This window comes from Oryzomonas rubra (assembly GCF_008369015.1).
Classification (GTDB): domain Bacteria; phylum Desulfobacterota; class Desulfuromonadia; order Geobacterales; family Pseudopelobacteraceae; genus Oryzomonas; species Oryzomonas japonica.
Genome location: NZ_SRSD01000010.1, coordinates 53307 through 168195, shown reverse-complemented (window position 1 = coordinate 168195; position 114889 = coordinate 53307). Strand labels below are relative to the sequence as shown.

The following is a 114889-nucleotide window of genomic DNA, read 5'->3' as shown; positions in this document are numbered from 1 at the left end:
TGTGAACGGCATCAAGGTCTCGGATCTCGACAGGCTGGAACGTGGTGGACTCGACCGGAGGATTATCGCCCAACGGGGCGCCGACGCCTTCCTGGAGATGGTGCTCAAACACGGCTTTTTCCATGGGGACCCCCATCCCGGCAACGTCATGATCCTGCCGGGCAACATCATCTGCCTGCTGGACTACGGCATTGTGGGGCGGTTGGATGAAGAACTCCGAACCTTCCTGAGCGATATCCTGCTGGCGATCGTCAACCGGGATATGGATCAGGTCGTCTCCCTGCTGCTTTTTGCCGGCGATATCTCCGACAGCCTCGACGTGCGCGCCCTGAAACGGGACCTTTCGAACTTCATCGACAGCTACTATGAGATCCCGCTCAAAGAGATCGAGGTCGGGCGGATGCTGATGGAGTTCATCGAGATCATCACCCTGTACAGCATCCGCATCCAGCCCGATCTGATGCTTTTGGCAAAATCGCTGATCATCATCGAGGGGATGGGGCGCTCCCTGGATCCGGCCTTCAATATGGTGGAGCATCTGCGTCCCTTCATGGAGAAGGCCATCCGCCGGCGCATGTCGCCCCGGCGCGTCGCCCACGACATCAATGCGGTTGTGGCGTCGTATCTCAGTCTGGCCCGCAACCTCCCCCGTGATCTCAAGGAACTCATCAATCGGGTCAATCGCAACAAGTTCAAGATCGACCTGGAACACCGGGGGCTGGATAAGTTTACCGCCGATTTCGACCGTTCCATCAACCGCCTCTCGTCCAGCCTCATCCTGGCGGCCCTGATCATCGGCTCGTCGATCATCATGCAGATCGAGCGGGGGCCGCAACTGTTCGGCCTGCCGGCACTGGCCTTCCTGGGGTACACGGCGGCCGGGTTGATCGGGCTCTGGTGGGTCTACGGCATCATCCGCTCGGGAAGGTTGTAGCAGGCGGCACGCAGAAGAAACAAGCCATGCGCAGACATGGACCCCAAGGTGGAATCGTCTGGAATGGAATCCCAAAAACTGACAAACTATGAACGGCGAAAGCGGATACGCGAGGCGGTCGTCATTATCCTGGCGATCATCCTGATCATCTTTCTCACCAGGACGGAGATGCACCTGACCCAGTTGAGCGCCGACGCGCCCATGGGAAGCAACATCGCCATCTTCGGCGTCATCAACGTCGTCGTCATGCTGGTCATCCTGCTGGTGTACCTGGTCTGCCGCAACGTGGTGAAGCTCTTTGTTGAGAGCCGCACCAATCCCTTTGCCAAGCGGTTGCGCACCAAACTGGTGCTCTCGTTCGTCGGCTTGTCCCTGGTGCCCACCATGCTGCTCTTCTTCGCCGCTGCCGGGTTCATCAACAATACGGTCCATAACTGGTTCAACGCCCAAGTCGAGACTTCCCTCAGCGAATCCCTGGAGGTCGCCCAGACCTACTACAAAAATTCGGCCTCCAACTCGCTCTATTACGGCCGCCAGATCAGCTCCTTCATCAAGTCCCAGAAGCTGCTCAACGAGGACAACCTGCCCCGGCTCAAGGAGCTGATCCGGCAAAAGCAGGAGGAGTACAACCTGGGGGTGGTGGAGGTCTACTCGGCCCAGCGGGAGGAATTGGTCCGCTCCTCCAATCCCAACGTGCCCCAGAGCGAATTCACCAACCCCGCCTCCGAAGATATCAAACGCGGCCTGGTGGGGGAGGAGCTGACGCGCATCAATCAGGCCGGCAAGGCCGACCTGATCCGGGGCATCGTTCCGGTCTACTCCACCTGGAACCAGAAGGACGTGGTGGGGGTCGTGGTGGTCAACTACTACGTCCCCTATTCGCTGGTCAACAAGATGAAGGAGATCACCGGTTCCTATCACGAGTTCCGCCAGCTCAAGATCATGAAGAATCCGATCCGGACCGGCTATATCGCCACTCTGTTCCTCATTACCGCGGTCATCGTGTTCTTCGCCTACTGGATGGGGGTCTATCTGGCCAACAGCATGACCAAACCGCTGCAGGACCTGGTGGACGCCACGCGCGCCGTGGCGGACGGCAATCTGGACATCCACATCGAATCCTATTCGGCCGACGAGATCGGCATGCTCATCCAGTCCTTCAACCGCATGACCGAGGACCTGCGCGGCAAGCAGCGGGCGCTCAATACCTCCAACCAGGAGTTGTCCCGCATCAACCAGGAGATCGAAGAGCGCCGGCAGTACATGGAGATCGTGCTGCGCAACGTGGCAGCCGGGGTGATCTCGGTTGACAAGGCCGGCGTGGTGACCACCATCAACAAGTCCGCCGAGCGCCTCCTGAACATCAACACCGGCAAGGTGCTGGGGCGGAATTTCCGGGACGTGCTGCGGGAGAAACATCTGGAGATCGTCAAGGAGGTGGTGCGGGACCTGGCGCTCTCGAAGCAGGATACCGTCAGCCGGCAGATCTTTCTGGATATCCAGGGCTCCCGCCTGGCCCTGCACCTGCACCTCACCATGCTGCGTGACGAGGCGGGGGTCATTCTGGGGACGGTGCTGGTGCTGGACGACATGACCCAGATGATGAAGGTCCAGCGCATGGCGGCCTGGCGCGAGGTGGCCCGGCGCATCGCCCATGAGATCAAGAACCCCCTGACCCCGATCCAGCTCTCGGCCCAGCGCCTGCGCAAACGCTATCTGTCCCGTTTCAGCGGCGATGAGACGGTCTTTGACGAGTGCACCGAAATGATCATCAAATCCGTGGATGAGTTGAAGAACCTGGTCAACGAGTTCTCCAATTTCGCCCGCATGCCGGCGATCCAGCCGGAGCCCAACGATCTCAATGCCCTGATCCGCGAGACCCTGACCCTCTATCAGGAGGCCCACCGGGGCGTGGCGTTCCAGTTCGAGCCGGACGGGCAGCTGCCCCTGCTCAAGATCGACCGGGACCAGATCAAGCGGGTGATCATCAACCTGCTGGAGAACGCCGTGGCTGCCATGGAAGAGCAGGGGATGGTGGCGATCAGCAGCAGCTATGACACCGAACTGAAGATGGCGTCATTCTCCGTTGCCGACACCGGCCCCGGCATAGCGCCCGAGGACAAGCCGCGCCTGTTCGAACCCTATTTTTCCACCAAAAAGTCGGGCACCGGCCTCGGGCTGGCCATTGTCAGCAGTGTCGTCACCGATCACAGCGGCTTCGTGCGGATCAAGGACAACCATCCGCGGGGCGCCTGCTTTGTCGTGGAACTGCCGGCGGCATAACGGGAGTACCGCCGCGGCAGGATCAATACCTTACTGAATGTTGAGGAGTAACGCATGTCGAAAACAATTCTCATTGTCGATGATGAAAAGGATATCAGAACATCCCTGACCGGTATCCTGGAGGACGAGGGGTATACGGTGCTTACGGCGGAGGGCGGCGTCGAGGCCCTGGAGTGCGCCCAGCAGGAGTTGCCCGACCTGGTGCTCCTGGATATATGGATGCCGGGCATGGATGGCCTGGAGACGCTGGAGAGGCTCAAGGCCCTCTTCCCCCAGATCACGGTAATCATGATCTCGGGACACGGCACCATCGAAACGGCGGTCCGCGCCACCAAGCTCGGCGCGTTCGATTTCATCGAGAAGCCGCTGTCCCTGGACAAGGTGCTCATCAGCGTGGTGAACGCCCTGCGCATGAAGGATCTGAGCGTGGAGAACGAAGAGCTCAAGCGGGTGGTAGCCAATGAGTACGAGATGATCGGTTCCGCCCCGGTGATGGCCCGACTGCGCGAACAGATCGTGCGGGTCGCCCCCACGACCGCCTCGGTGCTGGTGACCGGGGAAAACGGCACCGGCAAGGAGCTGGCGGCGCGCTCGATCCATTATTACAGCCCGCGTCACGACCGGCCCTTTGTCGCCATCAATTGCGCCGCCATACCGGAAGAGTTGATCGAGAGCGAACTGTTCGGCCACGAGAAGGGCGCCTTCACCGGCGCAACCGCCCAGAAAAAGGGCAAATTCGACCTGGCCGACGGCGGCACGCTGTTTCTGGACGAGATCGCCGACATGTCGCTCAGGACCCAGGCAAAAGTGCTGCGGATCATCCAGGAGCGCTGTTTCGAACGGGTCGGCGGCACCCGGCTGGTGACGGTGGATGTGAGGATCATTGCCGCCACCAACAAGGCGCTGGACGAGGAGATCAGCCTGGGCAGGTTCCGGGAGGATCTCTATTACCGCCTGAATGTGGTGCCGTTCCGGGTCCCCGCCTTGCGGGAGCGGCGTGAGGATATCCCGTTGCTCGTGCAGTATTTTGTCGCCCAGTTCTACCGGCGGGAGGGGCGCGAGCCCAAGACCTTCCAGCCCGAGGCCCTCGGCCTGCTCGCCCGGTACGACTGGCCCGGCAATGTGCGGGAGTTGAAGAATATCGTGGAGCGCATCCTGATCATGACCCCGGGCCGGGCCATTACCGGGGCCGATGTCCCCGAGCTGCGCGGAACCCAACCTCTGCCCGACGTTCCCGACCATCGGCCGGACGGAGGGCAGCCCATGGCGACCCTGCGGGAGGCCCGGGAGGGATTCGAGCGGGAGTTTATCATTCACAGGCTGGAGGAAAACGACTGGAACATCTCCCGCACCGCCGAGGTCATCGAACTGGAGCGGAGCAATCTGCACCGGAAGATCAAGAGCTACGGGATCGACGTCAGGAAATAGTTTCGGAACACGACACGGACATACCGCGCCAGAGCCCATCACGGTTCTGGCGCCGTTGTTTTATGGGCAGGGGAGGGGGGCGCCCAGGCGAGCAGGCACAGGGCCGCCAGGCACGCCAGGCCGGCCCCGAAGCCGAACGCCGCCTGGGGCGAGACCTTTTGCCAGATCATGCCGAACAGGAGGCTGGCGGGGAGGGCGCCGACCCCCACGGCACAGTTGTACCACCCGAAGGCGTTCCCCCGCTCCTCGGGTTTCGCCAGATCCGTCAGATAGGCCTTTTCCGCCCCCTCGGTCATGCCGTAGAACAGCCCATACCAGGCAAACAAGAGCCAGATATGCAACTCCGATGCAGCCAGGGCAAAGCCGGCATAGGCTGTCGTATAGACCGCCCAGCCGGCGACGATCATCCCGCGCCGGCCGATCCGGTCGGACAGGGTGCCGAAGGGCATGGCCGAGGACATCTTGACGACGTGGAAAAAGGTCCACAGGAGCGGTATGCGGGCCGGCGTCACGCCCAACTGCCCCGCCCGCAGGAGCAGGAAGACATCGGAGGAGTTGCCCAGGGTAAAGAGCAACAGGATCAGCAGGTAGCCCCTGATGCGCCGGGGCGGAGCCATCTTTACCGGTGAAATGCTTCCGGTAGAGACCGGGTGCGCCACGTCGTGCACCTTGAAGACGATCAGGGCCACGGCCAGGATGCCGGGAATGGCGGCCAGCCAGAAGACCGTGCGCAGGTCGCTGACGAACCACGCCATGAGGGCGGTTGCCAGCAGGGGGCCGACAATGGCGCCGGCGTGGTCGAGGGAGCGGTGAAAGCCGAAGGCCTTGCCGCGCATGGCGGCAGCGGTGGAGTCGGCGATCAGCGCATCCCGGGGGGAGGTGCGGATACCCTTGCCGACCCGGTCGGAAAAGCGTACGACGAGAACGGCGAGGGGGGTGGCGGCCAGGGCGATCAGGGGGCGCGACAGGGACGACAGGGTGTAGCCGGCCAGGACGAGCCCCTTGCGTCCCCGGATACGGTCGCAGGCGATGCCCGACACCAGTTTCAAAAGCGCTGCCGTGGATTCCGCGATTCCCTCGATCATCCCCAGAAAGGCCGGCCCGGCGCCCAACACCCCGGTGATGAACAGGGGGAGCAGGGGATAGATCATCTCGCTGGAGACATCGGTCAGGAAGCTGACCAGGCCGAGCATGAGGACATTGGCGCTGATACCGCTGAACATGGGAGGCCCCCGATGGGTTCTGGCGTGGGCTTGAATCGCCCCTCCTCCCTTGCCGGGAGGGGACTGCTCAGACGTTTACCACGCTGTTTCTGTTTGCATGGTAGCGCTTTAACGCTCTTGATTCAATACGGAAACCGGTCACGGTTGCCGCCCGGAAACAGGGCATGCTGCCTGAACAAGCGGCAGTTTCGGGACCGTTTCGCATCACTATCGGCCGGCGTTATGATCAAACTCAATTATACCTGATGGTTACGGTAGTGCTGTCCGCTGGCACGCCCTGTGAATCTGTTTCGAGTGGACCACATTCGAACCAGAACGGAAGTTGCGGGGAGGCGGCATGAACGGGACAGAAGAACAGGCCACGATGATGGCGTTTGATGAGGCGGCGGAAGAACTTGCCACTACCGGCCTCAGGCTGCTGATGCTGCTGCGGGAGGGAACCCTGGAAGGGGTCGAGAGGGAAGACGGCTCCTGGCTGATCGCCAGGGCGTCCCTGGAGCGCCTCAAGGAGCAGGGAGGGGTGCCGCCGGTCAAGCAGAAGGGGTGCGCATCGTCGTGTACCGCATCCGGTTGCGCCTCCTGCTCGTGACGAAGGAGGGCGGCTAGGTGTGGCGTTCCCGAGCCGTTTCCAGAAGACAGGTATACACCTCTTCACGCGTGACGAAGAAGCGCGGCATCTCGTTGAGGATATCCTCTAAGAGATGCAGCACCTGGCCGTCACTGCTTTCCAGGGCATCCATGACCGCCTCCATCATGGGGAGGATATCGTAGAGGTCGTCCCGGTTGAAGGGGGTCGAATCCGGTATGCCGCTGAACTTCGGCTCCTCGCGGTTTTGCAGGTCCTTCGGATATTTGAACTTCAAGTCGGATGCCTTGACGACGATGCCCATTCCTTATCACTCCTTTTCAGTCACGTTTTGAAATTACAACAACACCAGAACGATGCCGCCGGCCACAACCGTCAGATTGCACACGGCCGAGATGCCGTGCAGTTTTGCAAACTCCCTTCGGAGCGGATGTTCCTTGGGGGTTGTGTCGAAGGACGGTATCTGTCGTTTGAGGGCAGCGGCCCGCGGTTCGATGGAAAAGGCCTGCATCGAGGTAAGGGCCAGCATGACGACCAGCAGACAGGCCGGCACGAGCGCGTTATTGCGCATGACGAGCCGGCAGGCGAGGGCGATGGCGCCGCAGGCCAAGCCCCAGCGAAAATATCCCGGGAAGAGTATGCCAACGATCTGGCCCGCCTGGTCCCGGGAGAGAGCCTTGAAGAGCATCGGCGTCAGGATGAAGGTGAACAGGGCGATCCCGCCGGTCCAGAAGGTGATCGACAGGCGGTAGAGTATGGCTGCGATCTGCATGGCAACTCCTTCGGCGTTATGCCGGTTTCGATTCGCGATTCGGTGCAACGATACACCAAGTAGGGGGAGGATGTAAATTAATCGTGGGAAAACGGCTCAGAATGATGTAGAACTAGGCCAAACTCACGTTTACGGGATGCCCAGGCATGAAACTACGCTCAAAACTGCTGTTGTCCCTTCTTGTCGCCGGCATCGCCCTGTGCCTGGCCTTGATCTTCGCCGGCCGTTGGTCTTCACCCGGCAGGCATTCCGACGCCGCCTATGTGGCGCTTCTGAACGAGGCCTATGCCGCGGTGGTCCAAAACTACGTGGAAAAGCCCGATGCCAAGAAGCTCGTCCAGAGCATGGTGGACGGCATGCTGTCCGCTCTCGATCCCCACAGCGCCTACCTCCCCCCGGAACCGTACCATGAGATGGAGGTCCAGATGGCGGGGAGCTTCGGCGGTATCGGGCTGGAATTGGGCACGAAGGACGGCAGGCTGACCGTCATCGCCCCGATCGAGGACACCCCCGCCTTCCGGGCCGGCATCCAGGGGAACGATCACATCTACAAGATCGACGGCACCCCCACGGAGCGGATGAATATCTCGGAGGCCGTCAAGCGCATGCGCGGCGAACCGGGGACGCCGGTCGTGCTGGCCATCCTGCGGGGGGATTCTCCCCAGCCCCGGACCTTCCGGCTGATCCGCGCGGTCATCAGGGTCAAAAGCCTCAAATCGCGGCTGCTGGAGCCGGGGTACGGCCTGATACGCATCACCCAGTTCCAGGAGCGTACCGGCGATGAATTCAGCCAGGCGCTGCAGGGGCTCCGCGCCGCTTCCGGCGGCAAACTCAAGGGGCTGGTCATCGACCTGCGCTACAACCCGGGCGGTTTGCTGGAGTCTTCGGTGCAGGTGGTCAATAACTTTATCGGCGACGATGCCGCAAAGACGCTGATCGTGTCCATCAGGGGACGTTCGCCGGACGCCACCCAGAATTTTCAAGCCTCCCTGGGGCCCAAGGAACCCCACTATCCGATCGTCGTGCTGATCAACGGCGGCAGCGCCAGCGCTTCCGAGATCGTGGCCGGCGCGCTCCAGGATCACCACCGGGCCATCATCATGGGGAAACAGAGCTTTGGCAAAGGGTCGGTGCAGAGCATCTTCCCGCTGCGGGACAAGGGGGCGCTCAAGCTGACCACGGCGCGGTACTATACCCCCAGCGGCCGTTCCATCCAGGCAAAGGGGATCACACCGGATATCGAGGTCGGCACCAGAGGGCCGATGGCGGACAAGGATGCCGGCAAAGGGACGGAGCTCAGGGAAAAGGATCTGGAAAACAGGTTGGAACCGAGTGGCGAGGAAAGGGACACGGAAGGGGAGACGGCAATTCCCCGTGGAGCGAAGAAGGGGGCTGCCGATACGGCCAGGGATTACCAGTTGAACCGCGCACTGGAGCTCCTGCGCTCCCTGGATTTGATGCGGGAAAAGGGCGTTACCGCGATGCCGTGACAATTGTCCGGGAAGCGGGGGTTACGAAAGGCCCCGGTTGCGGAATATCCGCATCAACAGCACCCCCAGTATGGAGAGGCAGAGCCCGGCGCAGAGAAACAGATACCCGATGGCGCGCCCCTCGCCCCATCCCCACAGGTCGCGCCCTTTCATCAACATGATCAGCGCGACGCCGGCGAAGGTGCCGATACCGCCGATGATATATACCGCAAAGGCCACTATGGCCAAACCGATCCCGCGTGAACCCGCCATGTACTTGTTCCTCCCTTGCTTCTTCGTCTGTTGGGGTACGGGGGCTTAGAGCCCCCCCAGCTCCCGGAGTTTTGCGCCCATATCCGTTTCGCGCATCAGCGACTCGCCGACCAGAAAGGCGCGTGCGCCGTCGGCGGTGAGGCGCTCAATGTCCGAGCGTGAGTTGATGCCGCTCTCGGCCACCAGCAGTCGGTCGGGGGGGAGCATACTGGCCAGGCGGGCCGTTGTGCCCAAGTCGATGGCAAAGGTGCGCAGGTTGCGGTTATTGACGCCGATGAGGGTGCAATCGGTCCGGAGCGCCGCTTCCATCTCCGCCTCGTCGTGGACCTCCAACAGCACATCCAGGTACAGCCCCTTCGCGATGGCGTGGAACTCCCGCAATTGCCCCAGGTCGAGGGAGGCGGCGATCAGGAGGATGGCATCGGCCCCGGCGGCGCGGGCCTCGTAGATCTGGTACGGATCGACGATGAAGTCCTTGCGCAAGAGCGGCAGGCTGACCGTCTCGCGGATCAGGGCCAGCAGGCGCAGGTGCCCCATGAAGAACTGCTCGTCGGTCAGCACCGACAGGCAGGTGGCGCCGTTTGCCTGGTACACCTCGGCTATCTCCAGGGGGTCGAACGCCTCCCGGATGAGCCCCTTGCTGGGGGAGCCCTTCTTCACCTCGGCGATGATGGCGGTCCAATTCGAGGCCACGGCACTCCGCAGGGCCCGCTCGAAGCCCCGCGGCGTATCCTCCAGATCGGCGATACGGGCCTGGAGTTCGGCCAGCGGTGTGGCCGCCCGGGCCGCCGCCACCTCTTCCCGTTTGTGTCCGTTGATCTTTTGCAGCACATCGGCTGTATCGGTATTCATGCGCGACTCTCTGTCTCTTTCCCTGGTTTTCCCCTCGGCGTTCGGGACCGGGCGGGATAAAAAAGTCATTCTCCCTGGTTCGTCAACGCCACCAGCTTCTCGAGCTGTCCCATGGCGCGGCCCGAATCAATGGCCTCGGCGGCCAGGGTGAGCCCCTCGGCCGGCGTGGCGGCCTTGCCGGCAGCCATAAGGGCATAGGCGGCGTTCAACAGGACGATATCCCGCCGGGCCCCTTTTTCCCCTGACAGGACCGAACGCACGATGGCGGCGTTGGCTGTGGCGTCTCCCCCCCTGAGGATATCCATGGAGCAGCGGGTAAGCCCCACCTGCTCCGGTGTAACCGTCATCAGTCGCACCCCTGCCGGAGTGACCTCGCCCACCAGGGTCTCGCCGGTCAGGGTCATCTCGTCCATGCCGTCGCTGCCGAATACCACGAAGCCGTGCTTGCAGCCCAGGCGGTGCAGGACCCCGGCCAGTTTTTCCACCAGGTCGGCCCGGTAGACCCCCATGACCTGGCAATCGGCCCCGGCCGGGTTGGTGAGGGGTCCCAGAATATTGAAGATGGTGCGGATGCCGATCTCGCGGCGCGGACCGATGGCGTACTTCATGGCGCCGTGCAGGGCCGGGGCGAACAGGAAACCGATGCCGATATCGGCGATGCATTTCTCCACGGTTTCCGGGGTGACATCCAGGTTGATGCCCAGTTTTTCAAGCACGTCGGCGCTGCCGCAGGCCGAGGAAACCGAACGGTTGCCGTGCTTGGCCACCTTGACGCCGCAGGCCGAGACCACGAACGACACGGTGGTGGATATGTTGAAGGTGTTGGTGCCGTCACCGCCGGTGCCCACCACGTCCAGGATGGTCTCCCGGTCGATGTTGATGTCGTCCCGGTCGATCCCCAACACATTGCGGCCGACCCGGATCTGTGTGGCCCGTTCGCGCATGACCCGGGCGGCGCCGGCGATCTCCTCCACCGTCTCGCCCTTCATGCGCAGGGCGGTGATAAACGAGCCGATCTGGGCCTGGGTACACTCGCCCGACATGATCTGGTTCATCACCTCGATCATCTCACCTTCGGAGAGGTCCTGCCTCTCGACGATCTTTGCTATGGCTTTTCTGATCATGGCCTTACTCTTCTCCTCCGTTCCGCCGATGGAGGAACGGTTGTGATGACAATAAAAAATGGGGATGTAGAATCATCCCCATCGTCGTGATATGTGGTTACGGAGGTACGAAGCCTAGCGGCCTTCCTTGATCTTGAGAATGGCTTCCCTGATCATGACCTCGGCCAGATCCGGCACGATCTCCCACACGATCCGCTCGATCACCTCTTTCGAAGCGCCGGCAATGGCGGCTCTGAGCTGCTCTTCGCTTAGGGCGGCGGCTTGGGGGAGAGGAGCCGGCGCGCTCGCTTCGACAACAGCGGCAGGGGGGGATACTTCGAAAGATTCATGGACCGGCGCGGCAGTGGTGGCCGGTTCGAAGGGGGGGGGCTGTGGCACGGTCTCCCCGAAGGAGATATCGCCGAAGGCGGCCTCATGTGCCGGAGGCTCAGGCTCGGAAAAGGCGGCGGCTTCCGAGTGGAATTCGAAGGTCTGTTCCTCGACGGGAATCCATTGGGAACCGGTGCCCGCGGGCGCAACCGGAGGCTGAATGGCTTCGAACTCGGGCTCTTCGTGGCCCCTGGAGAAAACGTCGCCCTGTTCTTCAATTGTTTCAAACGCCGCCGCTGCGGGGGGGGCGAACGTTGCTGGTGCGGGCGGCTCGAAAACAGGAGCCGGAGGCGGTTCGAATGCCGCAGCCGGTGGTGGTTCGAAAGCATGTGTCGCGGCAGCGACCGCCGCTGCGGGTTCTTCGGCGGGGGTGAAGGCGCCCCAGATGTCCCCCGGTTTGGCACTCTCCGTGGGTGCAGCTGCAGCCGAAACCGGGGCGGAGGCCGCCAGGGGAGGGGCCTCGAACGCGGGAGCTTCCTGAACCTGTTGGGACAACGCGGCGGCTGAGACGCGGGATGCCCCCTGGTCAAAGAGCGCTTTTACTTTGGTGACGATTTGTTGGGATTCGAAGGGCTTGGCAAGGAAGTCGTCGGCCCCGCAGCTTTTGGCCTTGTTCTCGTCAAACGGTTCAAAGGAGCCGGTCAGGAGCAGGATCGGTTTTGCGGCCAGGGCCGGGGTGGCGCGCACGGCTTCGCAGACCTCGTAGCCGGTCATGCCCGGCATGACCGCATCGATAAGCAGAACGTCGGGGAGAATCTCCCGAGCCTTGTCGAGAGCGTCCTTGCCGTTGTCGACTACCGTGAGGGAATAGTCATCGCCGCCGAAAATGATGCCAATCACTTTCTGGATGGTGATGCTGTCATCGGCAAGGAGAATTTTGATGCCCATCGTTCCCTCCCTTGTGCGCGCGTACGATGTGTGTGGAAGCGCGAAGAAAGCTACCATACGGCTGTTAAGGTGTCAAGGTTTAAGCAGTTCAATGACTTTGGCGCGATTCGGTGGAACGGTTTTGGCGTGGGACGAGAACACCGCAACGGAGATGGTGGAGATATCGCTCCGTAACTGATTGAATAACCTTATGTCCCGATAATCGAGACGGTTGGTCAGGAGGATGACGAACAGGTCCCGTTGGGGGTCGATCCAGACGGATGAACCGCTGTAGCCGGTATGGCCGAAGGACATCTCGGAAAAGAAGTCCCCCCGGGGCGCCGAGTAAGGGGAGTCCATGTCCCAGCCGAGGCCGCGCACCACGGCGCCGTTGCTGTAAAAATAGGGGGCCGTCATCTGGCGAACGACCCGCTCCGAAAAGATGCGTTTGCCGTCAAGTTGCCCACCCCCCAACAGCATGCGGGCAAAACGGGCCAGGTCTTGGGCCGAACTGAACAGGCCCGCATGCCCCGCCACGCCGCCCAGGCGGCGGGCGACTTCGTCCTGGACGATGCCGGTGAGGTATTCGCGGGCCGAACCGAGGGTCGGCGCGATGGAGGGGATGCGTTCCGCCGGTGGCAGAAACATGGTGTCGGTCATGGCCAGGGGGCCGTAGAGGTTGTCATGGCAGTAGCGGTCCAGGGAGGCCCCGGTAACGCGTCGCACCAGTTCGCCCAGCAGGATGAAGTTGGTGTCGGCATAGCGAAAGCGGTTGCCCGGCAGCCGCCACTGCTTTTCGGAGGCAGCCATCCGGATGACCTCGTTCAGGGGAGCGCCGCCGGAGATGGCGCTGTCGTCCAGGCCCGAGGTATGGGTCAGCAGGTTGAGGATGGTGATGTCCTCGCGTCCGCTCCCCTCGAATTCAGGGAACCAGCGGGTGAGCGGGTCGGTCAAATTGATGGCCCCTGTTTCCAGCAGTTTCATCACCGCCGGAGTGGTTGCGAATACTTTGGTCAGGGAGGCTATGTCGAACATGGTCCGTTCGGTGAGCGGTGCCGAGTCTGCCGTCGGAAACCGTCCGCCCCGTGCCGACCGGTACAGGACGCCGTCGTGGTTCCCCACCACCACCACGCCTCCGGCGATCAGGCCGCGGGAAACGGCTTGCTCCAGGAGAAAATCGATGGTGGCGGTCCGACCGGCGTCCATCGGGTCATCGGAGGCGTGCAGCAACGGGGGGCATGAGATGAGTGAGAGGATTATGAGAAGTGTGCGGAGTATGCGCACGGTGAACCTTTCCATTCTTCGAACGGGAAAAAGCCCCCGTCAGGAGGCTTTTTCAGGGGAACTCTACCGGTCTCGGCGCATCAGGAGCGGTAATCGGCGTTGATGCTCACATACTCGTGGGACAGGTCCGAGGTGTAGACCGTTGCGGCCCCGGCCCCCAGGCCGAGATCGACGCTTACGGTGAATTCCTTCTTCCTGAGCACCTCGGTGCCGAGCGCTTCGGCGTCGCCGCCGGCGAAGACGCCGTTTTTTGCCATGCAGACCGTATCGAAACAGAGGGAAAGGAGCGATTGGTCCACCTCTGCCCCCGAGTAGCCCACAGCGGCAAAGATGCGGCCCCAGTTGGCGTCCTGCCCGAAGAAGGCGGTTTTCACCAGGCTGGAGTTGGCGATGGCCATGGCCGCCCGCTTGGCGTCGGCATCGTTTTTGGCCCCGGTGACCCGGATTTCCACGAATTTGGTGGCGCCTTCCCCATCCTTCACGATCTGTTTGGCCAGGGAGAGCAGCACGTCCCGCAACAGGGCCTCGAACGCCAGGGCTTCAGGTGTTTCCCCTGCAATGGCCTGGTTTCCCGCCATGCCGTTGGCCAGCACCAGGCAGGTATCGTTCGTGGAGGTGTCGCCGTCCACGGTGATGGCGTTGAAGGATGTCGCCACCGCGCGTCGGAAGCATCTGTCCAGGGTTTGGGCTTCCACGGCGGCGTCGGTGATGATGAAGGAGAGCATGGTCGCCATGTTGGGCATGATCATGCCGGAGCCCTTGGCAATGCCGGCCACCGTGTAGCTGACTCCGCCCGCCTGGCCGCTCCTGGCTTCCATCTTGGGGAAGGTGTCGGTGGTCATGATGGCTTCGGCAACGTCATCCAGGGTGCCGGAGGTCAGTCCCTCAACCAGGGCCGGGATTGCCGACCGCACTCTGTCCATGGGGAGTTGTACGCCGATGACCCCGGTGGAAGAAACCTGAACCGCCTCGTCCGGGAGCCCCAGCCCCTCGGCAACCAGGCGCGAGGTCTCCCGGGCCGCCCGCATCCCCTGTTCGCCGGTGCAGGCGTTGGCGTTGCCGCTGTTGACCACCAGGGCCTGGGCTCGACCGCCTGTGATCCGCTCTGCGGAGAGCAGTACCGGTGCCGCTTTGACGGCATTGGTGGTGAACACCGCCGCCGCCTGGGCCGGCACCTCGGAAAAAATCAGGGCCAGGTCTTTTCTGCCCTGCTTCTTGATGGCCGCTTCGACGGCCGAGAATTGAAAGCCTTTTATGTCCATGACGTAACCTCGAAAAACATCTCGTAGTTTGGAAACCGCACCGGGCCGGGGACGATCCCGCCGGTGCCGGTCATGGGTGTGGGCTGCTATTTTCCACAGCACTTCTTGTATTTTTTGCCGCTGCCGCAGGGGCAGGGGTCGTTCCTGCCCGCCACCTTGGCGCTCTTGGCAGGTTCCTGGTGGCGATCATCATCGCCTGAGATGTTGAAGACCAGCTTTTGGGTGCGCTGTTCCTCGGCGATCTCCTGGATATCGTCCTCGTGATTGACCTGAACCCAATAGATGCGTTCCACAACCTCTTCGCGGATGCGGACGATCATCTCCATGAACAGGTTGTAGGCCTCTCTCTTGTACTCCTGCTTGGGGTCCTTCTGGCCATAGCCGCGCAGGCCGATGCCTTCCTTGAGATGATCGATGTTGAGCAGATGGTCCTTCCAGTGGTTGTCGATGGCCTGGAGCATCATTACCTTGATCAGGTGATCGATCAATTCGTCTCCCAATTCGCCGACCTTGGCCTGGAAGATGGCATGGGCCTGTTCCCTGAGTGTCTCCTGGAAATTGGCCGGATTCAGGCGGGGCAGCGTTTCCTCGGGCAGATCCAGGTGGAGATTGAAACATTTGAATACCAGCTCGCCGATGGCCTGCCAATCCCATTCGTTGGCAGGCATCTTTTCGATGCAATAGGTGGCGGCGATATCTTCTATGGTTTCGTCCAGCATATCCAGGAAGCTGTCGCGGATATCCTGGCCCCCCAGAATCTCGCGGCGCTGGGTGTAGATCACCTCGCGCTGTTTGTTCATGACGTCGTCGTACTCGATCAGGTTCTTGCGGATTTCGAAGTTGTGGGCCTCCACCTTTTTCTGGGCGTTTTCTATGGACCTGGTGATCATGGTGTGGGTGATGGCCTCGCCCTCCTCGATCTTGAGCAGGTCCATGATCTTGGCCACCCGCTCGGAGCCGAAGATGCGAAGCAGGTCGTCCTGCAGGGAGAGGTAGAATTTGGACGAACCGGGGTCGCCCTGGCGCCCGGAACGGCCGCGCAACTGATTGTCGATACGGCGTGACTCGTGGCGCTCGGTGCCCAGGATGTGCAGGCCGCCCAGCTTGACTACCTCGTCGTGCTCGGCGGCGCACTGGGCCCTGAATTTTTCCAACTCTGCCGCGTACTGTTCGTCGGTGGCCTCAGGGTTGGCCCGGCGCCACTGTTTTGCCAGGGAGTCCGGATTGCCCCCCAAAAGGATGTCGGTACCACGGCCGGCCATGTTGGTGGCGATGGTGATGGTGTTCTTGCGGCCGGCCTGGGCCACGATCTCGGCCTCGCGTTCGTGCTGTTTGGCGTTCAAAACGTTGTGGGGGATGCCCTGGCGTTTGAGCAATTCCGAGAGCACCTCGGACTTTTCGATGGAGATGGTGCCCACCAGGCAGGGCTGACCGCCGGCGTAATGCTCCTTGATGTCCTCGATGACCGCCGTGAACTTCTCCATTTCCGTCTTGTAGATCACGTCCGGGAAGTCCGGGCGTAGGAGCGGCCGGTTGGTCGGGATGACCATTACTTCCAGCTTGTAGATCTTGTTGAACTCCTCGGCCTCGGTGTCGGCGGTGCCGGTCATGCCGGAGAGTTTCTTGTACATGCGGAAATAGTTCTGGAAGGTGATGGTGGCCAGGGTCTGGTTCTCGTTTTCGATCTTGACCCCTTCCTTGGCCTCGATGGCCTGGTGCAGGCCGTCGGACCAGCGGCGGCCCGGCATGAGGCGGCCGGTGAACTCGTCCACGATCATCACCTCGCCGTCCTTCACCACATAATCCACATCGCGCTTGTACATGGCGTGGGCCCGCAAGGCCTGCTGGACGTGATGCAGCGACTCGATGTTGCGCGGGTCGTACAGGTTGTCGATTTTAAGCAGCTTTTCGACCTTCAGGACGCCCTGCTCGGTGAGGGTGGCGCTCTTGGCCTTCTCGTCGATGGTGAAATCGCCGGTGTACTGTTTGCGCTTGCCCGAGAGGGTGTTGGCCTCGATATCCTTTGCCTCACCCTGTTGCAGCATCGGGATGATGCGATCGATGATGTAGTACTTGTCGGTGGATTCCTCCGTAGGTCCGGAGATGATCAGCGGTGTCCTCGCCTCGTCGATCAGGATCGAGTCGACCTCGTCAACGATGGCGTAGTTGAAACCCCGCTGGACGTAGTCATCCAGGTCGAACTTCATGTTGTCCCGCAGGTAATCGAAGCCGAATTCGTTGTTGGTCCCATAGGTGATGTCGGCGGCGTAGTTGTCGCGGCGTTCTTCGTCTTCCAGACCGTGCACGATCACGCCGACCGTGAGCCCCAGGAATCCGTACAGTTGGCCCATCCATTCGGCGTCGCGCTTTGCCAGGTAGTCGTTGACGGTGACGACGTGCACGCCCTTGCCGGATATGGCGTTCAGATAGGCGGGCAGGGTGGCCACCAGGGTCTTCCCTTCACCGGTCTTCATCTCGGCAATCTTGCCGGAGTGCAGCACCATGCCGCCGATCAATTGCACGTCGAAATGGCGCATTCCCAACACCCGCTTGCCCGCCTCGCGGCAGACGGCAAACGCCTCCGGCAGCAAGGCATCGAGGGATTCTCCCTTTGCGTGGCGCTCCTTGAATTCAGCCGTTTTGCCGCGCAGCTGCTCATCCGTGAGTGTGGCGACGGAGGATTCCATTTCGTTGATTTTGGTAACGATCGGCCAGAGTTTTTTGAGTTCGCGTTCGTTCTTGCTGCCGACGATCTTTTTGATAAGGGACCCAAGCATTACAATCTCCCACGAAATTTAGTAACGACAAAATAGCTTTCAAAACTAACATAAGTTGGCATGGCACTTCAATAAAAATCAGGGCCGGCTGGCTGTGAACGGCTCTGATTACGGCTTGCGGCGGGGAGGATATCTGCTTTGAGGGGGTGTATGTCCGGCGGTTGTCTGGCTGGTCCTGCTGTCTTAGGGGGCGTCGCGTTGTGGGGTAATGACGTTTAATAATATCGGAAAAAATAATTAATAAAACAGTGGTTATCGTAATGGTATACCTGATATATATTACTGTAATTGTATGGGGGTTTGTTTATAAATAACCTAAATTATTATATAATATTCGTTAGACATTGTTTTGTGCAAAAATGCGTTGACATTTATAAAACGTTGTATTAGATAATAAATAAAACGGTGACATTAAATATTTTAAAACGATAGTTATCATTTGTTGCGGAATGCCGCGGAGATGCTATGGACAGGGCAAGGGGAACATACTCGGTTCAGTCGGTTCTCAAGGCGTTCGATCTCCTGGAGGCCCTGGCGGCTGAGGGGGCGCACGTAACCGTTCCCCTGCTGGCCCAAAAGCTCGACTTGAGCAGGAACAAGGTCTTTCGGCTGCTTGCGACGCTCGAGGACAGCGGGTTCATCGAGCGGGATGATGACGGGGTTTACCGGCTCGGCCTGCATGCCTTCGAGATGGCGCAACACATCCTGAAGAGCGCGAGCCTTATCAGGCTGGCCCATCCGGTGATGGAGGCATTGGCCCGCAAGCACGACGAAGCGGTATACATCACCGTGATGAACAACGACGAGGTCCTATTTCTCGATATGGTGGACTCGTTCCAACAGATAAAGGCCATGGACATGGTGGGGCAGCGTTTCCCCTTCTTTACCAATGCCGCCGGCAAGGCCATCAAGGCCATGAGCTCCCCCGACATTATCAGGCATATGGGGCGGCGCCGTGTCGGGAAAACAGCGGCACCCGACCTGAAGCAGCTCGAGAAGGAATTGCATGAAATACGCAAAAACGGCGTGGCCATCGATTTCGGTGGGGTAGGGGACGGCATCTGCGCCGTGGCGGTGGCTATCCGCGACTATGCCGGCAAGGTCGTGGGGGCGCTCACCATGCTGGCCCCCTCGTTCCGCATGCTTCAAGAACGGCTGGAGCAGGAAATCGTGCCTTCAATGCGTGAAGGCGCAGAGATTATTTCGATGAAATTCGGCTATGCCAGGATGCCGGCCTTATAGAAACATAATCCATGAAATGTGAAAGGAGGGGCTTGAAGGCGGATACCGTGAAGGATGTGTGAGCCGACCGCGTTTATAAAGAGAAAGGAGCAACCCATGGCAGAGAGACAGTATGACTGGTCAGCAATTGCGAAGAATCCCAAGTTTATCGAACTGCATCACAAGAAATCCGCTTTCCTCTTCGGCTGGTGGATATTCTCCTGTGTGTATTACTTCCTGCTCCCCATCGGGGCAGCGTATGCGCCGGGCCTGTTCAAGATCAAGATCATCGGCGTCATCAATTTCGGCTATCTCTTTGCACTTTCCCAATTCTTTGTGTCGTGGGGGTTGGCTCATTACTACGCTCACGTGGCCAACAAGGACTTTGACCGGCTGACCAGGGAACTGGTCGAAGAAATCCAGTAAAGGAGGATACGACATGACTATCAAGAATATCATCATTGCCACCGGTCTGGTTCTTTCCGTCGCAGCGGCCGCCTTTGCTGAGGAGCCCTCCAAAGCTTCGGCCGGCTCGAACGCCGTCTCCGCAGCGACCGCCCCGAGTGCCGGCGCACCTGCGGTAGCCGCATCGGCAGCCCAGACTCAGGCCCCGGCCGCAGCGCCCGCCCCGGCCAAGAAGAGGGAGCTCAAGGCAGACAAAACCATCACCCTCACCATGTTTGCCGTCATCATCGGCATCACCCTGGGCGTTGTCGTCTGGGCCGCCCGGCACACCAAGACCGCCGCCGACTTCTACGCCGCCGGCGGCGGCATCACCGGCACCCAGAACGGCTGGGCCATTGCCGGCGACTATATGTCGGCGGCCTCCTTCCTGGGGATTTCCGGCCTGATTTCCCTCTACGGCTATGACGGCTTCATGTACTCGGTCGGCTGGCTTGTAGCCTACATCACCGTGCTCCTGATCGTGGCCGAGCCGTGCCGCAACGCCGGCAAGTACACCCTGGGGGATATCCTCTCCTTCCGCACCGAGCCCAAGCCGGTACGCGCCGTGGCCGCCATCTCGACCGTGGCCGTCTCGACCTTCTACCTGACCGCCCAGATGGTCGGCGCCGGCAAGCTGATGGCGCTCCTGGTCGGCGTTCCCTACAAGACCGCCATCGTCGGCGTCGGTATCCTGATGGTCGGCTACGTCGTGTTCGGCGGCATGACCGCCACCACCTGGGTCCAGATCATCAAGGCCGGCCTGCTCATGTCCGGCGCCTTTCTGCTGTCGGTCCTGGTTTTGGCCAAGGCCGGTTTCAACCCGATCGGTTTCTTCAACGACATCGTCAACAGCCCCGACGTTCAGGACCACGTTTCCAAACTGGTGTTAAAGGATGGGATTACCCTGACCGGTACGGAGGCGGGCCAACGCTTCCTTGAGCCGGGCCTGTTCATGAAGGCGCCGCTGGACCAGATCTCCCTCGGTATGGCCCTGGTGTTCGGCACCGCCGGCATGCCGCACATCCTGATGCGCTTCTTCACCGTGCCCACGGCCCAGGCCGCCCGCAAGTCGGTCATCGTTGCCATGTGGCTCATCGGCCTGTTCTACGTCCTGACCACTCTGCTCGGTTTCGGCGCCGCCATCCACGTGACCCCCCAGGGCATCACACAGGTTGACCCGGGCGGCAACATGGCCACCCTGCTCCTGGCTCAGCAGTTGGGCGCGGACATCGCCCCCATCGTCGGTGACCTCTTCCTGGCCTTCCTCTGCTCGGTCGCCTTCGCCACCATCCTGGCGGTCGTCTCCGGTCTGGTTCTGGCCGCCTCTGCCGCCATTGCCCACGACATCTACGTCAACGTGATCAAGGACGGCCATGCCGACCAGCACGAGCAGGTCATGGCTGCCCGCATCACCTCGTTGGTCGTCGGCGCAGTCGGGATCGTCATCGGTCTCATGGCGGAAAAAGCCAACGTCGCCCACCTGGTGGCCCTGGCCTTCGCCGTGGCCTCCTCCGGCAACCTGCCGGTGGTCATCCTGTCGCTCTTCTGGAAAAAATTCAACACCGCCGGCGTCATCTCCGGCCTGGTGGTCGGTACGGTCGCTTCCATCGGCCTGGTGATGGTCTCCCCCAATATGACCTATCCCAAGGTGGTTGCAGCCGGGGCGCAGAAGGTCATCACCGCTCTGGAGAAGAAACAGGCCGCTCTGCCCATGGGCGCCCAGCTTGACGAGAAGGACGCCAAGGCCCTCGCCAAGGCAAAGGTCGATTATGTGAAGAACAAGGACGGCACGTCCATCATGGGGCTGGATAAACCGATCCTGACCCTGAAGAACCCGGGCATCATCTCCATCCCGCTCGGTTTCCTGGCAGCTATCTTTGGAGCCCTGGCATTCCCCAGCAGGCGTTCCGAAGAGATGTTCGACGAGATCTATGTCCGTCAGAACACCGGCATCGGCATGGCCAAGGCCATCGACCACTGATGGTGTAATATTCGATAGCATGTGTATAATGGGGAAAGCTGCGGCTTTCCCCATTTTTTACTTTTCAGGGAGCCACCATGATGCGAATGTCACGGTCTATGCCGGCAACCGAGGAAACGGTGGCGGCCCTTCACTCCCCTGTCGAGGCGCCCCACCGCGATATTCTGGGGTCGTTGCCCGATCTGCGCCGTATCGGCCGTTATTGTACGGCAGCCGATATCAGTCGTTTCCTGCGGAGCATCTCCGCTGTTTTGGATGAAGACCGACAACGTTTGACGGGGTGGCACGCCGAATGCGACCGACTCATACGATCTATTGCCGACGCCGGGCACCGTGAGCTGAAAGACATCCATGAAGCCCTGAACCGGATAGAGGTCGAGCGCTTCCTCCTGCTTTTTTCCGTCGCATCCCTTCATCACAACTGTACCCATTACCGGGACGAATTGGCCAAACGCGCCATGACGGTGGTGGCCGAAGAGCTTGAAAACAGGGGCCGCCCCGTGCCACCGGTCCCGTTTGCCCTGGTCAGTATGGGCAGCGATGGGCGCGAGGAACAGACCCTGATTACGGACCAGGATTACCTGATCGTCTACGGCGACGGTGGCGGCGAGGAGGCGGACAGCTATTTCCTGGATTACTCCACGCTGTTGGTGGACCGGTTGGAGGAGGCCGGCTTCAAGCGTTGCACCGGCGGCATCATGCCGACAAACCTGACCTGGCGAGGTTCTCTTGCCCAGTGGCGCAAGCGCCTTTTGGCCATTGTCAGGTATGAGGTGGATGATTACGGCAAGAACATGATGGATCTGATCGTTCTCTCCGATGCGCGTTGCGTTGCCGGAGACCGCTCCATAGCCCAAGAACTCATCGGGTTGATCAGGGGGATGGAGCGGGATTACTTTCAGGTTTTGTGGGGGATGGCCCGGGCGGCAACGGAGATGAGACTGGCGCTGGGATTCATGAAGCGGCTCTGGACCGAGGGGAGCGGCGAGCACAAGGGGGAATTCAATCTGAAGCTTTTGGCCTGGGCCCCCTTGGTGATGAATATACGTATTCTCGCCATTAACCAGGGGGTGCCGGCGACAAATACCGTGGAGCGTATCGCTTTTCTCGAAAAGGAAGGGAGCTTTTCGGCGGAGATGGCCCAAGGTTTACGCGAGGCGTATTACATCCTGACCAAATACCGCATCCTCATGCAGATCAACGTGATCAAGGGGATCCAGAGCGATTCCCACTATCTGAACCCCTACCGGCTGCCTGCCGAAGAGCACGAAAAGATCCGTCATGCGATTGTCGGGATCGAGGAGTTGCAGAAGATCATCCACACGAATTTTTCGATCATGTAGAGATCCGTGTCGATTCCGGCGGATGCGTATCGCAAACGCGCCGGATTGGGCGAACATCGGTTCGCCGCGACAAGTGAAACAGAGCCTGAATAGTAAAAAGGGAGTGTCTTGCGACACTCCCTTTTTGATGGTGCAGACTTTGTTGGTGCCGAAACTACTGACGTTTTTTGCCAGCGGCCTTTTTGGCTTTTACTACCGGCGCCTTGCTCGTCCAGTTATTCAGGTCATGGGCGATGTTGTGGCAATCCTGGCATTTGGGGAACTTGGTCAGGATACCTGCCGGATGCGGAGTGCCGTGGCAATCCTGGCACTTAGGCAGCATCTTGTGTTTGTTCTGGTGGCACGTTACGCACAGGAGCTTGCCATGCTTCGTTTTGCTGGCCGACAGGAACGACATGGCGTTCTTGTGGCAGGCGGCGCAGTTCTTGTTGGGGAGAGACGAGCCATAAGTGACCACCTTCGGCATGTGGGCCTTATGGCAGTTCTTGCAATCGGCAGCGGTCATGTCGCTGGAGTGGGGCTTGTGACATTGGGTGCACAGGGGGATCTTGCCATGCACGTCGTGACAGAAGGAACAGTTCAGGGCGGTGTGTTTGCTCTTGTTTTCCCTGAGTTGCTTAATCTGGCCGCTGTGGCAGGAAAGACAGGGGTCGGTCACGTTGCGGCCGAAGGAAATGTCCTTGGGCTTATGCGGATTTTTGTGACAGGAGAGGCATCCCGCAAGCTTGTAGTGCGGCTTGTCGGAGTGGCACATGCTGCACTTGGGAATCGGTTTTTTGACTGCGGGGGGATGGCCGATGTGGCAGTCCAGACAGGATACGCTTGTTTTGTGAGCTCCCCCAGCAGCCGCAATGTCTGCCGGGGGCTGGGCATGGCACTTGACGCAGTCAAGGTTGACAAGCGCCGTAGCGGAGTCTGCTGCCCATGCGCCACCAGCGAGGCTGACGGCCAGGGAGAGTGCTGCCAAAAAACGAGCTGCAATTTTCATTTTTCCTCCTTCATGTCAATTGAATAAAATCGGGGCTAATTATAGACAAAATAAGGCGAATTTTGCAACAGGCATTTTGTCGGGCCGTGGCGTTTGGCTGTTGTCACAATTATGTGTGCGTCTTTATTTTATGGGATATTATGCAATTAATTGGTTTTTTATGTATTAATTATATAAAAAATAGTTGACAGTTTTTCAAATTGTTGTAAATAGATGATCAAGCTAAAAAAAGAGGCGGTACGGTATTACTATGAAATGCACAAATCAGGTGAAGGCGATCCGCGAATCAAAGCTTATGAGCAAGTCGGAACTTGCCCGCAAAGCTGGCGTGTCTGCGCTCACGGTGGACCGGATCGAGCGGGGAGAAAGCTGCCGCCTTGAAACCAAACGAAAAATTATCCTTGCATTGGGCTACTCGCTAGATGACAAAAATAAGGTTTTTCAGGATTAACGACAACGGGAACCTGATATGTTTCTTTTTAGAAAGCAAAAAGACGTCATCGGAATAGACATTGGCTCCAGTTCGGTAAAGCTGGTGCAGATCAAATGCCTCAAAGATGCTTTTCAGCTTCTCAATGTGGGCATTGTGCCGCTTCCGCCGGAAGCTATCGTGGACAACACGCTTATCGATAGCGCCTCTATTGTTGCAGCGCTAAAAAGCCTGACGGCAAGTCTGGGGGTCAAGGTCAGGGACGTCGCCTGCTCGATCTCGGGCAACTCCGTCATCATCCGCAAGATCACCCTTGCCGCGATGCCGGTCGAGGAGCTGGAAGACCAGATTACGTGGGAAGCGGAACAATACATCCCGTTTGACATCAATGACGTCAATATGGATTTTCAGATACTTTCGCCCGACAGTATCGATTCCACCAAGATGAATGTGCTGCTCGTTGCCAGCAAAAAGGACATAATCAACGACTATGTGGCTGTTTTCAACGAAGCGGCCATGCAGCTGTCCGTGGTTGATGTGGATTCATTCGCCGTACAGAATGCCTTTGAAATCAATCACGATGTCGGCCCGGACGAGGTTGTGGCGCTCATAAATATTGGCGCCAACATCATGAATATCAACATAGTCAAAGACGGCATCACGCTTTTGACCCGCGATGTCCAGATGGGTGGCAATCTTTATACCGAAGAGATTCAGAAACAGATGGGCCTGGGCAGCGCTGAAGCGGAATCGGCAAAGCTCCTGGCCCATGAAGCGCAAAACAGCGCCCTACTGGATGTCCTGGGCAAGGTGAACGACACCCTTACCCAGGAGATACGCCGTTCGCTCGATTTTTACAACTCTACGGCAAACGAGGACCGTATTACCAAGATATTCGTGAGCGGGGGATGTTCCAAGGTCTATCGTTTGAATGAAACGGTGAGTGAAAAACTGAGCTTGCCGGTTGAGATCATTAACCCGTTTGCAAAGCTCAAGTATAATGAAAAGGATTTTGACCCTGAATACCTTCAGGAAATCGGCCCGCTCATGGCGGTAAGCGTTGGGCTTGCCATAAGGAGGGCAGGGGACAAATGATCAAGATCAACTTATTGCCGGTTCGTGCCGCGAAAAAGAAAGAGACGGCCGTCCAGCAGATCTCCATCTTCTGCGTTAGTCTGCTGCTGGTGGCTGTGGTTGTGGTGTCCTTATATGTCGTTAAGCGGATGCAAATTGCTTCCGCACAGACGGACATTACGGCAGCCAATGAAAAAATCGGGGCGTTGAAGAAGAGGATCGGCAAGCTTGAAGAGCTCAAAACCCTGAAGGACCAGGTGAAGAAAAAGCTGGATGTCCTGGCACAGTTGCGCAAAAACAAAACCGGCCCGGCCGAGCGGTTGGCCACGTTAAGCGACATTACCCCCGAGCAGCTTTGGCTTACCAGCTACACGGAAAACGGCGCCGACATCAAGTTGTCGGGCATCGCTTATACGGAAGAGTTGATAGCCTCTTTCATGCGCAGCCTCGAGGCATCCCGTGATTTCATGGGAGTCGAACTGGTCGTGTCCGAGCAGATGGAATTGGGGGGGACCAAATTGAAAAAATTTGAATTGACGTGCAAGTTGAAGTCAGCTGCCACGCCGCAGCCCGCGGCCGCCCCTAAGAAATAGCATTTTATTTGAACTAGGATGGACTGGCTATGGATCCGCAAGTCGAAAAAATTCTAAAGCTGCCGACAAAACAAAAAATCCTCATACTGGTGCTTGTGGTGATCGTAGAAGCCGCTGCGCTGCTCTATGTGCTGTACCTGCCCAAGTATAAAGAGCTGAACGGCCTGGAAGCGGACTTGTCGAGGCTCCAGAACGAGATCGATGAGAAGACCAGGGTTGCCAACAATCTTCCCCGGCTCCAACGGGAATATGACCAGCTCAACCGGGAACTCGCCCAGGCGCTGACCGAGCTCCCTAACTCCAAGGAAATTCCCTCGTTGCTGACAAGTATCACCACCCTGGGCAAGGGGGCGGGACTCGATTTCCTCGTATTCAAGCCCAAAGCGGAAGCTCCCAAGGATTTCTATGCCGAGGTGCCGGTTGACATTACCGTGTCCGGGTCGTATTACAGCGTTGCCAACTTTTTTGCCGCTGTTGCCAACCTCCCCCGCATCGTCAACATAACCAACGTGGCTTTTGCCGATATCAAGAATGTCAACAACAGGATGATGACAAAGGTTACCTGTCTCGCGACCACATTCCGCTTCCTTGATAAGAAAGAGATTAAGGATGATAAGAAGAAGCCTGCTCCCAAATAGCCGTTTCGTGGCGATCATTGTTGTCATGGGCATCGTGGCTGCCACACTGCCGGGCTGCAAGAAAAAAGAGCCGCCCGCAACGGTTGCCCCGCCGGCCAAGACCGCTGCGCCGCAACAGCCCAAACCGGTGCAAAAAGCGGTAAGTTCGGCGCTTAAGCTACAGCCGCCGCCGGTAAATCAATTCGATTTCAGCAACAAAAAAGACCCTTTCAAGCCCTTTTTGGTCGTCAAGCTGCACCCGACGCCGGCGGCGGGCAATGTGAGCAGAGCCGCCCAAAGTGGCGGCCTCCCTATCCATAGCTTCGATGTCGGCCAGTTCAAGCTGATCGGCGTGGTGACGGGTGACCGGCAAAACAAGGCAATGGTTGTTGACCCCAGCGGCAAGGGATATGTTCTCAAGGTGGGCATGACGATCGGCAAGAACAACGGCCGCATCACCTCGATCAGCAATACCGGCGTGGATGTGCTGGAGCAATTCAGAGACGACAACGGTCGGGTGCGCAAGGAAACCATCAAAATCACCCTTCCCAGGAAACAATAAGGAGTTCCGCATGAAGTGGTTTATGAGACAATCTATTGTTCTAGCCTTTGTCTTGACTGTGTCGGCAGTCTTTCTTGCGGGTGGGGCAGGCAGTGCGGAATCCGCCCCGGAGCCCGCTAAAGTCAAGCTTGCCGCCATCGAATCGATAAACGCATCCGGTGAAGGCGAAGCTGCGGAGCTTGTCGTCAAGCTTTCCTCGCCTGCCACCTATACAAGTTATAAGACCACCGCCCCGCTTCGCCTGGTGATAGATCTGTCTCAAACGACTCAAGGCGCCATTACGGCTCCGGTTACCATCAATAAGGGTAATATCAAAAACGTAAGTGTCAGCCGTTTTGACACCGCTGCCGGCACACTGACACGTATCAGCGTGGAACTGGTCAATGATATCGACGCGGTTATCTCCGCCTCCCCGGCCCGACCCGGCGAGTTGCATATCGCCTTTCCGGTTCAACATGCTTCGACTGCGGGAACGGTAACGACCGAGAAAACGGCCGGCCTCCCTGGAAAAAATTCTGCCCCGGCGGTCATGCCCGTTTCCGATGGGGCAAAGACCACAGAACCCGCCCAAGCTGGCGCCAACCTGCAGCCGGTCGTGCCCGTGGCGGCCACGAGGCGTGCCTTGAACGCCGTTACGGCAAAAGATGGCGCCATAATCCTTGCCGTCGATGGCGGCGTGGAAGAATTCAAGACGTTCAGGCTCAATAAACCCGAGCGTTATGTCATCGACCTGTTCGGCGTCACGAGTATCCTGCCCAATCGTTTTATTCCCCTGAACGCCATCGGGGTCGCCTCGGCCCGCATCGGCCTTTACCCCGACAAGACCCGCGTCGTGCTCGATGCGATCAACGGCAGTTTCCCGGAAGCCACAACCACGAAAGCTGATGAAGGGGTGCGGGTTGTCCTTACCGGCGCGCCCGGAGCGGCAAACACAGATAACGCGGCTGTCCCGCAAAAAACGTCCGCCAAGGCACCTCAAAAGACGGCGGAGCCATCGACACCCGCTCCCGCCGCACAGCCCAAGGCTGAGACGCGTACGGTAACCGGCCCCGCCACCATAGAGATGATCGACTTCCAGGTGATCGACAGTGTGTCCCGCGTTGCTGTCAAGGTAAGGGGCAATGTTGACGCCGAGCAGCCGGTGAAGACACCGGGGTATGTTACCCTGACACTGCGGAACGCCACACTTGCGAAGCGGCTGCAACGCTCCCTGGATGCCCAAGCCTTCGTTACGCCGGTTCTTCGGGTTACCCCCTTCATGGTCAAGACCCGCAAAGGCACCGACACCAAGGTGCGTATCGCGTTGCGCGTCGCCGCATCGTATGAATTCCGCCATGAAGGCGATATGTTCTATATCGATTTCAAAAATCCCGAAGGACTCACGGCAGGGTCTTTGGATCTGGGGACCCCGGAAGCACATTTCCATCCCCGGCATCCTGTCGCAAAAGATGCTGATATAACCTCTGAACTGGCACCCGCACCGGATTCTTCGGCCAAATCGGGTGAACTGGTGAAACACTACAAGGGGCGGAAGGTCACCCTTGAATTTGCCGATGCCGAAGTGCGCAAGATTTTCCAGCTCCTCTCCGAGGTCAGCGGCAAGAACTTCGTACTTGGAGACGATGTCACCGGGACGATCAGCATCAAGCTGGTGAACGTGCCGTGGGACCAGGCCCTGGACATCATCCTCGACACCAAGGGGCTCGACAAACGCGAAGAGGGAAACATCATCATCATCAAGGGCAAGGGAAAATTCAAGTCCCAGGCTGAAGAAGAACAAGAGATCAAAAAGGCTTTGACGAAATCCATTGAGCTCAAAACCGAAACCTATAGCATCAATTACGCCGATATTGGGACCATTGCCGGTCAGTTCAACGGGCTGAAAAGCGAACGCGGCGTGATTTCCCCGGATACGCGCACCAACAAGGTGATCGTCAAAGATATCCCCCAGGCTCTTGACGACATGCGCAAGCTGTTGCAGCAACTCGACGTGCCAGAAAAGCAGGTCATGATCGAAGCCCGGATTGTGGAGGCAACCTCTACCTTCACACGCTCCCTTGGCGTAAACTGGGGTATCCATTACCGCGACGGCTCTGCATCGTTTCTCGGAATCAACTCCCTGGACACCACGTTTGGCGGCGCGGTCTCGACGGTCCCGTCCACGTCCGGTGCCAGCAGCAACTCCGGGACGGCGACCGGCATTTCCTTTGGTTCGCTTGCCAGCAATATTCAGCTTGATATGCGTCTGAATGCCGCGGCAACCGCAGGGCTTGTTAAAATCGTCTCAACGCCGAAGGTCGCAACATTGAACAACAAGACCGCCAAGATCACCCAGGGACAGCAGATCCCCTACACGTCATCCACCTCCGACAAGGTTGAAACCAAGTTCGTCGAGGCGGCCCTGGCGCTGGAGGTGACACCGCATATCAACGCCAATGGGACGATCAGCATGAAGATCGACGCCAAAAACGACTCTCCCGGCGCGGTCCCGAGCGGCAGCACCGCACCATCTATCAATAAGAAACAGGCCACGACCGAGATGCTGTTGCGTGACGGAGAAACCACGGTTATCGGCGGGATTTACGTCGACAACGATACGGAATCAGATGAAGGCGTCCCGTTTTTGATGGACATCCCTTTTCTGGGAAAATTCTTTAAATCGAATTCAAAGCAGAAAACAAAGACCGAGTTGCTGATATTTATTACGCCGAGAATTTTGAGTACTATTTAGAAGCTAGTATATATCAAGGAGTGGTTTGATGAAAAATTATCATGTGCGGGTTCTGGCAATAATAAGTGTGTTTTTTTCGTTTGTTGGATGTGGTGGTGGCGGAAGCCAGAATTTGGGGCAAGGAAAGACCGTTAACCTGAGTTCATCCATTACGTCAGGTACGTCTTTGGCTGCTAGCACATCAGTATCAAATTTTTCAGATATGGCAGGACTGAGTTATACACTGACATCAGTACCTTTGAGTAATATTAACGGAACTATTACCGCCTCTGATATCGCAATAACTAATTATAAGGTTACATATACGTATACCGGTAATGCAAACTCTAGCGATAATAATAAATACCCTATCCCAGAATTTTCTCTGAATCTTGGTGGAAAGGTGCCTGCAGGTGGTACACTGTTGTTAAGCGGTTCCCCTATGATTCAGCCTGCGGTAAAAGATTATATTCAAAAAAACTATTCAGCCGTCTTTTCAAACTTTTCTGGGAATGTTCTGACGTACAATGCCACAGTTACCTTCAGTGGTAATGAAATCAATACAAACACTCCTATTTCGACGACTACGAACGCTACGGTATGGATATCGAAATAGTGTTTGATAATTAAGTTGTCACACACGAAATTGTGCCGATATCCTAGGATTCAGGTTATAGTGATGAGCGTTTGGCCTTATACAACCTGACAACTGTTAAAGAACTGTTATAAATAAATTTTTGCAGGGGGATGTTGCATAATCCCCCTGTTTTTTTTATAGTGGCTGTTCGGGTGTGACAATGGACAGCGGTGCCGCGAGGCGCTGCCGGCCAACACTCCTGAACAGCTTGAAATTTATTACGTTAAAGGTGTCATGCAACCATGAGCAAAGAACTGGCAAAAGGCTACGAGCCGCACGACGTGGAAAAAAGATGGTACGCGGAATGGGAGGCCAAGGGATACTTCCGTGCCGCCGCTACGTCGGATAAGAAACCCTTCAGCATCGTCATTCCCCCCCCCAACGTTACCGGCGCCCTGCACATGGGGCACGCCCTCAACAATACCCTGCAGGATATCCTCTGCCGCTGGAAGCGGATGCAGGGGTACAACGTGCTCTGGATGCCGGGTACCGACCATGCCGGCATTGCCACGCAAAATGTGGTGGAGCGCCAGCTTGCCGCCGAGAAGAAGGACCGCCACGAACTGGGGCGCGAGGCATTCATCGAGCGGGTCTGGAAGTGGAAGGCCGAGTCGGGCGGCCAAATCATCGGCCAGCTGAAGCGCTTGGGCGCTTCCTGCGATTGGGAGCGGGAACGCTTCACCATGGACGAAGGGTTGTCCAAGGCGGTGCGCACCGTGTTTGTCAAGCTGTACCAGGACGGCCTCATCTACCGGGACAACCGCCTGATCAACTGGTGCCCCCGCTGCCATACCGCCCTGTCGGATATCGAGGTGGAGCACGAGGACAAGAAGGGGCACCTGTGGCACATCCGCTACCCGGTGGCCGGTGAGCCGGGCAAATATGTGGTGGTGGCCACGACCCGTCCCGAAACCATGCTGGGCGATACGGCTGTGGCCGTGCACCCCGAGGATGAACGCTATCAGGCCCTGGTCGGCAAGAAGGTGATCCTGCCGTTGGTCAACCGGGAGATCCCGGTGGTGGCCGACGACTACGTGGACCGGGAGTTCGGCACCGGGGTGGTAAAGATCACGCCGGCCCACGATTTCAACGACTTCGAGGTGGGCCAGCGTCATGGCCTGGATAAGATCAACGTATTAGACGAATCCGGCATCATCAACGCCGAGGGGCGCCAGTACGAGGGGATGGACCGCTTCGAGGCCCGCAAGCGGATCGTCGAGGACCTGGAAGCGGCCGGGCTGCTGGAAAAGATCGAGGACCACGCCATGGCGGTGGGCGGTTGCTACCGCTGCAAGACCGTGGTGGAACCCTACCTCTCCCTGCAGTGGTACGTGAAGGTCGCCCCCCTGGCGGAGCGGGCCCTGGCGGCGGTGAAGGAGGGCAAAACCCGCATCCTCCCCAAACAGTGGGAAAATACCTACTACGACTGGATGGAAAACATCCGCGACTGGTGCATCTCGCGCCAGATCTGGTGGGGGCACCGCATCCCGGCCTGGTTCTGCGACCACTGCGGCGAAGTGACCGTGGCCATGGAGGCCCCGGCGACCTGCTGCAAGTGCGGGAGCGACGAGCTCCGCCAGGAGACCGATGTCCTGGATACCTGGTTTTCCTCGGCACTATGGCCCTTCTCCACCATGGGATGGCCCGAAAAGACGGCGGAACTGGCTACCTTCTACCCCACCTCCTGCCTGGTGACCGGCTTCGACATCCTCTTCTTCTGGGTGGCCCGCATGATGATGATGGGGCTGCACTTCATGGATGAGGTCCCCTTCGGTGATGTGTACATCCACGCCCTGGTGCGGGATGCCCATGGGCAGAAGATGAGCAAATCCAAGGGGAACGTGATTGACCCGCTGACGATCATCGACCAGTACGGCACCGATGCTTTCCGGTTCACCCTGGCCGCTTTTGCCGCCCAGGGGCGGGACATCAAGCTGGCCGAGGAGCGTATCGCCGGCTACCGCAATTTCTGCAACAAGGTGTGGAACGCCGCCCGGTTCACCCTGATGAACCTGGAAGGGTTTGATCCCGATACCGTGAAGTTGCAGGAGTTGCCGCTTTCCGAAGGGGATAAGTGGGTCCTGCACTGCCTGAACGAGACCGCTCGGGAGACCGGCAAGGCCCTGACGGAGTACCGCTTCAACGAGGCGGCCATGGGGCTGTACCAGTTTACCTGGAGTGAATTCTGCGACTGGTATCTGGAACTCTCCAAGAAAGACCTGTACGGCGACGACCCGCTGCGCAAGAAGACGGCCCAGTATGTGCTCTGGTACACCCTGGAACAGCTGCTGCGGCTGCTACACCCTTTCATGCCCTTCATCACCGAGGAGATCTGGCAGGCCCTGCCCGGTACGAAGGGGGCAACCATCATGCTGGCCCCGTATCCGGAACCGGTCCCGGAGCGTTCCCACCCCAAGGCGGCCGCCAACATGGAGCGGGTCATGGCGGTCATCGGCGGCATCCGCAACATCCGGGGCGAGATGGAGGTGCCCCCTGCACGCGAGATCAGCGTGATCCTCTCCTGCGGCAGCGACGAGAGCCTCAGGCTGATGAAGCACAACGAAGGGGCCATCGTCAGCCTGGCCCGGGTCGCCGACCTGGCCATGGGGCAGGGGATTGAGAAGCCGGAGGATGCCTCCATCCAGGTGGCGGGAGACGTGCAGATCTTCGTGCCGCTCAAGGGGTTGGTGGATGTGGAGGAGGAAGAGAAACGCCTGCTCAAGGAAATCGCCAAGATCGAAAAAGAGATCGACCTGTTTTCGAAGAAGCTGGAGAACCCCAGCTTTGTCGAGCGCGCCCCGGCGGATGTGGTTGCCAAGGAGCGGGAAAAGCTGGCCGAGGTGACCGACAAAAAACTGGTGTTGGAAGCGAGTCTGGAAAAGATCAGACACCTGAAGGGCTGATACATGGGGATACGCAAGGTCGCCATATTCGCCAAAAAGCATGACCCACGCTGCCAGGGGGTTGCCGACGACCTCATCAATTGGCTGGAGGAACGGGAGTGCCAGCCCCTGGTGGAGGTGCACCTGGCCAGCCACATCGGCTATCACCAAGGGACCACGGCCGAGAACATCCGCGAGCAGGCCGAACTGGTGGTGGTGCTGGGAGGGGACGGCACGCTGATCTCGGTGGCCCGGCTCTTCAGCGGCAGGGAGGTCCCCATCGTGGGGGTCAATCTGGGAAGCCTCGGCTTTCTGACCGAGGTGACGGTGGAGGAACTCTACCCGGTCCTGGAACTGTGCCTGAAGGGGCATCCCCACGTCTCGGAGCGGATGATGCTGGAGGTGAGCGTCCGCCGGGAGGGGAGGGAGATCGAGAAGCACCATGTGCTGAACGATATCGTCATCAACAAGGGGGCCCTGGCCCGGATCATCGACCTGGAAACCAAGGTCAACGGCCATCCCCTGACCACCTACCGGGCCGACGGGCTGATTATCTCCACGCCCACCGGTTCCACCGGCTATTCCCTGTCCGCCGGCGGTCCCATCATTCACCCCCAGATGAGTTGCATCGTCATTACCCCCATCTGCCCCCATACCCTGACGAACCGCCCCATCGTGGTTTCCGATGCGTCCAATGTGTCCATTACCGTGGCGTCGTCCTACGACGAAAAGGTCTACCTGACCCTGGACGGTCAGGTCGGTTTCGAGTTGATGGAAAAGGATTCGGTGGATGTGCGGGCCGCTCTCAAAACCACCGCCCTGGTCATGTCCCGCAGCCGGGATTATTACGAGGTGCTGCGGACCAAACTGAAGTGGGGGGGGCAATGAGGTCATGGGAGGTTGTTGAAAAACAGCCATCTCGCCGCCATCCTCGAAGGCCCTTTTGTGCGGCGTAGCGCTGCTACGCCTCCGCAGGGCCTTCTGCGGGGCGACGATCTGACTATTTTTGAACAACCTTTGATCAATCTGAGTTTTTCAAAAGCCTGCTATTTGCCTGCGTTGCGGAGCGTGATTCCATGTTGACCGACCTGACCATCAAGAACATCGCCATCATCGACACCCTGCATATCTCCTTCAGGCAGGGTCTTACCGTGCTGACCGGCGAAACCGGCGCCGGCAAGTCGATCATCATCGATGCCGTCGGCCTCATCATGGGGGGGCGCGCCTCGGCCGACCTGATCCGCTCCGGGGCTGACGAAGCGGTCGTTGAGGCGCTGTTCGACATATCGGGCCAACCCGAGGTGGCCCGGAAACTCCGGGATTCGGGATTTGACTGCGACAACGAGCTGCTTGTGAAACGCTCCATCTCCCGGGCCGGGAAAAACCGGATCTTCATCAACGCGAGCATGGCCACCCTGGCGCTGCTCGCCGACATCGCCCCCCGCCTGATCAATATCTACGGCCAGCATGAGTCCCAGACCCTCCTTCGCCCGGAAAACCATCTCCTGCTCCTGGACGCCTACGCCGGGTTGAACCCGCAGCGGGAGGAGTTCGCCCGAAGCTTTGAACGTTTCCGTGCCCTTCAAGAGCGTCTTGCGACCCTGGATGAAGAGGAGCGGGAGGCGGAACGGCGGCTCGATCTCCTGTCGTATCAGTCCGATGAGATCGGCCGGGCGGAGTTGCGGGTCGGGGAGGAGGAGGAGTTGGAGGAACGCCGCCAGCTGCTTGCCGGTGCCGAAAAACTGGGGAGCGTCAGCGCAGAGGCCTTTGAACGGCTCTATGAGGGGGATGGGGCGATCCTCGGGCAATTGCGGCGCATCAAAAACTCCATTGCCGAGATCTCTGCCATCGACCGCAGTCTGGAGGGGTTGGCGGCCTCCCTGGAAAACGCCTACCTGCAGGCGGAGGATGCCGCCATCATGCTGCGCGATTATGCCTCCCGTATCGAGGCCGACCCCCTGGCGTTGCAACAGGCCGACGACCGCCTCGATCTGATACACCGGCTCAAAAGGAAGTATGCCCCCACCGTGGAGGCTATTCTTGAATTCAAACAGGGGCTTGATCGCGAGATAGAAACGTTACTGAATCGGGAACAGGACAAGCATAACCTGGAAGAGGAGCGGGAGCGGCTTGCCCATGACGTGCAAAAGCGGGGGAACGACCTCACAAAGCGGCGTTCGACCGCCGCGGGTGCCCTCTCCAAGGCGCTGGCCGCGGAGGTCCATCAGCTTGCCATGAAGAACGCTGTCGTGGAAACGCTCCTGGAACCGTTGGCGGAGCCGCGCTCCACGGGGTACGAACGGGTTGAACTCCTTTTTTCGCCCAATCCGGGCGAGCCGCCCCGGCCCTTGGCCCGGGTCGCCTCCGGCGGCGAGTTGTCGCGGCTTATGCTTGCATTCAAACAGGTGCTGCCCGAGGGGGATGTGCCGACATTGATCTTTGACGAGGTGGATACCGGCATTGGCGGCGCCACCTCGGAGATGGTGGGACAAAAGCTTAAAAAGGTCGCTTCGGTTCAACAGGTGCTCTGCATCACCCACTTGGCGCAGGTGGCTGTTTTTGCCGGTCAGCACCTGCGGGTGGAGAAACAGGTGGCAAACGGCAGAACGACCACCCGGGTCGTTCCGCTGGTGGATGGAGAGCGCACCCATGAGGTCGCCCGGATGCTGGCCGGCGCAAAGATCACCGATTCGGCCCTGACCCATGCCGCGGAGATGCTGGCGGCAACCGGCGGCTAACCAGCCTCTCTCATTGACTCAGAAAAAAGCTGTTCACCACAAAGGCACAAAGGTCACAAAGTTACACAAATAATTTAAATAAGTTATGTGGTAATTTTATAGTGGGCCGGACTCGCCTTTTGAGTGAATGCCGGTTTATCAATAACTCTTTGTGTTCTTTGTGCCTTTGTGGTGAATGCCTGTCGTCTTTAGGCTGATTGTCCAAGCTGCTCGGCGATCCTGGCATGAACCTGCCGTATGGCGCGATAATGCTCATCCTGAAGAACCGTTTCCGGGGCGTCGGCATCCACGGGATGCACCGCCAGCCAGGCCTCTTCACGCAACGAGCCCTCATACCCTGCCAGGGATTCATTCAAGAGCAGGAAGAGCCGGTCGTTCATGCCGTCGAATTCCCCCTCGCTGAACCCCTGCATCGACAATTCCTTCCTGAAAAGCTGATCCCCATCATGGCTGAACTGCCGATAATCGAGCTGGGCCGTCGCCCCCTGGGATTGGGGTAAGAACAGGGAGACCGTTTTCTGCGCCCGGTCGGCAATCACCATGCGCGCTGCGCCGTAGGCCTGGGATTGGTCGGTCATACCATAGAGCGCCGCACAGAGCAGGTCGGTAAAACAGTCGCTATGCAGGAAGCCGCGGCTGGCCCGGTCGGACGTCTCGTAATAGAATCCCCGCCGCTCCGGCTGTTCCGACAGGAGCGCCCCGCAGACCAGGCAGCGCTCGGCAAGCCCTTCCAGCCGGGCAAGGTACGACTCCTTCTTTTTCCCTTCCTTTTCCCTCAGCCAGGCTGCATACAGACAGGAACGGGGCTCCGGGGTGGCATCGTAATTCCGCAGAATATCCCGGGCGATCTCGGTGAACTGGCCGTGGACATCGGTGCCGCGGGCGTGGGTCAAGATCGGATAGATCTTGCCGTCCGGGTTGGTATTGAGGCTCTCCACCTTGGGGCTTTTGGAAATGTAGGTATCCATGCAGCGGTAGCCGCGATTGATGGCAAAGGCCCGCAGCAGAGTCTTCTGGTCCTTGAACAGCCCGTCAAATTTGATGCGCGAGTCGATCAGGCAGGGGATGAGCGAGAGCGACTTCTTGTCGATGCCGCGCTGGTCGAACAGGGCGAAGATATTCTTGCAGTTCTCCAGGCTGGGCATGTCCTTGACCGGGATTAGCACCCGGTCGGCGGCATAGAGGGCGTTCTGGGTCAGGATGTTCAGGTCCGGCCGGGTGTCGATGATGACGATGCCGCCAAACCCGCATTCGGCGAACATGCGCGTCAGGCTCATGGGGCCCCGGAAGTTTTCGTTCATCTCCCCCAACTCGGTCGAGGAAGGGATATAGCTGACGCCGTACTGGCCGACATGTACCAGTTCCCGTGCCGGGACCCCCTTAAGCATCTCAAAGACCGTGCCCGTCAGATTCTGGCCCGGCAGCTCGAACATCCGGTCAATGGTGAAGTGGTTGTCGAAGGAGAAGATCGTGACCGGGAGGTCGTCGCGCATGGCCTTCAGGTAGATGGCCAGGTTGGAAGCCAGGGTGGTTTTGCCGACCCCGCCTTTTTCCGAAGAAATGGTAATGATGTAGGGATAGTTCTGCATGCATATCCTTCAAAGTAGTGTTGATACCGGGAGGAAAGGCGAACCTATTTGACCAGGGCATCGATCGACTTGAGCAGCTTCAGGAGCGTCGGCAGATCGTCCAGGGGAATGGAGTTGGGGCCGTCGCACAGCGCCTTGTCCGGGTCTTCATGCACCTCCATGAAGATCCCGTCTATGCCCGCCGCAACGGCGGCACGGGAGAGGTATTCCACGTACTCCCGCTGGCCGCCGGAACACTCCCCCTGGCCTCCGGGAAGCTGCACGCTGTGGGTGGCGTCGAAGATGACCGGGAAGCCGGTGGCGCGCATGATCGGGAAGGTGCGCATATCCACCACCAGGTTGTTGTAGCCGAAGGAGGCGCCCCGTTCGGTGAGGATGATATTCTCGTTGCCCGAGGCCACCGCCTTGGCGGCCACATTTTTCATGTCCCAGGGGGCCAGGAACTGCCCCTTTTTGATATTGATGACCCGGCCGCTCTGGGCCGCCGCTATAATGAGGTCGGTTTGCCGGCAGAGAAATGCCGGTATCTGCAGCACGTCCAGCACCTCTGCCGCCGGCGCCACCTGCTCGATGGAGTGGATATCCGAGAGCACCGACAGGCCGAGGGAGTCCTTCACCTTGGCCAGGATCTTCAGGCCGTCCTTGATGCCCGGTCCCCGAAAACCGCCGATAGAGGTACGGTTGGCCTTGTCGTAGGACGCCTTGAAGATGAGCGGTATGGACAGGCCGTTGCAGATGGTCAGCAGCCGCTCGGCGTGGCGCAGGGTTGCCGCCTCCGACTCGATGACGCAGGGGCCGGCCACCAGCACCAGCGGCCTGTCTCCGCCAATCTTGACATCGTTGATTGCGATCTCGCGGGTCATGGTTTACCTCTTATTGCGGTACGCAAGTGCCGCCCCGACGAAGGCCCGGAAGAGCGGGTGGGGCTGGAGCGGTTTGGATTTGAACTCGGGATGGAATTGGCACCCCAGGAACCAGGGGTGGTTGGGGAGTTCGATAATCTCCACCAGGTCCTTGTCCTTGTAGATGCCGGACAGGATCATCCCCTTTCCCGTGAGGGCGGAACGGTATTTGTTGTTGAATTCGTAGCGATGGCGATGCCGCTCGGAGATCTCTGTGGCGTTGTAGGCCGCATGAGCGAGGGTCCCCTTGGCAACGGCGCAGGGGTATGCCCCGAGCCGCATGGTCCCCCCCTTTTTGCTGACGGATTTCTGGTCCTCCATAAGATGGATGAGCGGAGAGCCGCAGTCCGAGAACTCGCTTGAACAGGCATCCTTGACGCCGCAGACGTTGCGGGAAAATTCGATGACCGCCATCTGCAGCCCCAGGCAGATCCCGAAGAAGGGGATGTTTGCGGTGCGGGCGAACTGGATTGCGATGATTTTCCCCTCGGTCCCGCGCTCGCCGAACCCGCCCGGCACCAGGATGCCGTCCACATCGTCGAGATGGCCGTCAATGCCGTCCCGTTCGATCTTTTCCGAGTCGACATACTTGAGATACACCCGGCAGTCGTTGGCGATACCGCCGTGGGTCAGGGCCTCGGCCAGGGATTTGTAGGACTCGGTCAGGTTGACGTATTTGCCGACCACCGCGATGCGCACCTCGCCGTGGCTGGGGTGCCGCAGGGTCTCCACCACGTCCTGCCACGGGGTCAGGTCCGGTTCCTTGGTCCAGATATTGAGCTTGTCCACCACCTGTTCGTCCAGCCGCTCCTTGTTGAGCGACTGGGGCACGGCATAGATGTGTTCCGAGTCAACCACCGGGATGACGTCCTTCTCTTCGACGTTGCAGAACAGGGCGATCTTTTTCTTCATCTCCTGGGGCAGTTCCCGCTCGCAGCGGCAGAGCAGGATATCGGGCTGGATACCGATCTTGCGCAGTTCCATGACCGAATGCTGGGTCGGTTTGGTCTTCAGTTCTCCGGCGGTGCGGATGTAGGGCACCAGGGTGACATGGATATAGAGGGCATTGCCGTGGCCGCGGTCGTAACGGAACTGGCGGATCGCCTCCAGGAAGGGGAGGGACTCGATGTCGCCCACGGTGCCCCCCACCTCGACGATGGCCACGTCGGCCCCTTTGGCGTTCTCGATGATCTTGTTCTTGATCTCGTCGGTGATATGGGGGATGACCTGTACCGTGCCACCCAGGTAGTCGCCGCGCCGCTCCTTGTCGATAACGGAGAAATAAACCTGGCCGGTGGTGAAGTTGCTTTTCTTGGAGAGGCGGGCGTTGGTGTAGCGCTCGTAGTGCCCCAGGTCCAGATCGGTTTCGGCGCCGTCGTCGGTGACAAAGACTTCGCCGTGCTGGAACGGCGACATGGTGCCGGGGTCCACGTTGATATAGGGGTCCAGCTTCTGCATGGTAACGCGCAGACCGCGCGCCTCGAGCAAGGCGCCCAGGGAAGCGGCCGCCAGTCCTTTGCCGATGGACGAGACAACCCCGCCGGTGATGAAGATAAACTTGGTTTTCATAAAATCTGCTCCTGTGGGAAAGGCTAGAAAATTATTGCGTCACTATGCGGTAGCGCTCCTGCGCCTTGGCCAGGTCATCGGGGGTATCTACACCGATGGATTCGAATTCCGTTTCGATCACGCGGATACGTATGCCGTTCTCTATGGCCCGCAACTGTTCCAGTTTCTCCGAGATCTCCAGGAATGTCGGCGGCATGGCGGCATACTCGAGCAGAAAGTCCCGGCGGTAGACATAGAGGCCGACATGCTTGTAGCAGAGCAGTTTGCCGTTGGCAAAGGATTCGTCTTTCAGGTCCTGCCACTTGTCCCGGAAAAAGGGGAGGGGGGAACGGGAAAAGTACAGGGCGCAGCCGTCGGCGCCGGTCACCACCTTGACCACGTTCGGACTCAAAAAGTCGTGCAGGCACTTGATGCGCGTCTTCAGGGTCCCCATCTTCAGGGCCGGGTCATGGAGAAACGGCTCGATGGCCTGGTCGATCATCTCCGGGGAGATAAGCGGCTCATCGCCCTGTACATTGACGATGATATCCGTATCCAGGCTGTGCGCCACCTCTGCCAGGCGGTCGGTGCCGGTTTCATGGCTGGTGGAGGTCATGACCGCCTCGCCGCCGATCAGCCTGATGGCATCGGCGATGCGCGTATCGTCCGTTGCCACGATGACCCGCGAGACCAGGGATGCTTTGCACGCCCGTTCGTAGACATGTTGGATCATCGGCCTGCCCCCGATATCGGCCAGGGCCTTCCCCGGAAAACGCGTGGAAGCGTATCGGGCGGGAATGATTGCTGTGATTTTCATACTGACGTGACCTTGCAAGGAATTTCGAGTGGTACACCACGGGGCGGATTCAAAGGAAAACAGGCAAACAAGGAGCATGACAGCGCCGTACGAACCGGTACGCCGAAAAAACGCCAGGAAGCCTGCAAGCGTGTTGTTTGAATGCGCCCTGGAATCAGGCATGTCCTATGGTAGGACATAATAGGCTACCTCAAAAAGAATGGGGTGTCAAGGATGGAAAGGCTTAGCTTTAGCCCGGCTGCCGCACCGGACCATGCCGTCGGCGCATCAGTGGGCTATGACGCCGGAGCGCCAGTTGAAGGCCTCGAGCTGGGCTGTCAGGAGTTCGTCGAGTGTTATGCCGCACCGCTCGAGTAACGGCGTGACCGCGTCGAAATCGGTCACTTCCAGTTTCTCGGCAAGCAGGAGCAGTTCGCCCAGTCGCCCGGAGCGATCGAGGAGGGCGGCGCATATCTCCTCGTTGAGATTGAGGTTCGAGATGATCTCGTTCATGGGTGTTTCGAACAGGACATCGAGAAGGGACAGGATGCCGGTCATAAAGGCCTCTTCCGATTGTTCGGAGGAAGAGGAGTGTTGCAGCTTTTGCAGCACCAGTGTTTCCATCAGGCGCCCCCGTACCGCCGCCATCTCCAGGAGCGGATTGTCGATGCCGCGGGAATCGTTGCCGGAGAACAGGGACAACTGGATCCAGCGCCGCAGGTGGTTGGTCCCCAGCATGAGGATCGCATGCCGGAGGGTCTTGATCTTTTCGCGCATGCCCAGGGCAACGGAGTTGACCAGGCGCAGAAGATTATAGGAGAGGCTCGGGTTCTCCTTGAAGGTCTGTTCCAGCTCTTCGGGGGGGGCGTCCATGGTAAGCTGTTGGAGCAAGGTGAGCATGGCCCTGCTCGAGACATCGAACCGTTTTTTGTTGAGCACCACCGGACGTTCGAAAAAATACCCCTGAAAGTAATCGAAGCCAAGTGCGGCGCAGGTTTCGAACTGTTCGAAGGTCTCGACCTTTTCCGCTAGGAGCTTGAGCGGCCACTGACGCAGCTTGCGAACGATATCGGGAAGTTGTTCCGGGCTGGTTTCCAGGATATCGATCTTGACGTAATCGATGGCGGAGTAGATCTCGTGATATTTGGGACTGTACACATGGTCGTCCAGGGCCAGCTTGAAACCGAGCTTTCTCAACTCGCGGCAGCGCTCGGCAACATGGTCGTCGAGCTCGATGGTTTCCAGAAGTTCGAGAACCGATTGCCTAATGGGGAGCAGTTCGAGCAATTCCGAGAGAAACAGGCCGAGGTAGACATTGATGAAACCGAATTTTCCGCCCAGGACCTCCTGGAGGCCGAAATTCGACAGGGCACTGGTGATGACGCTGGTGCTGGCCTGGGAGTAGCTCTCGAATTCCGCGCGGTTTACCGTGGTGGCGCGGAAGAGCAACTCGTAGCCGACGATCTCCTGTCTGCGGTTGAGGATCGGTTGCCGGCCCAGAAAGAAATTTTCGTTGTTCTGCCCCATAGAGTTAACCCGTTACCCGCACAGCTTCAATACTTCCGTGGCAATGTTCTGAAGGGAGAGCGTCCTGTGGACGCCGCCACGCTTGACCGCTTCGTTCGGCATGCCGTACACCACGCAGGTCGCTTCGTCCTGGGCCAGGGTCATTGCGCCGGCGTCGAACAACTCCTTCATGCCGTGGGCACCGTCGTCCCCCATGCCGGTCATGATGACGCCCACGGCGTTTTTCCCCGCGTAGCGCGCGGCCGAGCGGAACAGGACATCCACCGAAGGACGGTGGCGGGACACCAGAGGGCCCTCCTTGATCTCCACATAATACCGGGCGCCGCTACGTTTGAGCAGCAGATGGTGGTTTCCCGGCGCGATCAGCACCCGCCCGCGGACCACCGAATCGTTGTCTGCCGCCTCCTTCACCGTCACGCGGCAGATGCCGTCGAGGCGCTTGGCAAAGGCGGCCGTGAAATGTTCCGGCATGTGCTGGACGATGACGATACCCGGGGCATTTTCCGGCAGCATTTCGAGAAAGGTCTTGAGGGCCTCGGTGCCGCCGGTGGAGGCCCCCACCACCACGACCTTTTCCGTGGTCTGTATCATGGCCCGGGTCGTGGGTTTTTCCATGATGACATCGGCGGACAGCTTTGGAGCCACCGTGTGGGTCGCCCGCATCGCCAGCGGCCGGGGCCTGGACATGGCCGCCGCCTTGATCGTATCGCAGATGCGGACCCGCGATTCCTCGATAAACTGTTTGGTCCCCATCTTGGGCTTGGCGATGATCTCGACCGCGCCGTACTCCAGGGCCCTGAGGGCCGTTTCGCTGCCCGAATCGGTCAGGCTTGAGCACATGACCACCGGGATGGGGTGCTGGGTCATGATCTTCTGAAGAAACGTCAGGCCGTCCATGCGCGGCATCTCGACATCGAGTGTGATGACGTCCGGGACACATTCCTTCATGCGCTCAGCTGCCACAAACGGGTCTGAGGCGGCGGCCATGACCTCGATGTGGGGGTCCGACGACAGGATTTCGGTCAACGCCTGCCTGACGAGGGCAGAGTCGTCGACGATCAGCACCTTGATCCTGGTCGTCATGATGATCCCCTCTTGGTAATCTGGACGCCGATCATCAGAAGATCTTTCGTACCTGACGCACGAAAACCTCGCCGCTGTGGGAATAGAAAAACAGCTTTCTGCCCTGGATGCCGCCGGTATCGGCCGCCGATACCTTCAGGCCGAGCCTGTCGAGCGCCTGCAAGGCGGCTTCGATGTTCTGGCCCCCAACCGACCCAGCTCCGTCGTTGCGGACGGTGAAGTTGAGCACGTTCGCCCCCCCGAAGAGCTTGGCCTCGATGTCGTTCGGGTCGCCGCACAGGGCGCTTATCCGGTTATACAGATATGATACGGCTCTGTCCACATAACGAAAATCATCCTGCTCCGCTTTTCCGCCGGGGAGCATGGCGTGGCAGATGGCCCCTACGCCGATCCGGGGCGCATGCAAAATCACCGCAACGCAGGAACCGAGCACCGTGGAGACAAGGGCAGGGCTCCGGGCGATGAAGATCTCTCCCGGTTTCAAGTATACGTTGCACACATGCTTGTCGTACAGGTTTTTCATAGTTTCCGATACACGGTCGATGCCACCGGCGTCAAGGGGACATTCAGGCCGCTCAAGGTTTCGGAGTGCCCGAGAAAGAGATACCCCCCGGGAACCAGTTGGCGGCAGAATTTGTTCAGCAGCCGCTCTTGGGTCGGCTTGTCGAAATAGATGATGACATTGCGGCAGAAGATGATCTCCATCTGCTCCCGCATGCCGAAATCCTCCATGAAGTTCAGGCGCCTGAACTGGACCAGGGAGCGCAGGTGGGGAGCCACACGCACCAGTCCCTTGCTTTTGTCGCGGCTTCTCAGCAGGTATTTTTTCTTCATCTGCAAGGGGATGGGGTCGACGCGATCTTCGGTGTAGATGGCGTTTTTTGCCTTTTCCAACACCGCCGTCGAGATATCCGTTGCCAGGATGGAAACGCGAAACCCGGGATTGTTCGCCATGAACTCCGATAGGACCATGGTCAGGGTGTACGGTTCTTCTCCGCTGGAACAGCCGGCGCTCCATATCTTGAGCGGCGACCGGTAACCGGCCTCCCGCGCCTCCACCAGCGCAGGAAGCGCCGATTTTACGAGGTAGTCGAAATGGGCGGGCTCCCGGAAAAAATCGGTCTTGTTGGTCGTCACCACGTCGATCAGGTGGATCAGCTCACTGCTCTTCTCCGCGCCGCTGAAAACGTACTCCGCGTATTCCTCGAAGGTACGCATGCCGAGGGCTTTGAGCCGCTTTTGCAAGCGGGCCTCCAACATGGTCTTCTTGGCCGCCGGCATCTTGATGCCGACCTCGTCGTAGATAAAACCGCTGAACCTGTTGAATTCCCTGTCTTTGAGTACTGCAGGAATGCCGGGGGTATGGAAGGCCTCGTCGCGCTGGTTCATAAAGGCGTTCCAATACGGGGAGAGGTCATAATCGACCGCCGGTGCATACTCATAGACCATCCCTGTCAAGCAGAAGAATAGTGTTCGTAAGAAGCTCCAGTTCGTGGGGGAGTTGGGCGGTCCATTGTGCACAGTCGTCCAGATTGCCGCCGTCAAGGCTCGACTGAATGTGGCTGCACAGATGTGCGAGACGCTTGGCGCCGATGGTGTCGGCGGATACCATCAATCTGCGGATGTACCTTTTGGTCGCCTCCGTATCACCGGCCCCGACAAGGTCGACGAGATGGCCGATCAAATGAGGGGTTTGGTCGATGAACATGTCAACAAGCTCATCATAGAGGGGGCGGACCCCCCCCAGGTTCTCCAGCGCCTCTTCTTCGTCCAGGATGGGGAGCGTTCCGCAGGCTTCCAACTCTGCCCCTTCCCCGGGGGGAAGGACGCAAAACAGGCCGCACACCGCCCGCAACTCCCTGGCCGACATCGGCTTCGAAAGATACCCGTTCATGCCGACACTACGGCACTTGTCCCGGATCGCCTTGAGGGAATAGGCGGTCAGGGCGATGATCGGCACACCGCCCCCGCCGGCGGCCTGCTCCTCTTCGCGGATTTTGAGGGTGGCCACAAAACCGTCCATCTCCGGCATGAGGATATCCATCAGGATGAGGTCGTAACTTCCGCTTCTGGCCTCGTCCACGGCGTCGCGGCCATTATCGACGCAGTGGACCTGCACGTTTCCCTTTTCCAGCAGCCTGCGGATGCTGACTTGGTCCAGGGGGTTGTCTTCGGCCAGGAGGATGCGCGGTATTTTATCGTCCACAAGCCCCGTCTGGGGAGACTTGGGATAACTCCATACCTGGTATTTTATCGCTTCGTGCTGCATGGTCGTTGATGCCCCGCCATACGTGGAATCGGGCTGTCACCCCACGTCCTGCACCGTGTACAACTCTTCATCGGTAAAAATTTTATCGCTGTCCAGGATCATGATGAATCTGTTGTCGTGTTTGCCCATGCCCTTGATGAAGTCGGTGTTGAGGTGGGTGCCGATGTGGGGCGCGGCCTCGATCTGCTCCGGCTCCATCTCGATCACCTCCTGGACCGAGTCGGCCAGAACACCCAGGATAAGGGTCTCGTCCTCCAATTCCACCTCCACCACGATGATACAGGTGTTGACCGTGCGCTCGGTGGCCGACATGCCGAATTTGAGCCGCAGGTCGATGACCGGGACGACGCTGCCCCGCAGGTTGATGACCCCCCGCATGAAGTCCGGGGTCTGGGGCACCTTGGTGATGCCGGTGTACTCCAATATTTCCCTGACCTTGGCCACGTCGAGAGCAAAGACCTCCTCGTCGAGCTTGAAGGTGAGATACTGGACCGTTTCGATGATGTCCGCTGCACTCATGGCGCCCCCCTAGAATTTCTCGAATTCGTCGTCAAGACGATCCGGCCCCGGGGTTCCCAGGTCGAGACTGATCCCGCTGCCTTTGCGGACCGCCGGCGCGGAAACGTTCCGGGCGACGTGGGCGATTTGGACGTTTTTGCGGGCCGGACGGGGGCTCTGCGAACCCCGGGCCTGGCCTGCGTCGATGCGGAAGAAGCTGATGGAATCCTTCAACTGCTCGGCCTGACCCGAAAGTTCTTCCGAGGTGGAGGCCATCTCCTCGCTGGCCGAGGCGTTCTGCTGGATAACGCTGTCCAGTTGCTGGATGGCCTTGTTGATCTGCTCGGCACCGGTGTCCTGCTCCTTGCTGGAGGCGCTGATCTCCTGCACCAGTTCGGCGGTCTTCTGGATGTCCGGCAGCATCCTGTCCAGCATGTCGCCGGCGGCCTCGGCCACCTGGACGCTACGGGTGGAGAGCTCGCTGATCTCACCGGCCGCTGCCTGCGAGCGCTCGGCCAGTTTGCGTACCTCCGAGGCGACCACGGCAAACCCCTTGCCGTGCTCCCCGGCCCGTGCCGCCTCGATGGCGGCGTTCAAGGCCAGCAGGTTGGTCTGGCGGGCGATCTCCTCGATGATGGAGATCTTGGTGGCGATCTCCTTCATGGCCCCCACGGTCCCGGCCACGGCCTTGCCCCCCTCCTTGGCGTCGCTGGCGCTCTTGACGGCGATCTTCTCGGTCTGGCCCGAGTTGTCGGCATTCTGTTTGATGCTGGAGGTCATTTCCTCCATGGAGGAGGAAATCTCCTCGGCGCTGGCCGCCTGCTCGGTGGCCCCCTGGGAGAGCTGCTGCGCCGTGGAGGAAAGTTCCTGGCTGCCGGAGGCCACATTGTCGGCCGCGGCGATCACGTCGCCCACCACGTGTTTGAGTTTCTCGACCATGTTCCTGATGGCTTCCATCATCTGGCCGGTTTCATCCTTGCTCTCCACCTCCACCGTGACCGTCAGATCGCCATTGGCCAACGAGTTGGTGACGGTTACGGCTTTGTTGACGGCGGTCTTGATCAGGGTCGTCACAAAGAGGGCCACCCCGATAGCAATCAGCGCACCAATGGTCAGGATAATGAGGGTCACGCGCACGCACATGTTTTCCGTGGCCTGGCACGTTTCGCCTCTCTGTTTGGCCTGCGCGTTCTTCATGTCGGTCAACTTGTCCAGGGAATCCTGGGCCGACTTGGCCGACAACGCGGCATCGCCACGCATCAGGGCAATCGCCTCGTCCTTCTTGTCTGCCAGCGCCAGGGTCACTATTTTGTCCCTCACCGGGTTATACTTCTCCTGCGCAGCTTTCAAGGCTTCGAATTCCTTGCGGATCTCCGGCGCGTGGATGCTTTTCTCGAATGTGGCTGATGCCTCGTTGTAGTTCTTATCGAGTTCTTTAATCAAGCCGGCATGCTTGTTCCTGTCCTCCATGGTCTTGTCGATGCATAGGTCGCGGATATTAACCCGAATGCGCTGAAAATTTACCGCCATATCCATCAGGTTGCTTATCGGTGCCGTGTTGCTGGTGTAGATCTGGTTCGCCAGCTTCGACACGGTTTGGACATTGGATATTCCCAGCCATGCTATTCCACCGGCAAAAACGATTAAAAGGATAAAACTGGAAAGCAACTTCGTACCGATCTTAAGATCCTTAAACCATTGCATACTGTCTCCTCCTGGGATGTGTAATGATGCATGTCACGAATCAATTCATACCGGACAATAAACTGCTAATTAATGTATGAGCATTAGTATTGATTGACACAGCGCAAGCTGTTTTCAATACAAAAAAGTCTTTTTCAATCGATAGATTACGGTAGCGGAGGAATGGCTCCCCGTGTGTTCACGTATTCCCTCGTGCAACAAAATCTGGACTTCAGGATGGAGTGCCCTGTTCAAGGATTTCGGCCGACTGGAGCAAGAGCCCCATGTCGAGGATCAGGGCCACGGTGCCGTCTCCCAGGATGGTGGCGCCTGAAATGCCTTTGATGTCGCGATACATCCGCCCCAGGGACTTGATGACCGTCTGGTGTTCGCCGATGACGCTGTCCACGACGAAGCCGACCTTAGTACCGTGGATGTTCGTGATGACGATCTGTTCGATGTCCGGACGGTTGGCGGAGATGCTGAATTGATCCCGGAGCGGGATATAGGGGACGATGGCGCCGCGCACATTGGCCAGATTGCGGCCGTGAGCCTCCTCGATGTTGTCCCGGGTGAGCTCGACGCACTCCTCGACCGACGAGAGCGGCATGACGAAGTAGTCGGGGCCGATGCGCACCAGCAGGCTTTCGATGATGGCCAGGGTCAGGGGGATCTTGAGCGTGATGGTGCTGCCCGTCCCCTGCGCCGTGGTGATGTCGATGCTGCCGCGAAGCCCTTCGATGGCCTTCTTGACTACATCCATGCCCACGCCGCGGCCCGAGACGTTGGTTACCTTGGCGGCGGTGGAGAAACCGGGGGCAAAGATCAGGTTGTAGATCTCCTTGTCCGACAACTCGGCGGTGGCCGCAATAATCCCCCGCTCCACGGCCTTGGAGCGGATGGCCTCCTTGTCGAGCCCCGCCCCGTCGTCGCGGATGGTGATCAGGACACTGTCCCCGGAGTGCATCGCCCCCAGGTGTACGGTCCCCTGGGCCGGTTTGCCGGCGGCCAGGCGCACGTCGGGCATTTCGATGCCGTGGTCGATACTGTTGCGGATCAGGTGCACCAGGGGGTCGTTGAGTCGCTCGATGACGGTCTTGTCCAGTTCCGTTTCCGCCCCTTCGGTCTCCATCTCAATCTCCTTGCCCAGTTCCTGGGAAAGGTCGCGCACCAGGCGCTTGAACTTGCTGAAGGTGGTGCCGATGGGCAGCATGCGGATGTTGAGGGCCGTATCGCGCAGGTCGTTGGTCAGGCGTTCCACCTCCTCGGCGATGGAGGCGAAATCGGTGTTGCCGTGAAGGGCCGCCGTCTGGCTGAGATGGGCCTGAACCGTGACCAGCTCCCCTACCAGGTTGACCAGCAGGTCAAGCTTTTCGGCAGGCACGCGGATGCTGGAGGTCGATTCCTGTGTGGCCCGCTCCTGGCGCACGTTCTTGACGTGCTGCTGCTCCACCAGGGCAGACTGCACCTTGTCGGGCGTAATGGCCCCGACGGCAACCGCCAGCTCTCCAAAGCGTTTTTGGAGGCCGAGGATCTTCTGGATTTCCATCGGGCTCAGGTCGCCGCGCTCCACCAGGATATCGCCCAGTTTCTTATAGTCCAGGTCCGTATCGCCGGCGCCGCCGTCGTCGATCAAATCCACCTTCAATTCGCAATCGTCTTCTATGAAGATGAAGACATCCTTGATGGCGTCCATACCACGCGCGGTGGTCAGGATGATATCCCAGTAAATGTAGCAGAGTTCGGGGTTCATGTCGTTCAGCACAGGAACGCCCGTGGTGTGGGCCACCACATGGCAGGTCCCCAACTCGCGGAGTTCATTGATCAAGCCCAGCGGTTTGGTGCCGGACAGGAAAATTTCCGGGCACGGTTTGAAGCGGATGCGCCAGGTCTTCAGCGTCTCGGCCTCGGCGCCAGGGGCGGGCTGACTCTGGACTGCCGGTGGACTCAGTTCGTTCGGGGATGACGGAACGAGCTGCTTGAGACCGGCAATAACCGCCTCGCCTTCGGCGCGGTCGGACTCCTCCCCGGAAACAGATGCGTCCAGGAGGCTCTTGATGTGATCCCGGGCGCGCAGGGTCAGGTTCAGGAGCAGTTTCGAAACCGTCATCTTGCCGTTGCGTACCAGATCGAAGACCGTTTCCACCTCGTGGGTAAAGTGGGCGACCTCGTCGAAGCCGAACATGGCGCCCGACCCCTTGATGGTGTGCATGGCGCGGAAGACCCTGCCGATCAACTCCTCGTCCGTGGGATTCTCTTCCAGTTCGAGAAGCGACGTTTCCAGTTCCGCCAGCAGTTCGTTCGCCTCTTCCCGGTACGTGACAATATGCTGTTCGATCATGATAATGGGCCTCGTGCGGCTAGGGTATGTGTCGAAGCGACAGCGATCACCCGAGAACCTTCTTGATGACGGCTATAAGCTGCTCGGGTTTGAAAGGCTTCACGATCCAGCCGGTTGCGCCGGCGGCCTTGCCTTCCGATTTCTTGCCGTCCTGGGATTCGGTGGTCAGCATGATGATCGGGATGAACTTGTTGAGCGCCCCGGCCCGAACACCCCTGATCAACCCCAGTCCGTCGACGTTCGGCATGTTCAGGTCGGTAATCAGCATATCTACCTTTTGGGAGGAAAGCTTGGCCAGGGCGTCTTTGCCGTCCACCGCCTCAAGAACGTCATACCCGTTTTGCTTGAGGGTAAAGCTGACCATCTGCCGGACACTGGCCGAATCGTCGGCCGTCATTATCAGTTTTGCCATTATTTCATACCTCCGAACCAAATGCAGGATGAGTTTCCGTTGTGACTGCACGGGCTGTTCTGGCATGCCCCGATCCCGTCCTTCAATTCCAACAGGCACGCGGGGAGGTGCCCCGCAAAGGTGAATACCTTGCCGGCTGCTGCTGCCGTCTTGCATGCGGAGCAGATCAACTGCAAACCCGGTATGTCGATCTCTTGCACCTGCGTCACATCCAGGACGACCTGCCGAGCGCCGGCAAGGGCGTCCATAATGGCTTGGCGGAATTCGCCGCTCCGTTCGATGGTCAAGGCGCCATCGATGGCCAGTGTTCTGGCCGAAGCATCCGCCGTTCTTTTCGGGTCACATGTTTTTCGTTCCATCATGCCATTCCCCCTCGCTCATGTATCATGTCTAAAAAAGATCGACATTGTCGCCGAACTCCGAATCGGCGTCCGCGGATGACGGCATTTCCGGCGCGGCGTCCTTCGGTGCCGCTATGGCACTAGCCATGCCGCGTTTGCGGGCAATCGACTCATGGATGCTGCGTTCGCTCTCCATGGTGTAGCGTTCTTCCATGTGGCGCAGGTTATCCTTGAATTCCGTGCTGGCCGGTTCGAGTTCCCGGGCTTCCCTGACGATGACATCGAGGCGGGACATGACGTCGTCCGTCAGGCTCGCGACCCGCTCGTGGGCGTCCATGCTGCCCGTGGCCTCTTCTATCCTCTCCGTCAGGGTTTGAACCTTGCCGTTGAGCGCGGCCAGCAGGGAGACCAGTTCGCTGTTCATCGTGCCCAGGGAGGCGAGGATCTGTTCGGTTTCCTCTTCCATGGTGGTAACCTTCGCCCCAAGGTGCTCCCGCTCCTGGCTCGCCTCGCCGAAAAGGCGCTCCGTGACATGGTTGATTTGCAGCAAGGCCTCCGAAACCGCCGAGGTCTGGGTCACGGCATCGACGGAAAGCCGCTTGATCGCCTCTGCGAGCACCCCCAGGGCGGCGCCCTCGCGGCCGGTGTGGGCCGCTTTGATCTGGGAGTTGAGGGCGATCAGGTCGATCTCCAGGCCGATGTCTTCAATATCCGTTACAAAGCCGGTTACCTCCTGCATCGTATCGGCAACCTTCTTCAGCGTGGCGGACATCTCCTGATCGGCCAGGGTGCATTTGGCCAACACCGCGGTTACGGTGCCCATGTCGTTGCTGATGGCCCCCACGAACGAGCCTCCGGTTGTGGAGTCGGTGATGCCGGTGGTGCTCAGGGTCTCCGAGGTCATCCGAGCCTGTTTTCCGGCCATGTCCCGAAGGTTTTCGACGATGGAGCGAACCGCTCCGCAGAGCTCGGATGCCGCATGACGGAGTTGTGCGGATTGCAGTTCGCACACGTCGCCGGTTTCCGTGATCAGTTTGTGGGGATCCCCGTTCGTATGAACGGCGGCGGAGAAGCCCTGCAACTTGGCGGCAAGGCATTCCAGGGCCTCCACGATGTGTTCGAACTGCTGGCGGGTCATGTCGTGCATCTGCATGGAAGCGACCACTTCGCTGAGATTGCCGGAGACTTCGCCGGAGATGGATGAGATCATGGTGGCAAAGCTGGTACAGCGGTCGTTGACGGAGACCAACTCTTCCAGGGTGTGGGAGGCGCTCGCGAGGGTCGTGCTCAACTCCCTGTCCTGGTCGGCTTCGCTGGTGCGGACGGTGCGCAGGGTCTCCCCGATCATGCCGGCCAGCATCTGCCGGTCGCCCTGGATGCTGGCCGATTTCTCGTGCACCATGTGGGAGAGCTTTTCCACGTCCATGGCCAGGGTCTGGAACCCGAGCCCCAGTTCACCCAGGCGGGAACTCTCGATCTTCGTAGAGGTGCTCAGCATCCGCAGGATCTTGTACATCTTCTGAAACCCGTCCAGGGGCTCCGTCAAATGGTCGAGGAGTTCCAGGATACGTTCCAGCATGGTGCAGTTCTCATGGCTCTGGGAACGGGTGCTGGAGAGATAGGCCTCCATATTTCCCATCATCTCGCGCAGACGCTCGACCACCGTCTGGGCCTGCGGGCCGGAGACGGCCTCGACCATCTGGTTGGCCATGGACGTGATCTCTTGGGAACGCTGGTAGAAATCCTGCATTTGGGCACCGATCTGAAGAAACTCGTCCTCGGTGGTGCCTGCCAGCTTTTTGAGTGTATCGATTGAAGGGGTTATGACGGAGCGCCACCCGGCAAGTGCCTTTTCGCTGTTCGATCCGACCGGGGGTATGGTGATGTGCGGTGTTGCAGAGGGCATGGAATGCGTCCTTTATGGGGGTGGAGGAAGTTACAGCAGACCGAGCACCCGTAATTCGTTCATCAGCTTCTGCCTGCTGATCGGTTTGACGAGATAGGCGGTCGCGCCTCCCTGGTAGAATGCCTGAACGACCGTTTTGGGATCGTCCAGTGCGGTAGTCATGATTACCTTGGCCTCCAGTTGCGGGGGGACCTGGAGCGAGCGTTCCAACTCCCGGATACGCCTCAGCGCCTCCTGGCCGTTGACCCCCGGCATCATGATATCCATGCAGATCAGGTCATAGGGGCGTTTGCCCTCGTGGGCCAGCCGAAAGGATGTCACCGCCTCTTCGCCATTGATGGCGATGTCGCAGTCGAAATGCTCCGACAGCATCTCTTTGAGGATGCGGCGCGAAATGAAGTCGTCTTCCACAATGAGGCATTTCACGAAGGGCTCCTTTTAGTGTAACGTCGTATCTGCCTTGACCTGGAAATGAAAGCTGCATCCGGCGCCTGGCCGGCTTTCAGCCCACAAACGGCCATCCAGAAGGTCGGCGATGTGTCTCGCAATACTCAGGCCGAGTCCTACGCCGCCGAAGCGCCGCGTCAGCGAACTGTCCACCTGGACAAAGGGTTCGAAAATCCGTTCCAGCATGTCGTCGGGGATGCCGCTGCCGCTGTCGCGCACGGTGAAGCATACGCTGGAATCTTCTGGGGACCCCGCGGCAACCTCCAGGCGCACCCATCCGGCGTCGGTAAACTTGAGGGCGTTTTCCAACAGTATCCCCAAGAGCCGGTACAGTTGTTCGCCGTCGCAGGCGATTCTCCGGGGGATGTCCGGCGCTATCCGGACATCGAAGCTGAGTTTTTTTTCGGCGAATCGGTCGCGATGCTCCCGGGCCAACCGCTCCACGGTCGAGGGAAGGTCGAGAAATACACGCCTGATCGCCGCCGTGCGGCTGGCTCCGTTCCTGAACGAAAGCACCTGGTCTACGAGTTCCATCATCTTTTCGGCCGACTGGCGGGCCATTTCCAGGTATTCTTTCTGAACGCCCGAAGTATCCGTATCCGCAAGCAGATCAAGCGCCCCGATCACGCCGTTCATGGGGGTGCGCATTTCATGGGTGATGGTCGCCATGAACTCGCTTTTTTCGTTGGCCGCCCCGAGCAGGGCCGTGCGCGTTTTTTCCAACTCCGTCAGGGCATTTTTCAACTCCCCGGTCCGGGCGGCAACGGCTTCTTCGAGTTCGGCACGGCAGTTCTTTTCCATGCGCAGCAACTTCGAGTAGTTGACGGCCTTTGCGACCACGTTCTGCAGGTAGAGCAAGTCGAAAGGCTTGGAGATGAAGTCGAATGCCCCGTTCTTGATGGCGTTGACAGCCACCTGGAACTGGGCGTATCCGGTCATGATGATGATGGGGGTATCCGGCCTGCGCCGGTGGATGTCCCCCAGAAAAGTAATGCCGTCCTCGTCCGGCATCATGACATCCGTGATGATCGTATCAAACTGGTCATCTTGCAGCAGACGGCGCGCCCCGGCGGCATGTTCGGCGGTACTGACCCTGAACCCCGATTGTTCGAGGCCAAAGGTAATCAGGCGCAGAATATCCTCCTCGTCGTCCACGACGAGGATATGGGGAGGCCGACGGTCAAGCTGTTCTGCGGATGAAGTCATGTCTGCCCGGTGAAGTGATCGTGATGCGGATTCGCTACATGGCTACTTTTTGAAATCGTTGATGGTAGAGATAACGTAATCCTTCTTGGCCGCGTCTTTCTGGTGGCAACCGAAGCAGGTGCTCACGGGGTCAAGCCCGCTGGGGGCGCCGTCGGCGCCGTACCCGGCGAACAGCCACCCTCCGGTCGTTTTCATGCGCTTGTCCTTGCGCATCAGGACGACCATGTTCTTGGAACCCTCGGTGGGAGAACCTGAGCCGTCCTTGATGTTGAAGTGCTCGATGATGATGGAACTCCCCTCGGCAAAGCGGTTGCCTGCCTTATACCCATTCATGGCCTTCTTGTCGGCGTAGATGTAGTGAATCCCGTAAAAAAGCGAGCTTTTGTCGGTGACGACCTTGCGGCCGCTTTTTTGCCAGGAATGGTACGACTTGGGAAGGGAAGGGGAGGAGGAACCGGCCCACAGGGCGGCCGGCAGGGAGATAAGGCACAACATGGCAACTGCTACGATCCGGTTCATAAATAGCAAGACTCCTGAAGTAATATGAAAAATAACTTATCATAACTTGCCGGTATGTCCAAACGGTAAATACGTCTCGAGCGGCTCGGTCAGATGGTCAAAGGCGCCCAGGCGCTGTAGCCGTCATGCGTAAGGAGACATCCCAAGGCGAACCGCAACTCGGCATTGTCATCCGCCACCAGGGCGCTTGGTGTCGTTCTGGTCCACGCAACTCCAGTGTTATCGGCCTGCTGCACGACACCTAGGGGATCGAGATGACAAAGGCCCGCAGGTTCTGCCCTTGGTCGTAAAGCACAATTCCGGCCCCGTTGCTTACCTTCCCGCGTCGTATGGAAAAACCATCCTTTTGCTCGTGGGAGGTGATGCGGTAGTTGCTGGTTCCCGCGACTTCGGCCAGGGCTGATTTGAAAAACGCCTCGCTGATGGCATGTCGTTTGGACGCCAGCACCTGGACCGCTTTGATGCGGCTGCCCGACCTGAGAATGCGGAACTCGTAGTTCGCATCGGTATAGCGCTCCCAGTTTGGTTTCCGGCGGGAATAGGCGTTGTCCCGCCCTTTACCCGGAATAAACGACGGCAGTTTCACCGTCGCGACCGGAGGGGCGGCAGCCGTGCGCGAGGCCGATGGGGTCTTCGGGGCGATTGCAACGGGAGAGGGGGCCGGGGGGCGGGGGATGCTCTTTTGGGCCGGAAGGGCTGGGGGCACCGCCGGAGATTTGGCCGCCGGCCGTGACGGTGACGGCAAGGAGACACTCCCCCTTTGATCGAACCTGCCCGAGGTCAGGTACCAGCCGCCGACGGCCAGGCATGCCGCCAGGGAGGCTGCGGCATACTTCAGCCATCTGCCGCGGTGCCGGGAGTGGTAGTTGTGTTCAAACGCCTTCAATAGCTCGGCCGGAATCTCCGCTTTTGGAGGGGCGGCGTCCGCCCCTGCAGGCTCCGTTTCCTCCCGGGCTGGGGGCGCCGTCGCCGCTTTATGCCGGTCCCGGGGGATATAGATATCGTTCCAGCGGAGTTTGAAGGCCGGTTTGAGTACCACGCGAAGGATACTCTTAACGAGCTGTTCCACGGGCAGGCTCAGGTCGATGGCGTGTTTGAAGCATGGTCCGGCCGGCACGGCGCTGTCGTCCCCCGCGCGCAGCAGGACAAACAGGGACGTCCTCTCTCCCTGCTCCTCCCCCCGGATGAGGTTGACGATCTCTTCGGCCCCTGTCCCCGCTACCTGTTCCTGGATGCAGATTACTGACGGTTGGTGGCCGTGGAGCTCCTCCCGGAGGCCTTCGATATGTGCTGTCACGCCAATTTCCAGCTTGAGCGACGGCTGGAGCAGATCTTTTATCTGCACCACCTTTGGGTTGTCGGATATGAATAGCAAATCTGGCATAAAATCCCTGGGCAATCGATCTTGTGGTGTCACGCCCGGCGGCGCGGGCGTGGGGTGGTCAGTCGGCGAATGCTGCGCTGATGATGGCCTTCTGTTCGTCGGCATGGATACGATGGGAGCCGACGGCGGGGCAGCTGTCCTCCGGGCGCCCCACGTAGCGTATCGCCCCCGCTGCCTCGGTCAAATAGCGGCGCAGATAGGGCCACGCCCCCATATTCTCCGGCTCCTCCTGGACCCAGGTGAAGCGGGCCCCCGGGGGGAGAGCCCCGACAATCTCCCCGAGCAGGTCACTGCGCAACGGGTAGAGCTGTTCGATCCTGACGATGGCGGTGTCGCTTCGACCCAGGCGGTCGCGCTCTTCCACCAGTTCATAATAGATCTTGCCGCTACAGGCAAGCACCCGGGTGACGTCGGCGGTGTCGGGGCTGTCCAGGATCACCTCCTGGAAGCCGCCATGCTGCAACTCGTCGAGGGAGGAAACGCAACTCGGGTGACGCAGCAGGCTCTTGGGCGTAAAAACGATCAGCGGTTTCCGGAAGGGCTGCTTGAGCTGGCGGCGCAGCAGGTGGAACATCTGGGCCGGTGTGGAGGGCGTGGCCACCACCATGTTCTCCCGGGCGCACAGTTGCAGGTAGCGCTCGATGCGTGCGCTGGAGTGCTCGGCCCCCTGGCCTTCGTAGCCGTGGGGGAGCAGCATGACGAGCCCGCTGGCCCGGTTCCACTTGGTTTCCCCGCTGGCGATGAACTGGTCGATGATGACCTGGGCGCCATTGGCGAAATCCCCGAACTGGGCCTCCCAGATGACGAGGCCGTTGGGGGTTTCCAGGGAATAGCCGTACTCGAAGCCGAGCACGCCGAACTCCGACAGGAGGCTGTCCCAGGCCTGGAACGTCGCCCCCGCCCGTGCCGTCGTCGCCAGCGGCGTATAAGAGGCGCCGGTGGTGGTATCGTGCAGGACGCAGTGGCGGTGGTTGAAGGTCCCGCGCCTCGAATCCTGTCCCGAGAGGCGCACCGGCATGCCCTCGTCAAGCAGTGTGGCGTACGCCAGGGTCTCGGCGTTGCCCCAGTCCAGCCCATTCCCGCTCGTCACCGCTTCAAAGCGTTTCTTGATCAAGGTCAGGATCTTGGCATGGGGGGTGAAACCGGGCGGCAGTTCCACCAGGCTTCGGGCGAGGGCCACGAGTTTTTCCCCCGGGACGCCGGTTTCGCTGGCGGCGGTGGCGTAATCGCGGCCGATATCGCTCCATTGTTGCTGAAAACCGATCTTTGTCGCCTGAGTCTCGGTTTGCAGGGCGTTGTCGAGGCGGGTCGCTATCCCCTGCTCGATGCCGGCCAGTTCCGTCGCATCCAATCCCGCTTCGGCCAGGGTATCGGCGTAGATCCGGTTGACCGGGGGGCGGGCCGTAATCTTGCGGTACATGAGCGGCTGGGTGAAGGCCGGTTCGTCCCCTTCGTTATGGCCATGGCGGCGATAGCAGATCAGCTCGAGCACCACGTCGCGGCCAAATGCCTGCCGATATTCCAGAGCCAGGCGGGCGGCGTGCACGGCGGTCTCCGGGGCTTCGCCCTGCACGTGGAAGATGGGGCAGGCCAGCATCTTGGCCACATCCGTGGCATAGCGGGTCGAACGGGCATCCTTGGGGAGCGTGGTGAAGCCGATCTGGTTGTTGAGCACCACATGGATGGTGCCGCCGGTTCCATACCCCTCCAGTTGGGACATGTTGAGCACCTCCATGATGCTCCCCTGTCCCGCAAAGGCTGCGTCGCCATGGATCAGCAGCGGCAGCACCCGTTGAGCCCCCCCCTCGCCGTAGCGGGTCTGCCGGGCGCGGCATTTGCCCTCGACCACCGGGTTGACCGCCTCCAGGTGGCTCGGGTTGGAGGTGAGGGTCAGGTGCAGCTTGCCGCCGGGCAATTCGATGTCGGCCGAGTACCCCTTGTGGTATTTCACGTCCCCATCGCCCAGGAAACCGAATTCCATGGTATCGCGGAATTCGGCGAAGATATCCTCATAGGGCTTGCCGAAGATGTGGGCCAGCACGTTCAGTCTGCCGCGGTGCGCCATGCCCAGCACCATGTCGCTGATGCCGGCTGCCGGGCACGCCTGCCTGACCGCATCCAGCACCGGGATCAGGACATCGCCCCCTTCCAGTGAAAAACGCTTCTGCCCGGGAAAGCGCCGCTGGAGAAACGACTCGAACAGCGCCGCCTCGTGGAGCTTCTCCAGGATGTGAAGCCGTTCTCCCGGAGAGAGTTCCGGCCTGTTGCGGCGCGGCTCCATGCGGTCGATCAGCCATTGCCGCTCGGCTGGTTCCTGGATGTGCATGAACTCGACGCCGATTTCCCGGCAGTAGCTCTCCCGCAGGGTCGCCACGATCTCCCGCAGGGTTGCGCTCTGCTTGATGAACCGCCGTGCGGTAAAACGGGTGTCAAGGTCGTCGTCGCCCAAGCCGAACTCGGAAAGCAGCAGCAGGGGGTGCTCGAGCAGGCAGGGGGAGAGGGGATCGGTGCAGGCCAGCAGGTGGCCGATATTGCGGTAACGGTAGATGAGCGACTGAACGCCGGACTGTTTCAGGGCGGCAGTCTCGTCCATCACCCCGGGCGTGGGAGGTGCACCGTTCTCTCTGCCAAGCTCGAAACCGCTGAAAAAATGCTGCCACTCCTCCGCCACTGCCGTGTTGTCCCGCTGCCAGGTTTCATAGAGAGATTCAAGCCATGGACCGGAGAGATTGGAAATGAAGTTTTTTGCCATGTCTGCCTCGTAAGATAAGAATGCGCTGTCGCTACGTGTAGGCTTTTGGGGTAGCCTACCACAAAATGTCCTCTGTTCAGAGCAGAAATTCGTTGCGGCGTTGGTAGTTGCCCCACAAAATGGAACTCCGGCAGTGCGGCCTCATGGGTCCGCCTCGGGGGGCACCGCCTCTCTGGCGCCGTTACGCAGGTAAAACTCAAGTGATATGCACAGGCGCCAGATCAAGCGCATGATTTTGGGCTTGACGATTTTCCTGTTTCGGGATATATAAACGAACTCTTTTATGGTGGCTATGGTGAAGCGGTTAACACATACGACTGTGACTCGTACATGCGTGGGTTCAAATCCCACTAGCCACCCCAAAATATCACATCCCGTAATCGCCTGAAAAGCAGAAAAAAACGGCCCTTGCGGGATGTTCCTTAATCCCAAGGTGTTTGCTATACGCTACAGCAGGGGGCGGTTTTAGGCGGGAAAGTTTGTACTTTCTTTGTACGACTTTTAAAGGAGGTAAAAGATGAGTTTCAGCGAATTGATTCATAAGAGGCGTCTCGACCTGGGATTGGGTGTCAGAGAAATGTGCCGGGCCACTGAGCGTTCACACATTCCCTCACCGATCAAATCTGCCGTGTATATATCCAGACTGGAAGCTGACGACCAAAAAGATATGAAGGTGGAGTCTGCTTCCATTGATAAACTCTGGGCGATGGGGGCCGTGTTGCAGATCTCTCCATTGATCCTTTTTCTCGAAAGCCGTGATAGAACTGATCTCTTGGAACAGATTCCTAAGTTTGCCATTAGAAAATGTGAGCCAACTACGTTTATGCATTTCATTCGGTCTGTTCGAGAACAACTCCGATATTCTTTGCGTGACATGGTTAAGGCCGCAGTTCCTTGGGGCGTCTCAGTTGGTTACTGGTCGCAATTGGAAAACGATCCAGAGTCTGGCCCGACTACTTCGGGTGAGAAGCTGTGGTCCCTTGGTGTTGCCCTGGACGTGGATCCATTGCTCTTGTACGTTCTCTCTCGCAATATGGATGTTCGCTATCTAAACCCCGATTCTAGAGATCGTTTGTTTTCCTAATCACGATTCTACTTATTCAACTTAGCCGTCTAAGAAGCGCCTGCAGTGTGGGGCGCTTTTTTGCGGCCATCATTCTAGCCCCCCGTCTTTCACTCTAGGTAGCCTAGTTTCTTCTACCTGGAGCCTAGCATTGTTTTCAGCTCGTCTAAATCAGATCATTCCCCGTCTAAATGGTCAGAGTTCGCTCCTAATGTGCGACCGTTTGACATGCGCTACACCTTTGTGTATCCTCCAGCAATGCTATTCCCAAAAGAAACGGCAGAACGTGACGAGGTTTACCTGCAATTCATACGTTCTCTGCCGTGCGCTAAATGCGGACGCTTCGGGCCGTCGAATGCTCATCACCATCCTGCTGCCGGTCATTCGTCCATCGGTCTCAAGGTATCCGACTATCGGGCGGTTCCTCTTTGTGGCTGTGAGTGCCACCTGCGTGTTCATCAAATCGGCAAGCGGTCATTCTGGGGTGATCTCGATGCGGTCGAGGATCTTATCGCTCGGCTCAATATCCTTTTTTACTCGCGCTCTTTGTAGCGCATACCAAACGATTGAAAGGAGTACCGTATGTCTTCATTGAACAAGGTCATACTGATAGGCCGACTCGGTAAGGATCCGGAGGTTCGTTTCACCGCTTCCGGCACTGCTGTCTGCAATTTCTCCCTGGCCACGTCCGAGACGTTCAAGGACAAATCCGGAGAGAAGCAGGAGAAAACGGAATGGCACAACATCCAGTTGTGGTCGAAGCTGGCCGAGATCGCCGGCGAGTATCTCGCCAAGGGAGCACTGGTGTATATCGAGGGGCGTATCCAGACCCGGAAATGGCAGGACAACTCCGGCGCCGACCGCTATACGACCGAGATTGTCGGGATGCAGATGCAGATGCTCTCTTCTAAAAATGAGGGGCGCTCCGAATCTGTGGCTGGTGATCAGGAGGAACCGCCTTTTAGAGACGACGATATTCCATTTTAATAATAATTACAGGAAGTTATGTGTAATTATTAAATATTCATAGGAGGTATTGCTAGTGATACGATTGTCTATCGTTTTGGGATGTTTGTTACTCCCTGCAGCAACAGCCGGCTCTGGAGATTACGCCCGACACGTTTCTCCCGAGAAAATCGAAGGTAACCGTGCCGGGAGGGTCTTGCTCAAGCCGCGTTCTGACCTTTCCAAAAGAATCGAGCGGTTCGCCCGTAAGCATGGCGCCGGTGATCGCGCCCCTGAAATTGCCGACGTTTTGGCAACCTGTGATCACCCCCGGGTGCTGGCAGCCATCGCCGCCCGGGAATCTCGTTTTGATTTACATGCTCGTGGACGTGCCGGCGAGATCGGGGCCTACCAGATCATGCCTCATCAATGGGGGCATCCGGGGCACACCTGGTCGAGCCAGACGCGCTCTGCTGAACGGATCCTCGACGAACTGGTCGACGCATCTGGCGGAAGGCTCGCGCTGGCTGTCCGCCGCTATAATGGTGCTGGGGCAAATGCGGAGCAGTATTCAAAGCACGTCCTGGCCCTGGCAAATTCGATTTAGTCTGTAGCGTATGGTGAATAAATTGCTTGCTATACGCTACAGACCGATGTAAGTTTTTGTCTCTTATTCCGTGTATCGGTGGGCTGCGTCACCATAAAAACGCAGGCTTTGATTTTCACGCTGTTGGCAGGCAGCTTGTTCAAGATTCCATTGGCCGGGCGCTCCCGGCTGTTGGACGAGGCCCCCACTTGAAGCTGCCACTTCGGGTGGGGGCTTTTCGTTAATTCATCATTGTGGGGCGTCATCTTTAAGTCCCGGTCGTTATCACTTACGAGGTTGCCATGCGAGATTATGGGAAGCTGCACACATCCTTCTGGACCAGCATCGATATAAAAGGTCTGTCGGACGATGGCAAGCTCCTGGCCGTTTACTTACTCACCTGCCCTCACACAAATTTGATCGGGTGTTTCCGACTTCCTGATGGATATGTTTCAGAGGATTTGGATTGGCCTTCCGAAAGGGTTACGAAAGGGTTTACTGAACTGTCTGCTAAAGGGTTTGTAAAGCGTTGTCCAACCACAAAATGGGTGCTGATTTCCAAGTTCATAAAGTGGAATGAAATCGAAAATCCCAATCAGGCCAAGAGCGCTGCAAAATTATTCACGCAAATCCCAGACTCCACCCCACTCAAACGGCTTGCTGCTGTGGCGTTGAGCACTTTTACAAACAAGGTTGATCGCTCCGTTTTGGAACCCTTTTTAAACCCTTGCGAAACCCTTTCGGAACCCTTTTTAAACCAGGAACAGGAACAGGAACAGGAACAGGAAACATTTGCGTCGCCTCCTTCGGCTTCGCCTCCGGCTGCACCGCGTTCTCGCTCTCATGCGGTTAAGGAGGGGAGTGCCGACCATAAGCGGTTCACTCGCTGGTGGTGCTGGTCGTTCGAGAAGCTCTACGGAGATGCTTACCACTACTCCGGCAAAGATGCGGCTCATATCAAATCTCTGCTCGCTATCTACCCGATCTCCCGGCTTGTCGCCTACGCAGCTTATCTGCTGGTCGTTGACGACGCCTGGTTCGTCGAACACGGCGTTTCCCTGGGCAATCTCGTCAGCGGGGTGAACCGGATCGTGAGCCGCAAGATCGATTGGATCCAGATCACCGAACAGGCGCGTGATCGGGGCATCGTCCCTCCTGACGGGGTAAAATTCGAAGATTGGAAATTCTGGGAGAATGTCAGTGATCAACCATAAAGTTCCACCGCAAAGCATCGAGGGCGAAATGTCGGTGCTCGGCGCCATCCTTGTCGATAACCAATGCATCCACAAGGTCCGGCACCATATCAGCGCCGATGATTTCTACCGCGAACCGCACCGGCTCATTTACTCCGCCTGTCTCGATCTCGCCAAGGATAAGGCCCCTATCGACATGATCACTATGGTCGATCTGCTGCGCCATAACGGCTCGTTGAATCAGGTCGGTGGCGCGGCCTATCTCGCCACCTTGATCGATTACGTCCCGACAGCGGCCAACGTCCTGCACTACGCCAAGATCGTCCACGAACAGGCGCTTAAGCGCCGCATGTTGTCTGCGGCCATGCGGATGATTGACATGGCGCATGATGAACACTGCGACCTTCAGGATGCCATCAGCGAGTCTCGTTCCCTTATGGCCGATATTTCGGGTAGCGCTCACTCGGCCTCTGCCGGCGATATTTACACCCTGGAGCAGCGTGTGGAGCGCTACATCAAATACGTGTCGCAGGTCGGCTCCTTGCGCTTTCGTACCGGATTTGGAGAGATCGACAATGCCATCCGGGGGGTCGCCCCGGGCGAGGTTATGACCATCATCGCCTACTCGGGCACGTTCAAGTCTGCGCTTCTCCAAAATCTGCTTCAGGGCAATGCGGAGCGCACCGGCCTGCGTCAGCTTATGTGCTCCCTGGAAATGCCGGTTGAAAAGTGTGTAGAGCGCGAGGTCCAGATTCAGTGCGGGCTGGAGGGTCGGGCCGTGGAAGATGCTTTCCGGGACAAGCTGTGGAAAGACCTCTACGCGACCCTGCTGCGCCGAAAATCCGACAAGGTGCTGGTCTGCGATAGGCCCAGGCTATCGGTGGAGAAGGTGTCGGCTTATATCGATATTGCTCGGGCAAAACACGGGGAACTTGGTGGTGTTGGTATCGACTACTTGGGGCTCATGGCTGCGGAAGGCCGCACCCTATTTGACAAGGTTTCGGCTCTGTCTGCCGATCTCAAAGGTATGGCGAAAGAGCAGAACATCCCTGTTGTCCTTCTCGGGCAAGTACATCGTGGTTTTGCACAGTCCAAGGGCATCGAGATAGAAATGGATGCGGCAAAGGGCGGCGGGGATATCGAGGCCGGCGCCGACTATATGCTGGGGCTCTGGGCCAAGGACGACAAGCTGTTCGCAAAATTATTGAAAAACCGCAACGGCCCGGTTGGCCAGCGTTGGGAAATTGATATTGATCGGGACACGCTCACGTTCCGGGGCACATTGCCTTTTAACGAGCAAGATCAAGAGCCAGAGCCTTCTCATGTTCAACGCTATGGTAGGGCTGATCTTCCAAAATGGTAGGGCCGATCTATAAATTTTAGCCGGAGGTTGTCATGCCTGGAATTGCTATTCAGTGGCAAAATAAAAAAGGGACGTGGGCTCCTTTTGAAGTTACCGACGTCCTGCACATGTCTGTATCCCACTCCTGTTACCTCTTCCTTGATGGTAGGTTGCCGGTCGTGGCCCGGGAGGGAGAAGTGTTCATCGTGAATACTCCTGCCCTTGAAAAAAAATACCGCAAGAACGGTAAAAAGGTCACCACGTTTTCCACCATCCTGCAGGATACGGCCCGTCTGGACTTCCCTTTGGGCGACGTCGGGTTTCTGGAACCGTTGTGATGTATGGCCGGTGTAGCGCATGAGAAACGGGTCTGCTGTGCATTGTGCTGTTGGCCGGTCCTATTCTCCTGACCATCCTACCTGCCGTAGCTGCGAGCGCCAGAGTGCGACGCTCTGCCGGGGCTCTTTGGAAAAGAGGGCATCCAAGCACGGTAATGTCAAGGTCGAGGTCGACGGGATCCTTTTCGATTCAAAGCGGGAGGCCGGGCGGTATCTCCACCTGAAAATACTGGAACGGGCAGGTGTGATCTCCGAGTTGAAGCTTCAGGTGTGGTTCGTCTTGGCGCCGGCTGTGGTTCTGGATGGCCGGAAAAAACCCGAGCTTCGGTATCGCGCCGACTTTACCTATCGGCAGGATGGCCGGCTCGTGATCGAAGATTCAAAGTCGCCGCACCTTCGCAAAAATCCGACGTATCGCAGTAAAAAACATCTGATGGCGACGGTCCTGGGGTTGGAGATTCACGAGGTTTGATCATTCTATCGGCTGGGCTTGTTCTGGATGCTGTCCATCTCGCATCTGGGGGGTAATTATGAAATCAAATATTGAGGCGGTTGTTTTCGGAGGTCTGTTGTGTGTGGTCTGGGGCTTATGGGAGTATATCCGCGATCTTAGGCGTGGGCACTAGTTGTCCCAAAAAACGAAAGGAGAGTTGTTATGGAAGAGGAAGACATTGTAAGTTTGTTGAACCTGGGGCGGGGGGCCGCGATTGAAAAATTCGACGACGAGTTTAAGCGGGTACTGGACAACGTGGTCGATCTCAACACAACAGAGGGTGTGCGCGAGATCACTCTGAAAGTAAAAATCAAGCCGAATGCTGATCGTGACCGGTGCGACGTAAGTGTGGATTGCGGGTCGAAGCTTGCGAGTGTCAAACCGTTCAATACGATGATGTTCGTGGGGCGTACTCCGCAGGGAGCCGTGGCCACGGAGTGTAACCCCCACCAATTGCAGCTTGACCTGGATGCCACCAAAAAACTGGCATCTGTAACCAAAATTTGAAAGGAGTAGTACCCGATGATTGACAAAAGTTTTCTCGAAAAAGTGGAAGAAATGGCCCGTCCCGTCCTGGTGGAATCAAATGGTCGCAAATACTCGACGGAGAGGCTTATCCCTGTGCTGGATCCTGCCCCTGATGCCCTGGCGATGAACACGTTGACCGGTCTGGCCAACTATCTGAAGGAGAACGTGGACGGGCTCGATAAGAGCGATCTGATGCTCCACGTCGCGGACCACGACAAGGTCATGCTGGTGTCGAAGCTCGATGGCAGTTTTGTCCAGCGCAAAATCTATGCGGTTGCCGTCCCGTTTGTCCATTCCTTCCGGTTCGGACAATGGTATGAGCACGAGGACTTCCTGATCTCGCTGTTGAGCCAGTTTGTGCAGAACGAGGCGGTCCAATCCATGCAGAAATTTGTCAGCGCCATCTCGGAGGGTAACGTCAGAACGTTCGCTGATGATGGCATTAGCCAGGAAGTAACAGCCAAGACCGGTATTGCCAAGGTCGGTCCTGCGGAAGTACCTAATCCTGTTTCTCTGGCCCCGTTTCGCACCTTCTCCGAGGTCGCGCAGCCGGAGTCCAGTTTCGTCTTCCGGCTGCGGTCAGGATCCGATAAGCCGCAGGGGGCTCTCTTTGAGGCGGATGGTTCGGCCTGGAAGCTGGAAGCCAAGAAGCGCATTTGCACCTGGTTGCAGGCCGAATGCCCCGACGTGGCTATTATTCTGTAGTCTGTAGCGTATGGCGAACATTTTTCTTGATATTATTTGCGGGGGGGCGTATTGTCTCCCCTGCAAATAAGGCGGCTTGTCGGAGCACGCATCACATTTTGGTTTCAGGTGGCCCTTCGGGATCCCCTGTTTCCAGAGAACCCGGATGGTGCCGACACACTATCCGGGTTTTTTATATCCGGGGTGTAGCGCATAATGAACGAATCTGCGGCGAGTTATCTGAGTTTGTGTAGTGGAATTGAGGCAGCTACCGTGGCGTGGGATACCCTTGGCTGGGTACCTGTCGGCTTTTCGGAAGTCTCCCCTTTCCCGTGCGCAGTCCTTGCTCACCATTACCCTGACGTGCCAAATTTTGGGGATATGACCAAGATCGCTGCGATGGTCCGCTCTGGGGAGGTTCCTGCTCCTGATATTTTGGTTGGGGGCACACCATGTCAGGCATTCTCAGTCGCCGGTTTGCGTAAATCTATGGAGGATGATCGTGGAAAACTTACCCTTGAATTCGTCCGAATCCTTGATGCAATTGACGATGTTCGAGTTGCTGCTGGACGCGAACCAGCCGTCTGTATCTGGGAAAACGTCCCTGGATGCCTTAATACGCCCGACAATGCTTTTGGATGCTTCCTCGCTGGGATTGTGGGAGAGGATGCCCCACTCGTTCCGGGGAGGGTCGGCTGGACAAACGCGGGTCTGGTTATTGGACCCCGGAGAGCGGCTGCCTGGCGAATTCTCGATGCTCAATATTTCGGAGTGCCCCAACGACGCCGTCGTGTCTTCGTTGTCGCAAGTGCTCGAGACCGGTTCAATCCCGGAGCGGTACTTTTTGAGCGCAAGGGCATGCGCCGGGATACTGCGGAGGGCCGAGAAGCGGGGGCGTGTGTTGCCGCCCTCACTGCAAATGGCGTTGGAACATGCGGAGCAGATGATAACCAGGGACAAACAAACCGCCTTATCGCCAGTTATGGGGGTAACAACACAACCGGACCGATTGATATAGCCACAGCCTGTAATGCCAAGGGCGGCAGTGGTCGTATGGATTTTGAAACGGAAACTTTTGTGGTTGGTACTTTATGTAGTTCCGGCAAGGCGGTGGGTTCAGCCACTCAGCAGGATGCGGAATCAGGGATGTTGGTAGCCCATACTCTGCGCGGAGAAGGCTTTGACGCTTCCGAAGACGGCACTGGCCGTGGAACACCACTGGCCCCGGTCTACCCTCAAGGGGTCACTTTCCATGGTACTGATGGGACAGCAAGAGTTGCCTCTTTTGCCAATATTGCTACGGCGCTACGTTCTAGAACGCCAAGTGGTGTGGAAAACAGCAGCACAACGGCTGTCCTTTGCATGAAGGCTGACCAACAAGTCACAGCCTTCAACCTCCGTGGCCGCGAAGGTGGCGCGATGGCAGAGGTGGCAGAGGTGGCAGAGGTGGCAAGCCTTCGCGCTGCCAGTGGCGGTAGTTCTCGCAGCTACATTGCTGGGACTGCGGTGCGACGCTTAACGCCTGTAGAATGTGCCCGGCTTCAAGGATTTCCAGACCATTATACCCAAATACCATGGCGGGGAAAACCGGCTGCCGAATGCCCTGATGGACCACAATATAAGGCTTATGGCAATAGCATGGCGGTTCCCTGTATGCACTGGCTGGGCTTACGTTTAAAAAAAGTTATGGAGTCGCGCTGATCATTCTGGGCACTCGTCTTCTTTCCCCTGCAGTCAAATTCTTTTTGGAGGTTGTTATGTCAGATACGGTTGATGAAGGCCTGGACAACACCAGCGCCATTGCAAATATCGTTGAGACCGGTGATTTGCATGAGGTCCAGATGCTGCTCGGTGACCGCGAGAAAATCCGGCACGCTGGTGTTATCCGACCAGGAATTAAGGTGCCGATGAAGGAATGCACGAAAGAGCAGCGGGCCGTGTATGACCGGATGCTGGACGAGGGTCATGGGTTTAGTGATATCGATGCCGAAATGCTCAAGCTGGCGCCGAGAGGCTACACCAAGAAAACCTGCTTGTTCCCCTCGAACTGCGACTATTTCACCATCCGTGACGAGGACTTCAAACGCCCCGCCGATGCCGAGTATATCCGCAAAAACTACGCCGATCCCGATGGCAAGGTCCGGCGCATCCCGTGCTGGCTCCCGCTGTCGGATATCGAGAAGGTCATCCCCCATAATTTCCGGGCTTTTGATGGGGGCGCCAATCTCCGGTGCGTCTCGTTCTACGACGGCCCCAAGCTGAAATTTCGCTACATCCCCAAGGACACGAAGCTCCCCGCTAAACCCGATGTTTGGAAGGTTCTGGATTCCGACGACGAGGACGTGGCCACAAAGGCGTGCGGTTACAAGGTCGTATTCGGCGGGATGTACCGCGTCTATGTACCTGGCTGCCGCGGGGCCGGCGAGATCGTCGTTCCGACTCGTTCCTGGTATGGCCTCGGGGAGTCGGTTGCCATCCTGCGCCGGGTGCGTGGCATCCTGGGGCGCTTCGACGGGCTGTTCAATGGCAATGCCTTTTTCGAACTCTGCAAGGTGTCCGAAGTGGTGAAGACCCCTGACGGGAAAAAGCAGCAGCAGTGGATCGTCACGATTGAGTTGGCAGTCGACCCAATGGAACTGGCCCGCTACGCCGAGCCACAGGCTGTGGCCGCACGGTCGCTGCATGCTCTGTCGGCCCTGACCGGTGTTGCTCCTGCCGCCGCCGCATTGCCCCCGACACCTGCCGCTGATCTTCCTTTTTCCGATGATGCTGCTCCCGTGGAAGCTCCTGCAGCTTCTTCTTCTCCTGATCCTGTGCCCCAGGCCAGTCAGGAGGCCCAAAAGGGAACCAAGGCGGGTATCGATGCCCTTAACGCATTGGTTGCCCCCCAGGGGCTTTTCCTGGCCGATATGGATAATCTGGCGGCCTCAATGTATGGCGGTTCAATCGTTGATGATCTTGACTATACCACCCTGCGGGAGTTCTACGGTAGGGTCGCTACCGAGATTGATAAGCGTGGGGCGGCCTTCGCTGATGATGTCAAAGCGCTGCGGGCTGCGTAGCGTATATCGAAATAAAAGGAGACGATTATGTCGCATTTTACAGTTATGGTTATTGGAAATGATGTCGAAAAGCAACTGGCCCCGTTCCACGAGTTTGAATGCACCGGCATCAACGACGAATATGTCCAGGATGTGGATATAACGGATGAGTTGGCCCAGCGGATTGCCGATGGTGAATCGTTGGAAGATGCGCTTTCCTATCATGGGCTCGAGGACAGAATTGTGTCCGACGAGAGCGAAGTCGAAAAGGTCGGGGAAGAGTGCCGGCACAAGTACGGATACGCCATCGTAAAGGATGGGAAGCTGATCAAAGCCGTCAATCGTACAAACCCCAATAATAAGTGGGATTGGTTTCAGTTTGGTGGGCGTTGGTCTGGTTTTTTCCAGCTAAAGCCGGGGGCTACCGGTGAGCTTGGTAGTCGCAGCCTTATAGCGATGCATGAAGACCCTGATGGCGGCCCTGATCCCCTGACCAGAGCGGACTCTGCCTTGAAAAAGGACATAGATTTTGCTGCCATGCGGGATGCTGCTGGTGCTCGTGCCGCCGATACCTATGATAAAGCCCGCGCCTTAATCGATGGGAAGCTGGACGGGTACATCTCATGGGATAAAATGCGGGACGAGGTGCATGCCGGGGACATTGGGTTGGCCCGGAAGGCATATCATGCCCAGCCAGCGGTCCATGCCTTTTCAGAAGGGGGCAACACTTCTTTCGGTTTTTTCTCTTCCGTCGACGAATTTTATCCGATCTCCCGAGAAGAATATATAAAATCAGCTCGTGCTGGTGCCATCGCTACTTTAGCGGTCTTGAAGGATGGTAAATGGTACGAGCAGGGGGAAATGGGCTGGTGGGGAGTAGTCTTCGATAAAAAGCCTGCTCAAGATTGGTCGCTGGAATTTTCTATACTGCTCGACGCTTTGCCTGACGACACGTTGCTGACCGTTGTGGATTGTCATATCTAGCAGTTTCTTGGCTGTAGCGTATAGCAAAATTTGGAGGATGTAATGGGATCAAAAAAAGAACAGTTGTTCCTGCGGGTGGTTTCCCCTGGTGGCAAGGTTTCGTATAAGCCGTATGTACCGCCCCGGCTTGTCTTGGAAGAGGTCGAGGATAAGACCGTCATTGCGTTGCTGTCGGCCATTACCATGACGACGTTATTGAGCATCAGGGAAACTATGCCGGAGCATAAACGGTTAGCCAGGTCCATTAAATCGGTTGAGGACTCCATTGGCGGCCTGGCGCATCTTGCTGGCGAGCCGCTCGACGAGGATATGATGGTTGTCGGGTCCAATGCCTTTTCTCACACTCTGCGGTATCTACAGAGGGCGTTGCATGGCGGATCCCTGGATGATCATTTTACCGACTCGGCTTCTGTTTTGTAGATAGGTGCTGATCACTTTTGGGGAGGATTTATGTCGTCGAAAACAGCAGTAGAAGCGTCGCGGACCAATGCCTGGCTTATCGAGCCGGATCGTTTGGTCTTGATAACTGACCCAGGCCACCCCCTCTATGACCCTCGCGTCGATTTGCCCCTGGATGAAGCGCTGGTACGCAACATCATGGTGAATGGCGTCATTGAGCCGATCATCATCACCAAGGAGGGGGATGATCTGGTTGTTGTCGATGGCCGGCAGCGGACCAAAAACGCCCGGGAGGCAAACCGTCGCCTGGTCGAGCAGGGCAAGGAGCCGATCAAGGCGGTCTGCATGATTCGCCGCGGTGACGATTCCAGCCTGTTCGGAGTGCTCATCTCGGCCAACGAAAACCGCCAGGACGATACGCCGCTGGGCCGGGCCGATAAACTGAACCGCTACCTCAATATGGGGCGGTCGGAGGAAGAGGCGTGCATTGCCTTTGGCGTCTCCATGCCCACCATCAAAACATGGCTGGCGATGCTCACCCTGGCCGATCCTGTCAAAAAAGCCATTGAGCACGGGACCATATCGGCGAGTGCTGCCGTTAAGCTGGCCGATCTGCCGAAGCCCAAGCAGGAGGCGGCCCTTAAGGAGTTGACGGAGAGCGGGGTCAAGACCTCGGGTCGTAATGTAGAGCGGGTCGTAAAGGGCGGGGCTCCTGCGGCTCCCAGGTTGAAGTCGCGGAAGGATATCGAGGCGAAGCTGGCAGAAATGCCGGTGGAATGGAACGGGGTTGATGCATTGCGCTGGGTACTCGGCGGGGAGGTGTAACATGCGGATAATTCACACTGGCGATTGGCATATTTCGCGTAACGCTGACAAACGGGAAGAATCCGAGCGTTGCATTCTCGCAATGATTAACCATGCGCAGTTGTACCCTCCTGATCTGTTTGTGATCAGCGGAGATACCGTGGATGAACTGGATGGTAGGATCATGCTGGATTCCGAGGTCGCACATTCCGCTATCGAGTTGGTCGATTCCTGCGCCGGCATTGCCCCGGTGGTGATCATCCGCGGGACTCGTTCGCACGATAGGGATACCCCAGCCATCTTCCGCCATCTGCGCACGGTGCACCGGGTCCATGTCGCCTCCCAGGTAGAACAGGTCGCCCTCATCAGATATGGGGATTCCTGTGCGTTTAACTCGTATGCGAGTATTTCCCCGGACCATGAAGTCGTGGCCGCTCTCACGCTGGTCCCATCCCTCGACAAAGCCTATCTGATGGCTCAGTTCGAGGGCTCGGCCCGTGACGGCAATATGCAGGCCCGGGAGTTGATGCATGATCTGTTCGCCGGCCTGGGCATGGTCAACGACTCGCTTCCGGCAGGTATTCCCAAGATCTTCGTCGGTCACGGCATGCTGACCGGCTCGGAGTTTTCCACCGGGCAGGTCGCGGTCGGGGAGGATTTGGAGTTCAGCGTCAACGATCTGCACCAGGCCCATTGCGACTACTACGCCCTCGGCCATGTCCACAAATACCAGCAGCATGGCGGCAATGTCTTTTTCTGCGGTTCTCCGGGGCGGCTGAACTACGGCGAGCAGGAGGACAAGGGCTTTCTTGAGGTAACGTTCGGCTCCGCAGCCCCTGTTGCTCAGTTCATGCCTCTTCCCGCCCGGCGCCTCTGCTTCGGCGAGGCCATCTGGGACGGCGACGAGGCGGCCTTTGAGGCCGAGGTTGCCCGCGTAGAGGCCGGCGCTTCCGGCGCTGACGTCCGCTTCAGGTACTCGATTCCCGAGGAAGACCGCCACCGGGTTGATCGGGCTCTCCTGGAGCAGCGGTTCATGGCTGGGGGCGCCCGCAAGGTCAAAATCGAATGCCAGGTTGTTCCGGCTGTCCGGCAGCGGGCCGCGGGGATCTCCCAGGCGCGGACCCTGGCCGAGAAGGTCGCGCAGTGGGGGGCCACCAGCGATGTCGCGCCCATCACCCTGGGGGGCGCCATTGAGATCGCCAGCAATATCGAGAGCCGGTCTGTCGAGGAACTGGTGGCCGGCTGCTTCCCGGTCGTAGAGGCGGAGCCGGCACCGGTCGACCGCAAGGAGTCCACTCGTGCGGCTTTGAATCGTTACTTTGAAAATAACGGGGCGGCTGTCCAGGGGGGGCTCTTTTGACTCGTACTCTGTCATGTGCTGGCTGTGGTCTGTTTCTGGGGGAGGTGCGCGATGCCTCCCTCAGAAAAGGCATGGTGTGTCTCTGCTCTGATTGCAATAAAAAGAGGGTGGCTCTGGATTTGTCTCAAAAAACCAGAACCTCTTTAGATATCCCTGATTTGTTATCGACGATTTTTAATAAGCGCCGTGTGTAGCGCATACAAAACGAGGTTGGCATGCCATTGCGCTGTATTCGTTGTCATCGCCGGTTGAAGGATCCTGAAAGCATCAAGCGCGGCATGGGGGCCACATGTGCCAAGAAGCTCGGGAAAATATGGAAGCGGCGCAGGGTCATTCACATCTGGTGGCAGCCGGAATTATTCAGGGCCTGGCAGCCAGACCTTTTCGGGAGGAAATAATGGATTTCAACGATGAATGGGCCGGCACCGGTACTGCCGAATATACAAAGCACATCTGCCGTGGCTGCGCAATGGGGTAATACATAATGGCTATTTGGAATACGGGTGAAAAAAATGGTTTTTGGAAGGGCGGAAGGATTGTAACACCACATGGCTACGTATTAATTAGGGTTGGAAAAGACCACCCTTGCGCTGATACAAGGGGTTATGCCTATGAACATAGACTTATTGCTGCTGAAAAAATAGGACGACCTCTTATGAATAGTGAGAAGGTCCACCACATTGATGGGAATAAACAAAATAATTCTCCCGAAAATTTAGAGGTATGTACTTCGTTGGCTGACCACAAAGCCAAACATCGTACAAAATGCATGGATCGTAAATTGCCTAATCAAGAGAATATAGTCATATTTTGCGCCTGCGGGTGTGGGAACACATTAAACAAGTTTGATGGTTATGGGCGGCCCAGAAAATACAAACATGGTCATTCCAGGAGAAAACAAAATGTTTGATACAAATCGCCATGGGTTCGGTGCCAAAGAATGGTCTGAACATAGTGTAAATATTCAAATAGGATGCGCTAACGCCTGCATCTATTGTTACGCTGCCCATAATGCCAATCGTTTCAACCTACGCCCCCGTTCGGAATGGGCTATGGAGGAATTTACCAAGCGCTCGGCCATGACCTCTTATCCGGCCCGCGATGGCGTTGTGATGTTTCCCAGCAGCCACGACATTACGCCCTTCAACGTGAACGAGTATATCCGTGTGGCGAGGCTCATTCTCTCCCGGGGTAACCGCTTGCTGATCGTCTCCAAGCCGCGTTTGGATTGCATCCGGGAGGTCATATCGAAGCTGGCCGAATGGAAATCTCAAATTATGCTCCGGTTTACCATCGGCAGCATGAATTCCGACACCTGCGCGTTCTGGGAGCCCGGCGCACCATCTCCGCAGGAGCGCATCTCCTGTCTCCAGGAGGCGTACTCGGAGGGCTTCCGTACTTCCGTCTCAATCGAGCCTATGCTGGGCGGTATCAATGCGGCGATCTCCGTTGTGGATGCTGCGGCTCCCTTCGTTACGGATACCATCTGGATCGGTAAGATGAATAAGGCCCGGCTGCGCGTTCCTGCCGAGTATGCCTATGCCGTAGATTCTATCGTGATGCTGCAGGGGGACGAGAGGATCATGGCCTTGCATCGTCGCTACTCCGATTGTCCGGTGATCCGCTGGAAAGACAGCATCAAGGAAGTGGTGGCTCGCCATGGCAATTGAACAGGAACGTCACAGGCTGATGGCCGAAAAGCTATTTGTGGAGGTGCAGCAGGGGCGTGTCCACGACGATAACGACGAGACGTTTATCTGTGACGTCCGGGGGCTCTTAACACATGGAAAAATCCTATCTGAAAAGCGGGCCGCATATCTGGAGCGGCTATTTGAAAAATATTAGGGAGGGATGGATTATGACAAGAGAGGAATTGGCGGCACAGTTGGATGGTAGCGAGTATCCGCTTCAGTTGTCTCGGGAATTGAAAGACCAGATCAAAGCTGCCGGGTTGGTGGTTGTCTATGGGGCTTCTGACGACCTCATGGAGTTCGACGGCGCCCTTTATGACGAGTTCGGCTGTTACAATGGCGGCCATGCGCTGCTCGATGCTGCCGGGCTCCTGCCGGATTGGGAAAATGTAAAAGATAGCGAGACGGAGGCTTACGCTCTCTGCAAGCGTCGCCCCTTTACCCGCTCTATCAAGGCCATCTGGGGGCAGGGGGATTACTCCTGGCAGTACGAGACCGATATCCCCCACGTCACGTTTGAGATTATGGAGGATGGCGAGAAGTATTGCCGGGGCATGGTGTTCGAACTGTCGGCCCTGGTTGTTCCCGATCCGGCCCAGGTGGCGGAGCAGTTGCAAAAAGCTGTCGAGTTCGCCGGGTATATGGCGACGGCTGCGGAGCATTACCAGACCTGCGCCAATAGGCATTTTACGGCTTGCGATTGCGAGGATCCAGACCAAATCGAGAAAACGGGGGCTGTCATGGGTGACGCCTATAACGCTTTGACGGAAGCTATCTTCGAGTTCCGAAAGAGGCTGCCGGCATGAGCCCACATCCTATGCTTGATCGTCTGGAATGCTCGCATGAGGAGTACATGGCGGATCTGGCTCTCACTGCAAAGTACGTCCCTGATGTGCCACTTGGATGGGATGCTATGGCCAACCGCGTTTTGCCTGGGGCTCGGGCCTTCCGCCGAAAGGGCGACAAGCTCTATGTTCTGTTCACCGCATCCCATTGGCCTGGTGACGACCGTATCTGGATCCACGTATCGGCATCTTTCCCGAATAAAACCCCATCGTATCAGGATATGGCCGAGGTGAAGCGGCTATTTGTGGGTGAGGATCGGAAGGCCATGCATATCTTCCCTGCCCGGCAGTACCACGTCAACATCCATGAGCATTGCCTCCATCTGTTCTCCTGCGTGGAGGGTGACGACGGCCTACCGGAGTTTGGGGCATTCGGTTCGATTTAGCCGCATCATTCTAGCGGGGTGGCTTCTCATGCCTGTAAGTGATGAACAAACCACACAGGAGGCACATCATGTCCAGACTCGTAACGATAGTAAATACGAATGATTACCGGCGTTTTATAATTAACCCAGGCACCAGCTACAGGCGCACTGCCCAATGGATAGCTGATGATTTTGCCTCCGCAGTCCAAGCTGGACATGACCCGAAAACGCTGGACAAATTGGTTGTTGTGAGATTGCCGCGCCGCCTCAGCCGTGATTGTCGTTGGTCGTGCAATCGGTGAGAGGCGACCGCGGCGAAGGGGCCGGGCGCAAGTCCGGCTCTCATAAACCTGGCACCATGACCATGTTTTATATCCGAGCCCCAGTAGCCACGAAAGAAGCACTCTCGTAGGATACTGACGGTAAAATCTTCGTGTACTGAAAGGATATTTATGCATCTCAAATCAATAAATCTCCGCGGATTTCGTGGGTTCCTCTCCGGCATCGGGGCGGCGGAGGTGTCGATCAACCTGGAGGCTTTGCCCCCTGGTCTGATTGCCATCTGCGGCCCGAACGGCGCCGGCAAAACGACGCTTCTGGATAACCTACATCCGTACCGCATCCAGCCCTTCAAAATCAGGAAGGCCAAGGATTGGTCACCGGGGGCGTTTTCCTATTACGACCAGTGCTACGGCTCTGATGCCCGCAAGGAACTGGTGTTCGATATGGGCGGCCAGACGTACAAGTCGCTGATCATGATCGACGCCGACCGGAAAAAGCAGGAGTGCTATCTGTACTTCCTAGACGTTGCCGGCACATGGCAGCCGATGAACGATGGAAAAACGAAAACGTATGACGAGGCCATCGAGAAGGTCTGCGGCTCCCCGTCGCTGTTCTTTACCTCCATCTTCCGCTGTCAGGGGGCCAAGAACCTTTCCGACTATTCCCGGTCCGATATCATGGGGATCCTGTCCGAACTGCTTAACATCGACCATATCCGCGACCAGGGCGACAAGGCCCGTCAGGTGGTCAAGGAACTGACCGCCCGCATTAATACGCACCGGGCTCTGGCCGATGCTTTCCGGGCGGAGATCGAGGATGCTGATCGGGTGCAGGAGCAGATATCCAACCTCGACGTTTGCATTGCCTCCGCCAATACCGATCTGAAGGTGGCCAGGACGTCGGTCGAGAAAACCCTGGGCGACCTGCAGGCGGCAAAAGAGCGGCAGGCTTCGGCCACGTCAGAGTTGGCTCGCAGAACTCAGTTGGAAGGGACTCTGGCAGATACCTCCAACCGGCACCATGCCGCCATACAGGAAATATCCAGAGAGTTCCTTGCTCTGGAAAAACAGTCCTCGGACGTGACGCAGAAAAGTAATCGGGAGAGCGCCGACGTCGAGGCGGCCCTGGCCCGCTCGAGGAAGATCGCCGGAAATGCGACCGAGCTTCGGGAGAAGGCGGCCCGGTACGAGGCTGTGTCGGCCCAGATCGAAGACCAGCGGCGGGAGGTCGCTGGCTTCGAGCCTACCCGGGATTATTTGGCCCAGCGTCAAAGGTCCATAAGCGGCGCCAAGCTGGAACTGTCTGGCTTGAGTAACCGCCTGCAGCTTCTGGTATCCGCTCGGAACTCCGCCATGGATAAGCTGTCGGTCGAGATCGCATCGGCGAAGCGCGACTCTGCCAAATTGCAGGGGCTGGATTGCCATGGTGACGGTTCCGGTTCTCTCAATGACTCCTGCCGGTTTATCTCGGATGCCGTGAAGGCTCGTGACGGGCTCCTGGGGTTGGAGGCCCAGCGCGAGGCTCTGGTGGCTCCTGGCCAGGACGAGATTGTCCTACAGCAAAAGATTGATGTCATGTCCGCAGTGACCGATGCCGACGAGAGTGCCTATGGTTCCGACTTTGCCGCATTCCAAGAGCAGAGCGCTGGCGCTGCCCGGCTGCTGAAATCCATGGAGGACGAGCTTGCGGCTTTGGCACCATGGCACAAGCTGGTTCCCGAACTGGATATTGCCGAGGTTACGATCAAAAAAGGCACGGAGGACTTGGAGCGCATCTCCCGGGAGTCGGCGGCGGCGCTCGCCGATCTGGATAGCCGGATATCCGCCTTGCGCGACAAACAATCCCGGCTCGTTTCCGAATATGAGGCTGCCAAGTTCGCTCTTGAAGCCCAGATATCGGTGATCGAGGTAGACGTGGATATCGCTAAACAGGTGCTGTCCCTGGAACAAGAATATTCCCGTGCCCAGGCCGCCATGACCTCTGCCGAGTCTCTGCTCCGTGGGCACGAACTGCAGCGGGCCGGCCTGCTGTCAAAGGCATCCAGTGCGGACAAGGCCCGTGGAGAGGTGGAAAAATCCGAGGCCGAGATTGCCCGTCTGAATTCCTACGTGTCGTCCTTCTCGGTTTTGGCAAAGGCGTGCTCAAACGACGGCATCATAGCGCTCGAACTTGACGACGCGGCTCCCACTATTGCCTCCATCGTGAACGACCTCCTGCGGGCTTGCTACGGCTCCAGGTTCTCTATTCGGATGGATACCCAAGCGCAGAAGGTGGACGGTGGGACCAAGGAGGCTTTCGATATCGTCATAATCGACTCGGAAACGGAAAACGAGCGGTCGATTACCGAGTGCTCCGGGGGGCAGATAAGCTGGATCGAGGATGCCATTACCCGCGGCATCTGCCTGTTCAACATCCACCGTTCCGACCGGGCCTACGACACCCTTTACTCTGACGAAAAAGACGGAGCCATGGACCCGGACAAAAAAATGGAGTTTTACCAGATCAAGCGGGAATCGTTGCGGACGGGTACCCACTCCCGGGAGTTCTTTATCACGCAGACTCCCGAGATGATGGACCTGGCGGACGCCCGTATTGTTCTGGGTAATGGCGGCGTATCGGTGGACGCGAGGTGATGGGCATGAGCTTGTGGATGCGGGCTCTGGTGTTACTTCTGGGATGGGTTGTCGGGTTGCTGCTCCTGCATTCTTCAGTAGGACTCATGGATAGTAGCTTGGCAATCTCCATCATCCAGGTTACCAATTCAATATATTTTTGCTGTGGTCGTAATAAAAAATGAATGGAAGGACGGAGTAATGGAAAACGCAAAGATTTTCGCGGAAGTTCTCGACCCGAAGGCTCTGGAGCAGTTTGAAAGCGCGATGGCCCAGCCCTTCAGCGTTAAGGGCGCGCTCATGCCTGATGCCCATGCCGGCTACGCGCTCCCCATTGGTGCTGTCGTGGCGACAGATGGGGTGATCGTGCCTTCCTGGATTGGCTACGATATCGGCTGTGGCATGTGCGCAGTTCACACCACGTTCTCCCGTTTCGCGGTGACGGTAAATGCCCAGAACATTTTCGACGCGATCTACGAGAATATCCCGGTGGGGTTCTGCCATAACAACCGGGATTCGAATTGGGATTATTTGGACATTCCTCGTACCTCAGTGCTCTCCGATATTTTTGCCAAGAATGGCCTGCGCCAGCTTGCTAGCCTTGGCTCCGGAAACCATTTTATCGAGGTCGGCTATGATACTAATGACGCGGTCTGTATCATAGTCCATTCAGGGTCGAGAGGCATCGGCCACGCTGTTGCGACCCACTACATGAAGCTGGCATCCGGCGACGGGAAAGCCCGAGAGGGGCACTTCGGGTTTTCCGTGGGCTCGCAGAACGGCCAGGACTACATCTCGGACATGAATTTCTGTCTCGCTTTCGCCCTTGAGAACCGCATCCAGATCATCGAGCGCGTCTGCCAGGCCATCGAACAATTCTGCGGCGGCTGGCGCGACCCCGAGTGCATCAACCGGAACCACAACCATGCCGAGTTCAAGGATGGCCTGTGGATCCACCGGAAAGGGGCGACACATGCCGAGGCTGGTATGATGGGGGTGATCCCCGGGAACATGCGGGACGGCTCTTTCATTGTCCAAGGGAAGGGCAATCCTGACGCGCTCTGGTCAAGTTCTCACGGTGCTGGCCGGGTGCTGGGCCGCAAGGACGCGCAGCGCACGCTCTCCATGGATCAATTCGGAGAGACCATGCGCGGCATTGTCGCCAAGGTGGACGCTGATACCCTGGACGAGTCGCCGTTTGCTTATAAGGACATTTTCGAGGTAATGCGGCAGCAGTCGGACATGGTGGAGATCAAGCAGCATGTCCGACCGATCATAAACATCAAAGGGTAGTTTCTATGGAGGGTGGCGGCCTACATTATAGGCCGCCACCATGCCCATAATTGGCTATTTGGCTGCAAAGAAAATTGCCACGATGCTGAGTAGTACCGCCCCGGCCCCGGCTGTAAACCATGTCAGTCGGGAGGGGGCCTGCGTTTCCGCTTTTATCCTGGCCTTGTCCGCATCGGTATAAAGAGCCTGGAATTTCTCCGCTTCCTTCTTGTAGATCCCCTTGTCTTTCTCCAGTCCGTCCACTTTGGCCGTCAGCGCGGCTTCGTTGCTCACCAGCAAGGCCCTGTCCTTGTCGCACAGGCTGTATTTTTGCTGGTACGCCGCTGCGGCCTGCTTGTTGTACCGCAGATCGGTCAGCAGCTTGGTTGCGGTACTGTACTGGAAAAAAATCCCGGTTTCAGCGCGTAACGACTGAGCAGGGATAACCGTCAGCGCGAAACATATCAGCAAGGCGCTGGCTATCCCCTTGAGTTTGTTTTTCGATCTCATTCTGCATGTCCTCCTTGATCGGCACCTTTATGGCCGCCTCTTGTTTTTTGATCTGCTTCCGTTGGCTGTTGTTGTCAGCGATGGTCTTATCGAGCTTCGGGTACTCGACGGCCTCCCGCTGCTGGACCTCTCCATTCGCTGCCGTCACGGTGCTGATGGTGTTCTGCCTGCTCTGGGTTGCCTGTATCGTCGTCACCTGGGCTTTGGCGACCGTCCAGCGCCATGATATGAAGCAGACGACCACTATCAAAATGCCGATGGCTATCTCTTTCCAGTATTGTTTGATGGTTTTCATTTCCTGTATTTCTCCGCTTTTTTGAAGATCAGCGCCGGGTATTCGTTGACCGCTTTCCACATCGGTCTGCCGTACAGGAGGGTGGTTTCCCCCGGCGTGTGCGCCTGGTCTAGCCCCCCGGTCCACCGATCATGGGGAATGCCTTTAGCTATGGCATAGGTCCGGCGCTTCATGACCCGGCCAAGGCCGGCATTGTAACTAACCAGCGTAGCCTTCCATCCTTCGGCATCGTCCCGCATCCATTTTCTGACGTTGTTCCACGAGGTTTTATCCTGCAGCACCAGGAACGCCAGTTGGTTTTCAGGGTTGTATGGATCCTTGCGCCAGTCCCATTTCCGGAGCGGTTTCATGGTGACCGCGGACTTGAATATGTTGAAATTCTTGGTTACGGTCATCTGCACCAGGCCATAACCATCCTCGCGGGAGGTGTGCAGGTGCGCTTTGGGGTTCCATTCGCTTTCCTGCTCCACCTGCCCGCACGGGATGTATTGCATCGGCGCCGCCTGCCAGTATTTTGCAAATGAGCTTTGCAGTACCGGCCCGTATGTCGCATATCCGCCAGCGAACGCCGTTGTGGCTGTGAGCAGCAGCAGTATGACTATGCTCAATCGTTTCATGTGGCCACGACGTAGAGGACCACGCAGATCAGCAGAATGAGCGCCTGGAATACCTTGGCCGCCCCATCGGGTGATGCAACTGCCGATGCGTAAATGTCGGGGAGGTTGATGTCGGGCAGGATCCCCCACTTGTCGGTGATCCCGATAATGAACAGGGTCATGAGTAGCACGAGGCCGACGACGCCGGTGGTGAACAGTGCCAGTTGCAGGCTGGCAAAATTCGGGGTAAAACACAGGCCGGCAAGGACTACAATAATCAGCGGTAAAAATCTTTTAATCACGGCTTTTCTCCTTGTGCTTTGTGGATCTCGCTGGCTCCGTCCGACTTTTTGAAAAAATCGGAGCCATGCGCAAAAACCAATGTCAACATCATGGTAATCAGCGCTACGACTATGTTGACCGCTATCGCGCTGATCGTTCCTCGGTCCTGCAGGCTCTTGGCTGCTTCCTGCCCATGTTCGACTCCCTGGCGCTTGATGCATTCCGTTTGGATTGTCGAAATCTTTTCGAGTTTCAGCTTGAGCCTGGTGATGTCATCTCCGTGTTCGTCGATGCGTTCCCAAAACTCCCTATGTTCCTGGCTGTCCCGAAGCTGCCGGTCGTTGATCAGCGTCAGTTCGGTGAGCGCCTCTGCGATTTTCGGCAGGGCACCCTTTATCTCGGCCACATCCTGTTGCACATGGCCGACCGCCAATCGTAATTCCTCCATCTCGCCCATCCTGGTGTTCTCCGGTCGTTTGTAGTTTTTTGAGTATCAGGCCGTGAGGACTCTGATTTTTACATCGAACCGACTATGGTGCTCAAAGTGTCCACTGTCGTGGCGGCGTCAATGTTCGTTTGCAATACAGCGTATTTCTCTCGGATCGTAACCCGGGACGCCTCGGCTGCGGTAGCCTCGGCTGCGATGGTTGCCTTTATATCCAGCGGTGCGAATTCTGCCGCTCGCTTTTTCCTGCGGATTTCGTGTGCGATGGTCTTCGATTTATCCAGATTGACTGTTATGCTCATGCCGTGTACTCCCATGCTGCCCGGAATGTCCTATCGGTTGGTATGTCTGCCGAGTCTACTATCTTGAATGCCTTCCCTGCCGGGACGTCTTTGGCTGCGATCTGCTCAATAGTCAGGCCGCATTCAAGAACGGGTATAATTACTGCTACTCCACCATCGTCAGTTGGGTAAATAATCCTACTTGCCATTTTTAACCGTCCTTTTTTATCTCAATACGGCCAGAAATATATATGCAGCATCAACTGGAGAACCTGTGTCATTGGCTATAAAAAATCTAAAACTAGAATTGTACGGGGTATAGTTGGTATTAGCCTTTCCGAACGGGTTAACTCCAATTAGGCCATAAGCCCCATTTACCTGACCAGCAGTTGCTAGTACGGCATACAGATTGTCGATCATGTTAGACTCAAAGTTGAATGTAAAATCACCGACGCCATTGTCTGTGATACTGGATACATTCAATCCTGTGCGGATGGCAACTGTACCAACACTAGTGAAGTTAACCCAGGCTTGTATGTTGTACGAGCTTGCCGCCAAAAATTGCGATGCATAATATCCGCCTACGGTATTTGCGTTTCCTGCCGACGCCGCATAATTGACCGATTGGCTACCAATATTGCTGGTGGTGATTGCCGTTGACGCCGGCTGGTAATAGCTCGATGCCTGGCCATTGAGCCGCCCTGAGTCGCTGGCCCATGAAGCCGCAGCTACCGATTGGCTCCCTATATTCGATGTAGTGATAGCTGTGGAGGCCGGCTGGTAATAACTCCCATGCTGACCATCGAGGGTATCTGCGTTCCCCGCACTTGAGGCTGATCCTGCCGACGTCGCATAATTGACCGATTGGCTACCAATGTTGCTGGTGGTGATTGCCGTTGACGCCGGCTGCCGGGTATCGATATCGCTTTGCAGTTCTGCCAGGGCGGAGTTGAGATTTGTGGATGTCAGGTTCCCGTTGGCCGCCGTAGTGATCGTGTTGTTGGCTGCGACAATAGTCTTGTTCGTCAGCGTCTGGGTATCGGTCGTACCAACTACGGATCCTATGACGCCGTGTACACCGGCAGTGGCCGATGTATGCGACGTCAGGGTGTCCTTCAGGTATAGCGTCCGGTTTGCGAGCGCTTGCGGTGCGGTATCGAGCAGGTCTTGGGTGATGATGTCACCAGTAGCGGGCACCGAAACCGCAGCCGTCCAGGTTGATACTTCTGTCAGATTTAACATGAATGCCTCGTATGCTATGCGCTACACGTTAGGGAAACGTCATAGTCCAATCGACCTGAATTTTGTACGCTGCGCTTTTTGTGATGGCGGACACGATAAGGTGTGCGAACATCTTTCCGGATGCACTCAGCAGCCCTAGCTCAGTGTATGTGTAGCTGCCACCGTCTGTGGCTCCCATGGTGGCCGAAAACGTCACCTGATTGTATGCCGGATAACTCGTAGTAACCGCCGCAGAGAACTGCTGGGCCTGCATCGCTGTGTCCGTGGACGTGACCGCCGCAGTGCCGGTGCCGAAGGCGATGGTGGATATATAATCGTTCAAATAGTTGGCATCATGCGACAGCAGTTTTGCAAGGATGGTCTTTCCGACGTTGACGACAAGGTTGTGATCATCCCACACGACTTCCCGTCTGCCATCGTTATAAATCTTGGTGATAACTACGTTACCAATCACTTTTATAAATTCTTCCACTCTATCCTCCGTAAACGGACAAGGCTGCTACCGTGTTATCTGATGCGTTTAATTTTCTAACGACGACTTGCTCCAGCATTGGGCCATTGATCCCCACCTTAAGGTTGGGGGCTCCCACCACATGCCCGGCTCCAACGTAAATCATGCCGGGTATCAGGGTATCGCTCACAGCAGCATTGGTTGTAACGAGTATCGTTTCCGAGATGCTGATCGATTCATTCGGAGCGATGCTTTTTCTCAATGGGGCATCCATAAAATAAGTGCCGCCAGCCCGATAAGTGGCGGCTACGGTCTTGATTTTTGCTATGAGCGCGGTTGCCTCGGTACTGGATAGGTCGTTTGGGATCGACATATCCAGCAAGAACCGGCACGGTGCCAATGATTGCTGGCTGGCGTCCATCTCGTCGAGGTGGCTCATGGCGTCCAAGAAGTTCACATCGACGCCGAGCGCGTCCTTAACCAGTTTCGACATCGACAGGTTATTTGCTTTGATGGCCGTTATTTCTTTGATCGCCCGGAGCAAATAATCGCTGTCGCTCTCCCCGTCGTCCCGATACACTCCACAGTGGTCGCGGAACCATGTATCGGCCCATACCCCCGTTGCCGAATGCATATAGGCACACTGCTCCGCCTGGTCTGCGTTGCTATTTTGTTCTTCCAGCGCCCAAGCGTATGTCTGCATCTCCAACCATGTCATGTTGGTCGGGTAATATAGGCTCGTTGATCCGGACACGGTCTGGCTGTTGATATCGAGTATCCCGCGGGCAAGTTTACCGGCGTAGCTGCTATCCAGAAGCGTTGCGCTGATACCGCTGATGGCATTCATCGCCGTTATCGCCTCGGCTACGGTAATACTGGAAATGTCGATTATGGTGGCTGCCGTGGCTGTCGTTATGGAGATCTTCTGCTTCGCTATCGACAGCGTGATCTGGGCCGCTGGCGTCAGCGTAGCAATGGCTTGGTTGCCAGGCTCTTTGTTAAATACCCGGTTCAGTCGTTTGAGCAGGCTACGTATCATGATGCGGTCACCGTCTTTGTGCCGGGCAGGTACACCTGGTTGGCTGCGGGCGTCATATCTGCGGTGGGGGCTGAAATCACCGCATTGTAAACCCCGCTTATCCCCATGATGCGCTCCACCATCTCATTGTAGATGAACGCCTTGCCGACTCCGAGGCTGTTAACGTAGGTGTCGATGGTGCTTTTCACCGTGGATATGACTGTTGCGGAGTCGTATCCCGTTTGCAGGGTGATGGCGACACTGAAATTGATCGCCGTCTCGGTAGCCGCCATAACGGTGACCACGACGCCAGCCGCTTTGTATCCCGCCACAATCGTCCCATCCGTATTGGTGTATCCGTCGATGATCTTTTGGGTCGCGGCAACCAGGGCCGCGCTGGTCCCTCCCGTGCCGTTGTAAATATACAGGTTAAGCAATCCTGCAGGCTGCGTGGTGTTGGTGATGAATAGTTCTTCCACCACGGCGTCTGATACCGAATCGGTGGTTATGCCCGACGCATCATAGAGGGCTGCGGTAGTCGCCCCGTAGACCAATGCTGCTGGTGTCGCTCTGGACAGAGACGAGATGTAATTTAGGAACCGGATCCGGCGTTCTTCTTCTGTTTCCTTTTCAGTTCCGCCTGTCGTTGCTGATGTGTTGGTGCATGCCGTCGCCGACGAGGACGAGGCAATTTTGGTTATCTGGCCGGCTGAGACATTGCCGGCAGTCCCGGCCACACTACATTCGATATGTGCCGTTACGCTGGTGTTGCCGTTCGTAATGTATGCATCGTCGGTGGTTACGAACGTGACGGCGTTTTCAGCCGACGACGGGTCGGTGGAGACGATGGTCCCTTTGGCAATCAGGGTATCTTTTGTGACCGCTGTTCCTACGCTGAAAACCACGTACCCGGTAGATTTCTGCGCCGATTTTAGGGTAAAGGAAAACGCACGGTAGAGGGATATCGGAATCGCTTTTTTGATCGCCTGGTAAAACGATAGATCGCGGGATTCCATCTCGACGGCAACCGTCTCGAATTTTGACCGGATCTTGGACCCTTCGGTGAAGTCGGTTATTGCCGAGCAAATCCCGGTGAACCATGTCTTCATCCGCGAGTATCGCGTCTCTGCTGTTACGATTTCGAATGCCATGATTTTATCGTATCCAACGTGTAGCGTATGTCAAACAGTTTGCCTACGACAATGGGATGCTGACCAATGTGGATGGCAGATTGTTGATCGGTTGCACCGTGCCCTCGAAATAGAATGCGTCCTCGTTTTCCTTCAGTACCGCATTGGTCACGTCCTGCACCCTTGGGTCGGATTTTATTGTGTTGATGCATTCGAGCAGGATGCGCTCCTGCTCGATCTCCGTGTTGACCTCGCCGATGTAGGCAGGCACCAGCGACCCATACCCTGGGTGTCCCAATTCGGTGAGTTCCCCCTTCATGGTCATGATGCGGTGTTGCAGTTGCATTTCCAAATTCGTCATGCCCGCAGCCACGGTGATATCCGAGCCTTGGGACGCTATTATGTTGCCGTCGTCGTCCAGATACTCGTCGATGCCGAACAGCTTGGATTCCAGATCGGTCTTGCTGGTTGTGCTCACTCCAGAGGTCGTGCTGCTATCTCCCGGTATGAGTATTTTGTCTCCCGGCTTGAGTACGGCCAGTTCCTTCGCGTGGTTCGACACCCTGGCGTTTGCCTCCAGGGGGCTTTCGAGCGGGTCATCAAGCGTGATGCTGCTGCTGGTAGCGCTGTTTACTGTGGAGGTGGATCCGTCAGGAAATAGGAGGATGCTCCCGGGCACCGGGGTGGGGGAGAGAGCAATCGGGAGAACGGTGGTCCCGGCAGGGATGGCGTATGCCGTCAAGGTGGCGGCCAGTTCCTCTGACACCGTCGACTCGCTGATATATGGGTACTCGATGTTGTTCAGCGTGGCGATAGACTTCCAGGTGGCCCCTGTGGCCTGCGCAATGCTGTATATGGTATCGGAGTTGGTGATCGAACGATAGCTCGACGCCTTCGGGGCCGTCGTCTCGATGGTGCTGGAAAATATCGTGTCTTCCGGTATGCCCATCTTTACGACGGTCCCGTCAGCATATACCGTGCTCGGCAGGTCGACAGTCATTATCTCCGTGGCACTGCTCGTGCTGCTCGACGAGGTGCTGGTGGAGGTGCTGCTCGTGCTCTGCTGAAACAGCCCCGAATTGTTCTGCAACGAAAACAGAGACCGCAGACTGTTCCGTATGGCGTTGACCAGTTCGCTGGGGGCGTTTGCTATTTGAATCACCGCTGCCAGCACCGTTTTTGCGAGAGAAATTGCCGTGGTAATTACCGAAGCGGCAAGATTCACAAGCGAGGTTATCCCATTGGCAAAATTGGACACCGCCGTGGCTATCGTATTCATGGTGGTTATCAGCGATGTCATGGTGCTGGTGACCGCCTCGTAACCATTTGCTATGGTTGTAATGATGGAGCCCCAAGTATTCAGGGTCGCCGCGCAATCGGAGAAATCGCTGGTGCTGATTACGTCGGTACTTTGGTACGGAGATTTGACCCGCCCCCCATCCTGGCCATCATACCTCCGCATGCCCGTCATCTGGATATCGTATTGGTAAAGCAGGGGCCGCTGGATGTTTCTCGTCAGCGTGAAAACGTTAACCTGGATTATCCAATATTCACGGTCGCTGAAATTAAGGAAGCGCAGTTCCAGTTCGCCTACCTGGGGCGTTTTGGCAAGATCGCTGTTGAGTTGGTATGTCCCATATCGCTCGTAAAATGAGAGCAGGCTCTGCTCCATGGTACGGTACCGGGCCGGCCCGGTAGTCCATGCATCGCTTTTGACCTTATCCCCCCGCTGCAGGCCGAAAACACCAGACACACGGAATTTGGGCGGAGCTATCCCTATCTTGTCTTCATGACTACCAGCCTGGGTCAGCGTCAGGGTCGCCCGGGGCGTCCATATCGCGCTGTAATTCTCCGGGCTGATATACAGGGGCAACTTCCATTCGAGTTTTTGGGTCTTGTTGTTGTAGCACTCGAACAGAAACGGTAATTGCTGCGTCCCGGCGTCGATCACTGTCGGAGACCATGGGCCGAGCCACGATCCTGCGCCATTTCCTACGGTCTTTGCCATTTTTGAGCCTCTATGCGCGTTCTTCCGAATGATCTGCCGGGGTATCGCTGCTGGCCGGGGCCAGTTTGATCTGAGACTCCGCCTGAGATTTGATTTTTTCGATCAATCCGGAGAGGCAGGACAACACGGCGTTGGTTTCGTTGACGGTAAGTTCGAGAAGCAATGGGTTGGACATTGATATGTTCCTTTCTGTTTATACTGCCGCTGCTGCGTCTCTCGCCGCGGCTTCAGCCATGTAGAGGGAGAATAGGATATTATAGACTTCCTGGTGCGTGTAGCTGGCTCCGGTAGCCTGCCCGGTAGAAGGGTCCAAGGCTGGGAATGTCTTGGCAGCATCGAACGGTGCTGTAATGTTGCCACAGAGCTGTGTGATAACCTTGTCACCAAGTTGAGTAGCCGTTTCCTCCACGAAGAGGACGCTTGGCGTTCCTCCGCAGGGATTCTCGACCACTGTACGACAGGAACGTTGCCACTGTGTCCCGGTTACAGGGGATTCTTTGTAGTTCGTTGTAGTAGACATGTTTTCTCCTTATGACAAAGTCATTGTATAGTTGCGCGTTAAGCCATCAGACCCACGCATTTGAAACTTAATCTGTGTGTTGGAAACTACCGTTATTTGGAAGTCATTTGTTGCAGATAGTGCTTGTGAATTGGTGAGGTTACACTTTATATTTCCTGCGCCTATTGTTAGATTGCTGTATATGTAGCTACTTCCATTGACCTGTAGCTTGTTCACTCCATCGTCTGCGTAAGTCCCAACAAGGACGTTACCAGACGGGGCAATCCTCACACGCTCGGCACCACCAACAGTAAATCCTAGAATAGGACTAGAAGAATTTCCAGATATGTAAGTAGCTGCGTTACCCCAAACCAAGGAATAACTGTCAGAAAGTGATATATTTGATGAAGCAACCTGCAACCTTCCCATGCCGTTGTCGGTACTGGTGCCTATGAGGACATTGCCGGAAACTGAAATTTGCATCCTTTCTACATTCTGTGTAACAAACCGCATGTATGCGTTGTCACACCATGAGGTTGAGCCTATTGCAATCATGTTCTGGTGCGAGGGTTTCGTACCCGTATGATCAGAGCAGTCAAAGTGACGCTCATATGAAGTACTGTACGGATATGCTCTGATTGATAGGCTACCATCCACCTGCAACTTGTTCACACCATCGTCAGTTGTGGTACCTATGAGTACGTTGCCAGGGGCAGTAAGGGACAGCACATTAGCCTGACCATAAGGTGCAACACCAAATACCCCTGCAACATTGTTTATGTTCCACCATGTATATGGTCCAGCCTGTTTTAATGTAATAAGCTGGTTGTTTGTTGCCCCAGACAGCACCATGTTACCATTTGCATATATACCGCCATTTACTTGCAACTTGTTCACACCATCATCAGTGGTGGTGCCAATGAGCAGATTGCCACTATCTGCGGGTATCCTGGCATATTCAGCCCATGTGCCAGCATTGTTGATCATGCCAAACATTAATCCACGGTCTGTAGCAGCCCCGGAATTCCCCCTAAACCGGATTGCCCCGCCCATTGCGCTGCATGAAATAAACCGTTCCACCTGATCACTAACAAAGGTCAGATTCCCACTCAGTTTTTCTGAACCATTTACCTGTAGTAAATTTACCCCATCATCAACTGAACTACCTATCATTATCCGGGTAGTCTCAAGATACTGGATTATCGCATTACAGTCTGCAAGCAATACAGACTGTCTGTAAGCAGTTGCATCACTCTCTGCAGAAGACTGTACTAGAGGGACTGCATCCATAGCAGTCTTTCTCGATGTCAATAAATCAGCACCAGATAGACCCAGCATCTATTTACTCACTTTCACTGTTGACGATACCATAGGATGTTTCTTCCCCGTATAGGCGCACAGGCAGTCTCCCTGGACAACTCCGGCCACCGCGCCGCTGCCGGAGCCGTCAATCTCCACGGTGCCATCGGAAGTCCATACGGTCTTGCCCTTGACGTTTACGGTGCATTTCCCGGCCACGACGTTCACGGTATAGTCACCGGTCTGGATCGTCAGGCTGTCATGTCCCTGGACGCTGGTGTCTCGGTTCCCGTCCTTGTCCACGGTGATGTCGGTCTTGTTGCATTTGAAGTGGTAGCGGCGCTTACCTGCAGGTACGTCACTCCGTTTGCCCTCGATCTGGTTTTGGGGGAGGGGTAGATACCCTATTACGACGGGCTCCCAAAAGTTTCCGTTTATGAAGCTCACCAGTACCACGTCGCCAGGGTCCGGCGACCACTCTTCTCCGGTCTGATAATTGATTTTGGTATGCGCTACAGGGACACCATAAATATCTGGGTATCCCCCCATCAAGGACACATTCACAAGCGTGATGCCGGTGGTGTTTTTGGCGTCGTCTTTGAACAGTACCCCGTTGGGCATTATCGTCCCGCGCAGCAGCCGGTCGACGTTCGCTATCTCTTGGAACGCAGGATGCGTCCGTAGCGTCTCCTGCAGCCGTGCCCCGGTTTCATCCATCATACTCACTGCATTATTCCCCCTGTCGTGAGATTGGACTTTTTGATTTCCGCAGCATCCTGGCCGCGTGTCACCTGGTACGCCGTGGTGAACTGCGGCATCGGGTTGACGTTGTATTGATGCGATACCTGTTCCACCAGGTACTCCTTGAAGTTGCTGGTGTTGCCCTGGCGCACCACCAGACAATGCCCGGCCCGGATCTCGGGGCGCAGGTGCGTCAGGATGGTCCCGGATTCGTAGGTGTGATTTTCCTGATACCAGTTCCAGAACAGCGTCGCCCGTTCCTGTGATGGTGCCCACGCAATTTTCTGATTGGCTGCGCTATCGGACATGGGGTCGGTAACGTTCACCGGCACGAAGACGTCGTCTATGATCTTGCTGCAGTAACCATGGAGGGCGATGCTATCCGCATCGAATTTGGTCAATTCGCTGTTCGACATGACGATATCGATACATTCGGACACGGCGTATTTGTAAAGCGTTGGCCAGTAGCACAGCAGGTTGATCCTCTCTGCATCGCTCACGCCCAGGTCGTCGTTGATGATCTCCGTATCGTCTACCAGGTGCAGGTCCACGCCCGCCTGGCTCCGGTCTGTCTCGCCGAATGTCGTGATGGGGTTCCGTTCCAGGATTACCTCGAATTTCCCCACGTCGCTCACGCTGGTGTCGGCGTTCAGCATGTTGTATGGACGGTGGGACAGGCGCGACATGGCGTCCCAGACGGTGGTGTTCTTGATGAACATGATGCTCGGATCCCACACCATCCAGGTGTCGTCGGTATCGGTTTTGAAGTCCATGTTTTTGACGACGCGGTTGTTCAGTTGGTTCAGGAATAACAGCGCCAATTGCTCAAACTGGCTCGCCGCCGTCCCGGTTTGCAGCACGACGCGGGCCATATAGCTTTTGATGTAGTCTTTGACTCCTTGCTTTCCGTCGTCCGTCTGGTCAACGAATGCAGCCCGCCCCAGCGATTGGTTGCTTTTTTGTATCTGCGCCGCCGAAATGTCCCACCCAATATCGTGCTTGGCGAGCAGCTTGCCGACGTCCTGGCCGCTCACTTTTACCTGGCGGACTGGATGCACATCTCCCTGGCGGACCAGAGAAGGCCGGTCTACCAGCCCCAGCATAACCGGCTGCATGCCCTTGCCATCCCCGGCATCCAGTTCGATGGTGATCATGTCGTCTGGTTCCAGAATCTCGTGATAGTATTTCATGGCGCCGCCGTCTTTGCTTTTCCATGACTTCACTTGTTTGTACGGCAACATGATTTGCCATGTCCCGGCAGCCCGGCCATACGCCTTGTTGGTGGCGATGCTCAGGATATCGTTGGATAGATCGGCCTGCGCCTGGCCTCCTGCGAGCAGGTCATAAATCAACACCCGGCAGCGGGGCGAATATGTTTGAAAGTATGGCTTCACAGAAATCTCTGCATTCCTGCTATGGAAAATTCGGAAACGACGATGGCATGTTTTCCGATGCGCAACGAATAGCGCTCAAACTGGCAATGTGCGTAATATCCGATAGTTTCTTTTCGGAGTTTGTCGAGTACCTCAATGTCAAAAAAACCGTCTGTTATCCACTGGCTCCCGGTGATGGGGACCAGGCTCGTTGCGGTCTTTGGATACCCTGGCATTGCAGATTCTTTTTTGACCGTTATCTGGTCCAATGCCTTATTGCTGACCAGCAGTATCTCGCCACTGAACGTGTACTTTATGTTGCCGGGCACCATGTCCTGCGCTTCGAGATCTCCGACGCCATACAGCCGCTGCATATCGTTTTCCGTGGTTATGGTGACGTTCTGGGCCATGCCCACCGCTACGCCGCCAATTTTAAGCACGATGTTGTTGCCGGTGACGTTCGGGGTATTGACCACCGCGCTGGCGATGTTGGTTATGGTATCGAGCAATCCCATGTTTGAACCTTCTCTCGTGATGCCTTCATGGTAGCAAATCTGTAGCGCATATCAAACAGTTTGGTGGGAATACCATTCAGGCGGGGCGAAAGCGCGTTATCTTACGCATAACCGGCGAGAGCTTTGCCGATTGAGCATTGTAATGCGCGTTGTGGCGATATCATTCTGGCGGGGCGGCTTCTGGTCCCTGTCGAGGTCCGAGCATTTGGCGCACCGAATGGTGGCCACATCAAAAAAAACGAGGTGAGATATGGAAAATCAGGCAGCAAATAATGTGCAGGCGGTTTTCAGTTTCGATTCTCAAGCTATCCGTGCTGTAACTCTGGCCGACGAGGCATGGTTTGTCGCCAAGGATTTGGCCGTGGTCCTGGGGTACACCAACCCCCAGAAAGCAATTTCCGACCACTGCAAGTATGCCAAATTGTTAAAAGGTAACGAATCGTTACCTTTGACGGACAGCCCCCGCGGGATCACTGTTATTCCGGAGGGGGATATGTACCGGCTGATCGTTCGTTCCAAGCTGCCGTCTGCGGAACGCTTTGAACGGTGGGTGATGGACGAGGTTCTTCCGCAGCTACGCAAAAACCGGGCATACTCGATGCCGGCGCTCCCCACGGATCCCATGCAGCTTCTCAAGCTGACCTTCGACGCCATGTCGCAGATGAATAGCCGGGTCGATACCGTGGAGGCTTCGGTTACGAAGATGCTGGACACGGTCCGCTTGCACCAGTGGCAGGCATATGAGCTAAAAAACATCGTCACGGAGAAGGTTCAGGAGCTTCACGAGATTTATGGCGTCCGGTGCCCGCTCCTGTTTCCTGGCATCTGGAATCTGTTGAAGCGGCAGTTTCAGGTGTCGTCCTATACGGCGATCCCCACCATTCGGTATGACGAGGCATGCGCCTTTGCCAAAAATATCACGCTGTCGCAAATGCCTGATTATGTGGTTAATGCGGCCAAGAGCGCAGGCAAAAAGGCGTGATTCCAGTGGCTGTCACCCTTGCATGATCAAATGTCTGGTGTTATAAGGGGGGAGTGGTTGTCACTCCCCCCACTTGGAGGCTATTATGAAATGGTTTTTAATCGCATTTATGTTGTTATACCCAATTGCGGCAAGTGGCGGTGACATAGTGAGTAAAGACACTATCTTTGAAACTGTTTCCGAAGACGGTACTCTTTATTCTGTTAAATCTACTAGCGCGAGAGGCACTTATTTTTGGTACGAAGGCGGCATGAGGTGTGTGGCTAAATTAGCCAAAAAAACACTCAATGTAAATTGCGCCGAGACCACGTATGTGTTTCACGAAGACTCTGGCGACGTGTTTATTAGGTTAAATGGTGCTCCTGCTATTGTTCTGCAGGATGCTGCTATTGGCAATGGCATGTATAAATCAATAAAAAGACATGCGGCCATGAAATAATCCCAATGGTCGCATGCTGGTATCTTTAGTTTGTCCCTATATTTAACTTTTGGGCTCCTAGATATCTCTTTTTCTCGCCCAAAGCATTTGTTAACGTTTCTATTGCCGTTATTAATTTGTCAGTCCCTTGCAACATAACTGCGCCCTCAGTTTGCGACATGCCAATTGCTTTCTGATTGATCCCTTTACCCCCATTTGTTTTTTCCAAATAACTATCACTTGGTACTTTCTCTGGGTCGATATTCGTGAGCGACGTTGTCATCTGCTCGCCCCCCAAAAACAATGATGCAGTTTTTTCTCGATACAAGTTATTTCTATACCTTTTTAAATATGCGCGAGATCCTGGGAGCGGATTTCCATTAGAATCAAGGTGACCGCTATATGCCAACAATGCTTTTTCGGGATCGTTGGGGTATTTTTTTTTCGCATCTGCCAATATTTTAAGCCCTATTGCTGTATTCCTGAATGGGTCTTGCAACTGTTTTACAGTGCCATGGTATTTGGGGTTATCTTGGAATAGTCCTACACCCTGTCCATTGGGTGATATTGCCATAGGGTCAAATTTAGGATTTTCTGTGGCGGCAAGCGCAATAGCTTCTGCTGGGTCGATGCCGCGCCTTCTCGCTGCATCGGTTATCATCTCTCTGTACCCGTGAGTATTGATAAACATTTTATCTGCCACAGTAGTTTTCATTTCTGACGGGGATGGGGCTGTGGTCCCAAAGTTAAACAGGCTATCGGTCATGCCTATCATTTTTTTGAATTCTGGGCGATTCATAACCGTTTCGGCTGCTTTCAGTATCGCTTCCTGTATGGGGGCAACGATCCTATCTACAATCTCCCCTGTTTTGACTTCTAAGTTGCTGGTTCTCGCCATCCGGTTTAATTTGTCGGCGCCGGGCAGCGTCCCGTATGCGGCTTCCATTCTGGCCGCCATCTCTCTCTCTCTCTTAGTTCCTGTCTTCAGGTGTTTAAGATCTTTCCCACTACGGGCCGCCTCTGTTAAAATACCGGAATCATCGAGTTTTATAAGAGCATCTGCGCTTTGTGTGGTCAGCCCCCAGGTTTCAATTAATTTTTTGAGTCTTACAGATTGCCCTTTTTTAGTCGTCCCTACACCTACGTCCTTAATTATATTATGGAGCGCGTCAGGATGCATGATCGGGCCTTCTTCTCTTGCCTTTTCAATGTCATACAATTTGTCTTCTGTGAGCTCACCGTTAAACCCTCCCAAAGCCTTCCATAACAAGATTTCCCCGGGGGCGGTTCCAGCGCTTTTAAATCCGTTCTGCGCCACGTTCATAAACTCGGACGACTTGGCATATTGCTTATAGCTTGTCCCGTCTTTGAGCGCCATCACAGCGCTTGCCAAGGCTGCTGCCGTACCTGCCTGTGCGTCGCTCGCTCCGGCTCCATGCATGGCTGTCGCGGTGATGTTGGTGTTCCTGGCTACCATGTTCATGAGTTCGGACATGCGGGCCTTGTCCATACCTTTTTTGACAGCTTGTTCCATCGTGGCTATGGCACCGACACCCATATTGGCATTGCCGGTCGCCTGGTACATGGTCCCGTACATCCCTGCTGCCATGCTTGGATCTACACCGTAGGCTCTGCCGAATGCTGCCGACAGCCTTGTGGCTCCTTTAGCTCTGTCACCGCTCATCCCCGCAGATTGACTGACATGCTCCATGAGCCCCATGTATTCCAACGAATCCATGCCAAGGCCGGCGCCGTCCTCAAAGCCGTCTTTGATGCCTCTTGCTCCCAACGTAGCTTCATGCCCCACCGACTGCTGATACTTTGCCCTCGATTGTGCCAGAAACCCCAATATACTGAATCCACCGACTGCCGCCAGCGACCACCCGAGCGCTTTCTTGAACGCCGAACTACCCCCATTAGGATCGTCTGTTCCGTTTTCTCTCCGCCCGGGTGCTACCTGCCCATAGTCTCCGTGCTTCGCGTAGTATTGTTCTGCTGCTGTTTGCCTCTTTTGAGCGGGCGTGTTGTCGCTTTTGTTTATTTCTGCTGCACGGGCATAATATTGCGCTTTAGGAGAAGTCTTGTGCAATCCTTCGATATCGGATCTGTTGTACGGCTTCGGTAGTTTTATGAGCTTGTCATAGTCTTTGGCCATTTCGGCAACGGCACGCCGCGACGCATCCATTTCTTTTCTGTATGATTTTGCCAACTCATTTGCGGACCGCATACCATTCAGGTTTTTTGAATCACCGAGTCCAGGCACATTCATTTTTATGTCGGTGTGAGATTCCGCTTTTTCCATCTCTGTTTTGAAGCCACCGACCGCCTTGGTTGCTTCCAGAACCTTCTCGGTTCCATTCACCTTAAGGTCTATACTGAGTCCCATGTTTCGCCTCCACGTATCGCAGTTATCCGTTTTCTAAACGACCACAGGCCGGAGCGCTATGCCCCGGCCTGTTTGGGAACTTCAACTGGCTTCCACTGGTCACCGCGCAGTATCTCTTCCAAGTCTATATCCTCTCCATTTTCGAGACGTTCTAGGATTTCGTCCGCCGTGGAGTCGCTTGATATTTCTACTCCGCATTCTGGGCACTGGTCGCGGTATGTCTTGTATCCACATTTGAAGCATGTTTTTAGCGACTTGCCGTCTGCGGCCAGGTGCATCTCATATTCGAGCGTGATCTCTTCATCGGTCACGTTCTGGTACCGTGGGTCAGTCGGCGGCAGGTTGTACGTCTTTCGGAACCAAAACCGTAGCTTGTCCATCTCCCGTGGGACCGTTTCCGCTATTGTCCTTGGGTCGAAAGGAGTTTAAGTAGTTCTGCACCTCGTCCCATACCGCGAATACCGCATCTTCGTCTTCTCCGTCATAGAGGTCCGCCATGTTGAACCACGCAGGGAGTTCTTCCTCATTGACTGTGGTGACAAAGCTGAAAATATACGAAATCAGCAATGCTATTTTGTCCATTGTTCCTGCCGCAATTGTCCCGGCTGCTGACATGCTCGCGGCATTTTTTACAGATATGTTCTTTTTATCGAGAAGAGAGGGGCGGCGGATGGTGAACGTACCGGCGTATTTGCTTCCGAATGGCTTCCCGGTGGTTGGGCAGATTGCATTTTCGATGTTGAAACTGGTCTTGAGTTGGATGGACATAATGCCTCCTGGTAAATTTAGGCGGGGAGGGGCTACCTCCCCGCTTGCCATGCGCTACGCTGCGGTTATGCTGTTTCCTTGTGGCGGGCGAAGATCTGGAACGATTCTCCGGTGATGCTGTGCTTGTTGTACTTCCGGCTGTGGGTGTTGAATTTGCAGCCCGAATAGCTCTCGACGGTTTCGCCAGACACGCTGTCAACGACCTCTACCGCCAGTTCGGGAGCGGTAAGCCATCCGGTGCTGTTGGGGATAAATCCGAGCTTCACCAACGTCTGGGATTTCACGAAGTATTTCTCTCCGCTGATCCGGTGTGTCAGCTTGCCGGCCTCGAAGCCTGCCACCTCCAGGTCGCCGATGCCATCGACTTCCTGGAGTCCGAAATCGTCGTCAAAGGAGACGTTCTGGCACATCCCTATGACGATTCCTTTGATCTTCAGTAGTACCCTGTTGCCGGTTGCTGTATCAAGTGCCATGGGCTATTCCTCCTTGCAATCTGTTTGATATATGCTACAACGCGACCACCGTTTTCCGAAGGAGTTTGTCGTGCATTTTAACTGTAAAACTTACGATCCTGTGCTTGTCTCCGGTATAGCCAGCGAATATGCAAATGGCGTTGCCATGTGGAGGCTTGCCGAAAAACACCACATTGCTTCAAAAACATTAAAAAAATTGCTTTCTGGTATCGGTGTCCAACACCGGGGGGTGAAAGCCGCTATCAACGTTTCCCGAGAGCACGCAACGGCCAATTTGGCCCGGCGCAAGTTATCACCGGAGAGGCGAGAGCAATTTTGTTCCAGGTATAATTCTGGGTTAGTTTCAGTCGCAGATCTGGCTGCCGAGTTCGATATCAGCGAGAGCAATGCTAGAAAAATATTGCGAGACCAAGAGCATATTTTCCGCGAGCCTGCTTTTCGCTCATACCATGTCAACTCCGACTTCTTTTCTGTTATCGATTCTGCGACTAAAGCATATTGGTTTGGGTTTATTATGGCTGATGGTTGCGTATTTAGTGGGCGGAGTCCTGGGCTACGTATTGGGCTTAAAGCGTCAGACAGCGGCCATTTAGAGTCATTCAAGGTAGCCATACGTTCAGACCATCCTGTAAAGTTTTCTACTCACAAATACATTTTGCATGGTGAAACGCGTCATGCGGAGGCATGTGCCATTGATATAAGAGACAAAACCCTCTTTGATTCTTTGGTATCCCACGGATGTATCCCCAATAAAACAAATGTTGACACTGCTGTCACTGGGATTCCTGACCGTTTGTTCCGGCATTTTGTTCGTGGTTATTTTGACGGTGATGGGTGTATTGTCTTCCACTCCCGGAAAAACAGGACTTCCAAAAGTGGCCTCCCGACAATCGAGCAGGCTTGGTCTTGCGTTGGGAACGGTTCTATCATGTCCTATCTTAGAGATGGCATATGTCAATGTACTGGTTTGGTTCTTTCTGGAATAAAACAACATCATGGATGTTGGCATTTGCGAGCAAGCGGAATTCATAAGGTAGAGTCTCTGTTCCATTTCCTTTATGATGACGGCGGCCCCTTTCTCCAACGAAAAAAGATTAAATGGGAGAAAGGGCGCCGCATCATGGGATTATATGCCTATTGAAAACTTCGTAGGCTGCAGATGGAATGTACTAAACACGAAATTCACGGGAAGTATCGGTTCTGCCCAATAGTCAACATACCGAACGGTTCCGTCCACCCGCAGTTGCGTGGATTTCGGGTCGTAGTTACGGATGTACCCGTCGCGCTTGGCGGCGGCCAGGACCGCGTTGGTCACGTTGACGATGGTAATGTCCAGCGTCTCGGTGCCGGCCTGCCCAACCAGCGCCTCGTGCTCGTTGCGAACCTGGCGGGCGATATAGTCGGCGCCGCGACCAACCGAATATTCCAGACGGTACAGGTCGTCAGTCTGGTTCCATGTGGTGATCTGGCGGCTGATAACATACCCGCTCCCGGCTACCGCGTCGGGAATAGGCGGAGCCAGGCCGGCATCAATCAGCGTATCGACTTCCGACTTTCTCAGTTCGACTTCGAGGCCGAGGCAGTCGAGGCTTTTGCGCGTCAGCGGGGTGACCGGTGTTGCTCCGGCTGCGATTCCGGCATAAATGCATGCGGTCAGATATGCCGGATACAGCTTCTTGTTGCCATTGGGATCGTACCGGTAGCATCCCAGGGTGGCATGCACGATACGGTCGGTATTGAGGTCATCGGCCAGTCCCTCGAGCGCGGTGATCGCGGCAGTCCTGGCCGTCTCGCTGACCCAAGATTGCAGGGCTCCGCCTACGAATCCACGGCGTTCGCTTTTGCCGTTCGGCCCGCTCATGTAGGTGCAGTGGGCCGACAGCTTGGCATGTACCGAGGCATCGGATGTGAGCGCCACGACGATCTGAACATCCATCCCCTTGAGCAGCGAAAGAGCATCGTCCCAATCGGATGATGTCGTGGTTCCTTCCGTACCGCCCGCGAGAAAGGTCCATGCCACATTGGCCGGGGCCGCGCCGGCGTCGGCAACCCGCGCCGCACTCACGTAGCTGGAATACTTGTTGATGCCGTCGACTATCGCCTGCAGGTCGCTTTTGGCCGTATATACTGCGGTCATAATGTCCTGCGTCGTCACGTTGTCGAGGTCGATGCTGAGATCATCGTCGGGCGAACCGGTGAGGACCGTAACATCGTACTTCCCGCTCGACTCGATGGCATTGACGAGTTGGGAAATCGTCTTGTAGGCGGTCAGACTGAGAGACAGGTTGTCAGTCGTGGCCCCCGTGCATGCCGTGGTCAGCAATGCGGTTGCTGCGGCCACATTGATGGTCATGGTGCAAGCGGTCCCGGTACCGGTGTACTTGATCGAAAACGAACTATTGGTAAGGTTGTCGTATGTTTCCACGTTGCTGCCATACTGGACCGTGACCTTTTTCCCGGTGGTGCCCGCCTCGATCTTCGCCTTGATCTGATTTGCCGTGAGCCCGTAGAGGTACGACGTCAATTTCAGGACGTTGGAGAATGTCGAGTTTGCCTGGGTACACGGGTTGACCGGTATCAGGTAGACGTTGCTGGCGCCGGCAACCGCCGTTGACGGCGAGAACAGCAATTGCGTTGCCAGACGCGCCTCTTCGCGGTCGGTATAAATCAGCGACAGCGGCAGCGACGGGTCGGAGACCTTCTGCGCTGTTTTGGGCGGTATCAGCCCGGTCATCTCCGCCAGGAATGCAACATTATTGTCGCTGCCGAGGGTCACGCTTGACAGGCCGGACGAATCGATGCGGGATCCTGCCTGCGGCGTCAGGTAATATTTACCGTTCCAGAGTATTCCCTTTCCCATCCCTATTTACCTCCCTGGTTCTGCCAATCAGTCCATGTGGTGCCGACCGGCTTGTTGTCGAATGACGTTATCAAGGCGTTCCATTCCGCCCTGGTTTTGCGCCCGTTGATTCCTTCCTTCTTGCAGAGGTGCTCGAAGGACGCTTTCCGCTCGGCCTGTGAATGCTGGATCTCGGCCAGGAACTCGGTCAGTGTGACCGGGAACTCCTGAACTTCCTCGGTTGTGCTGGTGTCCGTCGTATCCGAGTTCGCGGACGTACCTGCTCTATTACCCATGTTGTGAACCTCCCTTTGTTTGCTATGCGCTACATCATGGTTACGCTAATGCCGTATTGTTGCCGGTCGCATAGTATGAGGCCGGTATGCGTTTCTTCCAGGTGTTCTCCGTGGTGGCCGTGATACGAAGCTGCCGACTGAAAACGGTCATAGGCTGCTGGTCGGCCTGCAGTTGGAGGTCTGCCATGGCTACGTCGAGTTCTGCGACGCCGGCGCCGGCCAGATCATCCATGCTGGACATGATGCTGTGCTGGCACAGCCGGGACAGCCATATAACCTCGTCCTTGGTCGCTGCGGCTATGGTCACGTTCCAGGATGATTTCGCGTAGTAGCCCTTGACCACATCCCACGCGATGGTCTTCCCGGTCGTATCGGTTACCGCCACCGACTCCCCGATGGCGTCGCCTATCCACCGGTCCGTGTTCTCCTGCCCGAGAGTAATCCCGATCTGCGGGAACGGGACGTCGGTCATGATAAAACTCAGGGTGACGAATACCTTGCTCCCGCGATCACGAACGTCCTTGGTGAATTCCTTTCTGAGTAGGTACTGGCTGATTTCGGCTTGCTCGGCACTGTCCAGATCGTCAAAAAGATCATCGATCAACGTTTGCGGATCTGCCTGCGCTTCCTGAACCTTTTGTACGAACAGTTTTTGTAGCATCTTGTCGATGTTCGGGAATCCCATTTACACTGCTCCTATGGTGACAATCGCCTCTTGGAGATCGTGTGTTGCCGCCTCCTGGATCATCTGCTCTACTGCGGACCGGCAGAAATTTTCTACCCCTTTGGCGATATGGTGCGCCTGGTATCCCGGGTGGATCCACGACCCTGGGTCTGACTTCTCGCTGACGACGCGGAAGGTCAGGTACGTGCTCTGCTTTGCCTTGGCATAGGTCTTCTCGACCCTGACCATCCCTTCAAACCTGCCGGCCTTGTGCTGATACCCGCTGGTGGGGTTTTTCCCGGGGGCGTACTTGGTTTCCGTCCCGGTCAACCTGCCGCCGTATTTGAGCCTGTTGCCCTGCTGCACCGTCGCTTTCATTTGCCGTGCCTTCTGGTATATGTCCTTCGGCATGGTCTTAAAATTGTTGTTCGGGGCAGAGCTACTGCCCGTGCCGTGGCGGAACGGGATAATGTTGTACCTGCCGTTCTTGCCCACTCTGGCCTTCGGACCGTTCAGGAGCATGGGCTTCATGTCCCATGGGCCGCATCCGTTTTCCAGTTGCTCGGCGATCTTCTTTGTTGCGATTATCCGCTGGGAAACGCTGTTGACGCCCCTGACCTGGTTGCCGAGCACGATATTATCTGCATAAAGCTGGCGCAGACCGATGTTGACCGTGGGGGTGGTAGCCCCCGGCAACTGTATCGCGCCCATGGCCGCCTGTTGCCACGTAGCCTGGACATACTGCGCCGCCTTGATAATGGCCGCATCTATGTTGGGGGCGGTTTGCATCATACCTGCTCCATGAGGTGCTTCTTGCGCAGCATTACCTTAGCGCCGATATCCTCGCCGGAGCTGGTCCTGGTCACCGGGGGCACGAAGGCGATCCACTCGATATAGGCCGTGTACTTGATCACGTACTTGGTGCCGGAGGCGGGCTTTATGCCGGTTTTACCGGTCCAATCCCAGACGATGTTTTTCCCGTCCAGCTTATAGTCCACATCCTGCCGGTAATACTGCTTTACCTGGTCGATACAGTAGATGCCCTTGACGCCCTCATAGTAGAGCGTGTCGCTCGCCCCGGTCCCTCTGACCAGCACATCCCCCTGGCCGTATGGCAAAGGCCAGGTGAAAATGATCTTGTCGCCTTCGCTGACCAGATCGGTCGACTTGGGGGAGAATACGCAGTCTCCCGGCATGAACGCTCCGGTCTCCATCAACTCCCTGCGCTGGCTGATGTCGGTCACCAGGCCGGTGATGATCTGTTCCTCGGCGTAGTACCATCCTCCGTTCTCGTGGAGGGTGCAGTTCGGGTCCGGCTGGCCGTCTGCTCCGTGGCAGAAGCAGCGCATGCCGATCTGGTGCCGGACCGTTTCGCCCTCGTCGTCCACAAACTGGTCTATGGCCTCTACGGGGATGGGCATGTCAGACCACCACGCAGGGCATCCCGCGGTACAGATTGCGGTATTTGGGGATGTTGTCCTTGAGCCATCCCTTGTACTCGGCAATCGTGGTATCGTAGATGCCTTGGGCATTATATGCCGTGCTGCGCGACACTCCGTCCTTGCTGATGCTCTCGTTGGTCATGCCTGATCGGTATGCCTGCTCGGCGGTGATCAGGACGGATATCGAAGCGGCGTAGCCGACCATCTTTATGAGTTCCGCGTGCTTGTCCGTCACGCCGACCAGCAGCTTGTAACGCCAGAAATTGGCGATATATTCCCGGACCCCCCAGAAGTTCATCCCCAAAAAAAATGCGTAAAACATGGCGAACTGGCTGTTGTACGGCAGCACGTCCACGTTGCCGGTCTTCCGGTTGACTGTAAGGGCTCCGGCTTTCAGTTCCAGGGCCTTGGTGTCTCCGAGGTATCCGACCAAGCTATCGACCGCGACGACTTGGTGGTACGGCAAATCGATATGCCATGACATGCCTCGCTGGTTGAAGTCCTTTTCGTAGTAGGCCAGGGAGGTGGCCTTGGCGTCGAAGTATTCCCCTTGGTCCGGTGCCGAATAATACGGATCCGTGGCAATGCGTAATGGCTCCAGCGATACCTTCAGGGCGTCTTCGATCTCCGTCGTCGCCTTTTCGATCTCCGAGCGCAGAAATTCGTCTGTAAGCTCTTGCTGGTCGATCAGGATACCCTCGGCAGCGTTTGCGTCGGGAAGCGCGTAGAAATCGATTTCTGTTTCAACGTAGTTGCCTTTTGCATCGATCAGTATTTCCTCGATGCTGTCCTCGGTGATCGGGGTGGCGACTCCACCGTCCCAGGTCAGGGTTTTGGCCGTAGCATCCCAGGCCAGCGCCTTGACGCCCTTGGTGGTGCTCTTGGACACGTTGGTAATGACCACGCCGGTCACGACTGATGGCTGGCGCTTGGGGGCCATTTTCAGGCCCGCGACCAGGTGAAGGCCCTGGCAGTATGATTTTCGCAGTTCGGCGGCGGTGATCATGGCGACTTTGAATGTTCCCGCCGTCGTCAGGCTCCCCTGCGTAGCCGTTATGCTGTAATCGCCGCGGTTGATATGCGTGATCCCGTTGGCGTCGGTGATGCCGTTCAGGTCAAAAGCTACAACTGCGCCCTTTGCGACGTCGCCGTTGAAAGTCACCGGGAGGGTGGCAATCGGGATCCCCTTCTTTTCGATGGATACCACGACGGATTCAGATACAAGGGCGGTGGCTGGTGTCGGGACTATCCGGGCCTGCACCACCGATCTGGCCGGCTCGAACCGGGAGTATTCTTCCCGGTTGAGCCGTATTTCGATGCCAGTGAGTGCCATTATTCGGCAGGAGCCAATGCAGCTTTGCGGGCGGTGGCGGCGGCCAGGACTGTTTTCCTGGTGTCATCCCCGACCAGGACGTCCACAGCTTCGGCGGTTTCGGCGGCGTTGATCTGCTCGATCAGGACGGTGGCAATGACCTTCACAGTGCTGTCGTCACTGGCGGCGCTGGAATCCGATGCTGATCCGCCATTGACGGTCGGTTTCCAGTAGTTGGGCAGGCCGATTTCCAAGAGGATTTCCGCTTCGTCGTTATCGACCAGGGCCAAACCCACGGCGCCCTTATCCTCGAACGTGATGGTACGCTGCTCGTTGCTCTTGGTGCAGATGTTGACGTCGCCTTTGTGGATGGATGCAATCTCAATCGTTTTTGTGGCCATACTTTCCTCCGGGTGTTTTTTTGATAAAGAGGGGAGTTTGGACTCCCCTCTTTTGCTCACTGTTTGCTATACGCTACTTACGCCGTAGGGTAAGTCCCGCAGTTCTTGTAAATGATCAGGCGCTCGGGGGCTTTGAGCACGCTCACCATGTAGACCAAGAGCAGGAAGGGGAAGATGGTGCCAACCTGCGGCAGCGGCATCTTGATCAGCGGGGTCATCTGGGCAATCGCAATGTCTGCCGGGTTGGGCTTGAACAGGATTGCGATACCGTCGCCGGGTTTACCGTTGACGTCCAGCGGTTTCCATGCGCCCTGGTCGACGAACGTCAGGTTGCCGGCAGCGGTCTGGGCCACCTTAGCAATCCATTTGGCGTCGGAGCCGTCAGCAGCAAGGCCGCGGTAGATACGGTAGCCGGTGGCGCCGGTGGTACGGGTGATCACGATGGTGACCCGCTGGCCTGCGGTGGGGGCTACTGCGGTGCAGACGACCGGCAGCGATTCGCCCACGTCGTTGAAGGCTGCCACCGAGTAGTAGTACGTCCCGGCGAACAGGGTGGAGGCGGCATCTGCCGTTGCTGCCGGCTGGGTGGTGATGGCAGGAATCGCCGGGGAGTTGGCCAGAGCGACTGTTGCCGGTACGCCACCATCGACTTCCTGCAGCAAGATACTGTGGTCAAGCTGCATGGTGCCGAACTCGGTGTCGTACTTATCGATTGCCGTACCGGGGGTATAGACCTGGCCGGTTGCGGTATCCTTGTTCATACGGACCATGTTGGCGGCGGCGAACTGCTTGTTGAGGCCGCTCTTAACGTGGGCAGAACTCAGGCAGATGTAACCATCGACGGAGGGCTGCTTGCCGGTAGTGACCAACGAGAGCGCGGATTCGTCGAGGTTGCTGAATCCCAGAGGCTTGCCCTGCATATCGATCACGTTGGACGATTTCTGCGCCATGAGGGAGGTCAGAAGGCCGTCGAAGTTGACCTCGACGCCGTTGCCGTCCTGGATGGCAGCCTGGCCGAACACCAGCTCGCGCTCGATTTTTTCGAGCAGTTCCAGGGTGCGGTCGCGGTTCTCACGGACGTTCGGGTCTTCAAACACGCCACCGTTCTGGCCGGCCACCAGCATCTGGTGAGTAACGCCGCCCTGGACGCCGAGGTATTTGGTGTAGACGCCGTTACGCGAGAACGTAGAGTTGCGGCCCTGCGGTGCGCCACCTTCAGCGAAGCCTGCGCCACCGGCACGGTTGCTGCCGTATCCGGTGTGCTTGTTGTACTGGTAGTACGCCTGGGCACTCGGGACTTTGGGCAGGTAGTTGTACACCTTGAAGTGCTTCTCGGTGTAGAGGACTTCGGTCATCACCGAGTCCAGGTTTTCGAGCATCAGCGGGCCGGCAGACGAGCCGGAAGCGGCGCCGCTCTGGGTCGAGTAGAGGGCCTTGCGGAGATCTTCTACCCGGTCATCGCCGGTGATTTCCATGCCGGCGCTTTTAAGGATCTGGTCATAAGACAGTACCATGTGCTGTGTTCCTCCTTGTTGGTTCCGGCTAGAAGCCGATTTCTTTTCTTACGTCTTCGGGGAGACGGTTGACATCTCTGTACGTTCCGAACACCGAGAGGTATCCTGCGGCGACCCGGCCTTCATCGACCGCCTTGTTGAGCGCTTCCCGGACCTCGCTGTTGGTCTTCTCGCTCTTTTCGATATGCTCGGCTTCGCCCATTCCCAAAACCGCCTTGTTGGGGATTACCGCGCCGCCAGCCAGGGAATCGATGGACTTCTTGATCCCTTCGAGGCTGTCGGTATCCGGCATGGCTTTGACCAACATCCCGACGACCTGGGCGGTCTTGATCTGGAGGTTCAGGGATGCGGCCAGGGATTTGCGGATCACATCGAGGGCTCCGATGGTGGTGTCCATGCCGTCCTGAACGGATTTCGTCAGGGTGGCGTACATTTCGCTCGCCTTGACCAGCTCTTCGGAGAACGCGGCGCTCTGCTGGGATTTCTCAACGTCGTCGTCCGCGTCCGAGTCGTTTTCCGGCTCCGGTTCTGCGCCCTTGTCATCATCGCTCGCAGTGCTTTTGGCGAGGTCCGCCTGCGCGGCTGCTGCGCCTCCGAGTTCGTCTTCCAGCGATTTGGTGAGCGTGTCGATTTCGCTTTCCTGCTCGCCGGAGACAGACTTCTCGATTGCATCGAGTTCTGCCATTGCCTTTTTCAAGGCCGTCTGATCTTTTACCATCTTGGTTCCTCCTGGTTTTATGTGACGATTCCTGCCTGTTTAACTATTCCGGCGAGGTCAGGGTTGTATGCGGATCCGGTGATAAGTCTCCGCAGGAAGTTGAGGCTCTCGTCCCTGGACGCGCCGCGGCATTTCTGGAGGTGCTCTACTGCCCCCTGCATGCCGTTTATGAATTTCCCGTTGCCATTGCAGCATCCGCAGTTGGTGTCGCCGTACAGCAGGCACGTAATGCCCCTGTCGAGGTTTTCCCGCATGAGCGGGGCGCCATTCGTGGTATCCAGGGCCTTACTGATGTTCTCCCGGTCCTCTTTGGAAACCGGGGCGTGATCACCACAGGAGTGCCCCGGGATAAACAGCGGGCTCTCCGGGTTGCAGCGACCGCAGCAGAGCGACTTTGCGAACAGTTCGACCGTTGCCTCCGGGTTGACCGGCTTGTGCGTGAGCGCGCAATGTTTCACCACGGACTTGACGATCTTCTTTCCCTTGCGTTGCAGCACGCCGCCCTCGACCGAATACGCCAGGCTTCTGGTCCCTGACTTTTTCAGGGCCATACCGAGCGCCCACATCTCGTCGGCAAGGCGCAGTTGCTCGCTGGTCACGTCGCCGGCATCGGTGCTCTTGAGCAGTTCGCTTTCGACCCAGAGCCCCTTGTCGCGGATCTCGGCCTTGATGGGGTAACCGATGATGATCGGCATCTTCGCGCCGCATATGTCGCGGTACTGGTGGTCGTAGTTGATGAATCCGGATTTAAGCAGGGGGGAGAAGTCGATTCCCTTCTGCAGGATCGTCTCGCCGTCCTGATCCATGGATTCGGTCGATGCGTAGCCGCGCACGATGCGGCGGTTCCCGTCTCCGCTCTTGCGTAGCTCCATCTCCACCGGCATTTCGAATAGGACTTGGCTGTCTTCCATCTGCTACCTCGGAACGAAAAAACCCGGAGACGGCACGGTGTTTCGTGCTGTTTCCGGGTTCAGGTGATCGCCATTGGCGAGTCTAAATAACCGCTATTCAGTTGTTATGGCCGGGCCTAAACGCTTTTAAACTCGACCTTCTTTACATCCTTCGGGCTGCAGTGAATGACTATTTGCCCGAACTGTGTCGGCAGCATGCCTTGGTCTGCCATGAACTTCTTGAGCACCCCGAGATCTACCGGGATGCTGTTATTGGACACGAGCCAGTTTTTCTGTGCGAACTTATCCATGTTTTCCTGAAAACGTTCGCACCATTCAACTGCCGATACCGGCTTGCCTTTGAAGCTGTTATCTGTCTCTGCTATTACTTGTGGGATCAGCTTATTACGCTCCAGCTTGCAATTGCTCATTACCACCTCCCCATTGGTTATGTTCATGGTATTGGCGGGTGTAGCGTATGTCAAACTATTTGTCTCCCCGTTACCGTTTCCCGTAGCGCTTCTTGTCCCGCATCTTGCGGTTTGGCTTCTTGTACCCAAGGTATGACCGCTCTATCGTCAGTATCTTGCTTACCTCTTCGTCGGTAACGAATCGCCATCCCTCGGTGGTAAAATAGCGGGCCGGAGAAAATCCGTTTTTGATCATCCTCACCGTGGCGCCATATCCCAGGTCTTCCTCCCAAGCGGCTTCCATCAAGCGTTGCAGTTCCTGCCTGTAGCAGAGGGGGCGCTCCCCCTCCCAGCGTTCGACAAACCGTTTCCATGCGTGCCGGCTTATTTGCGCGTGTGCGAGTGCCTCCATATCAGTCTGCTTTTGCCAGTTCTTCTTTGAGGTCTGCGGTGTCGTCCGGTACCGGGCTCTCCCCGGCCTTGGCCAGCCGCTGGGCGATCCAGATGGGGAAGGTTATAAAGTGGATCCCGTTGTTGACTCCGTCGTTGCCGTCAGAGGTGTGGTGCTCCCTGCACAGGCACATTGCGTTTCGGATATCGTCTACGGTCGTGATCGGCTGGGCCTTGAGCAGACGGCCATACCCGTACACGTCCCATTCCTCGCAAAACTCCTTGAGCTTTGCAAAGTCGATATCATTACTCAGGCTCCACTCGCCGCCGTAGTGGTGGACCTCGATATCCTCCGTGGCTCCGCATACCCAGCATTTGAAATGCCCGTCTGCTTTGAGCCTCTTTTTGGTCCTGCGGAACTCCGCCGATTCGGTACGCTCGCCGTGCTCGGGCACCACCACTATCTCGGTCAGGGTGCGTTTGATCATCTTGCCTGCCATTTTTAATCTCCCATCACTTCGTCGATCCGGTCTGACACCAGGAGGATGCGGTATTCCCGCTCTGCTCTGATCTCGCGGATTTTGTCGGTGCGGTTGCTGGCGACCATAATCAGCGGCATGAGCACCAGGGGGATGTACGTTCCACCGACGAACTGGACGATTTCCAGGGTCTTCGGGAAGATAAAGGGGATGCTCACAAAAATCGTGAACAGGTAAATGCAGGCCATCGTGCCGATCTTCGAGGTCAACCAATCGGCGATCTTGCCCGACAGGCTGCCATCGGTCTGGACCTTGTGCTGCATCAGCGTTTTTCTGATGTCCTTAAGGGTGGTGATATCTGCTTCTCCGTCTACCTGGTTTTCAAAGTCGTCGCATTTTATGCAGTGGGTCGTACATTCGTTGCAGTTCACGGCAACACCTCCTTTGTTTGGTATGCGCTACGCAGCGGGCGTACCAATGCCTTCCGCCAGCAGCCTGGGGTTTGCCCTGGTTGTCATCACCTGGGCCTTGAATTCCTCGAACGGCATGGGCGTTATCTTGCCCAAGAATCTCGGGTCATTGTAGTGCTGTAGGTAGAACTTTTCGGCGTCCTCCTGGCTGGGGAATCCGAGCAGAGCCTTTTCCTCGTCCACTTCGGCGAATTCCGGGGCCTTCATTTGGGTGATGATATAAACGTTGGGGGCCTCCCGGTCCGGCCCGACATAGACGTCGTAATGGTCGCCATCGACGCCGAGCGTACCTTTGACGTACCCATATGGCCGTTTCATCCTGGTCATGCCGTTTTCGCCGTTGTTCGGATCCTCCCACTGCCGGATGCTGCCCATGCGGTTCTCGACGCTCACTTTCAGGCCGTTGAAGTCTATGCGGCCATGGAGGGGGCGGGCCTTGATCAAGAACTCGGGATGTCGAACTGCGGCATCATTTGGGGTCGGTGCCTTTCTTCTGATGAGGTACAGTTCTTCCGATAAAATCACATAGTTGAAGGTGATGTTTTTGCTCTTGCACAAAATTGTGGATTTGGTAATATTGTCTTGGATGGTTGCATGTGGTGCCACGCCCACCCCACGAAGTGCGCCATCCGCGAGCGGGTTCGGCTGGGATTCCCGCTTGATTTTTTTACTTACGTCCTCCCAATCGTATACCGTCAAGAAAGTTCTTTCCCCGACAACCTTTTCTTCCAATGCCACCCGTATTACTTCTCCGTCTGTGAACCTTCCGAGCAGACCATACTCTTTTGCCCCATCTGCCCTGTCTCGAATTTCATCTACGAACGGTGTTGTTTCGAGTGTTGCTTTAACTTTCGGAAGCAATTTGAGCCTTCTTTTTATGCTGGCTTCCGGTATTTCTCGCATGTGCTTGCCAAGCAAATGTGCCAATCCTGTTTCAGTAAATCTGATGGGGGCACCATTAAATGCCGGGCTGTTTATCGGTGTTGGCATCAATTTCAGCCTATAGTATTGCGTCCCTATGCTTTTCGCTTCTTCCATGGTGACATTGTTGCTGTTATATAGGTCGGGGACATTGAGTGGTTTCAGCATTCTGGCAATTTCCATCCCACGACCAATTTTGGTTTCTGCCGTGGGGGAGAGGTAGTTAGGACCGTTTGTTTTCGTGGTGCTACCTGTTGCGAACCTGCCATGTTCGCCATGGTTCGGGTTGCTCTTGCGCAGCAGGTACACGCCTGAACATTCGGCTTTAAACAGGGGGCCTCGGGGCTCACCTGTTTTGCAGTAATAGCACTGTTCATGCGTTATTTTGACTTTGGTTTTTGGGGTTCTGATGCATCGGCAGGTCGTTTCCGACCCACAAGATGGGCAAGTATTCTTTGTGCAGTGATGTTCTACTGCTCCTTCTTTGCCGCAGTCTCCGGTTTCTTCTTTGCCTTCTCCGCCGTTGCTTTTTTCTTGTCGGCTGCGTCCATCTTGTCCGCGTCGGCCAGTGCTTTTTGCAACAGTTTCGACTTGCGGGCATACTTCTGTGCTTCGGTCAGTTCTGCCATATGTCCCTCCCTTGGTTTTCGTGAGTAGGTATAAGCCTGCGGCGCACAATGACTTCCTGACACCTTCATCGGAATGGCTCACCTTGTCAAGCGCCTGCTTTACCACCTGCTGTTTGGTCTTCGGCTTGGCCGGCCCGGAGAACATATCCACCTCTGGGTTCTCCCTGCTGGCGACCTCGTCCTTTATCCCGTTGCTGATCGCCCGGAACACGTTCTCCAGGCGGTTCCTGGATCCGGTGCGGTCGGCCACGGCCAGTATCATGTCCACTGCGAAATCAGTTTTGAATTTCGGCGTGTCTCCGGTGAAATCCAGAGCGCCGGCATTCCGCAGGTTGTGTTCCAGTTCGGCCCGGCTCTCGCTCTGGTGGGCCATGGTGTACTCTATGGCCTCCATCATGTCCGGCACCACATCCAGGTCGTCATGCCCCTGCGTCTGGGCAAAGTCGGGGACGCATGCGTTGAGCGCCTTCATGACGTTCCGTATCTTCGGCTTCGCACTCTCGGCCTGCAATTCGGTCAGCACGGAGCTTCCGTACACCTTCGTAAATACCGCGTTTTGTATCCGCTCGATGCATTTCTTGTTCGGGTCGCCATCGGCGTCACGGAGGCCGGCTGCCTCGTTCTTGCCCAGCTTATCGAGGAATCCGTTGATAAATTCCATGTTGTCGTCGTTGTAGACTTCCCCGTCTTCGTCGACCATGAACTTCTTGAGCAGCGTGTCGTCGATCCTGCTGGCGTCGGTCCATGCCTGTTCTGCCGGCGAGGAACCGAGATTCCCGGTGTCGTTGGCCTCCCGGGCGAACTCTGCCCGGTCCGTGTTCGGATCGTCGTCGTTCCTCACCCTGACCAGCACCGGGTTTTTCATCTTGTCGACGTCTTCCGGTTTCAGGCCAAAATCTGCGGCGTTCTTTTTGATATGCTCCTTGTAGTGATCGGCCAGACCGCGCTGGTACGCCTCGGCCAGCGCGATGGTGCGACCGTTCCCCGACTCCACTGCTCCGTCCTTGCCGACGATGGGGGCGCCGTGGGCGGCCATGCCGGCGCCGGTGAATAGCTCGGGCTTGATGTCGTTCATCATGTTCGCCATCTGCATCTGGCTGGACAGGCGTTCGCGCTCCCTCGGCTGGATTTCCTGGGGGTATGCCTTATTGACGTGCCCCTGGATCGTGTGGCTCGTCGTCAGGTCGTCGGCCTCCACCAGCGCATATTTGCTGTGGACCGGATTCAGTTTGGCGGTATAGGACTTGTCGTCCTTGCCGAAGGTAAACGTCAGCGTCTTCTTGCCCGTGTCGACGCTCTGGACCTCCTTCTTGCCCTGCAGGTTGCCGATGGCCTTGTCCTTGGCGGCGGCATCACCCCCGGCAAAGTGGATGGTATGCTTGTCGCCATCCTTCGACATGATGAGCGTGTGCCCGTCCTTGTCGTATTTGGTGGCGGTCTTGTCCCGGTTGACCTTGTACCCCAGGTGGTTGAGCAGCTTCTCCCGGTAGTCGTCTACCGCCGCCGTGTAGGTGTTCGACCGGGAGGTATTCATGGTGTGCAGTACCGCTGCCGGGTCGTCGCTGGCAAGGGCCGCCTCGCGCATCTTTTTCATGCCCCGTTCTGCGGTTTGAAGGGCGGGGTTGTCCCGGTTCTTGGCCTGGATTTCCTCATGCTCCGGCATGTCTTCCTTCTTGCCGGGCTTGGCCTTTTCGTCCTTCTCGACGGGGTGGACCTCGCGGGCTTTCCATCCCTGGTTCTTGAGGTGCTCTGCCAGTTCGTCGCCGTGCTTGATCGTGGCCCCGGTGTGGATCTCTTCGTGGTGCTCGTTCTGGTGCCGGAGGATGTCCTGGTGCTTCTTGATACGCTTGTCGTCGTGGGCCTGAACGACGCTGCCGTCCTGACGCACATATTGGCGCACATGGGATTTGATCAGCAGGAACCGGTCCATGAGGTCGTACAGCTTGGCCGATCCGACCATGCGGACGCTCTTGTTGATGGTTTTGAGATCCCGCGCTGCTTTGTCCCACGAGGTAAAACGCACCGCCCGGTCATCGAGGTAGGCGTCTGCTATCGGCTTCCCGGGGTTGGTGCCCTCCGGCTGGTCGCTGTTGGTGTTGATCTCGTCGTATGGCACGCCGGCCATGGCGAGGTAATCGCGCAGGGCAGGGGTGTCCTGCCTGGTGGTGAATATGATCACCTTCCATCCATTGGCTTTGAGTTCCGATAGCACATCGGCTGCCGTGAGACCGGTACCGGGATCTTTGATCGGCGCCCCGAATATATCGGCTCCTTGGAAACCCTGCGAGTAGTCCGCTATGACGCCGTCAAAATCCACGCAAACGGTATTCTGGCTCTCGGCCTTGCGGAGCGTTTCGAGCGCTTTCATGCTTTTGAGAAATCCGCGGAGTTCCTGTGCGCCCTTGGTGCGGGCCAGTTGCCCCAGCGCGGTCTTCATCCGGGTCTGTACCTGCTCCTTGTCCCAGGCATCGCCGTCCGGTGCCGGTATCCGCTTCCGGTTCAGAGCCGCGGCAATATCCGACTCCTTGTATCCGTGCTCGAAGTTTCCGAGGCCGAATTTCATTTTGACTATCGCTTCGGCGATGGGGTCGTCCATGCGCTTCAGTTGGCGGAGGATGCCGGTTTCCAGTTGGGCCTTGTCGGAGGCCGTCGCCTGCTCTCCCTTTTTCTCGACTACGGCGCCGGAGAGTCCCTGCATCCCGCTCTCGAAGTCGTCCTCTGCTCCCGAGTCATAGGAGTTCTCGTTCTGCTGGCGCTCCTTGTTATCCATGAGGTGGCGCAGGGCCGCCGTCTTGCCGGCGCGGGTCATGGATAGGAGTATCCGGCTCTCTTTGCTCTTGCCTTCAAGGTTTGCCTTGAGTTCGTCGAGGTCCGCCTGGGGGGCCTTGCTGGTTTCGGTGCGGTAGGAGTTCATGGCCGCCGTGATATATTCGCTGTAGAGCTCGTTGGCGTCAGGATCGTCGTTGTGCAGGACGCCGTTGGCCTCTACAAAGTGGGGGTTGAATCCGTTTGTGCCCGCCAGATGCGACAGGACCGCCCGCATGCGCTTAACAAAGGCGGGGTGCTGTAGTACCTCGGCCTCAGACAGTTGTGCCCTCTGCTGGCCGATTTCGGCCCTGCGTTTGCTCTCGTCGGCGCTGATGGTGCTGCCGCCTCCCGAGGTCGTCTCCCGGATATTGCTTTTGGCCGATTCTGCCTGGTGCTCGTCGGGGGTCCATATGTGATCACGGTGCGCCGATATCTTGGGCGGGTGGAACACGTATCCTTCCCTGTTCGGCTGGATAACAAAGCCGGCCTCGTGGCTGCCGCTGACGATGGTGCCCTTTTTTTTGCGCGGTTGACCCGGCATCCGGTAGTAGACCTTCTGCCCGTGGTGGAGGTCTTCCCCATCACCGCCCCTGACCGTTACTTTCGCCATGGTGGGTTTCACCTGCACGGCGGCGCCCGATGCGGTATGTCTGGTATATCCCTGTCTCGCCCTGGTTTCTTCATGGGTAGGGGTCCAGTCGAAAAGCGACATTTGGGATTTGGTTAAAATTCTCTTAATCAGTGAGATCATTCTTGCCCCCGGAAAGGTAGTTGCGCTAAGTATATGGCATGGTGTAGCGCATATCAAACACTTTGCCGCATCATTCTGGCCGGGCATCTTGTCTCATCCGTAGTCATTCTACCCTTGGAGGATATTGCAATGAGAAACCGGATCGACTATTTCGCCAACCTGATCAGCATCATCGGCTCGCATTCGTCGAAGACCGTGGGCCGCGTCGACCCGACATGCGTTGACACCTATGTGGGCTACCTGACTTTGGGCCAGGGCTTTGAAACTCCCGAGGCAGGTAAACACGAAGGCGAAAAATGCGTGGATTGCGGATCCGTCGTAAAAGACGACCGGTGTTTCTGCACCGATTATGGTTTTGCGCTGCCGAACAATTACGAGGTCACCATCACCATCCCCTGCTGGGTTACGGAGGTAAGGATTAAGGCCCGCACTGGCGAGGAATATCTGTTTATCTGGGATAACGAGAGCCGGTGGTGCTCCGGTAATGCCG

General features: G+C 57.1%; 115 protein-coding genes, 1 tRNA gene and 1 pseudogene (2 of these 117 only partly in view). 49 read left to right on the top strand and 68 right to left on the bottom strand.

What is annotated here, in order from left to right:
* The 3 genes from ET418_RS15885 to ET418_RS15875 all read left to right on the top strand — a co-directional run.
* A protein-coding gene (locus tag ET418_RS15885) for an ABC1 kinase family protein (protein ID WP_149309272.1) crosses the window boundary here: on the top strand, nucleotides 1-934 show its 3' portion. The gene continues 752 nt to the left of window position 1, outside the view; the window shows 934 of its 1686 coding nt (coding positions 753-1686); the start codon falls outside the window, past its left edge; the stop codon is at nucleotides 932-934.
* Between the two features lie 63 nt (nucleotides 935-997).
* A complete protein-coding gene (locus tag ET418_RS15880) occupies nucleotides 998-3217 on the top strand; it encodes a sensor histidine kinase (protein ID WP_149309270.1) in 2220 nt (739 codons plus the stop codon).
* Nucleotides 3218-3271: 54 nt separating this feature from the next.
* On the top strand, nucleotides 3272-4645 hold the full coding sequence (locus ET418_RS15875; protein WP_149309268.1) for a sigma-54-dependent transcriptional regulator: 1374 nt from the start codon (nucleotides 3272-3274) through the stop codon (nucleotides 4643-4645).
* A gap of 38 nt (nucleotides 4646-4683) precedes the next feature.
* Here ET418_RS15875 and ET418_RS15870 read toward each other — a convergent pair whose 3' ends face one another.
* Nucleotides 4684-5868, bottom strand: a complete 1185-nt coding sequence (locus ET418_RS15870; protein WP_149309266.1) for an MFS transporter — start codon at nucleotides 5866-5868, stop codon at nucleotides 4684-4686.
* A 337-nt stretch (nucleotides 5869-6205) separates the two neighbouring features.
* On the opposite strand from ET418_RS15870, the gene ET418_RS15865 reads away from it, so the two are divergent.
* Nucleotides 6206-6457, top strand: a complete 252-nt coding sequence (locus ET418_RS15865; RefSeq protein ID WP_149309264.1) for a hypothetical protein — start codon at nucleotides 6206-6208, stop codon at nucleotides 6455-6457.
* Between the two features lie 13 nt (nucleotides 6458-6470).
* Here ET418_RS15865 and ET418_RS15860 read toward each other — a convergent pair whose 3' ends face one another.
* Nucleotides 6471-6758, bottom strand: coding sequence for a hypothetical protein (locus tag ET418_RS15860; RefSeq protein WP_149309262.1), 288 nt, complete (start codon nucleotides 6756-6758; stop codon nucleotides 6471-6473).
* Nucleotides 6759-6791: 33 nt separating this feature from the next.
* A complete protein-coding gene (locus ET418_RS15855; RefSeq protein WP_149309261.1) occupies nucleotides 6792-7226 on the bottom strand; it encodes a DUF4149 domain-containing protein in 435 nt (144 codons plus the stop codon).
* Between the two features lie 146 nt (nucleotides 7227-7372).
* Here ET418_RS15855 and ET418_RS15850 point away from each other — a divergent pair, with 146 nt between their 5' ends.
* The gene (locus ET418_RS15850; RefSeq protein WP_149309259.1) at nucleotides 7373-8716 is read left to right on the top strand and encodes a S41 family peptidase; all 1344 of its coding nucleotides are present in this window, start codon (nucleotides 7373-7375) and stop codon (nucleotides 8714-8716) included.
* Between the two features lie 21 nt (nucleotides 8717-8737).
* On the opposite strand, the gene ET418_RS15845 is transcribed toward ET418_RS15850, so the two are convergent.
* From ET418_RS15845 to secA, 7 genes are all read right to left on the bottom strand, one after another.
* Entirely contained in the window at nucleotides 8738-8968 is a 231-nt protein-coding gene (locus tag ET418_RS15845; protein WP_149309257.1) for a hypothetical protein, read from the bottom strand.
* Nucleotides 8969-9013: 45 nt separating this feature from the next.
* Nucleotides 9014-9820 (bottom strand): indole-3-glycerol phosphate synthase TrpC, encoded by an 807-nt coding sequence (trpC, locus tag ET418_RS15840; RefSeq protein WP_149309255.1) that lies wholly within the window; start codon nucleotides 9818-9820, stop codon nucleotides 9014-9016.
* 65 nt (nucleotides 9821-9885) lie between these two features.
* Nucleotides 9886-10944, bottom strand: a complete 1059-nt coding sequence (gene trpD, locus ET418_RS15835) for an anthranilate phosphoribosyltransferase (RefSeq protein ID WP_149309253.1) — start codon at nucleotides 10942-10944, stop codon at nucleotides 9886-9888.
* 114 nt (nucleotides 10945-11058) lie between these two features.
* Nucleotides 11059-12201, bottom strand: a complete 1143-nt coding sequence (locus tag ET418_RS15830; protein ID WP_149309251.1) for a response regulator — start codon at nucleotides 12199-12201, stop codon at nucleotides 11059-11061.
* A gap of 72 nt (nucleotides 12202-12273) precedes the next feature.
* Nucleotides 12274-13464, bottom strand: coding sequence for a serine hydrolase domain-containing protein (locus ET418_RS15825; protein WP_246153120.1), 1191 nt, complete (start codon nucleotides 13462-13464; stop codon nucleotides 12274-12276).
* Nucleotides 13465-13544: 80 nt separating this feature from the next.
* Nucleotides 13545-14726 (bottom strand): bifunctional glutamate N-acetyltransferase/amino-acid acetyltransferase ArgJ, encoded by a 1182-nt coding sequence (gene argJ, locus ET418_RS15820; RefSeq protein ID WP_149309247.1) that lies wholly within the window; start codon nucleotides 14724-14726, stop codon nucleotides 13545-13547.
* An 86-nt stretch (nucleotides 14727-14812) separates the two neighbouring features.
* Complete coding sequence (gene secA, locus ET418_RS15815; RefSeq protein ID WP_149309245.1) at nucleotides 14813-17503, bottom strand: preprotein translocase subunit SecA; 2691 nt, start codon at nucleotides 17501-17503, stop codon at nucleotides 14813-14815.
* 465 nt (nucleotides 17504-17968) lie between these two features.
* On the opposite strand from secA, the gene ET418_RS15810 reads away from it, so the two are divergent.
* The 4 genes from ET418_RS15810 (at nucleotide 17969) to ET418_RS15795 (ending at nucleotide 22492) form a co-directional block, all read left to right on the top strand.
* Nucleotides 17969-18745, top strand: coding sequence for an IclR family transcriptional regulator (locus ET418_RS15810; RefSeq protein ID WP_149309244.1), 777 nt, complete (start codon nucleotides 17969-17971; stop codon nucleotides 18743-18745).
* 96 nt (nucleotides 18746-18841) lie between these two features.
* Entirely contained in the window at nucleotides 18842-19150 is a 309-nt protein-coding gene (locus ET418_RS15805) for a DUF485 domain-containing protein (RefSeq protein ID WP_149309242.1), read from the top strand.
* 13 nt (nucleotides 19151-19163) lie between these two features.
* Nucleotides 19164-21149 (top strand): solute symporter family protein, encoded by a 1986-nt coding sequence (locus tag ET418_RS15800; RefSeq protein WP_149309240.1) that lies wholly within the window; start codon nucleotides 19164-19166, stop codon nucleotides 21147-21149.
* Nucleotides 21150-21226: 77 nt separating this feature from the next.
* Nucleotides 21227-22492: a putative nucleotidyltransferase substrate binding domain-containing protein gene (locus tag ET418_RS15795; protein WP_246153118.1), complete on the top strand. Its 1266-nt coding sequence runs from the start codon at nucleotides 21227-21229 to the stop codon at nucleotides 22490-22492.
* A gap of 154 nt (nucleotides 22493-22646) precedes the next feature.
* Here ET418_RS15795 and ET418_RS15790 read toward each other — a convergent pair whose 3' ends face one another.
* On the bottom strand, nucleotides 22647-23480 hold the full coding sequence (locus ET418_RS15790; protein ID WP_149309238.1) for a cytochrome C: 834 nt from the start codon (nucleotides 23478-23480) through the stop codon (nucleotides 22647-22649).
* Nucleotides 23481-23730: 250 nt separating this feature from the next.
* Here ET418_RS15790 and ET418_RS15785 point away from each other — a divergent pair, with 250 nt between their 5' ends.
* From ET418_RS15785 to recN, 10 genes are all read left to right on the top strand, one after another.
* A complete protein-coding gene (locus tag ET418_RS15785; protein ID WP_149309236.1) occupies nucleotides 23731-23931 on the top strand; it encodes a helix-turn-helix transcriptional regulator in 201 nt (66 codons plus the stop codon).
* A gap of 18 nt (nucleotides 23932-23949) precedes the next feature.
* Nucleotides 23950-25005 carry a type IV pilus biogenesis protein PilM gene (gene pilM, locus ET418_RS15780; protein ID WP_149309234.1) on the top strand — a complete coding sequence of 352 codons (1056 nt, stop codon included), beginning with the start codon at nucleotides 23950-23952 and terminating at the stop codon, nucleotides 25003-25005.
* A complete protein-coding gene (locus tag ET418_RS15775) occupies nucleotides 25002-25577 on the top strand; it encodes a PilN domain-containing protein (RefSeq protein ID WP_149309232.1) in 576 nt (191 codons plus the stop codon). The genes pilM and ET418_RS15775 overlap by 4 nt, the downstream gene beginning before the upstream one ends.
* Nucleotides 25578-25606: 29 nt before the next feature.
* The gene (locus tag ET418_RS15770; RefSeq protein WP_149309230.1) at nucleotides 25607-26215 is read left to right on the top strand and encodes a type IV pilus inner membrane component PilO; all 609 of its coding nucleotides are present in this window, start codon (nucleotides 25607-25609) and stop codon (nucleotides 26213-26215) included.
* A complete protein-coding gene (locus ET418_RS15765) occupies nucleotides 26187-26756 on the top strand; it encodes a pilus assembly protein PilP (protein WP_149309228.1) in 570 nt (189 codons plus the stop codon). Before ET418_RS15770 ends, ET418_RS15765 begins: the two co-directional genes overlap by 29 nt.
* A 10-nt stretch (nucleotides 26757-26766) precedes the next feature.
* Nucleotides 26767-29487: a type IV pilus secretin PilQ gene (locus ET418_RS15760; RefSeq protein ID WP_188055634.1), complete on the top strand. Its 2721-nt coding sequence runs from the start codon at nucleotides 26767-26769 to the stop codon at nucleotides 29485-29487.
* Nucleotides 29488-29515: 28 nt separating this feature from the next.
* A complete protein-coding gene (locus ET418_RS15755; RefSeq protein ID WP_149309225.1) occupies nucleotides 29516-30082 on the top strand; it encodes a hypothetical protein in 567 nt (188 codons plus the stop codon).
* Nucleotides 30083-30345: 263 nt separating this feature from the next.
* Nucleotides 30346-33006 carry a valine--tRNA ligase gene (locus tag ET418_RS15750; protein ID WP_149309222.1) on the top strand — a complete coding sequence of 887 codons (2661 nt, stop codon included), beginning with the start codon at nucleotides 30346-30348 and terminating at the stop codon, nucleotides 33004-33006.
* Nucleotides 33007-33015: 9 nt separating this feature from the next.
* Complete coding sequence (locus tag ET418_RS15745; RefSeq protein ID WP_149309328.1) at nucleotides 33016-33873, top strand: NAD(+)/NADH kinase; 858 nt, start codon at nucleotides 33016-33018, stop codon at nucleotides 33871-33873.
* A 188-nt stretch (nucleotides 33874-34061) separates the two neighbouring features.
* On the top strand, nucleotides 34062-35723 hold the full coding sequence (gene recN, locus ET418_RS15740) for a DNA repair protein RecN (protein ID WP_149309221.1): 1662 nt from the start codon (nucleotides 34062-34064) through the stop codon (nucleotides 35721-35723).
* A gap of 188 nt (nucleotides 35724-35911) precedes the next feature.
* On the opposite strand, the gene ET418_RS15735 is transcribed toward recN, so the two are convergent.
* The 20 genes from ET418_RS15735 to ET418_RS15640 form a co-directional block, all read right to left on the bottom strand.
* Nucleotides 35912-37312: a ParA family protein gene (locus tag ET418_RS15735; protein ID WP_149309219.1), complete on the bottom strand. Its 1401-nt coding sequence runs from the start codon at nucleotides 37310-37312 to the stop codon at nucleotides 35912-35914.
* 44 nt (nucleotides 37313-37356) lie between these two features.
* The gene (gene kdsA / locus ET418_RS15730) at nucleotides 37357-38175 is read right to left on the bottom strand and encodes a 3-deoxy-8-phosphooctulonate synthase (protein WP_149309217.1); all 819 of its coding nucleotides are present in this window, start codon (nucleotides 38173-38175) and stop codon (nucleotides 37357-37359) included.
* 3 nt (nucleotides 38176-38178) lie between these two features.
* Entirely contained in the window at nucleotides 38179-39783 is a 1605-nt protein-coding gene (locus tag ET418_RS15725; protein WP_149309215.1) for a CTP synthase, read from the bottom strand.
* A gap of 31 nt (nucleotides 39784-39814) precedes the next feature.
* Nucleotides 39815-40579: a 3-deoxy-manno-octulosonate cytidylyltransferase gene (kdsB, locus tag ET418_RS15720; protein WP_149309214.1), complete on the bottom strand. Its 765-nt coding sequence runs from the start codon at nucleotides 40577-40579 to the stop codon at nucleotides 39815-39817.
* Between the two features lie 267 nt (nucleotides 40580-40846).
* The gene (locus ET418_RS15715) at nucleotides 40847-42085 is read right to left on the bottom strand and encodes an EAL and HDOD domain-containing protein (RefSeq protein ID WP_149309212.1); all 1239 of its coding nucleotides are present in this window, start codon (nucleotides 42083-42085) and stop codon (nucleotides 40847-40849) included.
* Between the two features lie 12 nt (nucleotides 42086-42097).
* Nucleotides 42098-43168, bottom strand: a complete 1071-nt coding sequence (locus ET418_RS15710) for a protein-glutamate methylesterase/protein-glutamine glutaminase (RefSeq protein WP_149309210.1) — start codon at nucleotides 43166-43168, stop codon at nucleotides 42098-42100.
* Between the two features lie 34 nt (nucleotides 43169-43202).
* Complete coding sequence (locus tag ET418_RS15705; RefSeq protein ID WP_149309208.1) at nucleotides 43203-43691, bottom strand: chemotaxis protein CheD; 489 nt, start codon at nucleotides 43689-43691, stop codon at nucleotides 43203-43205.
* Nucleotides 43688-44557, bottom strand: coding sequence for a CheR family methyltransferase (locus ET418_RS15700; RefSeq protein WP_149309206.1), 870 nt, complete (start codon nucleotides 44555-44557; stop codon nucleotides 43688-43690). The genes ET418_RS15705 and ET418_RS15700 overlap by 4 nt, the downstream gene beginning before the upstream one ends.
* A gap of 49 nt (nucleotides 44558-44606) precedes the next feature.
* Nucleotides 44607-45437, bottom strand: coding sequence for a response regulator (locus tag ET418_RS15695; RefSeq protein ID WP_149309204.1), 831 nt, complete (start codon nucleotides 45435-45437; stop codon nucleotides 44607-44609).
* Nucleotides 45438-45473: 36 nt separating this feature from the next.
* Nucleotides 45474-45956, bottom strand: a complete 483-nt coding sequence (locus ET418_RS15690) for a chemotaxis protein CheW (RefSeq protein WP_149309202.1) — start codon at nucleotides 45954-45956, stop codon at nucleotides 45474-45476.
* Nucleotides 45957-45965: 9 nt separating this feature from the next.
* On the bottom strand, nucleotides 45966-47639 hold the full coding sequence (locus ET418_RS15685; protein ID WP_149309200.1) for a methyl-accepting chemotaxis protein: 1674 nt from the start codon (nucleotides 47637-47639) through the stop codon (nucleotides 45966-45968).
* Between the two features lie 211 nt (nucleotides 47640-47850).
* On the bottom strand, nucleotides 47851-49959 hold the full coding sequence (locus ET418_RS15680; protein ID WP_149309198.1) for a chemotaxis protein CheA: 2109 nt from the start codon (nucleotides 49957-49959) through the stop codon (nucleotides 47851-47853).
* 46 nt (nucleotides 49960-50005) lie between these two features.
* Nucleotides 50006-50371, bottom strand: coding sequence for a response regulator (locus ET418_RS15675; RefSeq protein ID WP_149309197.1), 366 nt, complete (start codon nucleotides 50369-50371; stop codon nucleotides 50006-50008).
* Complete coding sequence (locus tag ET418_RS15670; protein ID WP_149309195.1) at nucleotides 50371-50733, bottom strand: STAS domain-containing protein; 363 nt, start codon at nucleotides 50731-50733, stop codon at nucleotides 50371-50373. Before ET418_RS15670 ends, ET418_RS15675 begins: the two co-directional genes overlap by 1 nt.
* 28 nt (nucleotides 50734-50761) lie before the next feature.
* On the bottom strand, nucleotides 50762-52618 hold the full coding sequence (locus tag ET418_RS15665; RefSeq protein WP_149309193.1) for a methyl-accepting chemotaxis protein: 1857 nt from the start codon (nucleotides 52616-52618) through the stop codon (nucleotides 50762-50764).
* A 30-nt stretch (nucleotides 52619-52648) separates the two neighbouring features.
* Nucleotides 52649-53044, bottom strand: a complete 396-nt coding sequence (locus ET418_RS15660; protein WP_149309191.1) for a response regulator — start codon at nucleotides 53042-53044, stop codon at nucleotides 52649-52651.
* 12 nt (nucleotides 53045-53056) lie between these two features.
* Entirely contained in the window at nucleotides 53057-54271 is a 1215-nt protein-coding gene (locus ET418_RS15655; protein WP_149309189.1) for a hybrid sensor histidine kinase/response regulator, read from the bottom strand.
* Between the two features lie 42 nt (nucleotides 54272-54313).
* Nucleotides 54314-54790: a cytochrome P460 family protein gene (locus ET418_RS15650; protein ID WP_149309187.1), complete on the bottom strand. Its 477-nt coding sequence runs from the start codon at nucleotides 54788-54790 to the stop codon at nucleotides 54314-54316.
* 241 nt (nucleotides 54791-55031) lie between these two features.
* On the bottom strand, nucleotides 55032-56174 hold the full coding sequence (locus ET418_RS15645) for a hypothetical protein (protein WP_149309185.1): 1143 nt from the start codon (nucleotides 56172-56174) through the stop codon (nucleotides 55032-55034).
* Nucleotides 56175-56232: 58 nt separating this feature from the next.
* Complete coding sequence (locus ET418_RS15640) at nucleotides 56233-58926, bottom strand: 2-oxoglutarate dehydrogenase E1 component (protein ID WP_149309183.1); 2694 nt, start codon at nucleotides 58924-58926, stop codon at nucleotides 56233-56235.
* Nucleotides 58927-59212: 286 nt separating this feature from the next.
* Between ET418_RS15640 and ET418_RS15635 the strand changes: the two genes are divergently transcribed.
* The 26 genes and pseudogenes from ET418_RS15635 to ET418_RS15515 all read left to right on the top strand — a co-directional run bounded on the left by ET418_RS15635 (nucleotide 59213) and on the right by ET418_RS15515 (nucleotide 79774).
* Nucleotides 59213-59288, top strand: a tRNA-His gene (locus tag ET418_RS15635).
* Between the two features lie 155 nt (nucleotides 59289-59443).
* Nucleotides 59444-60010: a helix-turn-helix domain-containing protein gene (locus ET418_RS15630; protein ID WP_149309181.1), complete on the top strand. Its 567-nt coding sequence runs from the start codon at nucleotides 59444-59446 to the stop codon at nucleotides 60008-60010.
* Between the two features lie 207 nt (nucleotides 60011-60217).
* Nucleotides 60218-60541 (top strand): DUF968 domain-containing protein, encoded by a 324-nt coding sequence (locus tag ET418_RS18670; RefSeq protein ID WP_149309179.1) that lies wholly within the window; start codon nucleotides 60218-60220, stop codon nucleotides 60539-60541.
* A gap of 30 nt (nucleotides 60542-60571) precedes the next feature.
* Entirely contained in the window at nucleotides 60572-60976 is a 405-nt protein-coding gene (locus ET418_RS15620; protein ID WP_149309177.1) for a single-stranded DNA-binding protein, read from the top strand.
* A gap of 55 nt (nucleotides 60977-61031) precedes the next feature.
* A complete protein-coding gene (locus ET418_RS15615) occupies nucleotides 61032-61541 on the top strand; it encodes a lytic transglycosylase domain-containing protein (RefSeq protein ID WP_188055632.1) in 510 nt (169 codons plus the stop codon).
* 281 nt (nucleotides 61542-61822) lie between these two features.
* The gene (locus ET418_RS15610) at nucleotides 61823-62734 is read left to right on the top strand and encodes a hypothetical protein (protein WP_149309173.1); all 912 of its coding nucleotides are present in this window, start codon (nucleotides 61823-61825) and stop codon (nucleotides 62732-62734) included.
* Nucleotides 62721-64076 (top strand): replicative DNA helicase, encoded by a 1356-nt coding sequence (locus ET418_RS15605; RefSeq protein WP_188055630.1) that lies wholly within the window; start codon nucleotides 62721-62723, stop codon nucleotides 64074-64076. The genes ET418_RS15610 and ET418_RS15605 overlap by 14 nt, the downstream gene beginning before the upstream one ends.
* Nucleotides 64077-64108: 32 nt before the next feature.
* Nucleotides 64109-64393: a hypothetical protein gene (locus ET418_RS15600; RefSeq protein WP_149309169.1), complete on the top strand. Its 285-nt coding sequence runs from the start codon at nucleotides 64109-64111 to the stop codon at nucleotides 64391-64393.
* A 127-nt stretch (nucleotides 64394-64520) separates the two neighbouring features.
* On the top strand, nucleotides 64521-64865 hold the full coding sequence (locus ET418_RS15595) for a DUF1064 domain-containing protein (protein ID WP_218043407.1): 345 nt from the start codon (nucleotides 64521-64523) through the stop codon (nucleotides 64863-64865).
* 183 nt (nucleotides 64866-65048) lie between these two features.
* Nucleotides 65049-65393, top strand: a complete 345-nt coding sequence (locus tag ET418_RS15590; RefSeq protein ID WP_149309165.1) for a hypothetical protein — start codon at nucleotides 65049-65051, stop codon at nucleotides 65391-65393.
* Nucleotides 65394-65408: 15 nt separating this feature from the next.
* Nucleotides 65409-66119, top strand: coding sequence for a hypothetical protein (locus ET418_RS15585; RefSeq protein ID WP_149309163.1), 711 nt, complete (start codon nucleotides 65409-65411; stop codon nucleotides 66117-66119).
* 195 nt (nucleotides 66120-66314) lie between these two features.
* On the top strand, nucleotides 66315-67799 hold the full coding sequence (locus tag ET418_RS15580) for a DNA cytosine methyltransferase (protein ID WP_149309161.1): 1485 nt from the start codon (nucleotides 66315-66317) through the stop codon (nucleotides 67797-67799).
* Between the two features lie 56 nt (nucleotides 67800-67855).
* Nucleotides 67856-69160 (top strand): recombination directionality factor, encoded by a 1305-nt coding sequence (locus ET418_RS15575; protein WP_149309160.1) that lies wholly within the window; start codon nucleotides 67856-67858, stop codon nucleotides 69158-69160.
* 27 nt (nucleotides 69161-69187) lie between these two features.
* Nucleotides 69188-70123: a hypothetical protein gene (locus ET418_RS15570; protein ID WP_149309158.1), complete on the top strand. Its 936-nt coding sequence runs from the start codon at nucleotides 69188-69190 to the stop codon at nucleotides 70121-70123.
* A 42-nt stretch (nucleotides 70124-70165) separates the two neighbouring features.
* On the top strand, nucleotides 70166-70543 hold the full coding sequence (locus tag ET418_RS15565; protein ID WP_149309156.1) for a class III extradiol ring-cleavage dioxygenase family protein: 378 nt from the start codon (nucleotides 70166-70168) through the stop codon (nucleotides 70541-70543).
* 30 nt (nucleotides 70544-70573) lie between these two features.
* Entirely contained in the window at nucleotides 70574-71347 is a 774-nt protein-coding gene (locus tag ET418_RS15560; RefSeq protein ID WP_149309154.1) for a ParB/RepB/Spo0J family partition protein, read from the top strand.
* On the top strand, nucleotides 71313-72686 hold the full coding sequence (locus ET418_RS15555; protein ID WP_149309153.1) for a metallophosphoesterase family protein: 1374 nt from the start codon (nucleotides 71313-71315) through the stop codon (nucleotides 72684-72686). Before ET418_RS15560 ends, ET418_RS15555 begins: the two co-directional genes overlap by 35 nt.
* A gap of 215 nt (nucleotides 72687-72901) precedes the next feature.
* Nucleotides 72902-72955: pseudogene (locus tag ET418_RS18665) on the top strand (hypothetical protein); the annotation flags it as partial.
* A 20-nt stretch (nucleotides 72956-72975) separates the two neighbouring features.
* Entirely contained in the window at nucleotides 72976-73164 is a 189-nt protein-coding gene (locus tag ET418_RS15550) for a hypothetical protein (protein ID WP_149309151.1), read from the top strand.
* Nucleotides 73165-73170: 6 nt separating this feature from the next.
* Entirely contained in the window at nucleotides 73171-73596 is a 426-nt protein-coding gene (locus tag ET418_RS15545; protein WP_149309149.1) for an HNH endonuclease, read from the top strand.
* Nucleotides 73589-74356 (top strand): radical SAM family protein, encoded by a 768-nt coding sequence (locus ET418_RS15540; RefSeq protein WP_149309147.1) that lies wholly within the window; start codon nucleotides 73589-73591, stop codon nucleotides 74354-74356. The genes ET418_RS15545 and ET418_RS15540 overlap by 8 nt, the downstream gene beginning before the upstream one ends.
* On the top strand, nucleotides 74346-74531 hold the full coding sequence (locus ET418_RS15535) for a hypothetical protein (protein ID WP_149309145.1): 186 nt from the start codon (nucleotides 74346-74348) through the stop codon (nucleotides 74529-74531). The genes ET418_RS15540 and ET418_RS15535 overlap by 11 nt, the downstream gene beginning before the upstream one ends.
* A 13-nt stretch (nucleotides 74532-74544) precedes the next feature.
* Complete coding sequence (locus ET418_RS18230; protein ID WP_188055626.1) at nucleotides 74545-75183, top strand: hypothetical protein; 639 nt, start codon at nucleotides 74545-74547, stop codon at nucleotides 75181-75183.
* A 47-nt stretch (nucleotides 75184-75230) separates the two neighbouring features.
* Nucleotides 75231-75608: a DUF7694 domain-containing protein gene (locus ET418_RS15525; RefSeq protein ID WP_149309143.1), complete on the top strand. Its 378-nt coding sequence runs from the start codon at nucleotides 75231-75233 to the stop codon at nucleotides 75606-75608.
* 431 nt (nucleotides 75609-76039) lie between these two features.
* Nucleotides 76040-78502 (top strand): AAA family ATPase, encoded by a 2463-nt coding sequence (locus tag ET418_RS15520; RefSeq protein WP_149309141.1) that lies wholly within the window; start codon nucleotides 76040-76042, stop codon nucleotides 78500-78502.
* A 180-nt stretch (nucleotides 78503-78682) separates the two neighbouring features.
* Nucleotides 78683-79774 carry an RtcB family protein gene (locus ET418_RS15515; protein WP_149309139.1) on the top strand — a complete coding sequence of 364 codons (1092 nt, stop codon included), beginning with the start codon at nucleotides 78683-78685 and terminating at the stop codon, nucleotides 79772-79774.
* Between the two features lie 54 nt (nucleotides 79775-79828).
* Here the strand turns inward: ET418_RS15515 and ET418_RS15510 are convergent, their stop codons facing one another.
* The 18 genes from ET418_RS15510 to ET418_RS15430 form a co-directional block, all read right to left on the bottom strand.
* Nucleotides 79829-80263 carry a hypothetical protein gene (locus tag ET418_RS15510; RefSeq protein ID WP_149309137.1) on the bottom strand — a complete coding sequence of 145 codons (435 nt, stop codon included), beginning with the start codon at nucleotides 80261-80263 and terminating at the stop codon, nucleotides 79829-79831.
* Nucleotides 80172-80558: a hypothetical protein gene (locus ET418_RS15505; RefSeq protein WP_149309135.1), complete on the bottom strand. Its 387-nt coding sequence runs from the start codon at nucleotides 80556-80558 to the stop codon at nucleotides 80172-80174. The genes ET418_RS15510 and ET418_RS15505 overlap by 92 nt, the downstream gene beginning before the upstream one ends.
* Nucleotides 80555-81052, bottom strand: a complete 498-nt coding sequence (locus ET418_RS15500) for a transglycosylase SLT domain-containing protein (RefSeq protein WP_188055624.1) — start codon at nucleotides 81050-81052, stop codon at nucleotides 80555-80557. Before ET418_RS15500 ends, ET418_RS15505 begins: the two co-directional genes overlap by 4 nt.
* A 119-nt stretch (nucleotides 81053-81171) precedes the next feature.
* The gene (locus tag ET418_RS15495; protein ID WP_149309131.1) at nucleotides 81172-81456 is read right to left on the bottom strand and encodes a hypothetical protein; all 285 of its coding nucleotides are present in this window, start codon (nucleotides 81454-81456) and stop codon (nucleotides 81172-81174) included.
* A complete protein-coding gene (locus tag ET418_RS15490; RefSeq protein ID WP_149309129.1) occupies nucleotides 81453-81893 on the bottom strand; it encodes a hypothetical protein in 441 nt (146 codons plus the stop codon). The genes ET418_RS15495 and ET418_RS15490 overlap by 4 nt, the downstream gene beginning before the upstream one ends.
* Nucleotides 81894-81952: 59 nt before the next feature.
* Nucleotides 81953-82183: a hypothetical protein gene (locus tag ET418_RS15485; protein ID WP_149309127.1), complete on the bottom strand. Its 231-nt coding sequence runs from the start codon at nucleotides 82181-82183 to the stop codon at nucleotides 81953-81955.
* Entirely contained in the window at nucleotides 82180-82371 is a 192-nt protein-coding gene (locus ET418_RS15480) for a hypothetical protein (protein ID WP_149309125.1), read from the bottom strand. Before ET418_RS15480 ends, ET418_RS15485 begins: the two co-directional genes overlap by 4 nt.
* Before the next feature lie 16 nt (nucleotides 82372-82387).
* Nucleotides 82388-83404, bottom strand: coding sequence for a hypothetical protein (locus ET418_RS15475; RefSeq protein ID WP_149309123.1), 1017 nt, complete (start codon nucleotides 83402-83404; stop codon nucleotides 82388-82390).
* A gap of 28 nt (nucleotides 83405-83432) precedes the next feature.
* Entirely contained in the window at nucleotides 83433-83876 is a 444-nt protein-coding gene (locus ET418_RS15470) for a phage tail protein (protein WP_149309121.1), read from the bottom strand.
* Between the two features lies 1 nt (nucleotide 83877).
* Nucleotides 83878-84894 (bottom strand): hypothetical protein, encoded by a 1017-nt coding sequence (locus tag ET418_RS15465; protein ID WP_149309119.1) that lies wholly within the window; start codon nucleotides 84892-84894, stop codon nucleotides 83878-83880.
* Nucleotides 84891-86024, bottom strand: a complete 1134-nt coding sequence (locus tag ET418_RS15460) for a baseplate J/gp47 family protein (RefSeq protein ID WP_149309117.1) — start codon at nucleotides 86022-86024, stop codon at nucleotides 84891-84893. Before ET418_RS15460 ends, ET418_RS15465 begins: the two co-directional genes overlap by 4 nt.
* Before the next feature lie 43 nt (nucleotides 86025-86067).
* The gene (locus ET418_RS15455) at nucleotides 86068-88011 is read right to left on the bottom strand and encodes a LysM peptidoglycan-binding domain-containing protein (protein ID WP_149309115.1); all 1944 of its coding nucleotides are present in this window, start codon (nucleotides 88009-88011) and stop codon (nucleotides 86068-86070) included.
* A 10-nt stretch (nucleotides 88012-88021) separates the two neighbouring features.
* Nucleotides 88022-88186 (bottom strand): hypothetical protein, encoded by a 165-nt coding sequence (locus tag ET418_RS18225; RefSeq protein WP_188055621.1) that lies wholly within the window; start codon nucleotides 88184-88186, stop codon nucleotides 88022-88024.
* An 18-nt stretch (nucleotides 88187-88204) separates the two neighbouring features.
* Nucleotides 88205-88531 (bottom strand): hypothetical protein, encoded by a 327-nt coding sequence (locus tag ET418_RS15450; protein ID WP_149309113.1) that lies wholly within the window; start codon nucleotides 88529-88531, stop codon nucleotides 88205-88207.
* Nucleotides 88532-88540: 9 nt separating this feature from the next.
* Complete coding sequence (locus ET418_RS15445; RefSeq protein ID WP_149309111.1) at nucleotides 88541-89848, bottom strand: hypothetical protein; 1308 nt, start codon at nucleotides 89846-89848, stop codon at nucleotides 88541-88543.
* On the bottom strand, nucleotides 89849-90529 hold the full coding sequence (locus tag ET418_RS15440; RefSeq protein ID WP_149309109.1) for a hypothetical protein: 681 nt from the start codon (nucleotides 90527-90529) through the stop codon (nucleotides 89849-89851).
* Between the two features lie 2 nt (nucleotides 90530-90531).
* Nucleotides 90532-91944, bottom strand: a complete 1413-nt coding sequence (locus ET418_RS15435; RefSeq protein ID WP_149309107.1) for a hypothetical protein — start codon at nucleotides 91942-91944, stop codon at nucleotides 90532-90534.
* Nucleotides 91941-92438, bottom strand: a complete 498-nt coding sequence (locus tag ET418_RS15430) for a hypothetical protein (RefSeq protein ID WP_149309105.1) — start codon at nucleotides 92436-92438, stop codon at nucleotides 91941-91943. The genes ET418_RS15435 and ET418_RS15430 overlap by 4 nt, the downstream gene beginning before the upstream one ends.
* Nucleotides 92439-92688: 250 nt before the next feature.
* Here ET418_RS15430 and ET418_RS15425 point away from each other — a divergent pair, with 250 nt between their 5' ends.
* Nucleotides 92689-93420, top strand: a complete 732-nt coding sequence (locus tag ET418_RS15425) for a BRO family protein (RefSeq protein ID WP_149309103.1) — start codon at nucleotides 92689-92691, stop codon at nucleotides 93418-93420.
* 85 nt (nucleotides 93421-93505) lie between these two features.
* A complete protein-coding gene (locus ET418_RS15420; RefSeq protein WP_149309101.1) occupies nucleotides 93506-93859 on the top strand; it encodes a hypothetical protein in 354 nt (117 codons plus the stop codon).
* A gap of 25 nt (nucleotides 93860-93884) precedes the next feature.
* Here ET418_RS15420 and ET418_RS15415 read toward each other — a convergent pair whose 3' ends face one another.
* The 4 genes from ET418_RS15415 to ET418_RS15400 all read right to left on the bottom strand — a co-directional run bounded on the left by ET418_RS15415 (nucleotide 93885) and on the right by ET418_RS15400 (nucleotide 97465).
* Nucleotides 93885-96224: a transglycosylase SLT domain-containing protein gene (locus ET418_RS15415; protein ID WP_149309099.1), complete on the bottom strand. Its 2340-nt coding sequence runs from the start codon at nucleotides 96222-96224 to the stop codon at nucleotides 93885-93887.
* 56 nt (nucleotides 96225-96280) lie between these two features.
* Nucleotides 96281-96535 (bottom strand): hypothetical protein, encoded by a 255-nt coding sequence (locus tag ET418_RS15410; RefSeq protein ID WP_149309097.1) that lies wholly within the window; start codon nucleotides 96533-96535, stop codon nucleotides 96281-96283.
* Between the two features lie 16 nt (nucleotides 96536-96551).
* A complete protein-coding gene (locus tag ET418_RS15405) occupies nucleotides 96552-96992 on the bottom strand; it encodes a hypothetical protein (RefSeq protein ID WP_149309095.1) in 441 nt (146 codons plus the stop codon).
* 65 nt (nucleotides 96993-97057) lie between these two features.
* Entirely contained in the window at nucleotides 97058-97465 is a 408-nt protein-coding gene (locus tag ET418_RS15400; protein WP_149309093.1) for a hypothetical protein, read from the bottom strand.
* Nucleotides 97466-97535: 70 nt separating this feature from the next.
* Between ET418_RS15400 and ET418_RS15395 the strand changes: the two genes are divergently transcribed.
* Nucleotides 97536-98606, top strand: a complete 1071-nt coding sequence (locus ET418_RS15395; protein WP_149309091.1) for a helix-turn-helix domain-containing protein — start codon at nucleotides 97536-97538, stop codon at nucleotides 98604-98606.
* On the opposite strand, the gene ET418_RS15390 is transcribed toward ET418_RS15395, so the two are convergent.
* From ET418_RS15390 to ET418_RS15320, 15 genes are all read right to left on the bottom strand, one after another.
* Complete coding sequence (locus ET418_RS15390; protein WP_149309089.1) at nucleotides 98592-100325, bottom strand: hypothetical protein; 1734 nt, start codon at nucleotides 100323-100325, stop codon at nucleotides 98592-98594. The two genes, ET418_RS15395 and ET418_RS15390, sit on opposite strands and share 15 nt — an antisense overlap.
* Nucleotides 100326-100327: 2 nt before the next feature.
* A complete protein-coding gene (locus tag ET418_RS15385; protein ID WP_149309087.1) occupies nucleotides 100328-100600 on the bottom strand; it encodes a hypothetical protein in 273 nt (90 codons plus the stop codon).
* A gap of 40 nt (nucleotides 100601-100640) precedes the next feature.
* Nucleotides 100641-101285 carry a hypothetical protein gene (locus tag ET418_RS15380; RefSeq protein ID WP_149309085.1) on the bottom strand — a complete coding sequence of 215 codons (645 nt, stop codon included), beginning with the start codon at nucleotides 101283-101285 and terminating at the stop codon, nucleotides 100641-100643.
* Complete coding sequence (locus ET418_RS15375) at nucleotides 101286-102056, bottom strand: hypothetical protein (RefSeq protein WP_149309083.1); 771 nt, start codon at nucleotides 102054-102056, stop codon at nucleotides 101286-101288.
* Entirely contained in the window at nucleotides 102053-102685 is a 633-nt protein-coding gene (locus tag ET418_RS15370) for a DUF4815 domain-containing protein (protein ID WP_188055619.1), read from the bottom strand. The genes ET418_RS15375 and ET418_RS15370 overlap by 4 nt, the downstream gene beginning before the upstream one ends.
* 1 nt (nucleotide 102686) lies before the next feature.
* Complete coding sequence (locus ET418_RS15365; RefSeq protein ID WP_149309079.1) at nucleotides 102687-104039, bottom strand: hypothetical protein; 1353 nt, start codon at nucleotides 104037-104039, stop codon at nucleotides 102687-102689.
* A complete protein-coding gene (locus ET418_RS15360) occupies nucleotides 104039-104419 on the bottom strand; it encodes a hypothetical protein (protein ID WP_149309077.1) in 381 nt (126 codons plus the stop codon). The genes ET418_RS15365 and ET418_RS15360 overlap by 1 nt, the downstream gene beginning before the upstream one ends.
* A gap of 77 nt (nucleotides 104420-104496) precedes the next feature.
* Nucleotides 104497-105933, bottom strand: coding sequence for an SU10 major capsid protein (locus ET418_RS15355; protein WP_149309075.1), 1437 nt, complete (start codon nucleotides 105931-105933; stop codon nucleotides 104497-104499).
* Nucleotides 105934-105961: 28 nt separating this feature from the next.
* Nucleotides 105962-106651 carry a hypothetical protein gene (locus ET418_RS15350; RefSeq protein ID WP_149309073.1) on the bottom strand — a complete coding sequence of 230 codons (690 nt, stop codon included), beginning with the start codon at nucleotides 106649-106651 and terminating at the stop codon, nucleotides 105962-105964.
* Nucleotides 106652-106668: 17 nt separating this feature from the next.
* Complete coding sequence (locus ET418_RS15345) at nucleotides 106669-107562, bottom strand: HK97 family phage prohead protease (protein WP_149309071.1); 894 nt, start codon at nucleotides 107560-107562, stop codon at nucleotides 106669-106671.
* Between the two features lie 116 nt (nucleotides 107563-107678).
* Nucleotides 107679-107972, bottom strand: coding sequence for a hypothetical protein (locus ET418_RS15340; protein ID WP_149309069.1), 294 nt, complete (start codon nucleotides 107970-107972; stop codon nucleotides 107679-107681).
* 70 nt (nucleotides 107973-108042) lie between these two features.
* Entirely contained in the window at nucleotides 108043-108363 is a 321-nt protein-coding gene (locus ET418_RS15335) for a hypothetical protein (protein ID WP_149309067.1), read from the bottom strand.
* Between the two features lies 1 nt (nucleotide 108364).
* Nucleotides 108365-108841 (bottom strand): hypothetical protein, encoded by a 477-nt coding sequence (locus ET418_RS15330; RefSeq protein ID WP_149309065.1) that lies wholly within the window; start codon nucleotides 108839-108841, stop codon nucleotides 108365-108367.
* A 2-nt stretch (nucleotides 108842-108843) separates the two neighbouring features.
* Nucleotides 108844-109251: a DUF1003 domain-containing protein gene (locus ET418_RS15325; protein WP_149309063.1), complete on the bottom strand. Its 408-nt coding sequence runs from the start codon at nucleotides 109249-109251 to the stop codon at nucleotides 108844-108846.
* 27 nt (nucleotides 109252-109278) lie between these two features.
* A complete protein-coding gene (locus ET418_RS15320; protein ID WP_149309061.1) occupies nucleotides 109279-114258 on the bottom strand; it encodes a hypothetical protein in 4980 nt (1659 codons plus the stop codon).
* A gap of 270 nt (nucleotides 114259-114528) precedes the next feature.
* Here ET418_RS15320 and ET418_RS15315 point away from each other — a divergent pair, with 270 nt between their 5' ends.
* A protein-coding gene (locus ET418_RS15315) for a hypothetical protein (RefSeq protein WP_149309059.1) crosses the window boundary here: on the top strand, nucleotides 114529-114889 show its 5' portion. It continues 113 nt past the right edge of the window; the window shows 361 of its 474 coding nt (coding positions 1-361); its start codon is at nucleotides 114529-114531; its stop codon lies beyond the right edge, outside the window.

Bases quoted from the DNA above. Each gene is read 5' to 3' on its own strand.
- kdsA (WP_149309217.1), bottom strand. From the start codon at position 38,175: ATGACCCGCGAGATCGCAATCAACGATGTCAAGATTGGCGGAGACAGG.
- argJ (WP_149309247.1), bottom strand. From the start codon at position 14,726: ATGGACATAAAAGGCTTTCAATTCTCGGCCGTCGAAGCGGCCATCAAG.
- ET418_RS18230 (WP_188055626.1), top strand. From the start codon at position 74,545: ATGACAAGAGAGGAATTGGCGGCACAGTTGGATGGTAGCGAGTATCCG.
- ET418_RS15440 (WP_149309109.1), bottom strand. From the start codon at position 90,529: ATGATGGATGAAACCGGGGCACGGCTGCAGGAGACGCTACGGACGCAT.
- ET418_RS15320 (WP_149309061.1), bottom strand. From the start codon at position 114,258: ATGGCGAAAGTAACGGTCAGGGGCGGTGATGGGGAAGACCTCCACCAC.
- ET418_RS15630 (WP_149309181.1), top strand. From the start codon at position 59,444: ATGAGTTTCAGCGAATTGATTCATAAGAGGCGTCTCGACCTGGGATTG.
- ET418_RS15560 (WP_149309154.1), top strand. From the start codon at position 70,574: ATGTCGTCGAAAACAGCAGTAGAAGCGTCGCGGACCAATGCCTGGCTT.
- ET418_RS15420 (WP_149309101.1), top strand. From the start codon at position 93,506: ATGAAATGGTTTTTAATCGCATTTATGTTGTTATACCCAATTGCGGCA.
- ET418_RS15330 (WP_149309065.1), bottom strand. From the start codon at position 108,841: ATGGCAGGCAAGATGATCAAACGCACCCTGACCGAGATAGTGGTGGTG.
- ET418_RS15790 (WP_149309238.1), bottom strand. From the start codon at position 23,480: ATGAAAATTGCAGCTCGTTTTTTGGCAGCACTCTCCCTGGCCGTCAGC.
- ET418_RS15645 (WP_149309185.1), bottom strand. From the start codon at position 56,174: ATGCCAGATTTGCTATTCATATCCGACAACCCAAAGGTGGTGCAGATA.
- ET418_RS15415 (WP_149309099.1), bottom strand. From the start codon at position 96,224: ATGGGACTCAGTATAGACCTTAAGGTGAATGGAACCGAGAAGGTTCTG.
- ET418_RS15855 (WP_149309261.1), bottom strand. From the start codon at position 7,226: ATGCAGATCGCAGCCATACTCTACCGCCTGTCGATCACCTTCTGGACC.
- ET418_RS15565 (WP_149309156.1), top strand. From the start codon at position 70,166: ATGGGATCAAAAAAAGAACAGTTGTTCCTGCGGGTGGTTTCCCCTGGT.
- ET418_RS15445 (WP_149309111.1), bottom strand. From the start codon at position 89,848: ATGCTGGGTCTATCTGGTGCTGATTTATTGACATCGAGAAAGACTGCT.
- ET418_RS15455 (WP_149309115.1), bottom strand. From the start codon at position 88,011: ATGGCAAAGACCGTAGGAAATGGCGCAGGATCGTGGCTCGGCCCATGG.
- ET418_RS15655 (WP_149309189.1), bottom strand. From the start codon at position 54,271: ATGACTTCATCCGCAGAACAGCTTGACCGTCGGCCTCCCCATATCCTC.
- ET418_RS15375 (WP_149309083.1), bottom strand. From the start codon at position 102,056: ATGATGCAAACCGCCCCCAACATAGATGCGGCCATTATCAAGGCGGCG.
- ET418_RS15670 (WP_149309195.1), bottom strand. From the start codon at position 50,733: ATGATGGAACGAAAAACATGTGACCCGAAAAGAACGGCGGATGCTTCG.
- ET418_RS15865 (WP_149309264.1), top strand. From the start codon at position 6,206: ATGAACGGGACAGAAGAACAGGCCACGATGATGGCGTTTGATGAGGCG.
- ET418_RS15345 (WP_149309071.1), bottom strand. From the start codon at position 107,562: ATGGAAGACAGCCAAGTCCTATTCGAAATGCCGGTGGAGATGGAGCTA.
- ET418_RS15405 (WP_149309095.1), bottom strand. From the start codon at position 96,992: ATGTCCATCCAACTCAAGACCAGTTTCAACATCGAAAATGCAATCTGC.
- ET418_RS15535 (WP_149309145.1), top strand. From the start codon at position 74,346: ATGGCAATTGAACAGGAACGTCACAGGCTGATGGCCGAAAAGCTATTT.
- ET418_RS15490 (WP_149309129.1), bottom strand. From the start codon at position 81,893: ATGGGCGAGATGGAGGAATTACGATTGGCGGTCGGCCATGTGCAACAG.
- ET418_RS18670 (WP_149309179.1), top strand. From the start codon at position 60,218: ATGCGCTACACCTTTGTGTATCCTCCAGCAATGCTATTCCCAAAAGAA.
- ET418_RS15875 (WP_149309268.1), top strand. From the start codon at position 3,272: ATGTCGAAAACAATTCTCATTGTCGATGATGAAAAGGATATCAGAACA.
- ET418_RS15760 (WP_188055634.1), top strand. From the start codon at position 26,767: ATGAAGTGGTTTATGAGACAATCTATTGTTCTAGCCTTTGTCTTGACT.
- ET418_RS15725 (WP_149309215.1), bottom strand. From the start codon at position 39,783: ATGAAAACCAAGTTTATCTTCATCACCGGCGGGGTTGTCTCGTCCATC.
- ET418_RS15690 (WP_149309202.1), bottom strand. From the start codon at position 45,956: ATGAGTGCAGCGGACATCATCGAAACGGTCCAGTATCTCACCTTCAAG.
- ET418_RS15460 (WP_149309117.1), bottom strand. From the start codon at position 86,024: ATGGCATTCGAAATCGTAACAGCAGAGACGCGATACTCGCGGATGAAG.
- ET418_RS15505 (WP_149309135.1), bottom strand. From the start codon at position 80,558: ATGAAAACCATCAAACAATACTGGAAAGAGATAGCCATCGGCATTTTG.
- ET418_RS15775 (WP_149309232.1), top strand. From the start codon at position 25,002: ATGATCAAGATCAACTTATTGCCGGTTCGTGCCGCGAAAAAGAAAGAG.
- ET418_RS15675 (WP_149309197.1), bottom strand. From the start codon at position 50,371: ATGGCAAAACTGATAATGACGGCCGACGATTCGGCCAGTGTCCGGCAG.
- ET418_RS15750 (WP_149309222.1), top strand. From the start codon at position 30,346: ATGAGCAAAGAACTGGCAAAAGGCTACGAGCCGCACGACGTGGAAAAA.
- ET418_RS15540 (WP_149309147.1), top strand. From the start codon at position 73,589: ATGTTTGATACAAATCGCCATGGGTTCGGTGCCAAAGAATGGTCTGAA.
- kdsB (WP_149309214.1), bottom strand. From the start codon at position 40,579: ATGAAAATCACAGCAATCATTCCCGCCCGATACGCTTCCACGCGTTTT.
- recN (WP_149309221.1), top strand. From the start codon at position 34,062: ATGTTGACCGACCTGACCATCAAGAACATCGCCATCATCGACACCCTG.
- ET418_RS15665 (WP_149309193.1), bottom strand. From the start codon at position 52,618: ATGCCCTCTGCAACACCGCACATCACCATACCCCCGGTCGGATCGAAC.
- ET418_RS15590 (WP_149309165.1), top strand. From the start codon at position 65,049: ATGGAAGAGGAAGACATTGTAAGTTTGTTGAACCTGGGGCGGGGGGCC.
- ET418_RS15705 (WP_149309208.1), bottom strand. From the start codon at position 43,691: ATGAAAAACCTGTACGACAAGCATGTGTGCAACGTATACTTGAAACCG.
- secA (WP_149309245.1), bottom strand. From the start codon at position 17,503: ATGCTTGGGTCCCTTATCAAAAAGATCGTCGGCAGCAAGAACGAACGC.
- ET418_RS15650 (WP_149309187.1), bottom strand. From the start codon at position 54,790: ATGAACCGGATCGTAGCAGTTGCCATGTTGTGCCTTATCTCCCTGCCG.
- ET418_RS18225 (WP_188055621.1), bottom strand. From the start codon at position 88,186: ATGTCCAACCCATTGCTTCTCGAACTTACCGTCAACGAAACCAACGCC.
- ET418_RS15380 (WP_149309085.1), bottom strand. From the start codon at position 101,285: ATGGGATTCCCGAACATCGACAAGATGCTACAAAAACTGTTCGTACAA.
- ET418_RS15335 (WP_149309067.1), bottom strand. From the start codon at position 108,363: ATGGAGGCACTCGCACACGCGCAAATAAGCCGGCACGCATGGAAACGG.
- ET418_RS15710 (WP_149309210.1), bottom strand. From the start codon at position 43,168: ATGACGACCAGGATCAAGGTGCTGATCGTCGACGACTCTGCCCTCGTC.
- ET418_RS15525 (WP_149309143.1), top strand. From the start codon at position 75,231: ATGGCGGATCTGGCTCTCACTGCAAAGTACGTCCCTGATGTGCCACTT.
- ET418_RS15480 (WP_149309125.1), bottom strand. From the start codon at position 82,371: ATGGCAAGTAGGATTATTTACCCAACTGACGATGGTGGAGTAGCAGTA.
- ET418_RS15500 (WP_188055624.1), bottom strand. From the start codon at position 81,052: ATGCAATACATCCCGTGCGGGCAGGTGGAGCAGGAAAGCGAATGGAAC.
- ET418_RS15755 (WP_149309225.1), top strand. From the start codon at position 29,516: ATGAAAAATTATCATGTGCGGGTTCTGGCAATAATAAGTGTGTTTTTT.
- ET418_RS15475 (WP_149309123.1), bottom strand. From the start codon at position 83,404: ATGTTAAATCTGACAGAAGTATCAACCTGGACGGCTGCGGTTTCGGTG.
- ET418_RS15830 (WP_149309251.1), bottom strand. From the start codon at position 12,201: ATGGGCATCAAAATTCTCCTTGCCGATGACAGCATCACCATCCAGAAA.
- ET418_RS15580 (WP_149309161.1), top strand. From the start codon at position 66,315: ATGAACGAATCTGCGGCGAGTTATCTGAGTTTGTGTAGTGGAATTGAG.
- ET418_RS15575 (WP_149309160.1), top strand. From the start codon at position 67,856: ATGTCAGATACGGTTGATGAAGGCCTGGACAACACCAGCGCCATTGCA.
- ET418_RS15425 (WP_149309103.1), top strand. From the start codon at position 92,689: ATGGAAAATCAGGCAGCAAATAATGTGCAGGCGGTTTTCAGTTTCGAT.
- ET418_RS15520 (WP_149309141.1), top strand. From the start codon at position 76,040: ATGCATCTCAAATCAATAAATCTCCGCGGATTTCGTGGGTTCCTCTCC.
- ET418_RS15515 (WP_149309139.1), top strand. From the start codon at position 78,683: ATGGAAAACGCAAAGATTTTCGCGGAAGTTCTCGACCCGAAGGCTCTG.
- ET418_RS15340 (WP_149309069.1), bottom strand. From the start codon at position 107,972: ATGAGCAATTGCAAGCTGGAGCGTAATAAGCTGATCCCACAAGTAATA.
- ET418_RS15685 (WP_149309200.1), bottom strand. From the start codon at position 47,639: ATGCAATGGTTTAAGGATCTTAAGATCGGTACGAAGTTGCTTTCCAGT.
- trpD (WP_149309253.1), bottom strand. From the start codon at position 10,944: ATGATCAGAAAAGCCATAGCAAAGATCGTCGAGAGGCAGGACCTCTCC.
- ET418_RS15450 (WP_149309113.1), bottom strand. From the start codon at position 88,531: ATGTCTACTACAACGAACTACAAAGAATCCCCTGTAACCGGGACACAG.
- ET418_RS15355 (WP_149309075.1), bottom strand. From the start codon at position 105,933: ATGGTACTGTCTTATGACCAGATCCTTAAAAGCGCCGGCATGGAAATC.
- ET418_RS15600 (WP_149309169.1), top strand. From the start codon at position 64,109: ATGCCTGGAATTGCTATTCAGTGGCAAAATAAAAAAGGGACGTGGGCT.
- ET418_RS15370 (WP_188055619.1), bottom strand. From the start codon at position 102,685: ATGCCCATCCCCGTAGAGGCCATAGACCAGTTTGTGGACGACGAGGGC.
- ET418_RS15465 (WP_149309119.1), bottom strand. From the start codon at position 84,894: ATGATACGTAGCCTGCTCAAACGACTGAACCGGGTATTTAACAAAGAG.
- ET418_RS15385 (WP_149309087.1), bottom strand. From the start codon at position 100,600: ATGGGTAATAGAGCAGGTACGTCCGCGAACTCGGATACGACGGACACC.
- ET418_RS15860 (WP_149309262.1), bottom strand. From the start codon at position 6,758: ATGGGCATCGTCGTCAAGGCATCCGACTTGAAGTTCAAATATCCGAAG.
- ET418_RS15680 (WP_149309198.1), bottom strand. From the start codon at position 49,959: ATGATCGAACAGCATATTGTCACGTACCGGGAAGAGGCGAACGAACTG.
- ET418_RS15390 (WP_149309089.1), bottom strand. From the start codon at position 100,325: ATGGGAAAGGGAATACTCTGGAACGGTAAATATTACCTGACGCCGCAG.
- ET418_RS15700 (WP_149309206.1), bottom strand. From the start codon at position 44,557: ATGAACCAGCGCGACGAGGCCTTCCATACCCCCGGCATTCCTGCAGTA.
- ET418_RS15430 (WP_149309105.1), bottom strand. From the start codon at position 92,438: ATGGGATTGCTCGATACCATAACCAACATCGCCAGCGCGGTGGTCAAT.
- ET418_RS15570 (WP_149309158.1), top strand. From the start codon at position 69,188: ATGTCGCATTTTACAGTTATGGTTATTGGAAATGATGTCGAAAAGCAA.
- ET418_RS15850 (WP_149309259.1), top strand. From the start codon at position 7,373: ATGAAACTACGCTCAAAACTGCTGTTGTCCCTTCTTGTCGCCGGCATC.
- ET418_RS15545 (WP_149309149.1), top strand. From the start codon at position 73,171: ATGGCTATTTGGAATACGGGTGAAAAAAATGGTTTTTGGAAGGGCGGA.
- ET418_RS15800 (WP_149309240.1), top strand. From the start codon at position 19,164: ATGACTATCAAGAATATCATCATTGCCACCGGTCTGGTTCTTTCCGTC.
- ET418_RS15845 (WP_149309257.1), bottom strand. From the start codon at position 8,968: ATGGCGGGTTCACGCGGGATCGGTTTGGCCATAGTGGCCTTTGCGGTA.
- ET418_RS15360 (WP_149309077.1), bottom strand. From the start codon at position 104,419: ATGGCCACAAAAACGATTGAGATTGCATCCATCCACAAAGGCGACGTC.
- ET418_RS15400 (WP_149309093.1), bottom strand. From the start codon at position 97,465: ATGGCACTTGATACAGCAACCGGCAACAGGGTACTACTGAAGATCAAA.
- ET418_RS15805 (WP_149309242.1), top strand. From the start codon at position 18,842: ATGGCAGAGAGACAGTATGACTGGTCAGCAATTGCGAAGAATCCCAAG.
- ET418_RS15610 (WP_149309173.1), top strand. From the start codon at position 61,823: ATGCGAGATTATGGGAAGCTGCACACATCCTTCTGGACCAGCATCGAT.
- ET418_RS15485 (WP_149309127.1), bottom strand. From the start codon at position 82,183: ATGAGCATAACAGTCAATCTGGATAAATCGAAGACCATCGCACACGAA.
- ET418_RS15510 (WP_149309137.1), bottom strand. From the start codon at position 80,263: ATGAGATCGAAAAACAAACTCAAGGGGATAGCCAGCGCCTTGCTGATA.
- ET418_RS15795 (WP_246153118.1), top strand. From the start codon at position 21,227: ATGATGCGAATGTCACGGTCTATGCCGGCAACCGAGGAAACGGTGGCG.
- ET418_RS15870 (WP_149309266.1), bottom strand. From the start codon at position 5,868: ATGTTCAGCGGTATCAGCGCCAATGTCCTCATGCTCGGCCTGGTCAGC.
- ET418_RS15765 (WP_149309228.1), top strand. From the start codon at position 26,187: ATGATAAGAAGAAGCCTGCTCCCAAATAGCCGTTTCGTGGCGATCATT.
- ET418_RS15880 (WP_149309270.1), top strand. From the start codon at position 998: ATGGAATCCCAAAAACTGACAAACTATGAACGGCGAAAGCGGATACGC.
- ET418_RS15585 (WP_149309163.1), top strand. From the start codon at position 65,409: ATGATTGACAAAAGTTTTCTCGAAAAAGTGGAAGAAATGGCCCGTCCC.
- ET418_RS15640 (WP_149309183.1), bottom strand. From the start codon at position 58,926: ATGGCAAAAAACTTCATTTCCAATCTCTCCGGTCCATGGCTTGAATCT.
- ET418_RS15715 (WP_149309212.1), bottom strand. From the start codon at position 42,085: ATGGGGCAGAACAACGAAAATTTCTTTCTGGGCCGGCAACCGATCCTC.
- ET418_RS15735 (WP_149309219.1), bottom strand. From the start codon at position 37,312: ATGCAGAACTATCCCTACATCATTACCATTTCTTCGGAAAAAGGCGGG.
- ET418_RS15770 (WP_149309230.1), top strand. From the start codon at position 25,607: ATGGATCCGCAAGTCGAAAAAATTCTAAAGCTGCCGACAAAACAAAAA.
- ET418_RS15620 (WP_149309177.1), top strand. From the start codon at position 60,572: ATGTCTTCATTGAACAAGGTCATACTGATAGGCCGACTCGGTAAGGAT.
- ET418_RS15695 (WP_149309204.1), bottom strand. From the start codon at position 45,437: ATGCAGCACGAAGCGATAAAATACCAGGTATGGAGTTATCCCAAGTCT.
- pilM (WP_149309234.1), top strand. From the start codon at position 23,950: ATGTTTCTTTTTAGAAAGCAAAAAGACGTCATCGGAATAGACATTGGC.
- ET418_RS15785 (WP_149309236.1), top strand. From the start codon at position 23,731: ATGAAATGCACAAATCAGGTGAAGGCGATCCGCGAATCAAAGCTTATG.
- ET418_RS15550 (WP_149309151.1), top strand. From the start codon at position 72,976: ATGTGCCAAGAAGCTCGGGAAAATATGGAAGCGGCGCAGGGTCATTCA.
- ET418_RS15810 (WP_149309244.1), top strand. From the start codon at position 17,969: ATGGACAGGGCAAGGGGAACATACTCGGTTCAGTCGGTTCTCAAGGCG.
- trpC (WP_149309255.1), bottom strand. From the start codon at position 9,820: ATGAATACCGATACAGCCGATGTGCTGCAAAAGATCAACGGACACAAA.
- ET418_RS15555 (WP_149309153.1), top strand. From the start codon at position 71,313: ATGCATTGCGCTGGGTACTCGGCGGGGAGGTGTAACATGCGGATAATT.
- ET418_RS15350 (WP_149309073.1), bottom strand. From the start codon at position 106,651: ATGGTAAAAGATCAGACGGCCTTGAAAAAGGCAATGGCAGAACTCGAT.
- ET418_RS15365 (WP_149309079.1), bottom strand. From the start codon at position 104,039: ATGGCACTCACTGGCATCGAAATACGGCTCAACCGGGAAGAATACTCC.